Here is a 113,848-nt window from a genome sequence, read left to right on the forward strand (position 1 = left end):
TTCCTTCAGTAACTCGCGTCAGTGCTCTCCCATTCAGCGTTGTTCGATGGGTACGAACTTGCGCTGTTCAACGCCGGTGTACTCGGCGCTTGGACGGATGATGCGGTTGTTGGCGCGTTGCTCGTACACGTGGGCAGCCCAGCCGGTCAGGCGCGAGCAGACGAAGATCGGTGTGAACAACTTGGTCGGGATGCCCATGAAGTGGTACGCCGAGGCATGGTAGAAGTCGGCGTTCGGGAACAGTTTCTTCTGCTCCCACATGGTCTTGTCGATGGCTTCGGAAACCGGGAACAACACTTTGTCATCCACTTCGTCAGCGAGTTTTTTCGACCAGCCCTTGATCACCTCGTTGCGCGGATCGTTGTCCTTATAGATCGCGTGGCCGAAGCCCATGATCTTGTCCTTGCGCTCGAGCATGCCAAGGGTGCCCTTGATCGCGTCTTCCGGCGACGAGAAGCGCTCGATCATTTCCATCGCCGCTTCGTTGGCGCCACCGTGCAGCGGGCCGCGCAGCGAGCCGATGGCCGCGGTGATGCACGAATACAGGTCGGACAGGGTCGACGCGCAAACACGTGCGGTGAAGGTCGAGGCGTTGAACTCGTGCTCCGCGTAAAGGATCAGCGAAACGTTCATCACCTTGACGTGCAGCTCGCTCGGTTTCTTGCCGTGCAGCAGGTGCAGGAAGTGGCCGCCGATGGACTGTTCGTCGCTCACGCAATCGATGCGCTTGCCTTCGTGACTGAAGTGATACCAGTAAGTCATGATCGCCGGGAACGCGGCCAGCAGGCGGTCGGTCTTGTCGTGCTGCTCGGAGAAGTTGTTCTCCGGTTCCAGGTTGCCGAGGAACGAGCAACCGCTGCGCATCACGTCCATCGGGTGGGCGTCGGCGGGGATGCGTTCCAGCACTTCTTTCAGCGCTTGCGGCAGGTCACGCAGCTTGCCCAGCTTGGCGATGTAGGCGTTCAGTTGCGCTTTGCTCGGCAGCTCGCCGTACAGCAGCAGGTAGGCAACTTCTTCGAACTGTGCGTCAGCCGCCAGTTCACGTACGTCATAACCACGATAGGTCAGACCGGCACCCGACTGGCCCACGGTGGACAGTGCGGTTTGCCCGGCTACCTGGCCACGGAGCCCGGCGCCACTGAGTACTTTTGCTTCGGCCATTTTTGTCTCCAATATTCTTGAATTTTTTAGGAAATCGGCAAACACACGGGTCGGGAATCATCCCGGTCCTGTAGGAGCGAGCTTGCTCGCGATGGTGGACCGAACACCGCGGGGTGCCAATTTTCCCGCGTCATCGTTAACGACCATCGCGAGCGAGCTTGCTCCTACCTCTTCGCGGCGAACAACGCATCGAGCTTCTGCTCGAAGGTGTGGTAGTCGATGCGATCGTAAAGCTCCATGCGGGTCTGCATGGTGTCGATGACGTTTTGTTGAGTGCCGTCGCGACGGATCGCGGTGTAGACGTTTTCTGCAGCCTTGTTCATGGCGCGGAACGCCGACAGCGGGTACAGCACCAGCGATACGTCGGCAGCGGCCAGTTGCTCGGTGGTGTACAGCGGCGTCGCGCCGAACTCGGTGATGTTGGCCAGGATCGGTGCTTTCACGCGGTTGGCGAACAGCTTGTACATGTCCAGTTCAGTGATGGCTTCCGGGAACACCATGTCGGCGCCGGCCTCGATGCACGCAGCAGCGCGATCCAGGGCAGACTCCAGGCCTTCCACCGCCAGGGCGTCGGTACGGGCCATGATCACGAAGCTGTCATCGGTACGCGCATCGACGGCGGCCTTGATGCGGTCGACCATTTCCTGCTGGGTCACAATCTCTTTATTAGGACGGTGACCGCAGCGCTTGGCGCCAACCTGGTCTTCGATGTGAATCGCCGCGGCGCCGAACTTGATCATCGACTTGACGGTGCGAGCGACGTTGAACGCCGAGGAACCGAAACCGGTGTCCACATCCACCAGCAATGGCAGGTCGCAAACATCGGTGATACGGCGCACGTCGGTCAGCACGTCATCCAGACCGGTGATGCCCAGGTCAGGCACGCCGAGGGAGCCGGCAGCCACCCCGCCACCCGACAGGTAGATCGCCTTGAAACCGGCGCGTTTGGCCAGCAGCGCGTGGTTGGCGTTGATCGCGCCGACCACTTGCAGTGGGTGTTCGCTGGCGACCGCATCGCGGAAACGCTGGCCTGGTGTGCTCTTGTTCAAACTCATGACTCACCTCGTTTGGCTGTCGGGTTAGCGCCGTCCTGGTAATGACGGGCGATGTTGCGTTTGGAGGCGCCGATGTGACGGCGCATCAACAACTCGGCCAGTTCACCGTCACGGTCGGCGATGGCATCGAGAATGCGGTGGTGCTCGGCGAACGCCTGGTGCGGGCGATTGGGCGTGGTGGAAAACTGGATGCGGTACATGCGCACCAGTTGATACAGCTCGCCGCAGAGCATTTGGGTCAGCGTGCGGTTGCCGCTGCCCTGGATGATTCGGTAGTGGAAGTCGAAATCGCCTTCCTGCTGGTAGTAGCCTCTCCCGGCCTGAAACGCCTCATCGCGCTCGTGGGTTTCCAGGACCCGACGCAGTTCGTCGATTTCTTCGAGGCTCATGCGTTCGGCGGCCAGGCGACAGGCCATGCCTTCCAGGGATTCGCGTATTTCGTAGAGTTCCAGCAGCTCGGCGTGATTGAGCGACACCACCCGCGCGCCGACATGTGGCACGCGAACCAGCAGGCGCTGGCCTTCCAGACGGTGGATGGCCTCGCGCAACGGGCCACGGCTGATGCCGTAGGTGCGCGCCAACTCCGGCTCGGAGATTTTGCTGCCCGGCGCAATCTCGCCTTTGACGATAGCCGCCTGAATGCGTCGGAAGACGTTCTCGGACAGGGTCTCCGTATCGTCTTGCGTTGAAACGGGGGGATCGAGTTGATCCAGCATATTGTCGACACCTTGTGAGCCAATGCCGCAAAAACTAACGAATACAGGCGACACAGTCAAAGGTTAAATCGATATTGTCGACAATCTTCTGATAACCGGCTGCACCATAACGAAGCAATCCCTCTGTTTATAGCCACCGGCCAGCGCTGGCGCCATCAAACTACCGTGCTAGAATGCCGCCCGCATTTGTTTGTCACATCTGCACTGCCTGTCATAAAAACCTGACAGGCATACGAGGGAGCTTGCGCAGCGATGCCAGGGCCTTGAATCAAGTCGGACCGCTGCGCACCAGGATTTATGAGACTCAAGCCCTTCCCTGCCTTCCTTTATTTCCTTTGTCTGCCTGGTTTCGCAATGGCCGGGGAAAAGACCGTGTATGGCCTTAATGAGTACGCATCGCTCAATGGCATTGACCTGGAAGTGGCGGCCAAACTCGACACCGGGGCAAAAACCGCTTCCCTGAGCGCGCGGGATATCAAACGTTTCAAACGCAACGGCGAGTCATGGGTGCGCTTTTACCTGGCCATCGACGCCGCCCATTCGCACCCGATCGAACGCCCGCTGGCCCGTGTCAGCAAGATCAAGCGCCGGGCCGGCGACTACGACCCCGAAGAGGGCAAGAAGTACACCGCCCGCCCGGTGATCGAACTGGACATCTGCATGGGCTCGGCCCTGCGTAGCATCGAAGTGAACCTGACCGACCGCAGCGCTTTCCAATATCCGCTACTGATTGGCTCCGAAGCCCTCAAACGCTTCGATGCACTGGTTGACCCCAGCCTTAAATATGCTGCCGGCAAACCTGCCTGCACCACCGACGCTCATACCGCCGAGTAATTTCAATGCGCTCTCTTACCCTTCATCTGAAACTGCTGATCGCCATCCTGGTGGCGCTGGGCATTTCAGTTACGGCCTATCAGATCTTCGTGCTGGGCATCCCGGTGACCGAAGACGCCACCGACGACCTGTGGAACATCGACGCCAAGGTCGAGTTCGTCGCCAGTGCCAAGGACCCGGTCAAGATCCAGATGTTCGTGCCACCGCTGAGCCGCGACTTCGTCAGCCTCAACGAGAGCTTCATCTCCAATAACTACGGCGTGGCCGTGAACCGGGTCGACGGCAACCGCAAGGTCACCTGGTCGGCGCGCCGGGCCAAAGGCAATCAGACGCTGTATTACCGCCTGGTGCTGACCAAGCGTTATTCCGGTGAGAAAGCCAAGATCAAAGGCCCGACCTTTCGCGACAGCATGACCATCGAAGGCCCGGAAAAAATCGCCGCCGAAGCCCTGCTTGCTCCGATTCGCCAGCACTCGGCCGACGTCGAAACCTTCGTCGGCGAAGCCATCAAGCGGGTCAACAACCTCAACGACGACAACGTGAAGCTGTTGCTGGCCGGTGATCCGTCCACCGCGCACAAGGCGAAAATCGTCGAGTTGCTGCTGTCCGTCGCCCACGTGCCGATCGAGAAGGTCCACACCATCCGCCTGGTGGCCGATCAGCCGCAAATCCCGGAACTGTGGCTGCGCAGTTTCAACGGCACCGACTGGCTGTACTTCAATCCGGAAACCGGTGAACAGGGCCTGCCGACCGACCGCCTGCTGTGGTGGACCGGCGACGAAAACCTGATCACCGTCGATGGTGGCAAGAAAGCCAACGTGACCTTCAGCCTGAACAACAGCGAAATGAATGCCATTCGCCTGGCCAAGCTGACCGACGAAAACACCGACGCCAACTTCCTCGAATATTCGCTGTACGGCCTGCCGCTGCAAACCCAGCAGACCTTCATGATCATGGTGATGATCCCGATCGGCGTGCTGGTAATCCTGATCCTGCGCAACTTGATCGGCATCCAGACCCTGGGCACCTTCACCCCGGTGCTGATCGCCCTGGCCTTCCGCGAAACCCAGCTCGGCTTCGGTATCGCGCTGTTTACCATCATCACGGCGCTGGGCCTGTCGCTGCGCTCCTACCTCGAACACCTGAAACTGCAAATGCTGCCGAGGCTGTCGGTGGTGCTGACGTTCGTGGTGGTGTTGATTGCGGCGATCAGCCTGTTCAGCCATAAACTCGGCCTGGAGCGTGGCTTGTCGGTGGCGCTGTTCCCGATGGTGATCCTGACCATGACCATCGAACGCCTGTCGATCACCTGGGAAGAGCGCGGCGGCGGCCATGCCATGAAAGTGGCCATCGGCACGCTGTTCGCCGCGTCCCTGGCGCACCTGATCATGACCGTGCCGGAACTGGTGTACTTCGTGTTCACCTTCCCGGCGATCCTGCTGATCCTGGTGGGTTTCATGCTGGCCATGGGGCGTTATCGCGGTTATCGCCTCACCGAACTGGTGCGTTTCAAGGCCTTCCTGAAAAAGGCTGACGCCTGATGTTCGGCTTCTGGAAGACCTGGAAGGCCCTGGAAGCCCAGGGCATCATGGGGATCAATCGGCGCAACGCAGACTACGTGCTCAAGTACAACAAGCGCAGCCTGTACCCGATCGTCGATGACAAGATCATCACCAAGGAGCGCGCCATCGCCGCAGGCATCCATGTGCCCGAGCTGTATGGCGTAATCTCCACCGAGAAGGAAATCGACAATCTCGAAGAGATCATCGGCGCACGCAGCGACTTCGTGATCAAACCGGCCCAGGGCGCTGGCGGCGACGGCATCCTGGTCATCGCCGACCGCTTTGAAGGCCGCTATCGCTCGGTGTCCGGCCGGATCATCAGCCATGAAGAAATCGAGCATCAGATTTCCAGCATCCTGACCGGCCTGTACTCCCTGGGCGGTCACCGCGACCGGGCCCTGATCGAATACCGCGTGATTCCGGACCAGATCTTCAAGAGCATCAGTTACGAAGGCGTGCCGGACATTCGCATCATTGTTTTGATGGGTTACCCGGTGATGGCCATGTTGCGCTTGCCGACCCGCCAGTCCAACGGCAAGGCCAACCTGCACCAGGGCGCCATCGGCGTCGGTGTGGATCTGGCCACCGGCCTGACCCTGCGCGGCACCTGGCTGAACAACATCATCAACAAACACCCGGACACCACCAATGCAGTGGATGGCGTGCAACTGCCCTACTGGGACGGTTTCATGAAACTCGCCGCCGGCTGTTATGAATTGTGCGGGTTGGGCTACATCGGAGTCGACATGGTCCTGGACCAGGAAAAAGGCCCGTTGATTCTTGAACTCAACGCCCGGCCTGGGCTGAATATTCAGATTGCCAATGACTGCGGGCTGACGTTGCGTACTCATGCGGTGGAAGCACGAATGGAAGACCTCAAGGCTCGTGGCGTGACCGAATCGGTCAAAGAGCGTGTGGCGTTCGTACAGGAGATGTTTGGGCACATTCCTGCGGTCGAGGGTTGATCTTTTGTGGCGAAGGAGCAAGCTCCCTCGCCACAGAATGTAATTTCAGTCGCTTCCGATGTGCCTTCCCTCTAGGACCAAATCCTGCAGAGGACTACAATCGCCACCCCGCCTCGATGGCTGACTTCCCCCGCCCATGTTGACCTGCTCCGTACACCCGCTGCCCTATCGCGCCAACCCCGCCCAATACTTCGCGGCGATTCGCCATGCCCCCGGCGCCGTGCTGCTCGACAGCGGCCGCCCCAGTGCTGACCGCGGTCGCTATGACCTGCTCAGCGCCTGGCCACTGGAACAACTGACGGTATCGCCCGACGAAAGTGGCGATGCCTTCCTGCAACGCCTGCGCGATAACCTGACACGCCTGGGCGAAGCGACTCTGCCGGTACCTTATGAGTTGCCGTTTGCCGGTGGATTGATCGGCTACCTGAGTTACGACTTCGGCCGGCATCTGGAGCGCCTGCCGAGCCAGGCACAGGACGACCTGCAACTGCCTGACGCGCGTTTCGGCCTGTACGGCTGGGCATTAGTCAGCGATCACCTTTCGCTGACCAGTCAATTGGTGTTCCACCCGACACTGCCCACCGGCGAACGCCAGCGCCTGATCGATCTGTTCAGCCAGCCTGCACCGGAAGTGGTCGCGCCCTTCAAACTGCTCACCCCGATGACTGCCGACTTGAGCGCTGACCAGTATCAACAGGCAATCGAGCGCATCCAGCAATACATTCAGGCCGGCGACTGTTATCAGGTCAACTTCGCCCAGCGTTTTCGTGCGCCCTGCCAAGGTGATCCCTGGACCGCTTACTGCGCTCTGCGCGCAGCGTGCCCGACGCCTTTTTCCGGTTTCCAGAGCTTGCCTGACGGCGATGCCGTACTCAGCCTGTCGCCGGAACGCTTCGTCAAAGTCAGCCAGCGCCATGTGGAAACCCGCCCGATCAAGGGCACTCGACCTCGGGGCCTGACGCCTGAGCAAGACGCCGCGAACGCCACCGAACTGCTGGCCAGCCCCAAGGATCGCGCGGAAAACCTGATGATCGTCGACCTGCTGCGCAATGACCTCGGCCGGACCTGCCGCACCGGTTCGGTTCGGGTACCGGAACTGTTCAGCCTGGAAAGCTATCCGAACGTGCATCACCTGGTCAGCAGTGTCACCGGTGAACTGGCGGATGACCGTGATGCCCTGAACCTGATTGCTGGCAGCTTCCCGGGGGGCTCGATTACCGGCGCGCCAAAGATTCGCGCCATGCAGATCATCGATGAGCTGGAACCGACCCGACGCGGACTGTATTGCGGTTCATTGGTCTACCTGGACGTGCGTGGCGAAATGGACAGCTCCATCGCCATCCGCAGCTTGCTGGTCAAGGACGGGCAGGTGTGTTGCTGGGGCGGCGGCGGGATTGTCGCGGACTCGGAGTGGCAGGCTGAATATCAGGAGTCGATCACCAAGGTGAAGGTATTGCTCGACACACTGCAAAACCTCTGACACCACACCCGTCCCTGTAGGAGCGAGCTTGCTCGCGATGGTCGTCAACGATAACGCGGCATGCCTGACATCCCGCAGCGTTTTCAGATTCATCGCGAGCAAGCTCGCTCCTACAGGAAATGTACTTACAGGCTCAACGTCCGGTTCGAAGCCTTGATGAACTCCTGCTTCAGCTCTTCAAACGTGTGCACCGCCGGGAACTGCGGGAACTGCGCAATCACGTTTTCCGGCGCATGGAACAGAATCCCGGCATCGGCCTCGCCCAGCATCGTGGTGTCGTTGTAGGAATCCCCCGCTGCGATCACCCGGTAGTAGAGGCTCTTGAAGGCCAGGACCGACTGACGCTTGGGATCTTTCTGACGCAACTGGTAGCCAGTGACGCGCCCGCTGTCGTCGGTAATCAGACGATGGCAGAGCAAGGTCGGGAAGCCCAGTTGGCGCATCAGTGGCTGGGAGAACTCATAGAAGGTGTCCGACAGGATCACTACCTGGAAGCGCTCGCGCAGCCAGTCGACGAACTCGATGGCGCCGTCCAGTGGCTTGAGCGTGGCGATCACTTCCTGAATGTCGGAAAGTTTCAGGCCGTGCTCGTCGAGGATCCGCAGGCGCTGCTTCATCAGCACGTCGTAGTCGGGAATGTCCCGGGTGGTGGCCCTGAGGGATTCGATTCCGGTTTTTTCGGCGAAGGCGATCCAGATTTCCGGGACCAGCACACCTTCAAGATCCAGACAGGCAATTTCCACAAGACACTCCCATTTGTATTGATTATTGAGTCGAGCAGGCATAAAGCCTGCCGAACTCTAGCGACTCGGGCCTGCCTGCGCAACGCAGAGGATGCCCCGGCCCGTGCAGCTTTTTGTTACCATCGACCCCATATAGAGCGCCCAGCGCCACCGACCTGTAGGAAGCCGCCCTGATGAGCCCAACGTTCGACGTCGTGGAACTCGCCACGACCTATGCCAACAAATCCGCCCAGGACATCCTGAAGCTCGCTTTTGCCGAGTTCGGCGATGACCTGTGGATATCTTTCAGCGGTGCCGAGGACGTGGTGCTGGTGGACATGGCCTGGAAGCTGAACAAGAACGTCAAAGTGTTCAGTCTCGACACCGGCCGCCTGCACCCCGAGACCTACCGCTTCATCGATCAGGTGCGCGAGCACTACAAGATCGACATTGAGCTGGTGTCGCCGGACCACACCAAACTCGAACCCTTCGTGAAGGAAAAAGGCCTGTTCAGTTTCTACAAGGACGGCCATGGCGAATGCTGCGGTATCCGCAAGATCGAACCGCTGCGCCGCAAGCTGTCCGGCGTGAAAGCCTGGGCCACCGGCCAGCGCCGGGACCAGAGCCCCGGCACCCGCAGCGCCGTCGCAGTGATGGAAATCGACACCGCGTTCTCCACCCCGGAACGCACCTTGTACAAGTTCAACCCGCTGGCGCAAATGACCAGTGAAGAGATCTGGGGCTACATCCGCATGCTGGAACTGCCGTACAACAGCCTGCACGAACGCGGTTTCATCAGCATCGGCTGCGAACCCTGCACCCGCCCGGTACTGCCGAACCAGCATGAGCGTGAAGGCCGCTGGTGGTGGGAAGAAGCGACGCAGAAGGAATGCGGGTTGCATGCGGGGAATATCATCAGCAAGGGGTAGGAGCGAGCTTGCTCGCGATGGTCGTCAACGAAAACGCTGTAAACCTGATTCCCCCGCGACGCTCTCGAGTTTTTCGCGAGCAAGCTCGCTCCTACAGAGTCAATGTGCCACAACACACAATGTGTACACACGAATGTCACCATAAGTGCCATTTGTGTGTGCACTTTTAGTTTCAGCGCCCCAAAAAGTTACATCTCCTTTCTCATCACCTCGCCCACATCCTCCCTCTCCAAAAATAAATACCTGTTCAATCGGTCAATTTAAATTTTCTATTTTTCAGTCAGTTATTCGTTTTCGATAACAAAACGAAATGAGCACTGGTTTTTATAGAATCGCAACTGGCACAAATCTGGCTTAAGTGCATACATGTTTTGTATACAATCAAATCAAAACATACGCACACTTTATATCCGCAAGCCTGAAGCGCCCTATCCCGTACAGGCTGCAGATGCCCCGTAACCAATGATATTCGCCACCCGCGACGAAGATTTGTCGAGCCAACGCTCATGCACAGTCATCGCGGCGTCGAGCATCAGGAGCCTGCCGGAATGCGTACTAGTCTCTCCAATAACAACATCGCGCTGGATCTACCCTCCTCCCATTCCACCCACACCGCCGACAATCAGGCGCATCACACCCCCGTGGTACTCAGCCCCCGATTGCACAACAAGGACCTGGCACCGACCAAGTCCGAAGGCCGGCGCTGGGGCCGCTACAGCATCTTTGCCCTATGGACCAACGACGTTCACAACATTGCCAACTACTCGTTTGCCATCGGTCTGTACGCTTTGGGTCTGGGTGGCTGGCAGATCCTGCTGTCCCTGGGTATCGGCGCGGCGCTGGTTTACTTCTTCATGAACCTGTCTGGCTACATGGGCCAGAAAACCGGGGTGCCGTTTCCGGTCATCAGCCGGATCAGTTTCGGCATTCATGGTGCGCAGATTCCTGCATTGATCCGCGCCGTGATCGCCATCGCCTGGTTCGGTATTCAGACGTACCTTGCGTCCGTGGTGTTTCGCGTGCTGTTGACGGCGGTCCATCCAGGGTTCGCCGACTACGACCACGACTCGATCCTCGGCCTGTCGACCCTGGGCTGGGTGTGTTTCGTCGCGATCTGGTTCGTGCAACTGGCGATCCTTGCTTATGGCATGGAGATGGTGCGGCGCTACGAGGCGTTTGCCGGCCCGGTGATTCTGCTGACCGTCGCCGCACTTGCCGCGTGGATGTACACCCAGGCCGATGCGACGATTGCCTGGTCGATCCGCGAGCCGCTGACTGGCGGTGAGATGTGGCGCAACATCTTTGCCGGTGGCGCACTGTGGCTGGCGATCTACGGCACCTTGATCCTCAACTTCTGCGACTTCGCCCGCTCTTCGCCGTGCCGCAAGACCATCAAGGTCGGAAATTTCTGGGGCTTGCCGGTGAATATCCTGGTGTTCGCCAGCATCACGGTCCTGCTGTGCGGCGCGCAATTTCAGATCAATGGCCGGATTATCGAAAGCCCGACCGAAATCATCGCCTCGATCCCCAACACCTTCTTCCTGGTGCTCGGCTGCCTGGCGTTCCTGATCGTCACCGTGGCGGTGAACATCATGGCCAACTTCGTCGCCCCGGCGTTCGTACTCAGCAACCTGGCGCCCAAGTACCTGACCTTCCGCCGCGCCGGGCTGATCAGCGCGACCATCGCCGTGCTGATCCTGCCGTGGAACCTCTACAACAGTCCGCTGGTGATCGTGTATTTCCTGTCCGGCCTCGGTGCCCTGCTCGGCCCGTTGTACGGGGTGATCATGGTCGACTACTGGCTGGTACGCAAAGGCCAGGTCAACGTGCCGCAGTTGTACAGCGAAGACCCGAACGGCGCGTATTACTACAGCCGCGGGGTCAATTTGCGCGCCGTGGCGGCGTTCATTCCCGCTGCCCTGATCGCCATCGTCCTGGCCCTGGTGCCAGGGTTCCACAGCGTATCGCCGTTCTCCTGGCTGATTGGTGCCGGCATCGCCGGGATGCTCTACCTGATCATCGCCAAGCGCCAACCGCACTACGCCGATGTCAGCGGCGAAGCCATCGCCGTCGACAACGTCAGCCACTGATCCTGTCGCGGCCCGGCGTGGTCGGGCCGCAGAACCAACTGCAATAAGGACTTTCAATGCGCATTCTCGTGGTCAACGTCAACACCACCGAATCCATCACCCAGGCCATCGCCCGTTCGGCGCAAGCCGTCGCGTCGCCCGGCACGGAAATCGTCGGCCTCACCCCGCACTTCGGCGCCGACTCCATCGAAGGCAATTTCGAAAGCTACCTGGCGGCCATCGCGGTCATGGATCGGGTGATGTCCTACGACCAGCCATTCGACGCCGTGATCCAGGCCGGCTATGGCGAGCACGGCCGTGAAGGCTTGCAGGAACTGCTCAATGTGCCGGTGGTGGACATCACTGATGCCGCCGCCAGCACGGCGATGTTTCTCGGACACGCCTATTCCGTGGTCACCACCCTCGATCGCACCGTGCCGCTGATCGAAGATCGCCTCAAGCTCTCCGGCCTCTGGGACCGTTGCGCCTCGGTACGGGCCAGTGGTTTGGCAGTGCTGGAACTGGAACACGAACCGCAACGCGCACTGGAGGCCATCGTGCATCAGGCCGAACTGGCGGTGACCCAGGACAAGGCCGAAGTGATTTGCCTGGGCTGCGGCGGCATGGTCGGGCTGGACGAGCAGATTCGTCGACGTACTGGCGTACCGGTGGTGGATGGCGTGACGGCGGCGGTGACCATTGCCGAATCGTTGGTGCGCCTGGGGCTGTCGACATCGAAGGTGCGGACGTATGCGACGCCGCGGCCGAAAAACATCATTGGTTGGCCGGCGCGCTTTGCCCGGTAGACCGCGGTGCCCCAATCGCGAGCAAGCTCGCTCCCACAGGTTTTGCGTCGCACCTCAGTGATGTGTACGACGCAAAACCTGTGGGAGCGTGGCTTGCCCGCGATGGCCGCGCCTCGGTCTTGAGCCTGACTCAAACCGCACTGAACCTCTGCCCCAACCCCCGCTCGGCAAACTGCTCAATGATGAAATCGACAAACGCCCGGGTCTTGCCGGGCAGCAGCTTGTGTTCGGCGTAATAGATGGAGGTGTAACCGTCGTCGATGTACCAGTCCGGCAACACCCGCTGCAACCTGCCCGACTCCAGATAACCCGAGGCAAACGGCATGCTCACCAGCGCAATGCCCAAACCCTGCGCAGCCGTGGCGCAGGCGGCCTCGGAATCGCTCATGGTCATCCGCGCCTTGAGCGTCAACGGGCTGTGTTGCTGATTGCGATGGGTCAACTGCCAGGAGCGTACCCGTCCGGTCTGCGGCGAGCGGATAAGAATCCCGTCATGGTGCTTGAGGTCATCCGGCTCGCTGATCGCCGCATGTGTCTCCAGGTAGTCCATCGTAGCCACCAACACCCGATGCGCGGGACTCAGCCGGCGTGCCACCACGCCCTGGGGCAATTCGAAGCCACCGCCGATTGCCGCGTCGAAACCTTGCCCGATCAGATCGACCTGGCGGTTGTCGAAGTGCCAGTCCGGGTTTATCGCCGGGAATCGCCGCAGAAACTCACCGAGCATCGGCACAATGTACAGGCAGCCAAATACCGTCCCCATGCTGACTTTCAAGGTGCCGGCCGGCTGCCCTCCGGCACTGGCGAGATTGGCCACGGCATTCTGGATGGTGTGCAGGCTGCCGCTGACTTCGCCGAGAAACAACTGGCCGGCCTCCGTCAGCGTCAGGCTGCGAGTGCTGCGCTGAAACAATCTGACGCCCAGCCGCGCTTCGAGCTTGGCGACGCTCTTGCCTACCGCCGCCGGTGTCAGGCTCAGACGCCGCGCGGCCTCGGCGAAGCTGCCGACCTCAGCGCTGCGCACAAAGCATTCGATACTGCTGAAGGTTTCCATAGGCGCCACTATAAACTTTTGGTTTACACAGACTATCGTGATTATGGTCTACACAGCATGGAATCCTGAATCGATACTAGCCTCCATCAACCGGGACATCTCGCCTCGGGACTTGGAGATCGACATGACTACTCAGAACCTCAGCGGCAAAGTGGCATTGATTCAAGGTGGTTCCCGCGGCATTGGCGCAGCCATCGTCAAGCGCCTGGCTGCTGAAGGCGCAACCGTTGCCTTCACCTATGTCAGCTCCACGGCAAAAGCTGAAGAACTGCAAGACAGCATCACCGCCAAAGGCGGCAAGGCCCTGGCCATCAAGGCCGACAGCGCCGACGCCGACGCCATTCGCGGCGCCGTGTCCGCCACGGTAGACGCTTTCGGTCGCCTGGATATCCTGGTCAACAATGCCGGCGTACTGGCCGTCGCACCGCTGGCCGAGTTCAAACTCGAAGACTTCGACCAGACCCTGGCCATCAACGTGCGCAGCGTGTTCATCGCCACCCAGGCCGCCGCCAAATACATGACCGAAGGCGGACGCATCATCAACATCGGCAGCACCAACGCCGACCGCATGCCCTTCGCCGGTGGCGGCCCATACGCCATGAGCAAGTCGGCACTGGTCGGCCTGACCAAAGGCCTGGCCCGTGATCTCGGCCCGCAAGGCATCACCATCAATAACGTGCAACCGGGTCCGGTCAACACCGACATGAACCCGGCCCACGGTGACTTTGCGCAAAGCCTGATCCCGCTGATGGCCGTGGGCCGTTACGGCAAGGCCGAAGAGATCGCCAGTTTCGTCGCCTATCTTGTCAGCCCTGAAGCCGGCTACATCACAGGGGCCAGCCTGACCATCGACGGTGGCTTTGGCGCCTGACATTTGTCAGTCCTGGGGGAGCGAGCCTGCTCGCTCCCAGATTTTCAGTCGTCAGGTCCACTCAAGCGCCGGTAAACCACAAGCGCCCGGCTCGAACGCCTTCAACGTACGAAGAATGCCATCGGCGTGTGCATACCTGGCGTCGGCCATTGCCGCATCCGGAATTGCAATCGCCGTCATCCCCGCTGCTTTCGCCGCCGTAACACCAAAGGGCGAATCCTCGAACACCAGGCAATCTTCGGGTGCAACGCCCAGACGCCGCGCCGCCGTCAGGAAAATATCCGGTGCCGGTTTGGCGGCACCCACCTCGGGGTCATCGGCGGTGACGATGAAGTCGAACAAGGCGAACCAGTCGCGGTGCAGGGTGGTTTTCTGGCCGAACGACTGGCTCGAAGAACTGGTGCCCACGGCAATGGGTATGTTGTTGGCCTTCAGATGCCGTACCAGCTCCTGTGCGCCAGGCATTGCCTGCGCTGTAGGAAAACGCTCGCGCATCAGCGGTTCGCGGATTATCAGGAACTCTTCGGCGGTAATCGGCAGGTCCAGCGCTTCAACCACATAGCACGCCAGATCACCTGCACCGCGGCCGATAATGTTCTGTTTGATGCTCCAGTCGAACGTCCGCCCGTAACGCGCGGCAATGATGGACGTGACTTCGGTGTAGATGCCCTCTGTATCCAGCAACAAGCCGTCCATATCGAAAATCACGGCCTTGATCGGGCCGAATGTTTTCAGTGGTGCATTCATCGCATCTGATCCGTTTTCCAGGGCATCCCGGGCGGCGCAGGTGAAGCCCGCCCCCGAATGGATTAAAGGATTCAGCAGCATAGCGAGCGTCGCTGGCTTAGAGCAACGATGAAATCCTGATCCACGTCGAATGGCTCTCGTGATTTAGCGATTCGCCCTACATCAAACGCCAACTTTCCCGACTTCTTTCCTTGAAGATCCTCCGCAGAGTCTCACGTCCTACATTCCGCCAAGCGAAAGTCTGCAGATGTTCGATCCCCAAAAGGTATTGGCATGTCCCGCCAGCGGTCCACTGACACAGTTGCACAGGTTCGCCACCAGTATCGACACAATCGAGTGCATCGCCACCCACAACTGCCCGGTGTCGATGGTCACCGGCGAAGTATTGCTGACCTTCACGGACAGCACCCTCGACGGGATCTTGCCGTTCGACTTCAACCGCATCTATCGCACCAGTGCCGTCGAACTCGACACCGGCCTCGGTTTTGGCTGGAGCCATTCGCTGTCCCAGCACCTGGAACTCCACGACGAGCGGGTGCTGTGGATCGACCCCGAAAACCACCGTACGCCATTTCCACGGCCAACGGCGACGCGCCCGGTGATCCACAACAGCCTGTCGCGGGCGGCGATTTACCTCGGCGAGGAGCCGGACGAACTGATCCTCGCCCTGGCCGGCGACCGCGCGCGGTTCTACCACTTTCATGGCGGCCGGCTCAGCGCGATCAGCGACGCCTACGGCAACCACGTGACGGTGCAGCGGGACCGCTTTGACCGGATCCAACGCCTGGACAACGGCGCCGATCGCGCCTTGTTGCTGCGTTACGATGTCAAGCACCTGGTGGCCGTCGACTATCAGGTGTTTCAGCGCAGCGGCCCCAAGGCGTCCACCTGGCGCACCGAGCAGACACTGGTCAGCTACCGCTACGACGCCCGCCAGCGTCTGATCGAGGCGACCAATGCCGCGGGTGAAAGCGAGCGCTATGACTACGACGATCAGCACATCATCCTGCAACGGCAACTGGCTGGCGGCGCGAGTTTCTTCTGGGCGTGGGAACGCTCCGGCAAGGCGGCCCGCTGCATTCATCACTGGGCCTCGTTTGCGCAGATGGAGGCGCGTTACGCCTGGGACGATCAAGGCGGCGTGACGGTGAACAACGCCGACGGTAGCGAAGAGGTTTACGTTCATGACGACCGTGCACGGTTGCTACACCACGTCGGGCTGGATGGCGGTGAGCAGCACAAGGCCTACGACGATCAGGGCCGTCTGATCGCCGAACAGGACGCCCTCGGCGCTGTCACCGAATACCATTATGACGAGGTCGGCCGGTTGATCGCGCTGCTTGCGCCGGATGAGGCGCTCACGTCCTACGAGTATCGCAACGGTTTCCTGCATACCCGCACCTGCGGTCAGGCGACATGGAGCTACCAGCGCAATGCCCAGGGCGACATCACTGCCGTCACCGATCCCGACGGGCAGATCACCCGCTATTTCTACGACTCGCAGGGGCGCTTGCTGACAATTCGTTTCCCCGACCAGAGCGGTCACCGGTTTGTCTGGAACGCCTTGGGACAATTGCTGGAAGAGACCCTGCCGGACGGTGCTCAGCGCACTTTTTCCTACAATGCGTTGGGGCGGCGGATTACCCGGCAGGACGAACACGGTGCGGTCACCGGTTATGAATGGGACGCCTTGGGTCGACTGACCCGGACCACGCGGCCCTCCGGTGCCCGCCGTGCCTATCGCTACAACGCCTATGGCCAGGTCACCGCCGACACCGACGAACTGGGACGGGTAACCCGTTACGAATACGCCGACGACCTGAGCCTGGTCAGCCGTCGGATCAACCCCGACGGCAGCGCGCTGAAATACCGCTACGACCATGCGCAATTGTTGCTCACCGAGATCGAAAACGAGGTTGGCGACACTTACCGGCTGGATTACACCCCAGGTGGATTGATCCGACAGGAAACCGGCTTTGATGGCCGTCATACCACCTACAGCTACGACCTCAATGGCCAATTGCTGGAGAAAACCGAGTTTGGCGACGACGGTTCGCTGCTGGTTACCGGTTATCAACGTGACAGCGCTGGGCGGTTACTGGTCAAAACCTTGCCCGATGGGGTCAAGGTCGAGTACCGCTACGACAACCTCGGGCGACTGGTCCGCGTCGATGACGGCCAGGACCATCCGCTGGCGTTCGAATACGACCGCCAGGACCGGCTGATCTCCGAGCGTCAGGGCTGGGGCACCCTGAGTTACGGCTATGATGCCTGCGGTCGGCTCAAGCGCCTGCGCCTGCCGGACGCCTGTGTCCTCGTCTACCACCACGCCAAGGGGGGCGACCTCACGGCCATTGACCTCAACGGCACGCGCCTGACCAACCATCGCTTTATCGGCGGGCGCGAACAACAGCGCCAACAGGGCCTGCTGCTCAGCGATTACGCCTACGACGAGCAAGGCCGTTTGCAGGCCCATGCCGTCGGCCAAAAGCACCGACCGCTATTTCGCCGCAAGTATGCCTACAGCATCAAGGGCAACCTCCTGCAGATTACCGACAGCCGCCACGGTTCACGCCGCTACCAATACGATGCGCTCGACCGCCTGACCGGCGTACGCCACACCCGCGACCAGTTCGCGGAGAATTTCACCCACGACCCGGCCGGCAACCTGCTGATCCACGACCGCCCCGGCCCGTGTGTGCTTCAGGGCAACTGTTTGCGTCGCCGTTTCGACAGCCACTACGACTACGACGCCTTCGGCAACCTGATCCGCGAACGCCGCGGTATGCCGACCCAGGTCACCGAATACACCTACGACAGCCAGCACCGCCTGATCGGCGTCAGCACCCCGGACGGTAAACGTGTCAGCTACTGCTACGACGCGTTCGGCCGGCGCATCGGCAAAACCGTCGACGGCCAGACCACGCAATTCTTCTGGCAAGGCGACCAACTCATCGCCGAAAGCGGTCCCCGACACTACCGCAGCTACGTCTACGAGCCCTGCAGCTTCCGCCCGCTGGCGCTGCTCGACGGCAAAGGCCGGGTAGACGCCTGCCCGCTCTACTACCAACTCGACCACCTCGGCATCCCGCAGGAACTGACCAGCTACGGCGGCGTCATCGTCTGGTCGGCCAAATACACCGCCCACGGCAAACTGCGCGAACTGAGTCACGGCGACGGCGAGCGACTCGAACAGCCGCTACGGTTTCAGGGGCAATACTTCGATGCTGAGAGCGGCCTGCACTACAACCGGCATCGCTACTACCATCCGGACATCGGTCGTTATCTGACGCCGAATCCAGTCAAGTTGGCCGCAGGATTGAACCCGTATCGGTACACCCGGAACCCGACTGGGTGGGTTGATCCGTTGGGGTCGAGGGGGAACTGCCCACTGGCGAACAAGGCCGCAGGCTCGGCGACAAATGGGGTGAGCGGGGCAAAGACTGATGAGGGTGAACCCAATGCGCCCTCTCCAATACCTCCAAACCGATACTTGCATCACGCAGACTCAGGCCACGACATATCGAGGACTGGGCGATGGACGCATTCGATCAGCTAGACAACCGGTCAATCCGGTAACACGACTCGATCAATCTTCGTCCTCTTCCTCATCCTCCAACTCAATATTCCCCACATCGCCCAAATCATCAGCATCGTTAAGCGGCACCGTCGCATCATCCATCAGCGATCCCGGATCTTCATTGCCGGGATCGTTGATAAATGGCAGTCCACTCGGATCTTTTTCTTCCTTGCCTTCGGTTTTCGGAGTCATGGGATGCCTCGCTTAATCAGTGATGCTTTTTGTGGTGCTTGTTCGAATGTTTATAACCGCCACCGGAATGGGAGTGACCGCTGCCACTCCCCAGATCATTGCCGACCGCACCGCCGGCTGCACCGCCCAGGCCTGCACCGATGGCCGATCCGGTCGAACCGCCAAGACTGTTGCCGACCACCGATCCACCCGCCGCGCCCAAACCACCACCTATCGCTGCCTCGGTACGGCTGTGCCTGGGCGCGGCAACGGCACTACCGGCCGCGCCGCCGACTCCGGCACCAATCGCTGCCCCCGTGCTGCCACCCATCTGGCCACCGACAACGTTGCCCAGCACCCCACCAAGACCACCACCCACGGCGGCATCTCCATTACCTCCCGCCAATGCCACCTGAGAGACCAGCAATCCAAAAACAATCGCAGGCACCATCAATAGTCGAGCATTCAGGCTTCCGTTTTTTTTGCCGCTGGGTTTCTGGTTCATGGCACGCCTCGCATTCATCCTGAGTATGGAAGATTTGAGCTGCTGCGGCGTGAAACGTTCATAAATGAAAAAGCCCGGCATCAGGCCGGGCTCTTTTCAAATATGAATCAGGATCAGTGACGCTTATGACCATTGGCCAGGTTGCTGCCTACGCCGCCGCCCAATGCACCGCCCAGGCCTGCACCGATGGTGGCTCCGGACTTGCCGCCAAGGCTATTGCCGATCACCGAACCACCGGCCGCGCCGACACCGCCACCGATAGCAGCGCTGGTGCGATGACCTTTTTTGGCGGCAACTGCGCTGCCCGCCGCGCCAGCGACGCCCGCACCAATCGCTGCACCAGTGCTGCCGCCCATCTTCTGGCCGACCACGTTACCCAACGCGCCGCCCAAGCCACCGCCCAGCGCGGCAGTGCCGTCACCAGCCATTGCACCTTGAGCAACCAGAAGCCCCAGAACCAGAGCAGGCAGAGTTAAACGCATGACAAAAACCTCAAAAAAAAGGGGTAAACAAAAAGGGGGGCGAGATTGAATGCTTTTGCGCGGATAAAGTCCAGCACGCCGGTCCAACTTCGCGATTGGCGACGGTTGGACAGCATTTCTGGAAAAGGTTTTATGACGGACAAAAAAAAGCCCGCTGGGGAAACGGGCCAGGTGTTGCTTTCTAACGGATGAGTCGAGACTACGGAGACTGCTGTGAAAAGTTTGTGAAAGATCACCACTTTAAAATACTTGTCATAAAACCCTTTCAGACATTAAAAACCCCGTTCAATGACGGGGTCTGCCTAACATTCGGTTACTTCCTGACCGGTGCTGTCACCCTGGGTAAGAATTTGCCCTTCAGTACCCGGCACGCCCTGGTCTTGATCTTGTCGACCTCTGTCTGGTCCTCGCCGAAACTGGCCACATACTGGGTCTGGCCACACCGTACGGAATTGTTGATCGGAAACTCTGCGCCATCGTCCTCGATATACGGATCAGCCATCTCTTCACCCCTTGTCAAAAAACGGGATCGACACCGGCAAGCCCTTTTGCCGAACAATATCGACCGCCAAGGTTTTTGAGACTAGACGGTCACTAATGGACCTGCCGTTCTTATTTCCCCGTGAGCGACGAATGGCTTCTCACCTTTCACCCCAACTTGACCGCAGTCCCGGTCACGAACACCACGACCATCCCGCCTTTGCCGGCCGGCATACTGATCTCATAATCAAGCCCGACCACCGCGTCCGCCTGAAGCGCCTGCGCCCGCTCCTTGATTTCATCGGTGGCCTGAATGCGTGCTTCTTTCAACGCTCGCTCCAGTGTCTGGGAGCGTCCGCCGAAAAAGTCGCGCATCCCGGCAAATACGTCTCGAACAATGTTGATCCCTTGCACCGACTCGGCGCTGACGATGTCCAGGTAGGCGGTAATTTGTCGGCCTTCAATGGAGTGGGTTGTGGTGGTGATCATGGGTGTTCCTTGCTGTTCAGAAATTCAGCCAGCGCATCAAACGCTGAAATAGCGCTCGTAGACAACTTTCCCGCGAGGGATTGCTCCCAGGTCATGGGTGCCCTGGCGCCAAGCGGGACGAAACTGATCCCGTCGATATCTTTGCGTAGTGCTATCTCCAGAGGAACCGGAGCCCCCAGGCCGCGAGAAACGTTGATCGTCGGCATCAGTTGCCGAAAGTTCGAAACACTCCAGCGCATTGCCGGGAACTGGAAATAGCTGCCGTCTTCAAAACGCACTGTGCGATCAGCGGGGGGTGGCGAACCGACCATCCAGCCGAGTTTGGCAGGGTCACTGGCTTCAGCGTCGGGAAAAGTTGCAGGGGCGGATGCGAGGGCCATTGATGACATGGCAACAATCGACACAGCCGCGATGAGCTTGGCTGCGCCGCGAAAACTGGCGTGAGGATGGAGCATGATATCGATTCCGTTCGAAGAGTTTGAGCAGTCTACAGCCGGATCGGCTTATTCACTGCTTAAGCATGCGCCTCGCGATCAAGAACATCAGCAACCCACTGATTGATACTTTTGTGGGCTAACTGAGCTTTCACAGCAACCGTCGCGTGAAGGGCTGGGGCCAGGCGCAGACTGAGATGGCCTGAATAGGGTTTCTGTGGGGTGCGGCCGAGTTTGGCGCAAGTCTCCAGATAATCGGTGACGGCCGCTTCAAATGCGGTGCGAAGTTCTTTGACTGACTCGCCGTGAAACCCGACAACATCCTTGATGCCCGCAATGTGGCCGACAAACAGACCGTCTTCATCGCTGTATTCGATCCGGGCTGAGTAGCCGTTGTAGTTCATTACGTTCACGGGGTAACTCCTGCTTGTTCAAGAAAAGCCCGGGCGTCACGCACCTGATAGGGCTTGGCTTCTTTGTCGGGGTGCGGCCGGTGGAAGGTGGCGACCACTGCGTTCAGTTCAAAACGTACTCGCGATCCATTACCTTCGATGGTTATGGCCCCTGCAGCGCTGAACAAGGATTCGATGCGGGACCACTCCATGGTGGCCGGGGGTGGGTCTTGAAAATATGGCTTTGAGGGTGCTGAGTTGTTTATTGTTCATGGTATTAAATCATGATACCGCACGAGATTTAGCAACCGCGAATGACATCGCTGATGCGTGGGAGCAGCCTCTGACACGTGCGTAAAAAAACGCCGCTTATCCAGATCAGGAAAGCGGCGTTTTTGTGTGGAAGGGTTTGTTTCGCACGGCAAGCAGGATATCGGGGTGACTCTCGCCGGGCTTGTAGGCAATTTCCGAGAGTTGCGTAAAGCGTTACGCTTGCTGCGTTTTTAGCTGGTCCCTCCCCCCACGCTAACCTATGTGGCGATCTCAGAAGCGCACCCTGTTTGCTCAGCGTTGCTTAGCCAACTTAGGAGCAGGTGCACAGAGTGTTGGATTAACGCCCAGAGACATCAGCAATCAGCCCAGACCCCAGAACCTGTGGTGTTCAAATGACGAAAACGCTATCCGCAGGCGGGTCTTGAGGAATTGAACGCCCCTGCCTCGAAGTGGCCAGCCTCGCAAGCTCAGCACTCAAAAGATGAAGAAAGTTCGTACGCTGACCACCCAGCGCGTGCCGCGTGAGGCGACGCATTGGAGTGGCAGTGGTCAGAGTAGGATAAGATGCCTGCAAATCAGGCTCGCTGTGAGTAGCCCCACATGACAGATAACAGTCGGAACACCACCCGTCTGATCAAGAAGTACCCGAATCGCCGTCTGTATGACACGCACACCAGCAGTCATTTGACCCTTGCGGATATTCGTCAATTGGTCATCGATAAAATCCCCTTCGAGGTGGTCGACGCCAAGACTGGCGAGGATCTGACGCGAAGTATTTTGCTGCAGGTCATTCTGGAAGCCGAAAGTGGTGGTGAGCCGATCTTCTCCATTGAGATGCTCATGGGGATTATCCAGTTCTACGGTCCTTACCAGGGCGTCCTCGGCAGCTACCTGGACAAAAGCATCCAGACGGTCATCGACATCCAGACCCAGACCGGCGCTCAGTCCTCTGAAGCCTGGGGTGAGTTCATGCATCAGCAAGCACCGGTCATGCAGGATTTGATGCGCCAGTACGTCGACCAGTCAAAAGCCCTCTACCTGAACACTCAGAACCTCTTTGGCCTGTTCGGCGGCACACCGTCAGGCAAGCCAGGCGCGGGTGGCGGGTCGAAAAAAAATGGCGATGGGGAATAAACCCATCGCCATCGGTGTAACCGTTCTAACTTGACTTACTTGTTACCGCTTGTTGCCTTGCCAGTCTCTGGCGCGGTTTTCCCGGCTGCGGTAGTCGCTGCAGTTGCTGCAGTCGCTGCCTCGAAACCGCTCTGGGCAACGTCAGTAGCCTGTTTTACGGCTTTCTGTGCGCTTTCAAAAACGGTGCCAGCATTGGCCAGCGACGACTTGAACGCTGCCACAACAGGCTCGGAGCCAGCCGGTGCATTCTTGCTGATCACTTCAACGAACTCTTGCACCTGCTTGGTGCCCGCCTCGACCTGACGCGTGGTCAGTTGGGCGATTTCCGACTGGGTGCCAACAATCAGCGCGTGTACTTGACGATTGAACTCAGCCAGGCGTTCGGCTTGCACATTTGGCTGGGTGAAAGAAGCCTGGAGCTCAGCGAACCCTTGTGGATCACGGACTGCCAGCAGTTTGCGCAAACCGTCGAACTGCTCCTCGGTGGAGGCCTGCAGAGTCTTGATCTGCAATTGGGTGAGCTGTTCAACGCTGGCGAAGATTTTGCCGCTGATTTGCTGCAGGAGGTCTAGGTTGGCTTTCTGAGCGTCTTGCAATTTTTCCGAGTTAAAAAAAGTCATGCTTGAATCTCCTGATTCTGAAAGGCCGACATGAGCCTGAGGACGCGATAGCGATCCTGCCGATCATCGCGTTAGCCTTGATATTGCAGTGCACAAATTCGTTTGGCAATGTTTTTTTGTGCACCGCACAATAATCTTTCACCTCCCGCCACTATTCGCTATAGACTCCTGAAAGGCGAACGGCCAGCCAAGCTCTCTTTAATGATGAGATACAGGCGAGCTGCTTCTCATGCATAAAGCCAGGAGATCACCATGGGCCAGGAAGATATTATTGCATCGCAATATGACAGACTCTCCTCTCAACGCGGTCTGTTCGAACACCTGAGTCATCTGCAGCGCCTCAATACCCTGAACGTCCTTGATGCTTTGCGCCAGCGCCAGGAAAAAACCCTCATGCCTCTGAAGCGGGGCCAACTCAGACAACCCACGCCCGCTGACTGGAAGGAATACTTCACCGACCTCGCTCAACGCAGCCTGCTGTTCTGGGACACCCTGCGCCAGCGCGGCGACAATACACTGGCCCATGAACGCGCCGGGTATCCGCTGCTGCTCAAGTTCGATCATGAAACCCTGATCGCAGGCGCCGATCTCCCGCGCCCGGTCAACTATTCACTGCTGCAAATCCTCCCCGGGCCAGAGCAAAAAATCGACAGCAACGGCCAGCCGGTGATCATCATTGACCCACGCGGCGGCCACGGCTCGGGAATCGGCGGTTTCAAACAGGATTCGGTATTAGGCGAAAGCCTCAGAGCCGGCCACCCCACCTATTTCATTTCTTTCAGTCACTCGCCACAGCCTGGGCAAACCCTGGCCGATATTGTCGAAGCCCAGGCCCGGTTCATCGAAGTCGTCAGTGCCCTTCACCCGGCCAACAGCAAGCCGATCATCATCGGCAACTGCCAGGCCGGTTGGGCCTTGATGGGATTGGCGGCAACACGGCCGGAACTGCCAGGGTTGATCATTATCAATGGTGCCCCTTTGTCGTACTGGGCCGGTGTCAATGGACGCAATCCGATGCGCTATACCGGTGGCCTGCTGGGTGGCGGCTGGATGGCACGCCTGGGCAGCGACTTGGGCAATGGCCGTTTCGACGGCACCTGGCTGGTCAGCAATTTCGAAAACCTGGACCCGGCCAACACCTATTGGGGCAAGTACTACCAGTTGTTCAGCCAGGTCGACAGCGAGGCTGCACGCTTCCTCGACTTCGAACGCTGGTGGGGCAGCCCGACCCTGCTCAATGGCGAAGAAATCGAGATGATTGTCGATGACCTTTTCATCGGCAACCAGTTGTCCGGCGGTCTCGGCCGCAAGAGCTCCGGCATTGACCTGAAACGGATCGAAGTACCGGTGGTGGTGTTCTGCTCCTACGGAGACAACATCACCCCTCCACAGCAGGCATTGAACTGGATCGCCGATGTCTATCCCAGCGATCTCGCTTTGCATGACGCAGGACGTACCATCGTCTACCTGCGGCACGCCAGCATCGGCCATTTGGGCATTTTTGTTTCCGGCAAGGTGGCGCAACGTGAACACCGTGGGTTGCTCGGTGCGGTCGAAGCCATCAATGCGCTGCCGGCAGGGCTATACGAAATGCTGATCGACGATCTGCCGGCCGCCTCAGGCAGCGGTGACGTGCAATACCGAGTGCGTTTCGAATCAAGGCGAATCGCCGATATCCATGATGACGTCGAGCCGACTCGTGATGACGATCGCGAATTCTCTCTGGTGGAGCGTGCGTCTGAAATCAACAGCACGCTTTACGACGGGTTCATACGCCCGTGGCTACGTCAGATAGTCAACGAGCCGGTTGCCGAACTGATGCGCAGGACGCATCCCTTCCACCAACAGCAAGTGCTATGGAGCAGCCTGAACCCGGCGCTGTGGTGGTTGGCCGGGACCGCCTCCCAAGTCAGCAGTGATCGTCGTCCTGCATGCAAAGATAACCCGTTGCTGGCCTGGCAGGAGCTGTTCTCCAACCAGACGCAAGACGCCCTGAATGCTTATCGCGATATCCGCGATGCCACCCAGGAGCTGTGTTTCTATGGCATTTACGGCGCACTGAGTGTCCTCACCAGCAACAAGCCTGTGCGAAATCTCCAGGCACATGCTGATCAGCAAGACCAAGCCCTGATCGAACGCCTGCAGGATGCACTGCCCCATGGGGGCCCGCTGGAAGCGTTGGTGCGGATTCTGTTTTTGCTGGGCCGCGACAGCGACAAGGCGGGCAAGGAAAGCATTGAAAAACTGATCCAGCAGGTGCATCTGCTGGTCCAGGACTACAGCAATGAGCCTGCAGCCCTGCGCGAAGCCATCCGGTTGCAGAACCTGCTGGTTTTTGCCCACCCACAAGAAAGCTTACGCAGCCTGCCCTTGCTACTCCCGGACACCAAGGCACGCCAACAGGTCCTCGCAGCCGTTGGGCAATTGATGCCCGAACTGCTGACAATTACTGGAGCTGAACGGGAATTCTGGCGTGAACTGCACGCGCTACTCGAAGTCCCCCTGCCGGGCTTCAGCCTGACCCAACCGCCCAGTGAAACAGATGTCATTCAGCAGGCGCCCCCTCTGGAGCCATCCCCGTTTGTGGCAGTGCTGCCGTCGGAGATCACACCGGCGTCCGCCCCCGTCATCGTAGCTAAAGCCCCAAAACGCAAAGCGAGCAAAAGGACAAAAGGTCCAAAGCCTCAATGAACGCCTCAATGCGCCTTCACAAGGGACTAGCGGTGCATCCGTTTGGCGAAGCCTGCGATCTTTTGATCTCTGCGCAAACCGACGGGGTTCATGAGTCTAACCGGCGCGAGTTCCTCGAGCATAAGCAACGACTCGTCGGTTCGATACTGACCGGGGGTCATACCGAACCAGCGGGTGCATGCCTTATGGAAGCTGCTGTGATCATGAAAGCCGAGCAGGTAAGTCACATGCTTCATGTTGAAATGAGAATGGCGCAAATAGAAGTCGGCCAACTGCCGGCGCACATCGCTCAGGACATCCTTGAATTGTGTGCCGTCCTTCTCAAGGCCTCGTTGGAGCGTTCGCTTGCTGATGTTCAGTGCCGCCGCAATCGATTCCATATCACATTGGCCTTGCCCCTGGCTCAAGCGCTCGTTAATCAGCGCGCGAACCCTGCCAACAATAGAGTAGCCGGACAACAGGTCCAATTGAGCCTCGGCAAAACTGTCATGGAGTATGGCCAACGCCTCGTTGGCCATACTCAAAGGACTCAGAAGCTCCTGGCCATCGAACAAGATGCTGTCATAAGCCGCCCCGAAACGCAGCGGACAGCCAAACAACCGTCGATGCTCGGAGGTATCTTCAGGTTCGGGATAAGTGAACTCCACACTCAACGGTTGCAGCGACTTGCCACCCGCCAGCCAACGGCAGAAACCCAGCAGCGACGCCAAGCCTGCATCCGTATATTGCCGGGGTTTGACCGAGCCAGGTTGTTGATGCTCGAGGCTGGCCAGTCGGTAATGCTGCTGCTCCGGGACAAAGAAAAGGCTTAATCCGGTGCCAATCAGCGGGCTGAAACGAACCAGACGTTCAAGCGCCCTTTTCAGATTCGAACTGGACATCATCGTGTAGCCCACGATCTGAAAACTGCTGGGATGGAATTCCCCGTAGGCTTTCAAACCGATATTCAGATCATCCGAAGCCTGAGCAGCCAGGTCCCAAAGACGATAGATAACGCTTCGCTCGCAGAATGCTCCTGGTTTATTCACGAACTCGACATCCAGTCCCGCCTCTTGGCACAGACCGGCAAGGTCCAGTCCTTGGGCCAAAAACGTATTTGCCAGCATGCTGGCATAACCTGAACTCATTCTATACATGGCGTCCTCAGTGACCAATGGAACCGAACGTCCTGTCCGGAGCCGATACTGACATGCGTTGAACATATTTCAACTACGTTGCAGGAATATTAACCATCCATTCAGTTTCAAACATTGACCCCAGTATAGGTACTCCTCACTTTTTGCCAGCGAGCACCTCCCCCGCGTGGCACCAATGGACATGAAAACGTCACCTTCAAACACTTCCGCACGGCCCGTCGATATCGAACAATCCTCTCTCCTGCAGCGCAAAAAAAAAGGAAGTAGAAATATGGAGTCGCGTAGTCGTATTGCTGTGGTAACGGGTGGTATGGGCGGCATTGGTACGGCAATTTGCCAGCGTCTGTACAAGGAAGGATTCAAGGTAATCGTCGGCTGCAGCTCTGATTCCAGCCGCAAGGACGACTGGATTGCCAGTCAGCTGGCGGCGGGTTATCAGTTTGAGTGCATCTATGGCGACGTCACCGATTGGGAGACGACCCGCAAGTCTTTCGAGATGGCTCGTGAACAATTCGGCCCGATCGATGTGCTGGTCAACAATGCCGGCATCACTCGCGACGCCTCTTTTCGCAAGCTCACCCCGGAAGACTGGAACAGCGTGATCGGGACCAACCTGACGGGCATGTTCAACACCACCAAGCAGGTCATTGAAGGCATGCTGGCCAACGGGTGGGGGCGGATCATCAATATCTCCTCGATCAACGGTCAGCGTGGCCAGTTCGGTCAGACCAACTACTCCGCCGCCAAGGCTGGCATCCATGGTTTCACCATGGCACTGGCCCGGGAAGTCTCCGGCAAGGGCGTGACCGTCAATACCGTATCCCCAGGCTACATCCAGACCTCCATGACTGCGGCAATTCGTCCGGACATTCTCGAAGGCATGATCGCAGCAACTCCGGTTGGTCGCCTTGGCCAACCCGAAGAGATCGCCTCGATCGTAGCCTGGCTGGCTTCCGATGAGTCCGCCTACAGCACCGGTGCCGATTTCTCGGTAAACGGCGGCATGAACATGCAGTAACCCCGATCAGGGCAGGAATGCCCTGGTTTGTTCGACGAATTTTGTCTTTTCGATGAGGTCACGCATGAACGAAGTCGTAATCGTTGCCGCTACTCGTACCGCCATTGGCAGCTTCCAGGGTGCTCTGTCTGCAATTCCCGCGACCGAACTGGGTGCCGCAGTGATTCGCCGCCTGCTTGAGCAGACCGGTATCGATGCTGCTCAAATTGATGAAGTGATACTCGGCCAGGTACTCACTGCCGGCGCTGGGCAAAACCCGGCACGCCAGACAGCGATCAAAGCTGGTTTGCCACACACCACGCCTGCCCTGACCCTGAACAAGGTCTGCGGCTCCGGTCTCAAGGCGGTCCATCTCGCCGTCCAGGCAATCCGTTGCGGCGACGCGGAACTGGTCATCGCTGGCGGCCAGGAAAATATGAGTCTGGCCCCCTATGTTCTGCCCAAGGCACGCACCGGCCTGCGTATGGGCCATGCGCAACTGCAAGACAGCATGATCCAGGATGGCCTGTGGGACGCCTTCAACGACTATCACATGGGTATCACCGCTGAGAATCTGGCGCAGAAGTACGAGATCTCTCGTGAAGCACAGGATACCTTCGCTGCCGCCTCGCAACAGAAAGCCGCCGCAGCCATTGAGGGAGGGCGTTTCCAGAGCGAAATCACCCCGATCCTGATTCCTCAGCGCAAGGGCGAACCGCTGGTCTTCGACACCGACGAACAGCCGCGTATCGACAGCACAGCGCAAGCGTTGGCGAAACTCAAACCGGCATTCCAGAAAGACGGCAGCGTGACCGCCGGCAACGCTTCGACCCTCAACGATGGTGCGGCCGTGCTGTTGCTGGCCAGCGCCGCTAAAGCACAAGCGCTCGGCCTTCCGGTACTGGCACGGATCAAAGCCTATGCCAGCGCCGGCGTGGACCCGTCGATCATGGGCATCGGCCCAGTCCCGGCTACACGCCTGACCCTGCAAAAGGCCGGCTGGAGTGTCGAGGACCTGGACCTGATCGAAGCCAACGAAGCCTTCGCCGCCCAGGCGCTGGCGGTTGGCAAAGAGTTGGGTTGGGACACCAGCAAAGTCAACGTCAACGGCGGCGCGATCGCCCTTGGCCATCCGATCGGCGCGTCGGGGGCACGGATTCTGGTGTCGCTGGTACACGAACTGATCCGTCGCGACGGCAAGAAGGGGCTGGCCACTTTGTGCATCGGCGGCGGACAAGGCGTCGGCCTGGCTATCGAGCGCTAACCAACGGCATCTGAGTAGCCCATGCGCGGACTTGGGCCCCTTGTTCCGCGCATCAGGTTGGCGTCAGTCAACGCTGCCCGCATTCCTGCCGTCGCTATGCCGGAGTCCGGCAAAGCGCGGCTTTTTTCTGCCCGGCTCATCTGTATGGGCAAGGAACTTTATGGACAACAACGCGCATACATTCAAAACCTATTGGTCAGGCCAGGTTCCGTTCATCGCTTCCTTTGCAGTGCAACAATTACGCCTATGGGTCAGCACTAATCCGTGGTTTTCCGGGCATGAGCACGGCGCCTGGTTCGAGCTGCCTCGCGAAACCCTGGACAGCCTTCAAGCGGACTACCAGGTTCAATGGGGCCAACTCGGCCAAAAACTGCTGACCGGCCAACCCTTCAGCTTCGATGATCGACGCTTCTCCAGCGGCAACTGGAGCGAGCCACTGTTCGGCTCCCTCGCTGCGTTTTACCTGCTCAACGCAAGCTTTCTCCTGAAACTGCTGGACAAGCTGCTGATCGACGAAAAAAAACCGCGCCAACGCCTGCGCTATCTGGTGGAGCAAGCCATTGCCGCCAGTGCGCCAAGCAATTTCCTGGTCAGTAACCCTGATGCGCTCCAGCGTGTGGTTGAGACTCAAGGTGCCAGCCTGCTCACAGGTATGCAGCATCTGGCCAGCGACATGAACGAAGGCAAAATGCGCCAGTGTGATAGCGACGCCTTCAAGGTTGGCGTCGATCTGGCGAACACCCCCGGCGAAATCGTCTTCGAGAATCACCTATTCCAGCTGATTCAGTACTACCCGCAAAGCGAAACCCAGTACCGACACCCGGTATTCGTCGTACCTCCGTCGATCAACAAGTACTACATCCTTGATCTGCGCCCGGACAACTCGATGGTCCGCCACCTGCTGGAACAGGGACATCCCGTATTCCTGATGTCCTGGCGCAACTTTGACGAGGAACACGCTGGCACCACCTGGGATGACCTGATTGAGCACGGGGTAATCGACGCCTTGCAGGTGACCCGCAATATCAGTGGCGAGCAGCGACTCAATTGCGTGGGCTTCTGCATCGGCGGCACCCTGCTGAGCACGGCGCTGGCAGTACTTGCTGCACGCGGCGACAGGGAGATCGCCAGCGTGAGCCTGTTCACCACGTTCCTTGACTACCTGGATACCGGTCCCATCGACATATTCGTCGACGAAGAACTGGTGGCCTATCGAGAGCGCACCATCGGCGGCATGAATGGTCCCATCGGTCTGTTTCGTGGTGAGGACATGGGCAATACCTTTTCCCTACTGCGCCCCAACGAGCTGTGGTGGAACTACAACGTCGACAAATACCTCAAGGGGCAGAAGCCGATCCCGCTTGATCTGCTGTACTGGAACAACGACAGCACCAACCTTCCGGGGCCGATGTACTGCTGGTATCTGCGCCACACCTATCTGCAGAACGATTTGAAATCAGGCGAGCTGGAGTGCTGTGGGGTCAAGCTTGATTTGCGTGCAATTGACGCTCCCGCTTACATCCTCGCCACCCATGACGATCACATCGTGCCTTGGAAAAGCGCCTACGCCAGCACCAACCTGCTCTCCGGGGCCAAGCGTTTTGTATTAGGAGCTTCAGGGCATATCGCCGGCGTCATCAATCCACCGGCCAAGCAGAAGCGCCATTACTGGACCAATAATCGGGTCACGAAAAACCCGGAGACCTGGTTCAAGAATGCTGAGCAGCAACCCGGTAGCTGGTGGAATGACTGGTTCAACTGGCTGGCGGGACACTCCGGCGAGCGCCAACCAGCGGTTGCGCACATAGGGAATGACAAATTCCCGCCTCTGGAGCCAGCGCCAGGCAGTTATGTAAAGCAATGAAAGACTGAAATGCCCTGCTGCATGACTTCATGCAGCAGGTCAACTGCGGATCATTTGTTTCGGTACAAGGAAAGAGGCCCCATGAGCACCGCGTTGCGCATCAACGAAGCACTTTTGATTGCCGGGCACGCATTCGAACCTTTTCAATGCGTCGCCTGGGCCGCGCAAGACGGTAATGGCGAACTGAGCCTGACCGTCATCGACCGGGCAGCCACTCGTATTTGTCGCAAACAGATTCCAAGCAGTACCTATTCCGACCCGGCGCAGCTGGAAAACCTGCTGGAAGAGGTACGCGCCGAGTTGAGCCTGGGGGGCTACACGCTGCAATCCTGGGCAATGCCAGAGTAAGCATTCTCGCGGATCGCTACCAGGATGTGAGGCAAATATTGGGCACGGGGCGACAATCCATTTCATCCCTGATGGAATGATTTGCCGGGCTGGAGTTTTTTCAGAAACGCAGAAACGAAAAAGCCCTGAATAATCAGGGCTTTTTCGTATAAATGTGGCGGTGAAGGAGAGATTCGAACTCTCGATACAGTTTCCTGTATACACACTTTCCAGGCGTGCTCCTTAAGCCACTCGGACACTTCACCGTATCTCTTCAAACAAGTTCTGTCTGTCGAGGCGCGCTAATGTAGTCGAAAGCTTTTCCGATGGCAAACATTTTTTTCAGAATTTTCATGCGGTTAACGCGATTCAGCGTTTCCGGTCCCTCGGGGCCATGGCAAACCGGCCAATCTCCGGCTTCGTGCCCTCTTCTATATAGAGGGGAATGCGCGGCAGGCACGGCGGACCAGACCTGGCGGGCAGGCAAAGGGTGACTGGCGGGTCAGTCACGGCGCTTTACCTGGCCTGCGGCGGTGGGTAACGTCTGCCCAACTTTATTGAAAGGAATAGCGTCATGAGTGAGTTGATTTCCTACCATCTCGAAGACGGTATCGCGACCCTGACCTTGAGCAATGGCAAGGTCAATGCCATTTCCCCAGATGTGATTGCCGAGCTCAACGCTGCGCTGGATCAGGCCGTGACTGATCGTGCGGTGGTGATCATCACTGGCCAGCCGGGCATTCTCTCCGGTGGTTATGACTTGAAGGTAATGACGGCCGGCCCTAAAGAAGCCGTGGCACTGGTGACCTCCGGCTCGACCCTGGCCCGCCGCCTGCTGTCGCACCCCTTCCCGGTGATCGTGGCGTGCCCGGGGCATGCGGTGGCCAAGGGCGCGTTTCTGCTGTTGTCGGCCGACTATCGCATTGGCGTAGACGGTGCGTTCAGCATTGGCCTGAACGAAGTGCAGATCGGCATGACCATGCACCACGCAGGCATTGAGATCGCACGTGATCGCCTGAACAAAGTGGCGCTTCAGCGTTCGGTGGTCAACGGCGAGATGTTCAGTCCACAAGGCGCCGTGGCTGCCGGTTTCCTTGATGTCGTGGTCTCGGCTGAAGAACTGCAGGGCGCGGCATTGGCGGCGGCTCGTCAGTTGAAGAAGATCAACATGACCGCGCACAAGAACACCAAACTGAAAGTGCGCAAAGCACTGCTGGAGGCCCTGGACAACGCGATCATCCAGGATCAGGAACATTTGGGTTAAGCCTGGATCTGCTACAACGAAAGCCCGACCGTCGTGTCGGGCTTTTTCATACATGTCTGTGTTAAACCTCTGTAACCGCTCTAGACTGCTTCTGACCGACTGGTCGGAAACATCAGCACAAACATCGGCTATCTCCCACTTCCCTGGCAGTAATTGCCGAAAACAGTGCACATCCGTACACTGCGCCACCTTTTGTCCCGGTGGGGCCTGTAGATGCTGTTTTTGTTTCGTATGTCATTGATGGGCCTGCACTTTATCGTGGCGGGTGTGCTGGGCGTGATTCTCGGCCTGTGCCGGCCATTCAACCCGGACAACAGCCGTCTGTGCGCACGCCTGTACGCATGGCCGGCCATGTGTATTTTGCGTTTGCGGGTGAAGGCCGACGTCGGGCCGTTGATGGATAAACCGGACAGTTGCGTGATCATCGCCAATCACCAGTCCAACTACGACCTGTTTGTGTTTGGCAACGTGGTGCCCCGCCGTACCGTGTGCATCGGCAAAAAGAGCCTGAAATGGGTGCCGCTGTTCGGACAGTTGTTCTGGCTGGCCGGCAATGTGCTGATCGACCGCGGCAATGCGCACAAGGCGCGCAACTCGATGTTGACCACTACCCACACCCTGCAAAACAAAGACACCTCGATCTGGGTTTTCCCGGAAGGCACGCGCAATCTGGGTGAGGACTTGCTGCCCTTCAAGAAAGGCGCCTTTCAGATGGCCATTGCCGCCGGGGTGCCGATCGTGCCGGTGTGTGTCAGCAGTTACGTCAAACACATGCGATTGAACCGCTGGCGCAGCGGGAAAATTCTGATTCGCTCATTGCCGGCGATTCCCACCGCCGGATTGAGCCTGGACGACATGCCCATGCTGATCGCCCAGTGCCGCGAGCAGATGCGTGAATGCATCGAATCGATGGACCGGCAACTGCAAGCCGCCTGAAAAACAAAACCCGCCTGGTGCGGGTTTTCTTTTGCCTGCGAGTCTTTATCCAGAACTCGGCAGATTTAACTGACTCTCAAACACTGCAAGGCTAAGCTGATCAACACCGCCATTGCATTTGTTGCCAATCAAAAGCTGCCAAAAGAAGTGAATCACCATCATGGGTAGAGTTGTTGCTTCAGCGGTTTATAGCGCCGGTAAGAGAGTCACCAATATCACCCTCGACGAAGGCGCAGCCTGGGCTGCCAAGCCCGGACACTTTGTCTGGATCGGCCTCGAGGAGCCGAACGCCGAGGAACTCTACAATCTGCAACGCCAGTTCAAGCTGCACGAACTGGCCATTGAAGATGCCCTGGAAAAGCACAGTCGACCGAAGCTGGAAACCTTTGGCGATGCGTTGTTCATCGTGACCTATTCGCCCATCCGTCATGAAGGCAAACTCGAGTTTATCGAGACGCATATCTTTGCCGGCAATGGCTACATCATTACTGCGCGCAACGGTCACTCCGCGTCCTACGCCCATGTTCGACAACGCTGTGAGGCGCGTCCGCTATTGCTTGAGCACGGGGAAGATTTCGTACTCTATGCCATCCTCGATTTCGTGATCGAAAACTACCAGCCGATGGGCGAAGCCATTCACGCGGAAATCGATGAGCTGGAACGCAACGTGTTATGCGGCGTGTTGAATGACTACGACATCCAGAAGCTGCATGGCCTGCGTCGTGATGTTTTGCGCTTGCGTCGTTATGTGGCACCGATGATTGAGATCGGGGAGGAATTGCAGAGGCTGAGCTTCCCGTTCATCGACAAGAACATGCGGCCGTACTTTCGCGATGTGCAGATTCATGTGACACGGCAGATGGAAGACCTGACGACCCTGGCAGATATTGCCAGCCAGACGATTGAAGTCGGGGTGCTGTTGGAGGCCTCTCGCCAGAGCGTGGTGCAACGCAAGTTTGCGGCCTGGGCGGCGATTCTGGCCTTCCCGACGGCGGTGGCGGGTATTTATGGAATGAATTTCCAGAACATGCCGGAGTTGAGCTGGCAATTCGGGTATTTCGGAGTGCTGGGGTTTATTACAGTGGGTTGTTTGGGGTTGTGGGCTAGTTTCAAGAAGTCGGGGTGGTTGTAGTCGAGACCGAGGTGATTGGGAAATTCGCTGGCAAGCCAGCTCCTACAATGGGTACGCAATCCCCCGTAGGAGCTGGCTTGCCAGCGAAGCTTTTGCTTCAGGTCGTTTGAGGCTTGTGCGCCACAAACCGCATCATCCACTCGGCCACCGTGGCGCCGTGGTGTTCCTGTTCCAGGCTCGCGATACCTTTGGAGTAGACCTGCTCACCCAGTGCCTGCTGGCGAATCTCCAACAAGGCGCGGGAGTAGTCGTGGATGAATTCCGGATGCCCCTGGAAGCACAGCACCTGATCGTTGATGTGGTAGGCGGCATACGGGCAGAAATCGCTGGAAGCGATGACAGTGGCGTTCTCCGGCAGTGACGTAACCTGGTCCTGGTGACTGATCAACAACGTCAGTTCTTCGCGCACCGGGCTCATCCAGGGCGCCTTGGCGGCCAATTTGTAGTTGTGGGTGCCGACGCCCCAGCCTTGGGTTGCACGTTCGCTCTTGCCACCAAGCAGCAGTGCCAGCAACTGATGACCGAAGCAGATGCCCAGCAATTTGTCGCCGTGCTCGTAGCGGGTCAACAGATATTTCTTGAGGGTTTCGATCCACGGGTCGGTGCCAAAGGAATCGGCCTTGCTGCCCGTCACCAGGTAGGCGTCGAATGTCAGGTCGTCGCTTGGGTATTCACCCTGCACCACGTTGTAGACCGTGAACTCGGCGGCAATCGGCTGCTGCGAAAACAGGTGTTTGAACATCTGCCCGTAGCCCTGATATTGGTCAACCAATTCCGGACGCAGGTGGTCGGTTTCCAGAATGCAGATGCGTAACGACATAAAAAATACCTGACACGTGATGGGAATAATGCACACCTCAGAGCCTGCCTTGAAACGCTGTGACAAGGCAAGCCCCGAAATGCAACATCTCCCCCTTAGAACGCCTCCCCTTTGGCCGCCTTCTCCAGCAGCAAGGCGGGCGGCGCGAACCGCTCGCCATATTGCTTCGCCAGATACTGGGCGCGGGCAACGAAGTCCTGCACGCCGTACTGGTTGATGAACTGCAGCGCACCGCCGGTCCAGGCGGCGAACCCGATGCCGAAGATCGAGCCAACGTTGGCATCCGCCGTGGAGGTCAACACGCCCTCCTCCACACAGCGCACGGTTTCGATGGCTTGCACGAACAGCAAGCGATCACGCACATCCTTCGGCGAAATCTGCCCATCGGTTTTCTCGAAGCGGGTTTTCAACTCCGGCCACAAGTGTTTCTGGCCGCCCACCGGATACTCGTAGAAACCTCCACCGGCAGCCTTGCCCGGACGCTTGAACTCATTGAGCAGCACGTCAATCACGGCAAATGCCGGGTGTTCTATCAGCGGTTTCCCTTCTGCTTGCAAGTCCTTGGCGGTTTGCAGGCGGATATGGCTCATCAGGCTGAGGGAAACTTCGTCAGAGATCGCCAGCGGTCCTACAGGCATGCCGGCTTTGCGCGCTTCAGTCTCTATCATCGCCGCGTTGATGCCTTCACCCAGCATGGCGATGCCTTCGTTGGTGAAGGTGCCGAACACCCGCGACGTGAAGAAACCGCGGCTGTCATTGACCACAATCGGGGTTTTCCTGATTTGCAGGACGTAATCGAAGCCGCGGGCCAGGGTTTCGTCGCTGGTATTGGCGCCCCTGATGATTTCCACCAGCGGCATTTTTTCCACGGGGCTGAAAAAGTGCAGGCCGATGAACTTGCTCTGATCGGGCACGGCGCACGCCAGGCCGCTGATCGGCAAGGTCGAGGTATTGGAGGCGATAACCGCGTCCGCGCCGACGACCTTCTGCGCCGCCAACGAAACCTTGGCTTTCAAATCTCGATCCTCGAATACGGCCTCGATGATCAGGTCGCAACCGGCCAGGTCGGCATCGCTTTCGCTGGTTTGAATGCGAGACAGAACGGTGTCGCGTTGCTCGAGGCTCATTTGTCCGCGAGCGACTTTCTTGTCCAGCAGCGCCACCGAATGCGCCTTGCCCTTCTCAGCCGCCGCGAGGTTGATGTCCTTGAGCACCACCTCGATACCCGCCGACGCGCTGACAAACGCGATACCGGCGCCCATCATCCCGGCGCCGAGCACGCCGACCTTGCGGGTGACATAAGGCGCAAAACCTTGAGGTCGCGAGCCGCCGGCATTGATTTCATTGAGCTGGAACCAGAACGTGCCAATCAGGTTTTTCGAGACCTGGCCGGTGGTCAGTTCGGTGAAGTAGCGGGTTTCGATCAGGTGTGCCGTGTCGAAATCCACTTGGGCACCCTCGACCGCCGCGCAGAGGATTTTCTCCGGCGCGGGCATCGTGCCCTGGGTTTTGCTGCGCAGGATCGATGGCGCAACCGCCAGCATCTGCGCGACTTTCGGGTTTGACGGTGTGCCGCCCGGTATCTGGTAGCCCTTCACGTCCCAGCGCTGTACCGCCGTCGGGTTGGCGAGAATCCACGCCCGCGCCTTGGCCAACAGGTCTTCTTGATCGGTCGCCAGCGCGTCGATCAATCCTGCCTGCAACGCTTGTTGCGGTCGCAGCCTCTTGCCTTCAAGCAGATAAGGCAGGGCTTTTTCCAGGCCGAGCATGCGTACCATGCGCACCACGCCACCACCGCCCGGCAGCAGACCGAGGGTGACTTCCGGCAGGCCGAGTTGCACTGATGGATTGTCCAGCGCCACGCGGTGATGGCAGGCCAGGCAGATTTCCCAACCGCCGCCCAAGGCGGCGCCGTTGATCGCGGCGACCACCGGCTTACCGAGGGTTTCCAGAGTGCGCAACTGGCCCTTGAGGGTCAGCACCATGTCGTAGAACGCTTTGGCTTGGGGCTTGCCGACCTTGATCAGTTCGTTGAGGTCGCCGCCAGCGAAAAACGTCTTCTTGGCCGAGGTGATGATCACACCGGCGATGCTGTCCTTGTCGGCCACCAGGCGCGCAACGCAGTCAGCCATGGCTTCGCGGTACACCGCGTTCATGGTGTTGGCGCTCTGACCGGGCATGTCGATGGTCAGGACAACGATCTGGTCCTGGTCTTTTTCGTAACGAATGGCTTCGTTCATAACTGGGTTCCTTGAAGTCCGGGCTCAGAGGCGTTCGATGATGGTGGCAATGCCCATGCCGCCGCCGACACACAGGGTCGCGAGGCCATAACGCAGGCGTCGGGCTTCCAGTTCATCGAGCAACGTGCCGAGAATGGCGCAACCGGTGGCGCCCAGCGGGTGGCCCATGGCGATTGAGCCGCCATTGACATTGACCTTGTCCGGATCGACGGCCATGTCCTTGATGAATTTCAACACCACGGAGGCAAAGGCCTCGTTGACCTCGAACAGATCGATGTCTTCAACCCGCAGCCCGGCCTTGGCCAGCGCCTTGCGGGTCGCCGGCGCAGGGCCGGTGAGCATGATGGTCGGGTCGGTGCTGGTGACCGCAGTGGCGACAATCCGCGCCCGGGGCTGCAAGCCCAGCGCCCGGCCCTTGGCTTCGGAGCCGATGAGCATCAGCGCCGCGCCGTCGACGATTCCGGAACTGTTGCCTGGGGTGTGGACGTGGTTGATCCGCTCGACGCGGCTGTAGACCCGCAGTGCGGTGGCATCGAAGCCCATCTGCCCCATCATCTCGAAACTTGGCTTGAGCTTGCCCAGGCCTTCCAGGGTCGATTCGGCGCGGATGAACTCATCGTGATCGAGCAGGACGATGCCGTTCTGGTCCTGCACCGGCACCAGCGACTTGTTGAACGAACCGTCGGCCCGCGCCCGCGCAGCCTTTTGCTGCGAATGCAGCGCATAGGCATCGACGTCCTGACGGCTGAAGCCTTCAAGGGTGGCGATCAGGTCGGCGCCCACACCCTGTGGCGTGAAGTGGCTGTGCAGGTTAGTCGCCGGGTCCAGCGCCCAGGCCCCGCCATCGCTGCCCATCGGCACCCGCGACATCGACTCGACACCACCGACCACCACCAGGTCTTCGAAGCCGGAACGCACTTTCATCGCGCCGAGGTTCACTGCCTCCAGCCCCGAAGCGCAGAAACGGTTGATCTGTACTCCCGCCACACTGACATCCCAATCGGCCACCTGAGCGGCGGTCTTGGCGATGTCGGAACCTTGATCACCAATCGGTGTCACGCAGCCGAGCACCACGTCATCGACCTGACTGGTATCCAGAGCCGTGCGCCGTTGCAGCGCGGTGAGCAAACCGGCAACCAGGTTCACCGGCTTGACGCTGTGCAAGGCGCCATCGGCCTTGCCTTTGCCACGGGGCGTGCGTAACGCGTCGAAAATCAATGCTTGGGTCATGACGTCCTCGAACCGCAGTGCAGATGGGTAAATACCGAGTGCCCACTCTTGGCCCGAGCCACGTTTGATTCAATGACCGCAGCGCTCACAGACGTTGACGCTCACGCTCAGACGGACGGTAGTCAGCTACCGGATTAACCGATTCAAGACACCAAGCTGTCTAGCCAACGGGCGCCAAAGAAGCTGGCAATAGGCCTCATACCTTTTTTAAAGCGAATCGTAACGACTCCATATGAAATGGATCTAAACCAAGCGCAACGCGGGCTCTAAGGTGAACTTGTACGAAGTTGTCGTCGGGTTTTGCCGAGGCGCTCGTCACTACAGGAAGTGCAACGCTCTGCCACCATGGAGCTATGCGGGCAGGCATCAGGAAATAACAAAAAAGGCGGTCAAGCCATGTTCAAACAATCGAAAGTACGTCAAGCCGGGCTCATCCTTTTCGCCACCACGCTGTTGTTGATATTGCCGAACCTGACCAAGGTGATCGGCTAGTCGCGTCTAAAAGATACGGCGTCACAGTTTTTGAATTGCCACTCTCAAAATGTGACTGGCCCGCTACCCGGGCCAGCGTGGCTGTGCCAATCTTTGCGGCACTTGCACGACATGGACGGCGATCACTTGAAAATGCTCATTCTGCTCGGGGCCATGCTGTTCGGCTCGCCCCTGTATGCCGCACAGCTGAACCTGGAGCTGGGCGCGAACAGTCGCACCTGGCAGACCGAGCAATTGCTCAAGCATCCTCAGGCTCAAACCATCAACATCAGCAACGACGTTTCCTACAAGCGGGACATGAGTTACCGCGCGGTGCCGCTGTCCGCATTACTGACCGGCATCAAGCCTGACGACCACCTGCAAGCCGTGGCCCTGGATGGCTTTGCCGCCGAAATGGCCGCGGCGCCGCTGCTCAATACCCAGGGTGCACAGGCATGGCTGGCGATTGAAGACCCGGCCAAACCCTGGCCACCGCTATCGGAAGGCAAGCCGGGCGCCGGGCCGTTCTATCTGGTCTGGAGCAATCCGCAGGCCGGCAACATCAGCCCCGAACAGTGGCCGTTCCAGGTGGCGAGCATCAAACGCCTGGCGCCCGTGGCCGAGCGTTTCCCTGCCCTGCTGCCCGATCCGGCGTTGAAGGCGGATGATCCGGTGAACAAGGGATTTGCGTTGTTCCAGAAGAATTGCCTGGCCTGCCATCGACTCAACGGCGCCGGGGACGCGCAATTCGGGCCGGACCTGAATATTCCGTACAACCCGACCGAGTACTTCGGCGCGGACTTCCTCCTGCGCTACATTCGCGATCCACAGAGTTTGCGCCAGTGGCCGCAGGCGAAGATGCCCGGGTTCTCGACCGAGGTGTTGCCGGATGGAGATCTGGGGATGCTGGTGGGGTATTTGAAGCATATGGTGGGGCGCAAGGTGAAGCCGTAACAACATAGTACCTGTGGGAGCGAGCTTGCTCGCGATGGCGTCATTTCAGTCAGTACTTTTGTGACTGACACTCCGCTATCGCGAGCAAGCTCGCTCCCACAGGGATCACCTCTGCCTGTTACTGCTGCTGCACTGAAATCACCGGCGCCGGCGTCGGTGAAACCAGCACCTTGGCGTGCATCTGCTCACACCCGCCGCCCCGGCGCATCCCGCGCACCGGACAGGCATCCAGGTAGTCCAGGCCCACCGCCAGCTTCAGGTGACGTTCCGGCCGGGCCAGTTCATTGGTCACGTCGAAGCTGTACCAGGCATCATCCAGCCAGGCTTCGGCCCAGGCGTGGCTGGCCAGGTGTTCGCTGTTTTCGCTGTACAGATAGCCCGACACATAACGCGCAGGAATGCCCAGGCTGCGGGTACAGGCGAGAAACGCGTGGGTGTGGTCCTGACACACACCGGAGCGTCCGGCAAAGGCCTGGGCCGCGCTGGTGTCCACTTCCGTGGAGCCCGGCGTGTAGGTCATATGCTGGTTAAGGCCATGCATCAGATCGATCAGCGCCGTGCGATCGCGGCGTTGCCTGCATTCCTTCTCGGCGAACGCACGCAGGGCGGCATCGGCTTCGGTCAAACGGGTGAAGCGCAGAAACGGCAGCGCCGACTGGCTCTCGTGTTCGGCCTCACGCCATTCGTCGATATCGACCTGGCCACGGGCGCCGATGATGATCGCCTCGTGCGGTTCGTCCAAGGTCAGCACATGCAGGATGTTGCCGAACGGATCGAGTTGCGCCCGCACCGGACGCGGCAGGTCGAGCTGCCAGCTGAGCACGTGCTGACGCTCGCTGTCGTGGGGAGTCAGGCGCAGATACTGGATGCTCGCCCGCACCTTGTCTTCGTAGTGGTAGGTGGTCTCGTGGCTAATGGAAAGTCTCATGCGGCCTCCAGATAAGAACTGTGAATCGCGTTACCCAACTGGCGCACCAGCGGGATGAACTCGGTCAGCCAGGCGTGCAGGCCTTCGTCAAGAATTTCGGTGATGCCGGTGTAGCGCAGGCGTGCGTCCATTTCTGCCGCCAGGCGTTGTGCTGGACGACCATTGGCCCCCGGTAATTGCGCGAGGATCAGGTCGATTTCTTCGGTGCAGGCGCGCAGGGATCGCGGCACATCGGCCCGCAACAACAGCAATTCCGCCACATGCCGGGCACCGGGGGCATCGCGGTAGATTTCCGTGTAGGCCTCGAACGACGACAACGCCCGCAACAACGCGCTCCATTGGTAATAGGCGTGAGCGGTGCCATCGCTGACCGCTTCGGCTTGGTCGCCGGCCATTTCGTAGCGGGCATCGAGCAGGCGCAAGGTGTTGTCCGCCCGCTCGATAAAGGTCCCCAGACGAATAAAGCGAAACGCATCGTTACGCATGATGGTGCCGTAGGACGCGCCCCGGAACAGGTGGGAACGTTCCTTGATCCACTCGCAGAAACGGCTCATGCCGTAGCGACTGAGGCCCTGTTCGGCGATGCCGCGAATTTCCAGCCACGTGGCGTTGATGTTTTCCCACATGTCGGCGGTGATGCGCCCACGCACCGCATGGGCGCTGGCCCGTGCGGCACCGAGGCAGCTGTAGATGCTCGCCGGGTTGGCCGCATCCAGGGCGAAGAAATGCAGCAGCCGTTCGGCATGCAATTCACCATGGCGCTCCAGGTAATCGTCCAGGGTGCCGGTGATCAACAGTGGCATGGCCAGTTCGTGCAAACCGTCGCCACGACCGTCTTGCGGCATCAGCGACAGCGAATAGCTGATGTCGAGCATCCGGGCGAGGTTTTCCGCCCGCTCCAGGTAACGCGACATCCAATACAAATCCGAGGCAGTTCTACTTAACATGACAGGCTTCCTTTAATCCTCGACCACCCAGGTGTCCTTGGTTCCGCCGCCCTGGGAGGAATTGACCACCAGGGAGCCTTCGCGCAGGGCGACGCGGGTCAAGCCGCCGGGCACGACCCGGGTTTCACGACCCGACAGGACAAACGGCCGCAAGTCGATGTGGCGTGGAGCGATGCCGTTTTCGACAAAGGTCGGACAGGTCGACAGCGACAGCGTCGGTTGCGCGATATACGCATGGGGCTTGGCGATGATCCGCGCGCGGAAGGCTTCGATTTCCGCCGCCGTCGCCGCCGGCCCCACCAGCATTCCGTAGCCGCCGGAGCCCTGGGTTTCCTTGACCACCAGTTCTGGAAGATTGGCCAGCACGTGGGAAAGCTCGGACGGATTGCGGCACTGCCAGGTCGGCACGTTCTTCAGGATCGGTTCTTCGTCCAGATAGAAACGGATCATGTCGGTAACGAACGGATACACCGACTTGTCGTCCGCCACCCCCGTGCCGATGGCATTGGCCAGCACCACGTTGCCGGAACGGTAGGACGACAACAGCCCCGGCACGCCAAGCATCGATTCCGGGTTGAAGGCCAGGGGATCGAGGAAGGCGTCGTCAAGGCGACGATAAATCACGTCAACCGCTTTCGGCCCGTCGGTGGTGCGCATGTAGACCTTGTCGTCACGCACGAACAGGTCAGCGCCCTCCACCAGTTCCACGCCCATTTCCCGCGCCAGGAACGCATGTTCGAAGAACGCACTGTTGAAGCGCCCCGGCGTCAGCACCACCACGCTCGGGTTATCGATCGGGCTTGAGCTTTTCAGTGTGTCGAGCAGCAGGTTCGGGTAATGGTCGATAGGAGCGATGCGTTGCGCCGCGAACAGCTCGGGGAACAGGCGCATCATCATCTTGCGGTCTTCGAGCATGTAGCTGACGCCGCTCGGTGTGCGCAGATTGTCTTCGAGCACGTAGTAGGTGCTATCGCCGTCACGCACCAGGTCGACGCCGGAGATGTGCGAGTAGATATCGCGGTGCAGATCCAGGCCCTGCATCGCCAACTGGTACTGCTCGTTGGCCAGCACCTGCTCGGCCGGAATGATGCCCGCCTTGATGATGCGCTGTTCGTGGTAGAGGTCGGCGAGGAACATGTTCAACGCCTTGACCCGCTGGATGCAGCCGCGCTCGACGACGCGCCACTCGCTGGCGGGGATGCTGCGGGGAATGGTGTCGAAGGGAATCAGGCGCTCTGTCCCTTGCTCATCACCGTAGAGCGTGAAAGTAATCCCGGCGCGATGAAACAGCAGATCGGCCTCGCGTCGCCGTTGTGCCAGAAGCTCGTCAGGCGTCTCGGCCAGCCAACGGGCAAACTCCCGATAATGCGGGCGGACCTGGCCGCCGGCATCGTACATCTCATCAAAATAGTTGCGGATCATGCCGTACTCCTTGTCACTCGGACGTCCAGACCTTCGCAAGGCCCGTGCCATCGGCATAAACGCTTAGATTTCAATCGGTTGGATAATCAAGACGCACGCGCCGCACCAATCCTGTGCGACAAATGCCCCAACCTGATTGCCCCCGCTTCATTGCAAGGCGCTGTGATCGCCTATCACCAGCATAGTCTGTAGGAGCCAGCTTGCTGGCGAAGGGGCCCCTGAGTCATGCGTCGCTCTTCGGGGACGCCTTCGCTGGCAAGTCGGATCGCCGCACCGCAGCTCCTACGGGGTCGTGTTCAATGTCCTGTCGGCGAAAACGAAAACGGCCAACCCGAAGGTCAGCCGTCATTGCTGGTTGTCACTGTTCATAAGGTTATGCGAGTCGCCCTCGTACCTCCTGTTTCACACCCCAGCCTTCGATGATGCCGCCCAACGGCTCGACCACTGCTTCGAAACCCTGTTCGAAATCGCCGATATCGTCGTAGGTGGCATACATGACTTTGCACAACTCCAGCGCCCAGGCGCCATCGTCGCGCACACTGACTTGCGCATCCAGGGCTTCACCACGGTGGAAATGACCTGCCGCCCTGCGTGCCCGCTCCTCGTCCGGGAAAATGGCGTAGAACTCGATGGGATGAAACCGCGAAAAGTCAAAACCGCCTTCTTTCATGCGGCGCAACACGCTGCTGCTGATGTCTTCTTGATAGGCTGTGCTCATGAAACGTCCTCCTCAAAACGATGGATAGACTTTCCGTACTCCCTCACCCGCAACCGAACAGCGCGAGCGACGGCAACCGATGTGCCGGCGGGAAACAAGCATGGAGCTGACAAGACCAGACCTTAGCGATTCATTCGCTGATCTCGCTTGCAGAGTAGCCTCAAGATAGAGCCTCTGCCAAGGCCTGGATGTGAATGCGACAGGTGCCGTTCAGATTGGAGTAATGCCGAGGATTTGAATGCTGTTCTGGGTCTTGAGGTTCTTGACGCTGGCGTCAGCGGTTCGCCCTTCCAGATCGTTCAGATCCAGTTCGGCGGCAATAGGAAGGAGCCGGGCCTTGATGAGTTTGGCAGCGCGTTCGTTATCCGGGCACTCGTCGCACTCAAAGACTTCGTCGACAGTTTCACCGTGATCATCCACGAAAGTGATTTTCCACTTTTGCATTGGTGCCTCCTCGATAAAACCCATGGATGGGCTTACCTCTATCTCGACCTTGTTAGCTGGCTAATTGTTCCGGTGGATCTGCACCCATCGCAGATCTCTGTAGGAGCGAGCCTGCTCGCGAAAAACTTGAGAACGCCGCGTTAAATCAGACATCCCGCGTCATCGTTCACGTCCATCGCGAGCAGGCTCGCTCCTACAGGTCTGTGTTTCAACCCATCAGTCGTTGCTTGGCTTGTTCACTGCCTGCAACACGTATTGCGGCAAGGCGAACGCACCGATGTGGATTTCTGGATTGTAGTAGCGGGTGATGATGCCGCTGCCCGTGAAACGCTGTTGCAGGGTTTCGCGGGACAACTTGCGATAAGCGGTATTGGTCGCGCCCCAGGCAAAGGTCATCGAGCCACCGATGTAGGTCGGCACGGCGGCCTGGTAGAAGTGCCAGTCCGGGAACAGGCTGCGCAGGCGACCGGCGGTGGTCTTCACTTCTTCGATCTGCATGAACGGCGTGCCGTTCTGCGTCACCAGGATGCCGCCTTCGTTAAGGCAGCGGTGGCAGGCCTGGTAGAAGTTTTCCGAGAACAGCACTTCCCCCGGTCCGATCGGGTCGGTGGAGTCGGAAATGATCACGTCGAATTTTTCAGTGGTGGTGGCGACGAAACGCATGCCGTCGTCGATCACCAGGTTCAGGCGTGGATCTTCGAATGCACCGTTGGAGTGGTTCGGCAGGAATTCCTTGCACATGTCGACCACGGTGCCGTCGATCTCGACCATGGTGATGTGCTCGACACTGCGGTGCTTGGCCACTTCACGCAACATGCCGCCGTCGCCGCCGCCGATGATCAGCACACGCTTGGCGGTGCCATGGGCGAGGATCGGCACGTGAGTCAGCATTTCGTGATAGATGAACTCGTCGGCTTCGGTGGTCTGGATCACGCCGTCCAGCGCCATCACCCGGCCCATGCGCGGGTTCTCGAAGATCACCAGGTGCTGGTGCTCGGTGCGCACTTCGTGCAGCAGTTTTTCCATGCGAAAACGCTGGCCGTAGCCTTCGTAAAGGGTTTCCAGGTAGTCGCTGGTCGGGGTGTTGCTCATGGGAAGTGCTCCGATGAATGCGGGTGGCAACGGACGGTTACCCGCCCATGATGGTCATTCGAGCGTCTCGATTGACCGGGAAAGGCGCGCATTCTACGTCGCGGAACATGACAGGTCGAACCTTCGTCATCGAAGTACCCACAGGTTCAGTGTCGCCTGTTTAGAATTTGACGTTGCCCCGCGGTCCGGCGATGGCCCAGATGATCAGTCCCAGCACTGGCAATAGCGCAATCAGCAGCACCCAGAGGATTTTCATCCCGGTCTCGGCGCTACTTTTGAAGACGTTGATGATGGCCCAGATGTCCAGGGCAAAAATGATCAAGGCAACCAGGCTGTTGAACGTGGAACCCATGGTGACGCTCCTGAAGAGTGATTTGCCCTCTCAGGATAGACGGTCGCCGCGAGGGTTCCTTTTTATTGACAGTGTTTGGCTATCAGACGTGGATCGCCACTTTCAAGGCTTCCAGGGATGGCGCGGCCACGATGCCGACTTCGGCGCACAATTCCAGCACGCGTGGCAGGTCATTGCCGTAGACCAGCACCACCTGCAATTCGTCATCGAGCAACTGGCTGAAGTTCATCAGCGTGTAGCCACCGTTTTCCTTGTTCATGCTGCTCATCTGCACCTGGATGCGGTTGAGCGCGGTCAGGGCTTCGGTCTTCGCCAGTTGCTTGGGCTTGAGATTGAACTCCACGCCCGGGCCGAACGAGGCGACGATTTGCGCGAACAGATCCATGTAGGTGTCCGCCTGGAACAGCACCGTTTCCGGCAGGCTGCCGACCACCACCCACTCACCCAACGGGATCGGGAAGCTGTCGTCGTAGTTGATGTCCGGATTGGCGGTCAGGAAAGCATCCTGATCGGCGTAGGCCTGGGCCGCTTCGTCCGCGACCTTGAGGATTTCGTCTTCGCCCATGCACCCGGAGCTGATTTTGCTGATGAGTTCGACGAGTGCGGCTTTCATGGGGCGGATCCTGTAGCGAGGGGAATGTTGAGGGCGCGAAGGATAGCGCAAGCCAAAAAAGATCGCAGCCTTCGGCAGCTCCTACAGGTGTACGCCACTCAATGTAGGAGCTGCCGAAGGCTGCGATCTTTTAAAGCAATCAGCCAATCAGCTACTCAAGCTGAGCAACCGTATCGGTAGCGCCCATGGTTTTAGCCGCTTCCAGCGCGGTGATGCCATTGGCGTCCTTGGCTTTCGGGTCGGCGCCCTCGCCGATCAGGTAATCGACCACTTCAACGCGGTTGAACATCGCCGCCATCATCAGCGCCGTGCGGCCATCGAAGGACGAGCCTTCAACCTGCGCGCCACCCTCGACCAATGCCTTGATCACCGCCAGGTCGCCCTTGAAGGCGGCGCCGGCAATCGGGCTCTGGCCGTTGTCGTTGCGGATCTCCGGGTCGGCCTTGTGCTCCAGCAGGACTTTTACCGTGTCCACGTGGCCGTGGTACGCGGCCAGCATCAGCAAGGTATCGCCCTTGTGGTTACGCAGGTTCGGCGGCAAACCCTTGGTCAGCAGCGCGGCCATCATTGCCGCATCGCCCTCCCGTGCCTTGTTGAATACCTGTTCGGTGAATTCGGCGGCTTCTTCGGGGGTCATCTGGCGGCTTTTGTCTGACATTGGGCACTCCCTTTTCTGTCATTCGTAAAAGCCGACAGTTTCCCGAGCGGCCCCGGCACTGTCACTTGTTTTTTCTCATGGGCCGCCATAGCCAGATTCAATAGCGGTACTTTCCGCCGTGAATGTCGGACAACAACTGCTCGGTGACCTGCACGTAAGTCTGGGTCCCCGGCAGCCAGGCATAGATCGGGTCATCTCCGGTTTTACCCGGGTCGAAGGCCTCGTCCTTGAGTCGGGTCTTCTGATATTTGAACGTTCCGGTGGTTTCCATTTTCACTTTCACCCGCAGGAACAACGGCACCGCATAGGCCGGCATTTGCTCACGGGCGAAGGCCAGCAGTTCGCTGAAGTCCAGGGTTGCCAGGGATTCGGCAGGCGTGATCGCCGCCATCCCGGCGCGGCCATTGGTGTTGCGGATTTCCACGCCATAGGCCACGGCTTCGGAAATATGCGGGTGTTGCAGGAGTATGTTTTCAACCTCCGTGGTCGAGACGTTTTCGCCCTTCCAGCGGTAGGTATCGCCCAGGCGGTCGACAAACTGCGCATGACCGAAACCGATGTTGCGCAACAGGTCGCCGGTGTTGAAGTAGCGGTCACCCCTCTCGAACACATCCTGGAACACGACCTTGGCGGTTTTCTGCGGATCGGTGTAGCCGTCCAACGGTGCCTTGTCGTCGATTTTCGCCAGCAACAACCCCTGCTCGCCCTTGGCGACCTTGCGCATCAAGCCATTGGCCTGACGAATCGGCGCGCCGCTGTCGTGGTCGTACGCGACCAGCTCCCAGGACATCAGGGAAAAACCGATGGTGTTGTCGAAATTGAGAATGTTGGTGAAACCGATATTGCCATCGCTGGCGGCGTACAGCTCACAGATGTGATTGACCGCAAAGCGGGTCTTGAACTCGCTCCAGGCGCCGGGACGCAGACCGTTGCCGATCATTTTCTTCACCTCGTGCCGGCTGTCGTCGGCGCTGGGCGGTTGATCGACCAGGTAGCGGCACAGTTCGCCGACATAACCGATGGTGGTCGCCCGGTACTTGCGCGCATCGTTCCAGAACTGACTGGCGCTGAATTTGCGGCGGATGGCGAACCCGCTGGCACCACTGACGGCCGCCCCCCAGCACACGCAAAGGCCCGTGGCGTGGTACAGCGGCAAGGTGCAATAGACGACATCGTCGGGGCGCATGTCCAGGGCGATCATGCCGAAGCTCGCAGAGTTGCGCATCCAGCGTCCGTGCTTGAACACGCCAGCCTTGGGCAGCCCCGTGGTGCCCGATGTGTAGATATAAAAGCAAGGATCGTCGAAGAAAATCTGCCGGCTGCTGGCCGGGTTGTCGCTGGCATCGTCGAGACTGGCGGTCATCAGGTTGATGAAACCTTCAGGCGCGATACCCGGTTGGCGAGAGGTGTCCTGATCGGCGACGAACCAGGTTCGGTCAGCCTTGATCGACACCCGATCACGCACCGTCAGGTACGCCGGGACCAACTCTTCACCGACAACGATCGCCACCGGCGCCACCAGATTCACACTGTGCACCAGGGTGTCGCGGGTCTGCGAGGTATTGAGCAGCGCACTGATCGCGCCGACCTTGGCCACCGCGAGAATCGTCACCAGCAGTTCCGGACGGTTCTCGATAAAGACCGCCACCACATCACCCTTGCCGATGCCTTGGCCGATCAGGTGATGGGCGATGCGATTGGCCCATTGGTTGACCTCGGAGTAACTGAGCGTTACGTCGCCTTGCAACAGCGCCGGGCCATCCGGGTTGCGCAACGCAGCTTGCTCGACACTCCAGCCCAAACCACACGCCTGGGTCGGGTCCTTGACGTTGGCGGCCTTCATGCCCTTCACCACCCGGGGGATGGCCTTGGCGATGGAAGGCAACTTGCGGAGCATCATGCCCCAGGTAATCGTGTCGTTCGACGTACGGCTCATGATTGCTCCCGTTCGATCTTTTTTTATTGTCGGGTGGCTATGACTGAGCCCGAAAATACGTCAACGGTTCTTGAGCTGTACACGCGGTTTTTGAAATGTTTTGTATCTGCGATCTTGATCTACGATCTTGATCTGCGATAGCGCTGCGCGAAGATGATCCCGTGCGCGCCAATTGGTTCCATCGAGTCGCCGACGTACCTGCAAAATGCAGGATGCACGATGGCCATTCATGCAGATTGCACGAAAGCAAAAATCACCAAAAACAATAAGCTATTGATTTTATTAACACTTAACCACTGAAAATACTGGCACAAAGGCTGCAACAGTCTCCCCATGCTTACCATTCAAGTCATCACGGAGCTGAACGACATGAGCCTTATCCAGGAAAAATTTTCGTCCTTGTTCTCCAACTTCGCAGTCACTACCCAGGACCGCCCTGATGGCGGGATTCTGCTGACCTTGCGCAGCGCCGACGGCAGAGAATTCATGCGCTCGATCTCCTACCAGCAATTGCACAATGGCGATCAACTGTCCTGGGTCATCAGCGCGATTCGCCGTGACCTCGCTGAACAGGCCAGCGAATTGCCGCAGATTTCCATGCTGCAGAGCCAGCAACGGTTTGCCCTGCCGACCTATCACTCGCTGTAAAAAACATTGTGGAAAAACACTGTAGGAGCGAGCCTGCTCGCTCCTACAAGTTGTGTAGTGCTTAGAAGGCGGCAGGATCGATCCGCGCAAAGCTGTCCACGGTGACATGCCCTGCCAGTTCACCGCCCTCACGGGCCAACCCGCAAGTGGCCATCCCCGCCGCACGCGCCGCCTCGAGTTCTTCGACGATGTCCGACAAAAACAGAATCTGTGCCGCCTCGACCTCAATCGCCTGCGTAATGTTGGCGTAGGACTGCGCCTCGCGCTTGGGCCCTGAAGTGGTGTCGAAGTAACCACTGAACAACGGTGTCAAATCCCCCGCCTCCGAGCAGCCGAAGATCAACCGCTGGGCCTGGATCGAACCGGACGAATAAACAAAAAGTTGATAACCGTCCTGATGCCAGTGCTTGAGCGCGTCAACGGCATCCGGGTACACGTGCCCCTTCAACTGCCCGGCCAGATAGCCCTGCTCCCAGACCATTCCCTGCAACGCTTTCAACGGAGTGGCCTTGCGGTCTTCGGCAATCCAGCCCAGCAGGATCTCGACAACGCGCTCGACATCGGCGTCCGGCTCATTGCTGTCGCGGCGCACGGCAGCCAGTTGCTCCGCCACATCGGCGCGCTCGGCGTGCTGACGGACAAACGCCGGCAAGTGTTTGGCGGCATAGGGGAACAGCACGTCGAACACAAAACTCACCGCGCTGGTGGTGCCTTCGATGTCGGTGAGAATCGCTTTGATCGGCATCGACTCAGTCCTCCAGGCGCGGGAATTGGCTGGCGATGTCTTCGCCGGTGAAATTGGCCACCCAGCCTTCCGGGTTGTTGAACAGACGGATCGCGACGAAATGCGGGTGTTCGCCCATGTCGAACCAGTGTTTGGTGCCGGCCGGCACCGAGATCAGGTCGTTTTTCTCGCAGAGCACCGCGTAGACGTAATCGTCGATGTGCAGGGTAAACAGGCCACGGCCGGCGACGAAAAATCGTACTTCATCTTCGCCATGGCGGTGTTCGTTGAGGAACTTGGCGCGCAGTTCGGCTTTTTGCGGGTGATCACTGTTGAGGCTGATAACGTCGACGGTGATGTAACCGCGCTCAGTCATCAGCTGGTCGATCTGCTCCTGGTAGGCGGCAATCACTTCTTCCTGAGTGGCGCCCGGCTGGATCTTCGCCGCCGCCTGCCAGCGGTCGAAACGCACGCCCTGCTCGGCCAGGGTCGAGGCGATGTCTTCGAAATGGGTCAGCACCTTGTTGGGGATCTCAGGGCTGGAGACGTGATAGACGGACAGGCTGCTCATCAGGGCAACTCCTTAACGGTTCATGCTTTAAAGAGCGAGCGCATCTTCAACTCGCACTCGAACAAAAATTCAAAGGCCTCGATCTGCCGCAGGGCATCGCTCATGCGCGCGCCCCAGGTGTACAGGCCGTGGCCACGGATCAGATAACCGACGCAATCGGGATGGGCGTCCAGCCAAGGCTGCACCTTGGCGGCCAGGCGCGCAATGTCCTGGTCGTTGTCGAAAATCGGCACCCGCACCCGGGATTCGTGGGTGGTCACACCACTGAAGGCTTTTTGCAGCTCGTAGTCTTCGAACTCGATGAAGTCTTGCGGCGTCAGGCGCGACAGCACGGTGGCATTCACCGAATGGGTGTGCAACACCGCACCGATCTCAGGGCGCCAGCTGTAGAGCTGGGTGTGCAACAGGGTTTCGGCGGACGGCTTTTTGCCCGGTTCCAGGCTGTTGCCCGACAGGTCAGTGGCCAGCACGTCGTCCATGCCGAGTTGCCCCTTGTGCTTGCCGGACACGGTCAGCAAGGCTTCCGTCGGCGACAGGCGGGTCGAGTAATTGCTGCTGGTGGCCGGCGACCAGCCGCGGCCATACAGAAAACGCCCGGCGTCGATGATTTCCTGGGCGAGGTGTTCACGGGTAAGGCTCATGGCCTGTCCTCTTGCATACGTGTGGCAATGATAACGGCAGCCGCGACGGCTGCGAGACTGGCAATACTAAAGGTCCATGCCGCACCGAGGGCATTCCAGCTGTAGCCGGAATACAACGCGCCCAATGCACCACCGGTGCCGGCCAGGGCGGCGTACAACGCCTGACCCTGGCCTTGCTGGCGCGCACCGAAACTACGTTGCACGAATGAAATGGCAGCGGCGTGAAAGCTGCCGAAGGTTGCCGCGTGCAACACCTGGGCGAACAACAGCACCCAAAGAAATTCTGCGAGCGAGCCCAGTAACAGCCAACGCAACGCCGCCAGCAGAAAACTGGCCATCAGCACCCGGCGCAGCGAGAAGCGGGCAAGAATCCGGCTCATGGCCAGAAACATCAGCACTTCGGCGACCACGCCGACCGCCCAGAGCATGCCGATCACGCCACGGCTGTAACCCAGGCGCTCAAGGTGCAAGGTCAAGAACGTGTAATACGGCCCGTGGCTCATCTGCATCAGCGCCACGCAGGCGTAAAACGCCAATACGCCAGGGTTGCGCAGTTGCTTGAGGAAACCCTCCCCCGCCACCCGGGCGCCCGGTGCCGGTTGGACGTTCGGCACCCACAGGCTGCTGAGGACGATACCGGACAGGATCAACACCAGCGCCGCCGGATAGATGTCCAGGCTCAGCCATTCGAACAAACGCCCGAGCGCGACCACGGTAATGATGAAGCCGATCGAGCCCCACAGGCGAATCTGGCTGTAGCGCGAGGTCTGGCCCTGCAAGTGCGCCAGGGTGATGACTTCGAACTGCGGCAACACCGCGTGCCAGAAGAACGCATGCAAGGCCATGACCATGGCCAGCCAGGCGTAGGTCTTGCTGACGAAAATCAGCGAGAACGTCAGCAGCGTGCACACCGCGCCAAAGCGCACGATGGCCAGCCGCCTACCGGTGTAGTCGCCCAGCCAGCCCCAGATATTCGGCGCCACGCAGCGCATCAGCATCGGGATCGCCACCAGCTCGCCGATGCGCGCGGCACTGAATCCGAGGTGATCGAAGTACAGCGCCAGGAACGGCGCTGTCGAACCGAGCAAGGCGAAATAGAACAGATAGAAACTGGAGAGCCGCCAGTACGGGAGCGCCGCCACGCCTGTCAAACCGCAGCGGCTGCGAGGTCAGCCATTAAAGCTGACCCAGCACCGGCGTGCTCACGCGCACATCGGCGTTCTGCCCACGGTGGCGCAGCAGGTGGTCCATCAACACGATGGCCATCATCGCCTCGGCAATCGGTGTGGCGCGGATGCCCACGCACGGGTCGTGACGGCCCTTGGTGATCACTTCCACCGGGTTGCCATGGATGTCGATGGAACGGCCCGGCGTGGTGATGCTCGACGTTGGCTTCAGCGCCAGGTGCGCAACGATGGGCTGCCCGGAGGAAATACCGCCGAGAATGCCGCCCGCGTTGTTGCTGAGGAAACCTTGCGGGGTCATTTCATCGCGGTGCTCGGTGCCACGCTGGGCGACGCTGGCGAAGCCGGCGCCGATTTCCACGCCCTTGACCGCGTTGATGCTCATCAGCGCATGGGCCAGTTCGGCGTCGAGGCGGTCGAAGATCGGCTCGCCGAGACCCGGCATCACGCCTTCGGCGACCACGGTGATTTTCGCGCCGACCGAATCCTGGTCGCGGCGCAACTGGTCCATGTAGGCTTCCAGCTCAGGCACCTTGTCCGGGTCCGGGCTGAAGAAGGCGTTCTGCTCGACCGACTCCCAAGTCTTGAACGGAATTTCAATCGGCCCCAGCTGGCTCATGTAGCCGCGAATGACGATGCCCTGGCTGGCCAGGTACTTTTTCGCAATCGCACCGGCCGCGACGCGCATCGCGGTTTCCCGGGCCGAGCTGCGACCGCCGCCGCGATAATCGCGCTCGCCGTACTTGTGGTGGTAGGTGTAGTCGGCATGGGCCGGGCGGAACAGATCCTTGATCGCCGAGTAGTCCTTGGACTTCTGGTCGGTGTTGCGGATCAGCAGGCCGATCGAGCAGCCAGTGGTGCGACCTTCGAACACGCCAGAGAGGATCTCGACTTCGTCGGCTTCCTGGCGCTGGGTGGTGTGGCGGCTGGTGCCGGGTTTGCGGCGGTCCAGGTCGCGCTGCAGATCCTCCAGGGATATCTCCAGGCCCGGCGGGCAGCCGTCGACAATGGCGACCAACGCCGGACCATGGCTTTCGCCCGCGGTGGTGACAGTGAACAGCTTGCCGTAGGTATTGCCGGACATGCAGGACGCTCCGTGAAATGAACCTGAATACGTAATGCGCGCCAGTATACGCAGGCTACCCAAGTAGTTCATCCTCGAACCTTATGGGTGCCTGTGAGTCCAACTGGCATCTTCTGGATGATGGCGCGATGATGCTGCGAGTTCTTGCCTTGAGCCTTACCCTGATTTCCGGCTTCGCCCAGGCGACTGTCCTGCAACGACCGATCACATTGGATACGGGCACCGGCGAGCTTTTCGGCTCGCTGTTACTGCCAAAATCCGACAATCCTGTGCCGGTTGTCCTGATCATTTCCGGCTCCGGCCCTACGGATCGCGACGGAAACAACGCCGACGGCGGGCGCAATGACAGCCTCAAGCGCCTGGCCTGGGTGCTGGCCAAACACAACATCGCCAGCGTGCGTTACGACAAGCGCGGCGTGGCCGCAAGCCTGGCCGCCACGCCGGACGAACGCAATCTGACGGTGGAAGCCTATGTGGCCGACGCCGAAGCCTGGGGTCAGAAGCTCAAGACCGATCCGCGTTTTGGCAAACTGATCGTGCTGGGTCACAGCGAAGGCGCCTTGATCGCCAGCCTCGCTGCGCCGGGCATCGATGCCGACGCGGTGATTTCTGTCTCCGGCAGCGCCAGGCCGGTTGATCAGGTCATCCGCCAGCAACTGGGCAATCGCCTGCCTCCACCGCTGATGCTGCGCAGCAATGAATTGCTCGACAGCCTCAAGGCCGGGAAACCCGACGACAATGTGCCGCCACCGTTGCAGGCGATTTTCCGCCCGAGCGTGCAGCCGTACCTGATTTCCCTGTTCCGCCAGGACCCGGCCGCGGCGTTTGCCAAGCTGAAAATGCCGGCGCTGATCATCCAGGGCAGCAACGACATCCAGGTCGGCGTCAATGACGCAAGACTGCTCAAGGCCGCCAAACCGGACGCCGAACTGGCGCTGATCGAGGGCATGAACCACGTCATGCGCATCGTGCCCAACGACGTCAAACGCCAGATGGCCTCCTATAAGGACCCGCAGTTGCCCCTGGCAGCGGAACTGGGCACGCGAATCCTCGGGTTTATTGACGGACTTCGCACCAGTTGACCCCTCTTTACCCTCCAGTCCTGGGAAAAACGGCCGATAAGCCTTTGTCGCCGCCACATTGGTTGGCGACACGCTGAGCTTGGACAGGATCTCGCCGTTATGACTGATACCCAGACTTCACCCGACACCAGCGCTGAAACTGACGCACCGCCAGCGGTCGAGCTGCCTTGGGCGGACGTCCACGTCGAGCACCACAAGATGCTCCGTCTGGCACCGCTGCAGACTGACCGCAACACGGGCGGGCGCCCATTGCGCTTTGTCGAATCAGGTTACGCCGAGCGCAACGACAAGGCGCGCAGCCTGATGCGCATGAGCATCACCCTGCCCGGCCAGCGTGTGCGCAAGGAACAGAATCATCTGGACGTGTGGGTCGATCACGCCGAAAAGCGCGTGCATTTCGGCCCGGACAGCGGTTTGCAGGTTGAACCGCTGAACCGTGGCATTGGCCGCTACCTGGCGGCCCAGGGCATCAACTGGGCGAAGAAACGCTGGCCGACCTACACCGTCGACGGCTTTGACCTGAACAACAAGGATGCGCTGAACGAAGACACCCGCCTGCGCCGCGATCACTTTTTGCGCGTGCACGGTTTCGACGTGGTGTATGCCGATGCCCAACATTTGAAAGGCAGCGTCAAGCCGGTCAAGGTCGGCGACCTTTCTGGCGACTGGAACAGCGAAAAACTGCAGGTCGTGGAGATCCTCGAGGCGGCGCAGATGCTCCAGCAAGCCGAGCAGAACCTGGCCGAGCAGGAAGTCAAACTCAAGAAACACGAAGAGAAAGTCAGCAAGTACAAACGCGAAGACGCCGGGCTGCGTTTCACCATCACCTGTCTGGTGGCGTTCGCGGTGTTTCAGGCGGGATTGCTGATCTGGATTGCCACGCACCGGTAATCGGCGGTGCGGTCATTTCTTGTAGGAGCGAGCTTGCTCGCGATGGACGTTAACGATAACGCGTGCTTTCTGGATAAACACATCGCTCTCAGGTCCATCGTCGGAACGCCGCCCGGAGCAAGCTCGCTCCTACAAAGGTCAGACGCGGGAAGCGAACAACGCCTGATGCTCCCGGCACTGCTGCGCACTCAGCATGAACACACCATGGCCGCCACGCTCGAACTCCAGCCAGGCGAAGTCGACTTCCGGGTACAACGCCTCGACGTGCACCTGGCTGTTGCCCACTTCAACAATCAGCAAGCCCTTCTCGGTCAAATGATCCGCCGCTTCGGCGAGCATGCGCCGTACCAGGTTCAAACCGTCGTCACCGCAGGCCAGGCCCAGCTCCGGTTCGTGCTGGTATTCGTCCGGCATGTCAGCGAAATCTTCCGCATCGACGTAGGGCGGGTTCGACACGATCAGGTCGAAACGTTGTCCCGGCAAGCCCTCGAAACCATCGCCCTGCACCGTGTACACACGCTCATCGACACCGTGGCGCTCGATGTTCTGGTTAGCTACTTCCAGCGCTTCGAACGACAGGTCCGCCAACACCACCTCGGCACGCTGGAACTCGTAGGCGCAGGCGATACCGATGCAACCGGAACCGGTGCACAGGTCGAGAATTCGCGCCGGCTCGTTAGCCAGCCATGGGGTAAAACGGTTTTCGATCAACTCGCCAATGGGTGAACGCGGGATCAGCACGCGCTCATCGACGATGAACGACATGCCGCAGAACCAGGCCTCGCCCAACAGATACGCCGTAGGCACCCGCTCTTCGATGCGGCGCTTGAGCAAAAGCTGCAGGTGGACCACTTCGTCTTCTTCCAGATTGCAGTCGAGGTAGCTGTCGGCGATTTCCCACGGCAGGTGCAGCGCACCCAACACCAATTGCCGGGCTTCGTCCCAGGCATTGTCGGTGCCATGGCCGAAAAACAGATCCTCCCCATGGAAGCGGCTGACGGCCCAACGGATATGGTCACGCAGGGTGCGAAGGCGGGAAGTGATCACGACGGCAAACTCCAGAAAAATCGACGGGCGATTCTACCAGTCAAACGACGTTACGACGACGCGGGAAACTACCGATTCAAATGTAGGAGTTATCCGTTTTTTCGCCAGGCTATTGAACAAAATGCGACTATTGACAAGGCTACAGGCCAGCAACGACGGCACCTACGATCGTAGCGATTCACAGAACCGCTCAGCCAGAGGACAATGTCGCAAAAGCCCCACTCCAAGGAGCCCCAGAATGTCTGTTCCAAAAACGATGTTTCAACTCAGCGGTCGCGGCTATGCAGCGGCCAATCTGAGCCATGCCACGCTGGTCATCATCGATGCCCAGAAAGAATACCTCAGCGGTCCCCTGGCCCTGAGCGGCATGGATGAAGCTGTCGCGAACATCAAGCAACTGCTCGCCGCTGCCCGCGCCGCCGGCCGGCCGATCGTGCATGTCCGCCACCTCGGTACGCTCGGCGGGTTGTTCAACCCCCAGGGCGTAGGTGGTGAATTCATTCCGGGCCTGGAGCCACAGAGCGATGAAACCGTCATCGGCAAATTGTTACCAAGCGCCTTTCACGGCACCGAACTGGCCAAACGCCTGGAAGACCTCGGTGCCCTTGACCTGATCGTCTGCGGTTTCATGAGCCACTCCAGCGTCAGCACCACCGTGCGCGCCGCCAAGAACCTGGGCTTTCGCTGCACCTTGGTGGAAGATGCCTGCGCCACCCGCGACCTGCCATACAAGGGCGGCGTGCTCAGCGCCGAACACGTTCATCAGACAGAAATGGCGATCATGGCGGATAATTTCGCCACCCTCGTCCTGAGCCGGGAACTGATCTGATCGACGCTCAATGAGCGGCCTGGCATGCCGCTCATCCGCAAAAACCGCTCAATTGCCGTAATTGTCTTAGCCTCAGGAACATCCCGGTCAACTCCCGGTCGAAGGGCCGATACCCATTGAGGAAGGTCGGAATGAAGTTATCCGATGGTTTTGACGCTCGCCGCTTGCGACCCAAAGGCCAAAGCAACTGGCGTTTTCGAATCGGCGCGACGTTCGCGGCATTGCTGGCGATGTGCGGTGTGTTGCTTGTCATGGCCGGTGTCGCCAGCCTGCTCGGCCACGCACCCGCCCTGGGTGAATTGAACACCAGCCGCGCCGGTGCTGCCGTGATCCTGGTCATCGGCCTGTTCGTGCTGTACCTCGGCGTGTGGCTATGGCGCCGTTGCCGCCGTCGCTCGCGCCAGTCGCGGGAACTGGCCATGTCGCCGCACCTGATGAAAAAACACGACTGAGCCAAGCGTCGCGCGCGTTTTTGTCGCGCCCGATTCGCTTCGAGTTGGGTAAACTGGCCGCCCTTCGCGGAGGCTGACATGCAAGACGACGATTTTTCCCTGTTCAAAAGCGCGATCCAAGGCGTCAAGCCAATCAGGCACGATCGCGCCGAAACCGGCAAACCCAAGGCTGACCGCGCGCAGATTGCCATGCTGCGCCAAGCGGCCACAGTGCGCACCGAATCCACCACCGTAGACGGGCTGTCCGATCAGTTCGTCATCGACGTCGGCCCTGAAGACGAGCTGATGTGGGCGCGTGACGGCGTGCAGGAAAGCCAGATGCGCAAGCTCAAAGTCGGACAGATTCCGTTCGAAGGCAGCCTCGACCTGCACGGCATGAGCGTGGAAAAGGCCCGGGAAACCCTTTGGGCGTTCCTCGCCGAAGCCACCCGATTCGAAATCCGCTGTGTACGCGTCACCCATGGCAAGGCGGTACGCCTGGATGGCAAGCGGCCGATGATCAAAAGCCACGTCAACACCTGGCTGCGCCAGCATCCACAGGTGCTCGGCTTCACCTCGTGCCAGGCGAAACACGGCGGTGCCGGCGCGGTTTATGTGATGCTCAAACGCACCATGATGGAAGGTCGTGACGAGTAAAGCTGACGCGCTACGCTTGCAGCGTCGTGTCCGCCACCGTACCCTTGACCTTTGCGTAAAATCCCACAGGTAGTTTCATGTCCCTGGAACAGAATTACACCGCGATCCTTGGCCAACTGGGCGAGGACGTCTCCCGCGAGGGCCTGCTCGACACGCCCAAGCGTGCCGCCAAAGCCATGCAGTACCTCTGCCGCGGCTATGAACAGACACTGGAAGAGGTCACCAACGGTGCCCTGTTCAGCTCCGACAACAGCGAAATGGTGCTGGTCAAGGACATCGAGCTGTACTCGTTGTGCGAACACCACCTGCTACCGTTCATCGGCAAGGCTCACGTCGCCTACATCCCGAGCGGCAAGGTCCTGGGCCTGTCGAAGGTGGCGCGGATCGTCGACATGTACGCCCGTCGCCTGCAGATCCAGGAAAACCTCAGCCGCCAGATCGCCGACGCGGTCCAGCAAGTCACCGGCGCCCTGGGCGTTGCAGTGGTGATCGAGGCCAAGCACATGTGCATGATGATGCGCGGTGTGGAAAAGCAGAACTCGACGATGATCACCTCGGTGATGCTCGGCGAGTTCCGCGAGAACGCCGCGACCCGCAGCGAATTCCTCAGCCTCATCAAGTAATTCGCGGCACGAAGAAAACCGGCGTTCATCGCCGGTTTTTTTTCGTCTGCAAAAAATCAGGTAAGCTGCGCGCCCTTATTCATTAGCACCGTGAGGCTTTCAACGTGTTCGTAAAAGCGCTTCGTGTCGGCCTTGGCCAACTGATCATTTTCATCGACTTCATTACTCGTCCAAGCAAGAAAAAGCGCCCCGCCGCCGCTCAGGCCCAGGTCGAATCCGCCGCCAAGGGTCTGACCCTGTATCAATTCCACGCCTGTCCGTTCTGCGTGAAGACCCGCCGCACCCTGCGCCGCCTGAATGTGCCGGTGGCTCTTCGCGATGCGAAGAACAACGAACAGGATCGCCAGACCTTGCTGGAGCAAGGCGGCAAGATCAAGGTGCCATGCCTGCGCATTGAAGAGAATGGCCAGACCACCTGGATGTACGAGTCCAAGGTGATCATTGATTATCTGGACAAGCGATTTGCTGCAGCCTGATGTTTTTGTGGTGATCTGACTGACGCCATCGCGAGCAAGCTCGCTCCCACAGGTTTTGTGCACACCACAGCCCCCCTGTGGGAGCGAGCTTGCTCGCGATGAGGCCACTACAGCCACCACAAATCTCCAGGCAAAAATAAACCGGCCCTTGCGCCGGTTTATTTGTTTCTAGGCTGCCTGCACTGCCTGCGCCTGTCGCACCACCGCCGCTAATCGCTTGAGTCCCTCATCCAGCCGCGCCGGATCGATATGGCTGAAGTTCAACCGCAGATACCCCGGATGATTATCCGGCTCGGGGAAGAACGGTTCGCCCGGCATAAACGCCACGTCATTGGCCTGCGCGGCGTTGAGCAAGGTGCGGGTGTCTTGCGGCTGCTTGAGTTTCAGCCAGAAAAACAACCCGCCCTGCGGTACGTTCCAGTCCGCCAGATCGGAGAAGTGAGTTTCCAGCGCAGCCTGAAACGCATCCCGTCGCCCCCGATAAAAATCACGCAACTCACTGCGGTGTTGCTGATATTTCTCGCTGCCGATCCATTGCAGTGCCTGCCATTGGCCGACCCGATTGGTGTGCAAATCCGCCGATTGCTTGAGTTTCAACAGATGGGGAAACAGGTCCGGACTGGCAATCAAGTAACCAACGCGCAAACCCGGTAGCAGGGTTTTCGACACGGTGCCGGTGTAGATCCAGCTGGCCTTCTTCAAGCGACTGACGATCGGTGTGGCGCTGCCACCGTCGAAGGTCAGTTCGCGGTAAGGCTCGTCTTCAATCAGCGTCACGCCAAATTCATCGAGCAACGCCGCCACCGCGTCACGCTTGGCTTCGCTGTAACGCACCGCCGATGGATTTTGGAAGGTCGGGATCAGGTAGATGAAAGCCGGTCGGTGTTGTTCCAGGCAAACGCGCAGCTCCGCCAGGTTCGGCCCCTCAGCCTCCAGCGGCACGGTCAGGCAATCGGCGCCGAACAGCTGGAAAATCTGCAACGCCGCCAGATAAGTCGGCGCTTCGAGCAGGATCTCGGTGCCCTTGTCGATGTACAGCTTGGCGGCCAGGTCGAGGGTCTGCTGTGAGCCGCTGACCACCAGTACCTGGCTCGCCTCACATGGCACTCCCAACGCCCGCGCCTCGGCGGCCAGCGCCTCACGCAGCGCCGGTTCGCCTTCGCTCATGCCGTATTGACCCATGGAAACCGGCATCTCGGTCCAATCGACCTTCGGCAACATGGCTTCGGCCGGTAGACCGCCGGCAAACGACATCATCTGCGGACGCTGGGCCGCGGCGAGGATTTCACGGATCAAAGAACTTTTAAGGCGCGAGACACGTTCGGAAAAAGCCATGGGGATCACCGGTAGCGAGGCATGTGGAAAATGAGTCAAACTTGTTGACCGAAATTACGCCTCCTCGAACGGATACGTCAATATGCTTGACCTTAAAAACCCGCTTTCCCAGCAGCAAGCCATGGAAGCGTTTTTCTTCGGCTACCAGGCCTTCACCGCCAAGGCCGATGAAATGCTCGAACGTCGCGGCCTGAGTCGGGTGCATCAGCGCATCGTGTTTTTCATCGCCCGCTATCCGAACCTGAGCGTCAAGGAGCTGCTGGCGTTGCTCGGCGTGAGCAAGCAGGCGCTGAACATGCCGTTGCGGCAATTGTTGGAGATGCATCTGGTCGAGAGCGTCGCGTCCGAGACTGACAAGCGCAAGCGTCTGCTGGAGTTGACCGACGAAGGCGCGCGGTTTGAACAGGCGCTGCGCCATGAGCAGGTGAAATTGTTGGAGAGAGTATTCGGCGAGGCTGGGGAGACGGCGGTAAACGGGTGGCTGGCGGTGAATCTGGCGTTGGGGGAGAACCAACAAAAAATCTGACCGGCGTTTCTGCCGTAGGAGCTGCCGCGCAAGCCGGCTTTCGATAGCGTCCGAACAGACGATATATCCCCTTCTCCAAAAAAATCGTCAACAAAACCAAAAACATTATTTGCATTATTTGTATACAAAAGCATAATCCACTTCGTGCGAGTTCCTGACCAAGCGGTCAACAAATTCGCAAGTGCCTCAAAGGGCCGCTGCCACCCTCATGGGTCCGGCCCTGGAAATAACAATAAAACTCTTGAGGAGTATTCGCTGTGGAAAGCCGCAAATCCGAAGCATCGACGCTGGAACTCTCGCCGCCATTACGCAATGGCTTGCTGGAGCGTCTGTTCAAACTCAGCTTGCATGGCACCACGGTGAAGACCGAGCTGATTGCCGGTCTGACAACCTTCATCACCATGGCTTACATCATCTTCGTCAACCCCAACATCATGGCCGATGCCGGGATCGATCACGGTGCGGCGTTCGTCGCCACCTGCATCGCCGCGGCACTCGGTTGCCTGTTGATGGGTTTGTACGCCAACTGGCCGGTCGGCCTGGCACCGGGCATGGGGCTGAACGCCTTCTTCACCTACACCGTGGTCGGTACCATGGGCTACAACTGGGAAACCGCCCTCGGTGCGGTGTTCGTTTCCGGTGTGCTGTTCATGATCCTGACCTTCTCGCGGATCCGCGAATGGTTGCTCAACAGCATCCCGGTCAGCCTGCGCTTCGCCATGGGCGCCGGCGTGGGGCTGTTCCTGGGGCTGATCGGTCTGAAAACCGCGGGTATCGTCGTCGATAGCCCGGCTACCCTGATCAAGCTCGGCTCCCTGCGCGAACCCGGCCCGCTGCTCGCCGCCGTGTGCTTCCTGATGATCGCCATCCTCAGCTACCACAAGGTGTTCGGCGCGATCCTCATCAGCATCATCACCGTGACCCTCGCCGGTTGGGGTCTTGGGCTGGTGCACTACGAGGGCATCATGTCGGCCCCGCCGAGCCTCTCCCCTACCTTTATGGCCATGAACGTCGCCGGCGTGTTCAACGTCAGCATGATCAGCGTGGTCCTGGCGTTCCTCTTCGTGCACATGTTCGACACCGCCGGCACACTGATGGGCGTTGCCCAGCGCGCCAACCTGGTCGGCGCTGACGGCAAGATCGAAAACCTCTCCCGCGCGATGAAAGCCGACAGTGCGTCCAGCGTATTCGGTGCAGTGGTCGGTGTTCCGCCGGTCACAAGCTATGTAGAAAGTGCTGCCGGCGTGGCCGCTGGTGGTCGGACTGGTCTTACCGCAGTCACCGTTGGTGTGCTATTTATAGCCGCAATGTTTTTCGCACCATTGGCCGGCATGATTCCCGCCTATGCCACCGCTGGCGCACTGATTTATGTGGCAATGCTGATGATGGGCGGCATGGCCCACATCGAATGGGACGAAGCCACCGACAGCATTCCGGCAATCGTCACCGCGATCATGATGCCACTGACCTTCTCGGTTGCTGACGGCATCGCGCTGGGCTTCATCACCTACGTGGCGCTGAAGGCCGGTACCGGCAAGTACAAGGAAATTTCCGTGAGTTTGTGGGTGCTCTGCGCGATCTTCATCGCCAAGTTCATCTTCCTGTAAACCTTACGCGGGACCCGCTTGAAAACAGCCTCACCCCGTCGGGTGGGGCTTTTGTGCAAATGGAGGAAAGTGATGAGTCTGGAAACCTGGCTGCTGTTCAGCGGCGCTGCGCTGATAGTGATCCTGATCCCGGGGCCGTTGTCTTTGCTGATGATCAGCAACAGCCTGAATTACGGTTTGGTCCGCTCCTACCCGGCGTTTCTGGGTGGCGTGATTGCCTCGATCTGCCTGCTGAGCGCCTCGGCGCTGGGCCTGGGCGCGTTGCTGCTGGCATCGGAACAGTTGTTCCGCGCCTTGAAAATCGTCGGTGCGTTGTACTTGTTCTATCTCGCCTGGCAGAGCTGGCAGCAATCGCGCCAGCCTTCCCATGGCGCCGAAGTGCCTCAAGCTGCAGCAGTGCCGCGCTTTCGCGCACTTTTCGGCCGCGCGTTCATGCTGGGCGCGAGCAACCCGAAAGACATTCTGTTCTTCGCCGCTTTCCTGCCGCAGTTCTTGAGTGCCGAACAAGCGTTCCTGCCGCAGTTGCTGGTGATGATTGCGACCTGGACCGTGCTCGACCTGCTGTGCAAACTGGCCTACGGCCTTGGTGCCCATGGTGCGGCGCGGTATCTGCGCAGCGGCAAGGGGCAGAGCTGGTTTAACCGGATCAGTGCGGGGTTGTTCAGTGGTGCGGGTGCAGCGTCCCTGCTGAGCCGATAACCGTTGTAGGAGCGAGCTTGCTCGCGATGGACGTTAACGATGACGCGGGCCATCTGAATGCCCGCGTTGTCTGGGCCTCCATCGCGAGCAATCGAGCGTCGACCGGCTGCTCCTACAGACGAAAAAAAGCCCGCAGTGTGAGCGGGCGAAAGACCAAAGAAGCTATATGCGCAGTCGCTTCCAGGGTGCAGCTGCTGCCTGGGGGATCAGCTGCCGCGATAGGTGGAGTAGCTGTAAGGCGAAATCAACAACGGCACATGGTAGTGATCCTGCTCGGCGGAGATGCCAAAACGCAGCACTACGACATCCAGGAAGGCAGGCTCCGGCAGCTTGACGCCACGGGCGCGGTAGTAATCGCCGGCATGAAACTGAACCTGATAGACCCCGGTGCGGTAGTCATCGCCTTGCAGCAGCGGTGCATCGACACGACCATCGCTGTTGGTTATCGCGCTGGCGACCAATTCCAGGTGCGATCCTTCAACGCGGTACAACTCGACCTTGATCGAGCTGCCCGGGCAACCGTGTGCTGCGTCCAAAACGTGTGTAGTCAAACGTCCCATTGATTCTGCGCGCCTGCCTGCGTGGAGCAGTCAGACTTCGCGCCTCCCGAAGTCAGTTGAAAAGGAGACCGCACCGATTCGGAGCACGAAAAGCTGCGGCGAGCGACTGATTAAGACACTTTTCAAAAAAATTGTACACAATAAAAACGACATTTTTCGCTTTACCCTCGCCATCTGCCTATTTACTGTCGATTTCCCGCCAAACCGCACAGCCTATGACCCCTTCATCAAATTACTGACCATTCAGGCAGATTTCTTGCAGGCTCACGCCAATAGCAGTAAAAGATGACAGTCGGTGAAAAATGCGAAAATTCAGGCTTACAAAGTGAATATAAAGTTGTATACAATCAGCCCATCGCTGTGACGCCAGCCTGCCATCCAGTTTTCAGCTACGTCACACCAACCGTCATCATCGAATAAGAAGGAAGCCTGCAGTGAGCGCTGACTACCCACGCGACCTGGTCGGTTACGGCAGTAACCCTCCGCACCCACACTGGCCGGGCAATGCCCGTATTGCCCTGTCGTTCGTACTCAATTACGAAGAAGGCGGCGAGCGCAACATCCTGCACGGCGACAAAGAGTCCGAAGCGTTCCTCTCGGAAATGGTTTCTGCCCAGCCGCTGCAAGGCGCGCGCAACATGAGCATGGAATCCCTTTACGAGTATGGCAGCCGTGCCGGCGTGTGGCGGATCCTGAAACTGTTCAAGGAATTCGACATTCCGCTGACCATCTTCGCCGTGGCCATGGCCGCCCAGCGTCACCCGGACGTGATCCGCGCCATGGTCGATGCCGGCCACGAGATCTGCAGCCATGGCTATCGCTGGATCGACTACCAGTACATGGACGAAGCCCAGGAACGCGAGCACATGCTCGAAGCGATCCGCATCCTCACCGAAATCACAGGCATTCGCCCGCTGGGCTGGTACACCGGCCGCACCGGCCCGAACACCCGTCGCCTGGTGATGGAAGAAGGTGGTTTCCTCTACGACTGCGACACCTACGACGACGACCTGCCCTACTGGGAACCGAACAACCCGACCGGCAAGCCGCACCTGGTGATCCCGTACACCCTGGACACCAACGACATGCGCTTCACCCAGGTCCAGGGCTTCAACAAGGGCGACGACTTCTTCGAATACCTCAAGGATGCGTTCGATGTGCTCTACGCAGAAGGCGCCGAGGCACCGAAAATGCTGTCGATCGGCCTGCACTGCCGCCTGATCGGCCGTCCGGCGCGTCTGGCTTCGCTCAAGCGCTTTATCGAATACGCTAAAAGTCATGAACAGGTGTGGTTCAGCCGTCGCGTCGACATCGCGCGCCACTGGCAAGAAACCCACCCGTACACAGGGGCTGCCAAATGAGCACCTTCCAAACCGTCAAACCTTCGACCCTGAGCCGCGACGCCTTCGTCGCCGCTTTCGCCGACATCTACGAACATTCGCCATGGGTGGCCGAGAAGGCCTACGACCTGGGCCAGGATGCCTCGATCGACCAGATCGAAACCCTGCACCAGCGCATGAGCGACATCCTGTTGAGTGCTGATCACGCAAGCCAGCTTGATCTGATCAATGCTCACCCGGACCTGGCCGGCAAAGCTGCCGTCCAGGGCCAGCTTACCGCAGCCAGCACTGAAGAACAGTCTGGCGCCGGTATTCACCACTGCACGGCCGAAGAGTTTTCTCGCTTCACCGAGCTGAACGACGCCTACAAAGCCAAGTTCAAGTTTCCCTTCATCATGGCGGTAAAAGGCAGCAACCGGCATCAGATCCTCGCAGCGTTCGAAACGCGCATCCACAACCCGGTCGACACCGAGTTCAAATGCGCGCTGGCGCAGATCAACAAGATCGCCCTGTTCCGATTACTGACCCTATAGCAAGCCTGGCCTGAGTGTTCTTAAACGCAGAAAACACCCAGAGCCTCGCAAGCATCCCAAGCCACTTATTTAAAGGCAGACAAGAAGAATGAAAGCTTACGCCGTACCTTTCGAGAAGTTCGTCAACCTGGCCGACGCCCGCCTGGGCACCAAAATCATCTCGGTCACCGATGACTGGTTCGCAGACGCCAACCGTCTGTTCCAACCGACCCCGGCCGTATGGAAGGAGGGCGTGTTCGATGACAACGGCAAGTGGATGGATGGCTGGGAGTCGCGCCGCAAGCGCTTCGAAGGCTTCGACAGCGCCGTGATCCGCCTGGGCGTACCGGGTTCGATCAAGGGCGTCGACATCGACACTTCATTCTTCACCGGCAACTTCCCGCCATCGGCGTCCCTGGAAGCCTGCTTCCTGGCCGAAGGCGAGCCGAACGAAAACACCCAGTGGGTTGAAGTGCTGTCTGCCGTCGAGCTGCAAGGCAACAGCCACCACTACCACGAAATCAACAACGACCAGGCCTTCAGCCACCTGCGCTTCAACATCTACCCGGATGGTGGCGTGGCCCGTCTGCGCGTGTACGGCGTGCCGTTCCGTGACTGGTCCGCTACCGGCGACAACGAGCAGGTCGACCTGGCTGCAGCTCTGAACGGTGGCCGCGCCCTCGCCTGCTCCGATGAACACTTCGGTCGCATGAGCAACATCCTCAACCCGGGCCGCGGCATCAACATGGGCGATGGCTGGGAAACCGCGCGTCGTCGTACCCCGGGCAATGACTGGGTCATCGTCGCGCTGGGCCATGCCGGCGAAGTCGAGAAAGTCATCGTCGACACCCTGCACTTCAAGGGCAACTACCCGGACAGCTGCTCGATCCAGGGCGCGTTCGTGAAGGGCGGTACCGACAGCCAGATCGAAACCCAGTCGTTGTTCTGGCGCGAACTGCTGCCAAGCCAGAAGCTGGAAATGCACGCCGAACACACCTTCGCCGAGCAGATCAAGGCACTGGGCCCGATCACCCACATCCGCCTGAACGTGTTCCCGGATGGTGGTGTGAGCCGCCTGCGCGTATTGGGCAAAGTAGCGAAGTAATGCTGAGCCTGTAGGAGCGAGCTTGCTCGCGAAAAACTCAAGGACACCGCGTTCATCCTGGATGCACGCGTTATCGTTGACGACCATCGCGAGCAATCGAACGTCGACCGGCTGCTCCTACAAAGAATCATCAACATCAAAACAGATTAAGAAGAACAGCATGCGCACACTGACGATTGAACCGCTGACCAAAGAAGCCTTCGCCCCTTTCGGTGACGTGATCGAAACCGACGGCAGCGATCACTTCATGATCAACAACGGTTCGACCATGCGCTTCCATAAACTGGCGACGGTGCAAACCGCTACGCCAGAGGACAACGCGATCATCAGCATCTTCCGCGCCGACGCGCAGGACATGCCGCTGACCGTCAGCATGCTGGAGCGCCATCCGCTGGGCAGCCAGGCTTTCATTCCGCTGCTCGGCAACCCCTTTCTGATCGTGGTCGCGCCACTTGGCGATGAACCTGTATCAGGCTTGGTCCGCGCCTTCGTCACCAACGGCAGGCAGGGCATTAATTACCATCGCGGCGTCTGGCACCACCCGGTGCTGACGATCGAAAAGCGGGATGACTTCCTGGTGGTTGATCGCAGTGGCACAGGCAATAACTGCGATGAGCATTTTTTCAAAGAGGATGAGCGTTTGATCCTCGCCCCCCACCAATAAGAGAAGGCCTGATCACTCGACAACAGAGTGACAGGCGAGAGGTAAAGACTGTGGAAGCACATCTGTTGGAATGGCTGAACCTGAGCGTGCGCTGGGTTCACATGATTACTGGCGTGGCCTGGATCGGTGCGTCGTTCTATTTCGTATGGCTGGAAAACAACCTCAACCGGGTCAACCCGAAAAGCGGTCTGGCTGGCGATTTGTGGGCAATCCACGGTGGCGGTATCTACCACCTGGAAAAATACAAACTGGCCCCACCGACCATGCCGGACAACCTGCACTGGTTCAAATGGGAAGCCTACTTCACCTGGATGTCGGGGATCGCGCTGCTGTGCGTGGTGTTCTACTCCAACCCGACGCTCTACCTGCTGGCTCCGGGCAGCACCCTGAGCGGTCCTGAAGGCGTGGCCATCGGTCTCGGCTCGTTGTTCGTCGGCTGGTTCATCTACTCCTTCCTGTGCGACTCGGCCCTGGGCAAACGCCCTGCCCTGCTCGGCGGCATCCTGTTCGTCCTGATCATCGGCGCGGCCTACGGCTTCAGCAAAGTGTTCAGCGGTCGGGGTGCGTACCTGCACGTCGGCGCGATCATCGGCACCATCATGGTCGGCAACGTGTTCCGCATCATCATGCCGGCGCAACGTGCACTGGTAGCGGCGATCGCCGAGAACCGCACGCCGGATCCGGCGCTGCCGGCCAAAGGCCTGCTGCGTTCGCGTCACAACAACTACTTCACCTTGCCGGTGCTGTTCATCATGATCAGCAACCACTTCCCGAGCACCTACGGCAGCCAGTACAACTGGTTGATCCTGGCCGGGATCGCGGTACTGGCGGTGTTGGTGCGTCACTACTTCAACACCCGTCACGACAGCCACAAGTTTGCCTGGACCCTGCCGGTGGCAGCCGTCGGCATGATCAGCCTGGCTTACGTCACCGGCCCCGCGCCGCTGAACAGCCCGGAAGTGGCCAAGGCGCCAGCGAAGATCGAATACCAGCCACTGCCGGAAACAGCAGTGGGCGGTGGTTTGAAACCGGCTGAAGCCAAACCTGCAGAAACGCCGGCTGCCGTACCGGCGCAAGCGTCCAACACAGGCCCAGGCTTTGACAAAGTGCACAGTGTGATTCAGGAACGTTGTGCGGTTTGCCATTCGGCCAAGCCAACCAGCCCGCTGTTCAGTGCGGCCCCTGCCGGTGTGATGTTCGACACCCCCGAACAGATCCGCCAGAACGCACCGCGGATTCAGGCGCAAGCCGTCACCAGCCAGATCATGCCACTGGGCAACATCACCCAGATGACCCAGCAGGAACGTGACCTGATCGGTGCCTGGATTGTGCAGGGAGCCCAGACCAACTAAGCAACAAAAGCATCGCGAGCAAGCTCGCTCCCACAGGTTTTGCACTGCCTGTGTGGGAGCTGGCTTGCCTGCGATTGGCCGCAAAGCGGCCCACCTGATTCGAATACAGCTGCCAGCAGCACTGCAGCTGTAAATCACAAGAATAAAAAGATCCGAGGTGTTGCATGTCCGAGCTATCCACAGCGCGCATCCCCGACGCACCCGCCATTCAGCGTTTACCCCTCTTGCAACTGATCCTGGTCGGTTTGCAACATGTTCTGCTGATGTATGGCGGCGCCATCGCGGTGCCGCTGATCATCGGACAGGCCGCTGGCCTGAGTCGTGAAGAAATTGCCTTCCTGATCAACGCCGACCTGCTGGTGGCGGGTATTGCCACCATCGTCCAGTCCCTCGGCATAGGCCCCATGGGCATTCGTATGCCGGTGATGATGGGCGCCAGTTTCGCCGCCGTCGGCAGCATGGTCGCCATGGCCGGCATGCCCGGTATCGGCCTGCAGGGGATCTTCGGCGCGACCATCGCCGCCGGGTTCTTTGGCATGCTCATCGCCCCGTTCATGTCCAAGGTCGTGCGCTTCTTCCCCCCTCTGGTGACCGGCACGGTCATCACCTCGATCGGTTTGTCGCTGTTCCCCGTGGCCGTGAACTGGGCCGGCGGCGGTGCCAGCGCCGCTCAATTCGGTTCGCCGATTTACCTGACCATCGCCGCACTGGTACTGGGCACCATCTTGCTGGTGCACCGCTTCATGCGCGGCTTCTGGGTCAATATTTCCGTGTTGATCGGCATGTGCCTGGGCTACGTGCTCTGCGGCCTGCTCGGCATGGTCGACCTCAGTGGCATGGCTCAGGCGCCATGGCTGCAATTCGTCACGCCGCTGCACTTCGGCATGCCGAAATTCGAACTCGCGCCAATCCTGTCGATGTGCCTGGTGGTGGTGATCATTTTCGTCGAGTCCACCGGGATGTTTCTGGCGCTGGGCAAGATCACCGGCCAGGAAGTCTGCCCACGGATGCTGCGTCGCGGTTTGTTGTGCGATGCCGGCGCCTCGTTTTTCGCCGGTTTCTTCAACACCTTCACCCACTCCTCCTTCGCCCAGAACATCGGCCTGGTACAGATGACCGGCGTGCGTTGCCGCTCGGTGACCATCGTTGCCGGCGGGTTGCTGATCGTCCTGAGCTTGCTGCCCAAAGCCGCGTTTTTGGTGGCCTCGATTCCTCCGGCAGTACTGGGCGGCGCAGCGATTGCGATGTTCGGCATGGTCGCCGCCACCGGAATCAAGATTCTCCAGGAAGCCGACATCGGTGACCGTCGCAACCAGTTGCTGGTGGCGGTGAGCATCGGCATGGGTCTGATCCCGGTGGTGCGCCCGGAGTTTTTCGCCCACCTGCCCTTGTGGATGAGCCCGATCACCCACAGCGGCATCGCCATGGCCACCCTCAGCGCGCTGACGTTGAACCTGCTGTTCAACATCCTGGGTGGCGCCGAACGCGCGGCCATCAACGACTGCCACGCTCACACACATTGATCTGACGGATAACCAAGGGGGCCTGCCTGTGGCCAGCCCCCTGGCCACAACCTGCGCCTCAAAAATAAAAACAAGAGGGAGCAACAGATGATTCGGACACAAACCAACCTGCTGTTGGGTGCTGGCCTGCTGGCCGCGAGTCAGGCCATGGCCGGCGATTTACTGCTGTGGCAGACCAACAGCCTGAGCTACCTGTACGGCAAGGATTTCGTGGTCAATCCGTCGATCCAGCAGACGATAACCTTCGAACACGCCGACCGCTGGAAGTACGGCGACAACTTCCTGTTCGTCGACAGCACCTGGTACAACGGCGAGAAAGACCGCAACAAAGGTGCTCATGCCTACTACGGCGAGTTCAGCCCGCGCCTCTCCTTCGGCAAGATCCTCGACCGCCGTTTCGAATTCGGCCCGATCAAGGACGTGCTGTTGGCCATGACCTACGAGAACGGCGAAGACGACACCGAGGCCTACCTGATCGGCCCCGGTTTCGACCTCGCGGTACCGGGCTTCAACTTTTTCACCTTGAACTTCTATTACCGTCAGACCGAAGGCTCGCGCCCCGGCGACGATGTCTGGCAGATCACGCCGGCCTGGTCCTACACCCTGCCATTGGGCAACTCGAACCTGTTGATCGACGGCTACATGGACTGGGTGGTGGATAACGACCAGAACTCCCATGGCACTTATCACGCCAACCTGCACTTCAACCCGCAGATCAAGTACGACCTGGGCAAGGCCCTGGGCTGGCGGGAGAAACAGGTGTACGCCGGCGTCGAATACAGCTACTGGAAAGACAAGTACGGCATCGAAAACAGTTCCAGCTTCGACACCAATGAAAACACCACCAGCCTGCTGGTAAAGGTGCACTTCTGATGCTGCCCCGCAACCGTGCCCCAAACCTGTCGTCGGCGCGCCGTTGCGGAGCACTTGAGACCTGGCCGAGGAGTCAGTATTCTCCGCGGCCGCCCGAATCCGGTTTAAAAAAAAGCCCGGATGTAAAACCTGACCAGAAGGCCAATTTATCCCGGCTCTGGCAGGCACCAAGGCACTCCAAAGCCCCTCTCAATCGACCGCTCTTGAGCCGCCGAACGGGAATTTTTTTGCTTTTTGAAAGCCTTGGCTCAGCTCTTGCTAACAGCACGAAAGCTGACCGAATGGATGATTTTTTGCCGCTACGGAAACAGGCACCACACCAGAGCGCCGACTTTAAAAAAATAACGTGGAACCACCTACTTTTTGGGAGCAACCGAATGAAACGTACGTGCACTAGCCTGATGCTGGCGGGATCATTGCTGGCGGGGGGTCAGGCCATGGCCGGCGACTTGCTGCAATGGCAGAACAACAGCCTGTCCTACCTTTACGGCAAGGACTTCCAGGTCAACCCGCGCATTCAGCAGACGGTGACCTTTGAACACGCCGACGGCTGGAAATACGGCGACAACTTCTTCTTCATCGACAAGATCTTCTACAACGGCAAGGAAGACGCCTTCGCGGGCAAGAACAGCCACTACGGCGAGCTCAGCCCGCGCCTGTCGTTCAACAAGATCTTCGACCAGAAGTTCGAGTTCGGCCCGATCAAGGACGTGCTGCTGGCCATGACCTACGAGTTCGGTGAAGACGATACCGAGTCCTACCTGATCGGCCCTGGTTTCGACCTGGCCATCCCGGGCTTCGACTACTTCCAGTTGAACTTCTACAACCGCCACACCGAAGGCGACCGCCCGGGCGACAACATCTGGCAGGTCACGCCGGTCTGGTCCTACACCATCCCGGTGGGTGGCTCGGATGTGCTGATCGACGGTTTCATGGACTGGGTCGTCGACAACGATGTGAACAAAAAAGGCGAGTACCACGCCAACCTGCACTTCAATCCGCAGGTCAAATATGACCTGGGCAAGGCGCTGAACCTGGGTGCCAAGCAGTTGTACGTCGGTGTCGAGTATGACTACTGGAAAAACAAATACGGCATCGAAGACAGCCAGGGCTTCAAGACTGATCAGAGCGTGACCAGCTTCCTGGTCAAGGTTCACTTCTGATTTGTAGGAGCGAGCTTGCTCGCGATGGACTTCAGGGCAACGCGTTGAATCAGGAAACACGCGTTATCGTTAACGTCCATCGCGAGCAAGCTCGCTCCTACTGGCGAAAGCCTCACCACAAATCTCAAACGAGAATGACAGGCTCCTCCACCCCCAGAAACCGGCACAACTCCCCGCGCTTGGCCAACGCATCCCGCCGCCCCAGCTCGATCAACTCGCTGCAATACCCCGCCTCGAACAGCAGATAGCTCAGCACCCCGGCCCCGCTGGTCTTGGTCGCGCCCGGCCCGCGCAGAAACAGGCGCAGTGCCGCCGGCAATTCCTGACGATGTCGCGCGGCAATTTCATCGATCGGCTGGCTCGGTGAAATCACCAATACGTCCACCGGCGCCACGCCCAATGCGCGGGTCGGCGTGCCGTCGGGCATCAGGTGACTGAACTGGTTCAGGCGCTGCAACAGCTCGATGTCACTTTCCAGGCTGTCAATGAACGTACTGTTGAGCATGTGCCCGCCAATCTGCGCCAGGGTCGGCTGCTGACCGGTGTAGCTGCGCACCAAGGGTTGTTGCGGGTCGACGCCGCGGGGGTTGCCGCTGACGCCCACCACCAGCACCCGACTGGCGCCCAGATGCAGCGCCGGACTGATCGGCGCCGACTGCCGCACCGCGCCATCACCGAAATATTCTTCGCCGATTTTCACCGGGGCGAACAGCAGTGGAATGGCCGAACTCGCGAGCAGATGTTCAACCGACAGTTGGGTGGGAACGCCGACGCGTCGATGGCGCAACCAGGCATCGATCTTGCCACCGCCCTGATAGAAGGTGACGGCCTGGCCGGACTCATAGCCGAAAGCCGTGACTGCCACTGCATGCAATTGTTGCTGTGCGATCGCTTCGGCGATGCCGCCCATATGCAGCTTGTCGCTGAGCAAGTCCCGCAGCGGAGAACTATTGAGCAGCGCCACCGGCATGTGCCTGCCGATGCCGAGCAAACTGTGGCTGACAAAGCGGCTGGCCTGGCGGATCACCCCGGGCCAGTCGCTACGCAACACCAGGTGACTGCGAAAGCCCTGCCAGAAAGCTGTCAGGCGTTCGATGGCGTTACGAAAATCCATCGCCCCGCTGGCGAGGCTGACGGCGTTGATCGCGCCCGCCGATGTGCCGACGATCACCGGAAACGGATTGCGTGCCCCCGGCGGCAGCAATTCGGCAATCGCCGCCAGCACCCCGACCTGATAGGCCGCCCGAGCCCCGCCACCGGAAAGAATCAACCCTGTAACCGGCTCAACTGGACTCATCGCAACACTCCATGGTGCTTGGGAAAACGGTTACTCAACCGCGCTTGGCGTACAACTTCGGCTCGCCCGGTGGACGACTCTTGAAGCGGCGATGAGCCCACAGGTATTGCTCGGGATGCTCGCGCAAAACGCTTTCGATCCATTGATTGATGCGAATGCAGTCCTCTTCTTCGGTTTCGCCGGGGAAGCCTTCGAGCGGCGCATGAATCACCAGCCGATATCCGCTGCCGTCCGCCAGACGCTCCTGGGTGAACGGCACCACCAGCGCCTTGCCCAGCCGCGCAAACTTGCTCGTGGCGGTGACGGTCGCGGCCTGAATGCCGAACAACGGCACGAAGAGGCTTTGCTTGGCGCCATAGTCCTGATCCGGTGCGTACCAGATCGCGCGGCCCGAGCGCAGCAATTTGAGCATGCCGCGCACGTCTTCGCGCTCCACCGCCAGCGAGTCGAGATTGTGCCGCTCGCGGCCCTGGCGCTGGATGTAGTCGAACAGCGGATTCTTGTGCTCGCGGTACATGCCGTCGATGGTGTGCTGTTGGCCGAGCAGCGCGGCACCGATTTCCAGCGTCGTGAAGTGCAGCGCCATCAGGATCACGCCCTTGCCTTCGCGCTGAGCCTTTTGCAAATGCTCCAGCCCTTCGACATGAGCCAGGTTCGCCAGGCGCTTGCGCGACCACCACCAGCTCATCGCCATCTCAAAAAAAGCGATGCCGGTGGAGGCGAAGTTCTCCTTGAGCAGGCGTTTGCGTTCGGCGGCGGTCTTTTCAGGAAAACACAGCTCCAGATTGCGCTTGGCAATGCGCCGTCTGTCGCCGGCCACGCGATACATCAAAGATCCCAGTACACGACCGATCCACAACAGTGCCGGATACGGCAACTGGACGATCAGCCACAACAGCCCCAAGCCACACCACAGCGGCCAGAAACGTGGAGATAGAAATGCTTTTCGAAAACGCGGGCGGTCCATTAATGCTTCCGGAATGACAATGGCCGCGCATTCTACATCGTTCGACCCGGCTTGCGGCCTGCGGGCGTTCTCGTTATAAGTCTCGGCACTTTTAGTGACAAGTCGTTGTATGCCGACCATGAGCCAAACCGAACCGCTAGACCAAGATCCCGTGTTCCAGTTGAAGGGCAGCATGCTGGCCATTACGGTGCTGGAACTGGCCCGTAACGACCTCGAAAGCCTTGATCGGCAACTGGCCGCCAAGGTCGCCCAGGCGCCCAACTTCTTCAGCAACGCGCCGCTGGTACTGGCCCTGGACAAACTCCCGGCCAACGAAGGCGCGGTCGATCTGCCCGGCCTGATGCGCGTGTGCCGCCAGCACGGCCTGCGCACCCTGGCGATCCGTGCCAGCCGCATCGAAGACATCGCCGCCGCCATCGCGGTCGACCTGCCAGTGCTGCCACCGTCCGGTGCCCGCGAGCGTCCATTGGACCTGACCGAAGGCGAACCGAAGAAAAAACCGGAAAAACCGCCCGAGCCGACCATCAAACCGACGAAAATCATCACTTCGCCAGTACGCGGCGGCCAGCAGATTTATGCCCAGGGCTGCGATCTGGTGGTGATCTCCTCGGTCAGCCCGGGGGCGGAACTTCTCGCCGATGGCAACATCCATGTATACGGCCCGATGCGGGGTCGCGTGTTGGCCGGCGTCAAGGGCGACACCAAGGCGCGGATTTTCTGTCAGCAAATGAGTGCTGAACTGATTTCCATCGCCGGGCATTACAAGGTTTCCGAAGACCTGCGCCGCGACCCGCTATGGGGTTCGGGTGTGCAGGTCAGCCTGTCCGGCGACGTGTTGAACATCATTCGGCTTTAACGGATACTGCCGCATTTTCCAAGCATCTCTAAAACGTAGCGAAAACGGCTCAAACGAAGTAGGAAAAAGGCCGAAAGCAGTGTTTACCGGGGGTAAACGCCGCTCAAAACCGGATTCCAGCCAAGGCTGTCCGACTGCAGTAGTTTTTCAGGAGATGTTTTTCAAGGGCTGAAAAGTCCTCTTTCCTTAGGGGTGAAACACCTTGGCCAAGATTCTCGTGGTTACATCCGGCAAGGGTGGTGTGGGTAAGACCACCACCAGCGCCGCTATCGGTACCGGCCTCGCTCTGCGCGGTCACAAAACAGTTATCGTCGACTTCGACGTGGGCTTGCGTAACCTCGACCTGATCATGGGTTGCGAGCGCCGCGTGGTGTATGACTTCGTCAACGTGGTCAACGGCGAAGCCAACCTGCAACAGGCCCTGATCAAAGATAAGCGCCTGGAAAACCTCTACGTGCTGGCCGCCAGCCAGACCCGCGACAAAGACGCACTGACCGTCGAAGGCGTGGAAAAAGTCCTGATGGCCCTGAAGGAAGACTTCGAATTCGTGGTCTGCGACTCTCCGGCAGGTATCGAGAAAGGCGCCCACCTGGCTATGTACTTCGCGGATGAAGCGATTGTCGTGACCAACCCGGAAGTGTCCTCGGTACGTGACTCGGACCGCATGCTGGGCTTGCTGGCCAGCAAGTCCCGTCGTGCCGAACGTGGCGAAGAGCAGATCAAGGAACACCTGCTGATTACCCGCTACCACCCGGAGCGAGTCGAAAAAGGCGAAATGCTCAGCGTCGAAGACGTCAAGGAAATCCTCTCGATCAAACTGCTCGGTGTGATCCCGGAATCCCAAGCGGTGCTCAAGGCTTCCAACCAGGGTGTGCCAGTGATTCTTGATGATCAGAGCGACGCAGGTCAGGCCTATAGCGACACGGTTGATCGCCTCTTGGGCAAAGAAAAGGAACATCGTTTTCTCGATGTAACGAAGAAGGGATTCTTCGAGCGCCTGTTTGGAGGTAGGTAATGAACCTTTTTGACTTCTTTCGTGCCAACAAAAAGCAAAGCACCGCGTCGGTAGCGAAAGAGCGTCTACAGATCATCGTGGCGCACGAACGCGGCCAACGCAGTACCCCGGACTACCTGCCGGCCTTGCAGAAGGAACTGGTCGAGGTGATCCGCAAGTACGTCAATATCGGGTCCGATGACGTGCATGTCGCACTGGAAAGCCAGGGCAGCTGCTCGATTCTGGAACTCAATATCACCCTGCCAGATCGCTGAGTCGATTCGCCAGGAGCCACGGCGGCTCGGGTTTCCAACCTTGGCGTAGGAGCTGCCGCAGGCTGCGATCTTTTGATCTTGTTCTTAAAACAAAGTCAAAAGATCGCAGCCTGCGGCAGCTCCTACACGGGGATCAGGGAAGCCCGAGCCGCCGTTGGCGTTTGTTACGAGGCTGTTTTAATGCCGTTGTCCAACATCCACATCATCCATCAGGATGCCGCCGTACTGGTGGTGAACAAACCGACCCTGTTGCTCTCCGTCCCCGGCCGGGCCGATGACAACAAGGACTGCCTGATTACCCGCCTGCAGGAAAATGGCTACCCGGAAGCGCGAATCGTCCACCGGCTGGACTGGGAGACTTCCGGTATCATCCTGCTGGCCCGTGACCCGGACACCCATCGCGAGCTGTCCCGGCAATTTCACGACCGCGAAACCGAAAAGGCCTACACAGCCCTGTGCTGGGGCCAGCCGGAACTGGACAGCGGCAGCATCGACCTGCCCTTGCGCTACGACCCGCCGACCAAGCCACGGCATGTGGTCGATCACGAATTCGGCAAACATGCGCTGACCTTCTGGCGCGTGCTCGAACGTTGCGGCGACTGGTGCCGCGTTGAGCTGACACCGATCACCGGCCGTTCCCACCAGTTGCGCGTGCATATGCTCTCGATTGGTCATCCGCTGCTGGGTGACGGCCTCTACGCCCATGAACAGGCATTGGCGGCCTGGCCGCGCCTGTGCCTGCACGCGAGCATGCTCAGCTTCACCCACCCGCAGACCGGTGAGCGCCTGCGCTTCGAGTGCCCGGCGCCGTTCTAAGCGAAAGCAAACCCTGTAGGAGCGAGCTAGCTCGCGATGATCCCGAGAGCGCCACGGGGCGCCAGGCTTCCCGCGTTATCGTTGACGACCATCGCGAGCAAGCTCGCTCCTACAGGGGATTGCGCCACTCCACCCGCACTCCACCGCCAATTCAATGGCCAATACGTTAAACTGGCGCCACTGCTGTCTGGAGCTACTTTATGCGCGAAGAGTTGAACCAAGGCCTGATCGATTTCCTCAAGGCCTCCCCTACCCCGTTCCATGCCACCGCCAGCCTTGTTCAGCGCCTGGAAGCGGCGGGCTATCAACGCCTCGACGAGCGCGAGCCGTGGAATACCGAAGCCAACGGTCGCTACTACGTCACCCGCAACGACTCTTCGATTGTCGCGATCAAGATGGGCCGTCACTCACCGCTGCACGGTGGCATTCGACTGGTCGGCGCCCACACCGACAGCCCGTGCCTGCGGGTCAAGCCGCAACCGGAACTGCAACGCCAGGGCTTCTGGCAACTGGGCGTCGAAGTGTATGGCGGCGCGCTGCTGGCGCCGTGGTTCGACCGTGACCTGTCTCTGGCGGGCCGCGTAACCTTCCGTCGTGATGGCAAGGTCGAGAGCCAGTTGATCGACTTCAAGACTCCGGTCGCGATCATTCCGAACCTGGCGATTCACCTCAACCGTGAGGCCAACATGGGCTGGGCCATCAACGCCCAGACCGAATTGCCGCCGATCCTCGCACAATTTGCCGGTGACGAGCGCGTGGACTTCCGCGCGGTGCTCACCGATCAACTCGCCCGCGAACACGGTCTGAACGCTGATGTGGTGCTCGATTACGAGCTGAGTTTCTACGACACCCAAAGCGCTGCGGTCATTGGTTTGCATGGCGACTTCATCGCCGGCGCACGCCTGGACAACCTGCTGTCATGCTACGCCGGCCTGCAAGCGCTGCTGACAGCCGAAACCGACGAAACCTGCGTGATGGTGTGCAACGACCACGAAGAAGTCGGCTCCTGCTCGGCGTGCGGTGCCGACGGCCCGATGCTCGAGCAAACCTTGCGTCGCCTGCTGCCTGAAGGTGATGAATTCGTACGCACTATTCAGAAATCCCTGCTGGTTTCGGCTGACAACGCCCACGGCGTGCACCCGAACTACGCCGACAAACACGATGCCAACCACGGCCCGAAACTCAACGCCGGCCCGGTGATCAAGGTCAACAGCAACCAGCGCTACGCCACCAACAGCGAAACCGCCGGGTTCTTCCGTCACCTGTGCATGGCTGAAGAAGTGCCGGTGCAGAGTTTCGTGGTGCGCAGCGACATGGGCTGTGGCTCGACCATCGGCCCGATCACCGCCAGCCACCTGGGCGTGCGCACCGTGGACATCGGCCTGCCGACGTTCGCCATGCACTCGATCCGCGAATTGTGCGGCAGCCATGACCTGGCGCATCTGGTCAAGGTGCTGAGCGCGTTCTACGCCTGCCGCGAACTGCCGTAACAATACCCTGTAGGAGCGAGCTTGCTCGCGATGGTAGCCAACGATAACGCGGGGCACCTGACACCCCGCGGTGCTTTCACGACCATCGCGAGCGAGCTCGCTCCTACACACATCACACCGGCCGCATCAAAAGCCGCCTAGACTTCAAGTATCTCTTCGACAAGGCTGTCTCCATGATCTCGATGTCTACCTTCCACGCCATGCTGGTCCCGATCCTTGCCGGGATGATCATGCTGGCCGTCGGCTTCAACTTTCGCGACAAAAATGCCGGTGTATTTGTCATGTGGATCGGCATGCTGAGCATCCTCGCGACTGTGGTAATCAAGATCCTCGCCAAACTCAACGAATAATTCATCGCCCTTGGCTCGCATTGATTTTGACGGGCTCGTACACTCGGCCGATCCGCTCCCTGCGAGGTTGACCGCCTAGTGTTCGCTCGTCTTTTTGCCCTGCCGTGTATTTTCCTTGTCTGCCTGATGACGCTGCTGTCAGCGGCGCCTGCCCAGGCGGCCGGCCTGCCAGGCCTGCTCAGCAGCCAGGCCAAGACCCAGCCCGAAGCACAGGAACCGCTGGGGCAATCCCTGGACGAAGTGATCAAGTCTCTGGAGAACGATCAGCAACGCACCAAGCTGCTGACCGATCTGAAAAAGCTCCGTGACACCACCAAAAAGGCTCAACCAACGACCGAGGAAGGCGTGCTGGGCCTGATTGGCGGAACCCTGTCCAACATCGAGAAGAAATTTTCCGGCGACGACAGTCCGCTCACGCGCTGGTCCAGTGAGTTCGATCAGGCCCGGGAAGAACTGGTGGCACTGGCGTTGCCGGCCAATGAATGGCTGCCCATGCTGTTCGCCTTTGCCATGATCCTGATGGTCTGGAGCCTGCTGGCCGCCGCCCTGATCTGGATCAGCCACCGCGTGCGGATGCGTTTCGGCCTGACCGAAGAACTGCCGCAGCACCCCCGGGCCCTCGACATGTTGCGCTTCGCCTTGCGCAAACTCGGGCCATGGCTGATCGCCCTGGTGATCACGGTCTACATGAGCTACGCCTTGCCCTCGTCCCTGGGCAAAAGCCTGGCGATGGTGCTGGCCTATGCACTGGTGGTCGGCACCTGCTTCTCGGCCATCTGCGTGATTGCCTTTTCCCTGCTCGACGGCCCGCACCGCCACCGCGCCTTGTACATCTTGCGGCACCAGGCGTTTCGGCCGCTGTGGCTGATCGGCAGCTTCGCCGCGTTTGGCGAAGCGCTGAGCGACCCGCAACTGGTCGACAGCCTCGGCAGCCATCTGGCCCATACCGCTGCGACTGTCGCCAATGTCCTGGCAGCGCTGTCCACAGGGCGATTCATCCTGCGCTTCCGCCGACCGATCGCTCACTTGATCCGCAACCAGCCGCTGTCCCGGCGCCTGACTCGCCGCGCCCTCAACGACACCCTGTCGATCCTCGGCACCTTCTGGTACGTGCCGGCGTTGGTGCTGGTGGCCATCTCCCTGTTCGCCACCTTTATTTCCGCTGGCGACACCAGCACCGCCCTGCGCCAGTCGCTGATCTGCACCGTTCTGCTGGTGTTGTGCATGGTCATCAACGGCCTGGTACGCCGCTACGCCCTCAAACCCAAGCATGGCATCCGGCGTTACGCCGTGTATTCGGAACGGCTGAAAAACTTTTTCTACACCATCGTTCATCTGCTGGTGTGGCTGGCCTTCATCGAGCTGGGCCTGCGGGTCTGGGGCATGTCGTTGATCCGCTTCACCGAAGGCGACGGCCACGAAGTCAGCGTCAAACTGTTCAGCCTCGCCGGCACGCTGCTGTTCGCCTGGCTGATCTGGATTCTCAGCGACACCGCCGTGCATCACGCGCTGACCCGCTCGCGCAAAGGCCTGGCCAATGCCCGCGCACAGACGATGATGCCGCTGATCCGCAACGTGCTGTTCGTGGCGATTTTCATCATCGCGCTGATCGTTGCCCTGGCGAACATGGGCATGAACGTCACGCCACTGCTGGCCGGTGCCGGTGTGATCGGTCTGGCCATCGGTTTTGGTGCACAGTCGCTGGTAGCCGACCTGATTACCGGGTTGTTCATCATCATCGAAGACTCCCTGGCCATCGACGACTACGTGGATGTCGGCGGCCACCTTGGCACGGTCGAAGGCCTGACCATCCGCACCGTGCGCCTGCGGGACATCGACGGCATCGTCCACACCATTCCGTTCAGCGAAATCAAAAGCATCAAGAACTACTCCCGGGAGTTCGGCTACGCGATCTTCCGGGTCGCGGTGCCGGCCAGCATGGACATCGACAACGCAATCAAACTGATGCGCGAAGTTGGTCAGAAAATGCGCACCGATCCGTTGCAGCGGCGCAATATCTGGTCGCCACTGGAGTTTCAGGGGGTGGAAAGTTTTGAATCGGGCAATGCGATCCTCCGCGCCCGCTTCAAGACCGCGCCAATCAAGCAGTGGGAAGTGTCGCGAGCGTTCAATCTGTCACTCAAGCGGCACATGGATGAAGCCGGACTGGATCTGGCGACACCGCGGATGAGTATTCAGGTGATGACCGCTGGTGGCTCCCCGGAACAACCCCTGTAGGAGCTGCCGCAGGCTGCGATCTTTTAAGAATCAAGATCAAAAGATCGCAGCCTGCGGCAGCTCCTACAAGGTCAAACCACGTCCACCCCGACATGAATCGCATCATGCCGCCAGAACTCCAGGTCGCAGTCGATCAACCGTTCATGCTGGTCATAGTTGACCCGGGCAATCCGCAAGCCCGGGCTGCCTGTTGACACCTTCAACGCCGCCGCCGCATCCACCGACAACGCCGTGGGCACAATCTCGAAGCGCACCCGCCCGTAGTGCAAATCGTAATGCCGCGCATATAACTCGGTGATCGACTGATTCAAATCGAAATCGAGGATCCCGGGAAAGTACTGCGGGTTCAGATAGTGCTCCACATACAGCACCAGTCGCCCGTCGATCCGTCGCGAGCGGCAGATCTGGATAACGCTCGACAGCGCTGGCAATTGCAGCCAGGCACACACCGCTGCCGATGCCGGTTGCAATCGCGCTGAAATCACCTCGGTGGACGGGATCCGCCCCTGGGCGCTGACCATTGCGTGAAAGTGGCTGCGCTGCATGAGGTTGTACGCCAGGCGTGGTGGCGAGACGAACCAGCCGCGACGCTCCTCGCGGTAGATCTGCCCTTGTGACTCCAACTGCAACAACGCTTCACGCAAAGTGATCCGCGTGGTGCCGAACAATTCACTGAGTTTGCGCTCGGCCGGCAATTTGCTGCCGGGGGTCAACAGTCCATGGTCGATCTGCTCCTGAAGCACCTGGCCGATGGCTGTTACCGCTTTTGTTGCCTCTTCACGCATCAACGTTTCCTTTCTGGACTAGACCAGCACCAAATCAGGGCAGAACCGCAGCGCAAACCGGCTCATTCAATAGTCTGCAAGCGTAGGCAGTGCAGATGACCGAGGTGTGACAAAGGCGCCCAACGGTCGCCACTCCCGGTTTTCAATAACTTGCAATTCATCGGCCATGTCCCTTGCCTGCCTGGGCTTTGACCATGGTCTACGCTTAGCAGGCCACCCGCGATACCGCCGAACAAAAAGTCATCCCGGGCGACGAACGACATCAAAGTGTCATCCAGCCCCCTTAAATTGGCTCAGGTATTGCTGACCTAGACCAACACAACCGCAATCGCAGCGTTGAACACGCCCCAAGGAGCTTTGGAATGAAACAGTTTTTCCTGGCATCACTGTTAGGCTCGACCATTGCAATGTGCACCGCCGCCATGGCGGCCGACACCGATCTGAAAACCCTGGAAGCCGCTGCGAAAGCGGAAGGCGCCGTCAACAGCGTCGGCATGCCCAATGACTGGGCCAACTGGGCCGGCACCTGGAAAGACCTGAGCGACAAATACGGCCTCAAGCACATCGACACCGACATGAGCTCGGCCCAGGAGATCGCCAAGTTCGCCGCGGAAAAAGACAACGCCAGCGCCGACATCGGCGACGTCGGTGCAGCGTTCGGCCCGATCGCGGTCAAGCAAGGCGTGGTCCAGCCTTACAAGCCTTCCACCTGGGATCAGGTGCCAGCCTGGGCCAAGGACAAGGACGGCAATTGGGCACTGGCCTACACCGGCACCATAGCGTTCATCGTCAACAAGAAGTTGCTGCACGGCTCCGAAGCCCCAACCAAGTGGGCTGACCTCAAGGGCGGTAAATACAAGGTCTCCATCGGCGACGTGAGCACCGCAGCCCAGGCCGCCAACGGCGTACTGGCAGCGGCACTGGCCAATGGTGGCGACGAGAAAAACCTCAAGCCTGCCCTGGACCTGTTCGCCGACATTGCCAAGCAAGGTCGCCTGTCGATGTCCAACCCGACCATCGCCACCATGGAAAAGGGCGAGATCGAAGTCGGCGTGGTCTGGGATTTCAACGGCCTGAGCTACAAGGCCAAGATGGCCAACCCGGATGATTACGTGGTGCTGATCCCGTCCGACGGTTCGGTGATTTCCGGCTACACCACCATCATCAACAAGTACGCGAAAAACCCGAACGCCGCCAAGCTGACCCGCGAATACATCTTCAGCGACGCCGGCCAGATCAACCTGGCCAAGGGCAACGCCCGTCCGATCCGTGCCGAGCACCTGACCCTGCCAGCCGAGGTGCAGTCCAAGCTGCTGCCTAACGAGCAGTACAAAAAGGTCACGCCGATCAAGGACGCGGACGCCTGGGAAAAGACCTCCAAGGCCCTTCCTCAGAAGTGGCAGGAAGAAGTCATTATCAATATGCAGTAATGCTGCATCCGTAGGATGCTGCCGCAGGCTGCGATCTTTTGATTTGGTTTTACAAGATCAAAAGATCGCAGCCTGCGGCAGCTCCTACGCCATCCGGTTTTGATTGCGGAGTCCCATCCCCTATGAAGCACAACGTCATCCTTGTCGTGCTCGACGGCCTCAACCATGAGGTCGCCCGCCACGCCATGGGGCACCTGCAGGCTTACGTCGGCGCCGGACGCGCCGCACTCTACAAACTGGAGTGCGAGTTGCCGGCCCTGTCCCGCCCGCTGTACGAATGCATCCTGACCGGCGTTGCGCCCATCGACAGCGGGATTGTCCACAACAACGTCTCGCGCCTGTCCAACCAGCGCAGCATCTATCACTACGCCACTGACGCAGGTCTTGTAACCGCGGCGGCGGCCTACCACTGGGTCAGCGAGCTGTACAACCGTTCGCCCTTCGTGGCGGCCCGGGATCGCCACACCGATGATCCGCAACTGCCGATCCAGCATGGGCATTTCTACTGGAACGATCACTACCCGGACTCGCACCTGTTCGCCGACGCTGAAAGCCTGCGCCTGCGCCATGCGCCGAATTTCCTGTTGATCCACCCGATGAACATCGACGACGCCGGGCACAAGCATGGCCTCGACACCCCGCAGTACCGCAACAGCGCCCGCTCGGCGGACATCATCCTGGCCGACTACCTGCAAGGCTGGCTCGATGCCGGCTATCAGGTGCTGGTCACCGCCGACCATGGCATGAACAACGACCGCTCCCACAACGGCCTGCTGCCGGAAGAACGTGAAGTGCCGCTGTTCGTTCTCGGTGACGCGTTCAGCTTCGACGCCGACGCCGCGCCGAAACAGACCGAGATCTGCGGCACCGTCTGCGAATTGCTGGGCGTGCCCCACGACAAACCGGTTTGCCGGGAGCTGTTGAAGTGAATGCCATGACCCGCAGTAAATGGCTCGCTGCCCTGTGCCTGCTCCCGTTCACGCTGTTCTTCATCGTATTCGAGATCGCACCGCTGACCTGGGTGATGATCAACAGCCTGCAATCGGAAGAATTCGGCTGGGGCCTGGCCAACTTCAGCAAGATCTTCAGCTCGAAGTTTTACCTGCAGGCCATCCAGTACAGCCTCGAGATCAGCTTCTGGTCCAGCGTGTTCGGGATCATCATTGCGATACTGGGCGCCTACTCCCTGCGCCGGGTCGATTCGAAACTGCGCAACTTCGTCAACGCCTTCGCCAACATGACCAGCAATTTCGCCGGTGTGCCCCTGGCCTTCGCGTTCATCATTTTGCTCGGTTTCAACGGCAGCTTCACCATCATGCTCAAGCAGGCCGGCATCATTCAGGATTTCAACCTGTACTCGAAAACCGGGCTGATCATTCTCTACACCTACTTCCAGATTCCCCTCGGCGTACTGTTGCTGTACCCGGCCTTCGATGCACTGCGCGAAGACTGGCGTGAGTCCGCCGAACTGCTCGGCGCCAGCGGCTGGCAATTCTGGCGACACATCGGTTTACCGGTGTTGACGCCTGCGCTGCTCGGCACTTTCGTGATCCTGCTGGCCAACGCCCTCGGCGCCTACGCCACGGTGTACGCCCTGACCACCGGCAACTTCAACGTGCTGACGATCCGTATTGCGGCGATGGTCTCCGGCGACATTTCCCTGGACCCGAACCTGGCCAGCGCCCTGGCCGTGGTGCTGGTGGCCTTGATGACCCTGGTGACCATCGTGCATCAGCTGCTGTTGAAGAGGAGCTACCATGTCTCGCGCTGAATTGGGGCCCGCCGGTGTCTACCACCGCGTCGTGGTGTACTTGCTGTTTGCCATCCTGCTGTTGCCGCTGGCCGGCACGCTGATCTACTCGATCGCCAGCAGTTGGTCGGCGACCATTCTGCCCAGCGGTTTCACCCTCAAGTGGTACATCCAGCTGTGGAGCGATCCGCGCTTCCTGCAAGCGTTCGGGCAATCATTGCTGGTCTGCGTCGGTTCGTTGATTCTTTCAGTAGTACTGATTCTGCCGCTGCTGTTCGTGGTGCATTACCACTTCCCGAAACTCGACGCGCTGATGAACATCCTGATCCTGCTGCCCTTCGCCGTACCGCCGGTGGTGTCGTCGGTGGGGCTGTTGCAGCTCTATGGTTCCGGACCGTTCGCCATGGTCGGGACGCCGTGGATCCTGATCGGTTGCTACTTCACCGTGGCGCTGCCGTTCATGTACCGGGCGATCACCAACAACCTGCAAGCGATCAACCTGCGCGACCTGATGGACGCCGCCCAGTTGCTCGGCGCCAGCACCTTTCAAGCCGCATTCCTGGTGGTGCTGCCGAACCTGCGCAAGGGCCTGATGGTGGCGTTGCTGCTGTCGTTCTCGTTCCTGTTCGGTGAGTTCGTGTTCGCCAACATCCTTGTCGGCACTCGCTACGAAACCCTGCAGGTCTACCTCAACAACATGCGCAACAGCAGCGGTCATTTCACCAGTGCGCTGGTGATTTCCTACTTCTTCTTTGTGCTGGTTCTGACCTGGATTGCCAATATCTTGAACAGGGACAAAAGCGAATGAGCTATGTCAGCGTCCAACATCTTCAGAAAAGCTTCGCAGGCACCACGGTGTTCAGCGACATCAACTGCGAAGTCCAGAAAGGTGAGTTCGTCACCCTGCTCGGTCCGTCCGGTTGCGGCAAATCCACCCTGCTGCGCTGCATCGCTGGCCTGACCTCGGTGGATGGCGGCAAAATCCTGCTCGATGGCGTCGATATCGTGCCGGTGAGCCCGCAGAAACGCGGGATCGGCATGGTGTTCCAGAGCTATGCGTTGTTCCCCAACATGACCGTGGAGCAAAACGTCGCCTTTGGCCTGCGCATGCAAAAGGTCAATGCCGATGACAGCCGCAAACGCGTCGCGGAAGTGCTCAGACTGGTGGAGCTCAATGACTTTGCCGCGCGTTACCCGCATCAGCTCTCGGGGGGCCAGTGCCAGCGCGTCGCCCTCGCCCGCTCCCTGGTGACCCGGCCACGCCTGTTGCTGCTCGACGAACCGTTGTCAGCCCTGGACGCGCGGATTCGCAAGCACCTGCGCGAACAGATCCGTCAGATCCAGCGCGAGCTGGGCTTGACCACGATTTTCGTCACACACGATCAGGAAGAAGCCCTGACCATGTCTGACCGGATTTTCCTGATGAATCAGGGAAAAATCGTACAAAGCGGCGACGCCGAAACCCTCTACACCGCGCCCGTAGATGTATTCGCGGCAGGCTTCATCGGCAACTACAACCTGCTGGACGCCGACAGTGCCTCCAAACTGCTGCAGCGACCGATCAGCAAGCGCATCGCCATTCGCCCGGAAGCCATCGAACTGAGCCTCAATGGCGAACTGGACGCGCAGGTGCGTAGCCACAGCCTGCTGGGCAACGTGATTCGCTACCGGGTCGAAGCCCGGGGCGTGGAATTGGTGGTGGACGTTCTGAACCGCTCGGCGGCCGACCTGCATCCCGATGGTCAGCGCCTGGCGCTTTCCATCGATCCGACGGCCCTGTGTGAGGTAGCCTGATGACTTTGCTGACGCTGAAGAGAGAACTGCACTGATGGCCCTGGCAATTTTTGATCTGGACGAAACCCTGATCCACGGCGACTGCGCCTCACTGTGGAGCGAGCAAATGGTCCGCCTCGGTTGGGTCGATGGCGAATCGTTCCTGCGTCGCGACAAGGAACTGATGGATGCCTACGGCCGCGGCCACCTGGCGATGGAGGACTACATGGCCTTCAGCCTGGAACCGTTGATCGGTCGCACGCCCGCAGAGGTCGAGCATCTGGTTGGCCCATGGGTGGAAGACTTCATCGAACCGATCATCTTCAGCGACGCCACCAAAACCATCGCGGCGCATCGCAAGGCCGGTGACCGGATTCTGGTGATCTCCGCTTCGGGCACCCACCTGGTCGGCCCCATCGCCGAACGCCTGGGCATCGACGAGATTCTGGGCATCGAACTGGAAGTCGCCCACGGCGCTTACAGCGGCCATACCGTCGGCACCCTGACCTACCGCGAAGGCAAGATCACCCGCTTGCTGGAATGGCTGGATGCAGAGGAGGAAAACCTCGAAGGCGCGAGTTTCTATTCCGACTCACGCAACGATCTGCCGTTGTTACTGAAGGTGGATTTTCCCCACGTGGTCAACCCCGATCCAGTGCTGCGCGAGCAGGCTGAAAAAGCTGGCTGGCCGATACATCTCTGGAAGTAACCGAAAAGATCGCAGCCTGCGGCAGCTCCTACATGGGAATGCAATCTCCTGTAGGAGCTGCCGCAGGCTGCGATCTTTTCAAAGCCAACCCGATATCAGCTCAAGCTTTCATCAATCACCAACACCACCTTCCCCGCCACGGTATTACTCGCCAGCTCGGTAAACGCTGCCTCGGCATCCTTGATCGGGAATGTCCTGGCCAGTTGCGGGCTCAACCGCCCTTCGGCGAACAACGGCCACACATGCTGACCGAGATCACTGAATAGATCCGCCTTGAACTGATCATCCCGGCTGCGCAGGGTCGAGCCCAGTAACTGCACACGCTTGGCCAGCACCTGGGCCAGATCCAGCTTGGCCTCGCGCCCGCCCATCAGACCGATCAACACCCAACGGCCATCCTGCGCGAGCAACTTGAGGTTCAATGCCGCATAATTGCCGCCCACCGGGTCGAGAATCACGTCGAACGGCCCCAGATCCCGCAGGCTCTCCAGATCACCATCGCGCACCACGCCGCCCTGGGCGCCCAGCGCTTCGCAGTACGCCAGTCGCTCGGCGGAGCCGACGCTGACCCAGCACGGGTTACCGAAGGCCTTGCACAGCTGAATAGCCGCTGAACCAATTCCACTTGCTCCGGCGTGCAGCAGAACTTTCTGACCCGGCTTGAGCGCAGCCAGTTGAAACAAATTCAGCCAGACCGTTGCATAGACTTCGGGCAGTGCTGCCGCCTCGACCAGTGACACTCCGTCGGGAACCGGCAATACATGCCGCCCGTCGACAACCACTTCTTCGGCCATGCCGCCCCCGGCCAGCAAGGCGCAAACCCGATCACCCATCTGCCAGGAGGACCCGGCGCCCACCTCGCTGATCACGCCCGAGCACTCTAGACCAAGCACCTGGCTGGCCCCTGGCGGCGGCGGATAAAGGCCGGCCTTCTGCAACAAGTCGGCGCGATTGAGACCCGCTGCCGACACTCGAATACGAACTTGTCCTACATCGCACGCAGGACTCGGCTCATCAACCCACACCACTCGACCGTCAACGCCTTGCAATGCTTTCACAGTGCCTCCATAGTGAGTCTGGACTGAGCCCGAAGCTATAGCGTCGGGCTTTTTGCATTATGCGACCGGTTCCCAAAGATCCGGCGACTTCAAAGACGGCCTAATATGCGTTATCAATTGTCCCCGCGTCGAATCAGCATGAAGCATCTGTTCCCCAGCACTGCCCTCGCCTTATTCATCGGTATCGGCTTGCTGCCGATGTCGAGCAATACATTCGCAGCCAATAGCTGGGACAATCTTCAACCCGATCGTGACGAAGTGATCGCCAGCCTGAACGTCGTGGAGTTGCTCAAACGCCACCACTACAGCAAGCCGCCACTCGATGACGCGCGCTCGGTGATCATCTACGACAGCTACCTCAAGCTGCTGGATCCGTCGCGCAGCTACTTCATGGCCAGCGACATTGCCGAATTCGACAAGTGGAAGACGCAGTTCGACGATTTCCTCAAGAGCGGCGACCTGAACGCCGGGTTCACCATCTACAAGCGCTACCTGGACCGCGTAAAGGCGCGTCTGGACTTCGCCCTTGCCGAGCTGGGCAAAGGCGTCGACAAGATGGACTTCACCACCAAGGAAACCTTGCTGATTGACCGCAAGGACGCTCCTTGGCTCAAATCCACCGCAGAACTCGACGACCTGTGGCACAAACGCGTCAAGGACGAAGTGCTGCGGATGAAGATCGCCGGCAAAGAGCCCAAGCAGATCCAGGAAACCCTGACCAAGCGCTACAAGAACCAGTTGGCACGCCTGGACCAGACCCGCGCGGAAGACATCTTCCAGGCGTACATCAACACCTTCGCCATGTCCTACGACCCGCACACCAACTATCTGTCGCCGGATAATGCGGAGAACTTCGACATCAACATGAGCCTGTCCCTCGAGGGCATCGGCGCCGTGTTGCAGAGCGATAACGACCAGGTGAAAGTCGTACGCCTGGTGCCGGCAGGTCCGGCGGACAAGACCAAGCAGGTTGCACCGGCCGACAAGATCATCGGCGTTGCCCAGGGCAACAAGGAAATGGTCGATGTGGTGGGCTGGCGCCTGGACGAAGTGGTCAAGCTGATTCGTGGTCCGAAGGGCACCGTAGTGCGTCTGGAAGTCATCCCGGCCAGCAATGCGCCGAACGACCAGACCACCAAGATCGTGCCGATCACCCGTGAAGCGGTGAAGCTCGAAGATCAGGCCGTGAAGAAATCGGTCTTGAACCTGAAGCAGGACGGCAAGGACTACAAGCTCGGCATTATCGAAATCCCGGCGTTCTATCTGGACTTCAAGGCCTTCCGTGCCGGCGACCCGGATTACAAGAGCACCACCCGCGACGTCAAGAAACTGCTGACCGAGTTGCAGAAAGAGAAAGTCGACGGCGTGGTCATCGACCTGCGTAACAACGGCGGCGGTTCCTTGCAAGAGGCCACCGAGCTGACCAGCCTGTTCATCGACAAAGGCCCGACCGTGCTCGTGCGTAACGCCGATGGCCGCGTCGACGTCCTGGAAGATGAAAACCCGGGCGCATTCTACAAAGGCCCGATGGCGTTGCTGGTCAACCGCTTGTCCGCCTCGGCATCGGAGATTTTTGCCGGCGCCATGCAGGACTACCACCGCGCACTGATCATCGGTGGCCAGACCTTCGGCAAAGGCACCGTGCAGACCATTCAGCCGCTCAACCATGGCGAACTGAAACTGACCCTGGCCAAGTTCTACCGGGTTTCCGGGCAGAGCACCCAGCATCAGGGCGTCTTGCCGGACATCGATTACCCGTCGATCATCGACACCAAGGAAATCGGTGAAAGCGCCCTGCCGGAAGCCATGCCATGGGACACCATCAAGGCCGCCATCAAGCCTGCGCTGGATCCGTTCAAGCCGTACATTTCGCAGCTCAAGTCCGAGCATGACGTGCGTACGGCCAAGGATGCAGAGTTCGTATTCATCCGCGACAAGCTGGCCCTGGCGCAGAAACTGATGCTGGAAAAAACCGTCAGCCTCAATGAAGCCGAGCGTCGTGCGCAGCACGCCGACATCGAAGCCAAACAGCTGACCATGGAAAACATCCGTCGCAAAGCCAAGGGCGAAGAACCACTCAAAGAGCTGAAGAAAGAAGACGAGGACGTTATTGCGGCCGAAGATGATAAAACCAAACCGGAAGACGACGCCTACCTGAGCGAAACCGGGCGGATTCTGCTGGACTACCTGAAACTCAACACGGCAGTGGCCAAGCACTGAGTTTCTACACACAACTGATGGCAATTTAATACTGATGCTCCCCGGAGCGTCATCAAACAGTCATCACTCTGTCGTGAAATAAAGGACCGGCCGTGCTCTTTACCAAGGGCACGCCCGGTCCTTTTTTTATCGCCAGAGATCGCCATGACCACAACCGAACAGCTGAGTGCATTGAGCTCGATCCTGACTCAAGGCGGTTTGCACAGCCTGTTCCAGCCGATCATCAGCCTCTCTGAACGGCGTATTCTCGGCTACGAAGCCCTCAGTCGCGGCCCGTCCAACAGCCCTCTGCACTCCCCTGTCGCCCTGTTCGCCGTCGCCCGCCAGGCCGGACGTCTGAGCGAGCTGGAAATTGCCTGCCGCGAGAGCGCTTGCCGACGCTTCAATGAACAGCAATTGCCTGGCCTGTTGTTCCTTAACGTATCCCCGGAATCCCTGCTTGAAGCGGCCCATCAACCGGGGCGCACCTTGCAACTGCTGCAAGACTTCGGCATCCCTCCGAACCAGGTGGTCATCGAGTTGACCGAACAAACGCCAACGGATGATTTCCAGCTGCTGCAAACCGCCCTGCATCACTATCGGGCGATGGGGTTTTCGATTGCGCTGGATGATCTGGGGGCGGGCTATTCGAGTTTGCGGTTGTGGTCTGAACTGCGGCCGGACTACGTGAAAATTGACCGGCACTTCATTGATGGCATTCATCAGGATGCGCTCAAGCGTGAATTCGTCGGTTCGATCCTGCAAATCGCCAAGGCCTCGCGGGCGCAAGTCATCGCCGAAGGTATCGAACTACCGGAAGAGCTCACGGTGCTGACCGAAATGGGCGTGGACCTGGTGCAGGGCTACCTGCTCTGCCGCCCCCAGGAACACCCACCGCGGGATGCCCGGGCAATGATGCCCCGACAGGACAGCGTCGCCGTTGTACTGAGCGAAGACGGCAGCGACCTCAGCGCCCTGCTCAACGAGCAACCCGCGGTGAACCGCGACACCCCGACCGCCACAGTGCTCGAAGCCTTTCGCCGCCAGGCCAGCCTGAACTCGCTGGCGGTCCTGGATGAACAGAGTCAGCCCTGCGGCATTGTCCATCGTCATTCGCTCTCCGACGTCCTGCTCAAACCCTTTGCCACCGACCTGTTCGCCCGCAAGCCCATCAGCCGCTTGATGAACGATGACTTCCTCGCCGTCGAGCTGAGTCAGTCACTGCAACAGGTCAGCCGCCTGATCACCAGCCGTGCCCGCCAGCGCATCGAAGAAGATTTCATCATCACGCTCAATGGCGGCTATCTCGGGCTTGGCCGGGTGATTGACGTGCTCAAGTTGATTACGGAACTGAAGATCCAGCAGGCCCGCTATGCCAACCCGCTGACCTTGCTGCCCGGCAACGTGCCGATCCAGCAATGCCTGACACGACTGCTGCAACAGCAACGGGAATCGGTGATCTGCTACGTGGACATCGACAGTTTCAAGCCTTTCAACGACATCTACGGCTACGGCCGCGGCGACGAAGTCCTGCTGTGCCTGGCGCAATGCCTGAACGACCGCGTCGACCCGGCCCGCGACTTTGTCGGCCACATCGGTGGTGATGACTTCCTGCTGGTGCTCGGCCCGGAAGACTGGCGCAAACGTTTGAACCAGTTGCTCGACGACTTCCAGAGCCAGTGCCGGCGTTTCTACCGTAGCGAGCACCTGGAAGCCGGCTGTTTCATCGCACCCAATCGCCAGGGTCAACGCCAGGAGTTTGCGCTGTTGTCGCTGTCGATCGGCGTGGTGCATTTGCACCCACAGGCCTGTGGACAACTCGATGCGAGCCAGTTGGCCGAGATGGCATCGCAGGCCAAGCACCATGCCAAGAATGTGCAGGGCTATAGCGTGCACGTGATTGATAGCCTGGTAGTTTCGACTGTTGAAGAGGTGCTCGTTTCCGGACATCGATAAGGGAGCTTTTCGGCATCAGTCCAATCAACGAGACGCCGAGGAAGACTTCAGCTCTTCGAGCTTGATCGGCGCCAACGGATGCCCGGCCTTCGCCGCGATCGCCCAGAATCGCGCCGCTTCGACCGGATCCGGTGCCTTGCTCGCCGTCCCGGCCAGGGTGATCACGCCCACTTGATACGCCGCCTTGCCATCGCCCGCCAACGCCGCCAGGCGCAACAAACGCACGCCCTCCTCACGAGCCCCGAGGCCGACGCCGCGAAACGTCAGGATGTGCCCATAGAAGCTCTGGGCGCCGACATCGCCCAGGTTGGCCATGCGTGCGAACTGGCCTTCGAGCCAGCGCCAGCCACGTGGCTGACGGACAAACCACGACCAGTGAAACAACCGGCGCGCGAGCCAGTAACCGGCCCGCGCCTTGATTTGTAAAAACATTCAGGCCTCGGCCGATACCGGGTATTCGTACTCGAACACCCGCACCACTTCCGAAGCATGCCAGGACGCGGCGGCGACACCGTCCGACGGCCCGGAAAAACGCCCGAGACGCTCGACACATTCAAAGAATCCGGTGCGCGGCAAGCGGCTGGCGCCCTGACTGATCACCAGTGAACTGCGCAATGGCTGCTCCGCCCTGGCGTCCAGGGCCGCCAGATGCTCAAGGGCCGCTGTCAGGGTTTGCATGGCCGGTGTCGGCAACTGCAAACGTTCCAGTAATGCCCGATAAGTCAGGAGATGGCGCTGACGACGCGCCTGATCCAGTTCGCCCAGCAATCCGTCCCAATGTTGACGACTGATGCGTACGCTCACGATTCAACCCTCCACCCCGGCACCGTCAATTCCCAGGCCAGGCTGCGACGAATCGCGGCGTCGGGCAGACGTTCGCCACTTTCGATCATGGCCAGGTAAGACGGGCTGATGCCTACCGTGCGGGCCAGCGCCTCGATGGCGATGCCCTTTCCTTCGCGCAAACTGCGTAGTTGATCCAGACCCGGAAGAATCGCGTCTGGTGTTGCCGCCTGAAGCTTCGTGGCTTCAGGCGACGCTTGCTCCTTGATGCCTGCTGCTTTCAGTAACGCCTGATACTGAGCCCATGGCAGAACCGCATATTCGGGCTCGCCTTCGCGTGTAATTATCTGAATATCCATGACTACCCCGTAGGACAACAACACTTAGCGAGTCGGCACTTTTCCCTAGAAGTGTAATCCTAACAGCGGCCAAGGTCGCGGGGGGCATCAATCTGTGAACAGGTCGAAATCGGCTCAGTGTTTTTTCGGACCTTGAAGTTGCAGTTGCTCGGGGGTATCAGGCAGGCGCTCAACCACCGCGAGCTTCTCCGGCACCTGCCGTTTGCGCCAGACGCGGAAGGCATTGAGTTCGTCGTCGAGCACTTTCATGAGCCACGCCAATACCGCGATGTCATCGAGCATGCCGAACACCGGAATGAAATCCGGGATCGCATCCACCGGGCTGAGGAAGTACATCAGGCCTGCGACGACCGAAAGCAGCGCCTTGGGGCTGATGGCGCGATATTCACCACGCCAATAGGCCAGGCAGAGTGCCTGCAACAGCTTCAAGTCATCCTTGAGTTTGCCCAGTCGGTTGCCCTGGCTCGCGCCCTTGCTGGCGACTGCGAACAACAGGGTCGGCAATCGGCCGCGTGCCAGCAGGCGTCCGGCCATCGGCAGGAAACGAGCGAAATTCCAGGGTGCTTTCATGATTCCTCCCGTTAAAATGTTATCCACACAAATTGTGGATAACCTTGTGAACAGAGCTGCTTTTCATCGCTGAAAGCCCCGTTTTACAAGGCCTCCGTTCAGATCGGGCGTTTTTTACCCATCAAAAAAAACCTATAATTTCATTGACTTGGCGGACTTGTACGGCTAACGCCAACGCCTACTATGCCTGAGACTCCGGCCCGGAGCGTCTGTTCGTTTTGTTTACCCGTGCCAAACGCCAGATGCAACAACGCCCCGCATAAGCGAGGCGTTGTTATCGAAGCAGGCGCCGATTACTTGGCTGCGTCGTCTTCTTTTGCCGGATCCTTGATGGCCAGCAGTTCCAGGTCGAATACCAGCACCGAGTTGGCCGGAATCGCCGGGCTCGGGCTTTGAGCGCCGTAAGCCAGATCAGCAGGGATGTACAGTTTGTACTTCTCGCCAACGTGCATCAGTTGCAGGCCTTCGACCCAACCCGGGATCACACCGCTGACCGGCAGATCGATCGGGCTGCCGCGCTCGACGGAACTGTCGAATACGGTGCCATTGGTCAGCTTGCCGGTGTAGTGAACGGTCACTACGTCAGTCGGCTTTGGCTGAGGGCCATCGGCTTTCTGCACGACTTCGTACTGCAAGCCCGAAGCGGTAGTGGTCACGCCGGCTTTCTTGGCGTTTTCTTCGAGGAATTTCTTGCCGGCAGCGGCCGACTCTTCGCTCATCTTGGCCATGCGTTCTTCGGCACGCTTTTGCAGCGCGGCGAACGCCTCAACCAGTTCTTCGTCCTTGAGCTTCTGCTCTTTCTTGCCGACCGCGTCTTCGATGCCCTGGGCTACAGCTTTGGAATCCAGGTCATCCATGCCTTCCTGAGCCAGGCTCTTGCCCATATTCAGGCCAATGCCGTAGGAAGCTTTTTGCGCCGGAGTTTTCAGCTCTACGCTGGTCTGCGAATCACAACCCGCGAGTACCAGGCCAACCAGGGCCACCGCCGCCGCCAACCGATGCTGTTTCATGCTATTTCCTTGTTCATGCGCCTAAAGGGCAATCGAGTAAAGCCGCGAGCTTATCAGGCCGCCACGACCAATGGCTACCGGCATGAGAGCCGGAAACAATTGATAAGTTCAGGTGTTTAAAACGCAATTCACAATTCGGCTGATGAAGCTTCTTTCATCTTGTTCCGACGCAGACTGATTCCTGAACCTACAACATCTGGTGTAATGGCCTCTTGCCGCACCTCGGGTACTCGGGCATAACGGCATGATCATTCGACAAGGACGTTTATCTTGCGCCTCTTCTTTCGCTTGCTGGTTCTCATCGCAGTACTGCTCGGGCTGGTCATGTCCGTGGTTCTTTACTACGTCGCCAACCCGAAATTGCCGGCCTGGTCGCCTCCACAACAGGTGCATTACCTGGAGCAATGGAGCGCCGCGGATCGCGAGACCTATTACTTCACACCCCAGGGCACACAGGTCAAAGGCTTGCGCTATGACTGGTTCACCGCCCTCGAACTGCCCTTCTCGCAGCAACGCTTCGCCGCCCCCGAGTACCTCGCCCGCTTCGGTTTCCTGGTGGACCCCGACCAGAAACCGACACCGAATAACCCCGGCAACCTCCCGGCAGGCTTTACCCGGCACCAGAATACGGGGAGCCCGGATGTGTTTCTGGATGTCACCTGCGCGGCCTGCCACACCGGTGAACTGCGTTTCAAGGGTCAAGCCGTGCGTATCGACGGCGGCTCGGCGCAGCACGTCCTGCCGTCCAGTGTTCCTACACTCAAAGGGGGCAGTTTCGGACAAGCACTGGTGGCCAGCCTGACCTCGACTTACTACAACCCGTGGAAGTTCGAACGTTTCGCACGCAACGTGCTGGGCCAGGACTACGACGCCCACCACCAACAGTTGCGCAAAGAATTCAAATCCTCACTCGATACGTTCCTCAAGGTGGCCTGGAACGACACCCATCGCGGGCTCTATCCGACCGAGGAAGGCCCGGGGCGCACAGACGCCTTCGGTCGCATTGCCAACGCCAGCTTCGGTGATGCGATATCCCCCGACAACTACCGCGTGGCCAATGCCCCCGTTGACTATCCGCAGTTGTGGGACATGTGGACGTTCGAATGGGTGCAGTGGAACGGTTCGGCGAAACAACCGATGGCGCGCAACATCGGCGAAGCGTTGGGTGTCGGCGCCACGCTGAACTTCTTCGACAAGAACGACCAGCCACTGATGGGCGATGCCCGCTATCCCTCCAGTGTCCGTGTGCGCGACCTGCACCTGATCGAAGAAACCCTGCAACGACTCAAACCTCCAGCCTGGCCGGAAGATCTGTTGGGCGCGGTCGACAAACCTCTGGCAGCAAGGGGACGCGCCTTGTTCGCCGAAAACTGCGCGGGTTGTCATGTACCGCACAACACCCAGGGCGACGGGCGATACGTTCAGCATCTGAAAATGCTCCCGGTGGATTACATTGGCACAGACCCCGGCGCGGCCAACAACATCGCCGACCACCGCTTCGACCTGACTGCGCTGCAATGGAAGCAGGCGGAGCTGGAAAACCTTGACGTGGAGCCAAAACCCACCGAACCAATGGACCTGAGCAAAATGTCCGTGGCCAAGGGGCTGGCCTATGTCACCGCCTATGTCCAGGACCGTGCGTATCAAGACGCCAATATCACCCCTGCCGAGCGTGCTGAAATGGACGGTTTCGGCCTGCCGATCGGCGTGCGCGAATTGCGTTCGTACAAGGCCAGGCCATTGGCGGGGGTATGGGCGACAGCACCGTTTCTGCACAACGGTTCGGTACCGAACATTTATCAATTGCTGTCGCCTCAGGATGAGCGTGCGACCACGTTCTACAAAGGCACTTTCGAATTCGACCCACAGCATCTGGGATATCGCACCGAAGCCTTCAACAACGCTTTTCTGTTCGACACGCAAATCACCGGCAACCACAACAGCGGTCATGAATTCCGTGCCGGCAAACTCGGCAATGGTGTGATCGGCCGCGGGTTGCAGCCGCAAGAACGCTGGGCACTGCTGGAATATCTGAAAGTGCTGGGCGGCCCGCTGGAGGCGCAATTGCCATGATCACAGCCTCAGTCAAAAGGACTTTCTCATGCTGATTACACTCTGGCTGCGACTGGGCGCCTTTCTCGGCAAGCTGTTGCTGTGGCTGCTGGGTCTCGGTGTGCTGGGCTGGGCATTGGCCAGCGCCTGGTTTGCCTGGCAGCATCGCGGGCCGGTCTCGGCGCAGGAGTTGATTGCGGACGACGAAGCCGCGATGACCCAGGACATCATCCAGACCGCCGTGCGCATCGTCGATCAGCACCGCGAAAGCACACGCTACCTGCGCGACGCCCATGCCAAGGCCCACGGCTGCGTGAAGGCCGAGGTTCAGGTGCTGCCAGAACTGCCAGGCGAACTGCGCCAGGGCGTGTTCAGCGAGCCGGGCAAAACCTGGCAAGCGACGATGCGCCTGTCCAACGGCAATGCCTACCCGCAGTTCGATAGCATTCGCGATGCTCGGGGCATGGCGATCAAACTGTTCGATGTTCCAGGCAAACAACTGTTGAGCGATCAGCAGGGGCGAGGCGAACAGGACTTTGTAATGTTCAGCCACCCGAACTTCTTTGTCAGTAATGTCGCCGAATACCGTCAGAACGTCGCCGCCCAGGCCGACGGTAAAAAGATGATGGCTTTCTTCCCCGGCCGGGATCCACGCACCTGGCAGGTTCGCCACCTGTTTATCGCCCTGGCGACGCTGTCCCCTGCCCCGCCAAGCCCAACCCGGACGACGTACTTTTCGGTTTCACCCTACAAATTCGGTGAAGCCAATGCGAAGTTCCGGGTTGCACCCGATCCGGACAGTTGCCCGGCCTACAGCCTGCCGGAACAAAATCGCAAGCTGCCGAACTTCCTGCGCAATGCGCTGAATCAACAGCTGTCAACCGATCGGGTACCCGCGTGTTTCGTCTTGCAAATCCAGCGACAGGACGCCAACAAGTACATGCCGATTGAAGACACCAGCATTGAGTGGCGCGAAAGCGATGCGCCCTTCGAGACGGTGGCGCGGATCAACGTGCCGGCGCAGGACTTCGATACACCGGCGCTGAACCTGCAATGCGACAACCAGTCGTTCAATCCCTGGTTTGGCGTCGAGGCGCACCGCCCCATCGGCGGGATCAATCGCCTGCGCAAGGCCGTGTATGAAGCCGTCAGCGACTACCGCCACAGGCGCAATGCCGGACTGTAGGAGCGAGCTTGCTCGCGAAGAAGCCATGGGCGCCGCTGGGCATCTGAATTTACCCGTTATCGTTCACGACCTTCGCGAGCTAGCCCGCTCCTACAGAGAGCGAGGAAAGCCAAATCCCGGACAGCAAAAAGCCCGCACAAGGCGGGCTTTCTGTGGTGACCTGGCGTTCAGTGTTCCAGATTACCGAATATGGCGCAGCGGACGGGACTCGAACCCGCGACCCCCGGCGTGACAGGCCGGTATTCTAACCGACTGAACTACCGCTGCGCGTAGCGTTGAAAGTAAATGGTGGGTGATGACGGGATCGAACCGCCGACATTCTGCTTGTAAGGCAGACGCTCTCCCAGCTGAGCTAATCACCCTTTACCTTCGTTGCGGGGCACATTATGCCACAGGTTTTTATAAAGTGTTGATTTATTTGAAGTTTTTTTCAAAAAAATCTAAAAACCGGTGAAACGATGCAACCCACAGGAACAACAGTCAAACTTGAGGCAGAAAAAAACCCGCCTAAGCGGGCTTTTCCGTGGTGACCTGGCGTTCAGTGTTCCAGGTTACCGAATATGGCGCAGCGGACGGGACTCGAACCCGCGACCCCCGGCGTGACAGGCCGGTATTCTAACCGACTGAACTACCGCTGCGCGTAACACTGAAAACGAATGGTGGGTGATGACGGGATCGAACCGCCGACATTCTGCTTGTAAGGCAGACGCTCTCCCAGCTGAGCTAATCACCCTTCGCTTCGGTGTGGCGCGCATTCTACGGAGCGACCCAACCTCTGGCAAGCACTTTTTAAAATAATTTTCCGAGGCCTTCCAAAGGCTTAGAGAAAGGTTGGCCTATGGCACGGCGAAGACAATAATGCCCCCCTTTGTATAAAGGAGAGACTCACCCCATGTGGTTCAAAAACCTGCTTATCTATCGCCTGACCCAAGATCTGCCTGTTGATGCCGAGGCGTTGGAAACTGCACTGGCCACCAAACTGGCGCGCCCATGTGCAAGCCAGGAGTTGACCACCTACGGTTTCGTCGCGCCGTTCGGCAAAGGCGAAGATGCGCCACTGGTACACGTCAGCGGTGACTTCCTGCTGGTGTCCGCCCGCAAGGAAGAACGTATTTTGCCGGGCAGTGTCGTGCGTGACGCGGTCAAGGAAAAGGTCGAAGAGATCGAAGCCGAGCAAATGCGCAAGGTCTATAAGAAGGAGCGCGATCAGATCAAGGATGAAATCATCCAGGCCTTCCTGCCCCGCGCCTTTATCCGCCGCTCGTCGACCTTCGCCGCCATCGCGCCGAAACAGGGCCTGATCCTGGTCAACTCGGCCAGCCCGAAACGCGCCGAAGACTTGCTGTCGACCCTGCGCGAAGTGATCGGCACCCTGCCGGTGCGCCCACTGACCGTGAAGATGTCCCCGACCGCGACCATGACCGAGTGGGTCACCACCCAGAAAGCCGCGGACGATTTCTTCGTGCTGGACGAGTGCGAACTGCGCGACACCCACGAAGACGGCGGCATTGTGCGTTGCAAGCGCCAGGACCTGACCAGCGAAGAAATCCAGCTGCACCTGAGCACCGGCAAAGTGGTCACTCAACTGTCCCTGGCCTGGCAGGACAAACTGTCGTTCGTCCTCGACGACAAAATGGTGGTCAAGCGCCTGAAATTCGAAGACCTGCTGCAAGACCAGGCGGAACAGGACGGCGGCGACGAAGCCCTGGGCCAACTGGACGCCAGCTTCACCCTGATGATGCTGACTTTCGGCGACTTCCTGCCGGCGCTGGTTGAAGCGCTGGGTGGCGAAGAGACTCCGCAGGGGATCTAAAGCCTTGTGATCTCTAATGTAGGAGCGAGCTTGCTCGCGATGGAGTGTCAGTAGCCCCTCTTTGTCTGACACACCATCGCGAGCAAGCTCGCTCCTACAGGGGTTTTGTAGCGTCACTTAAAATAAGGATCAGGCCATGCGCGCACTGGCTGCATTGAGTCGTTTTGTCGGCAACACCTTCGCCTACTGGGTACTGATTTTCGCTGTCGTGGCGTTTCTGCAACCGGCGTGGTTCCTCGGTCTCAAAGGCGCCATCGTGCCCTTGCTGGGGCTGGTGATGTTCGGCATGGGCTTGACCCTCAAACTCGAAGACTTCGCCGAAGTCGCTCGCCATCCATGGCGCGTGGCCCTGGGCGTGGTTGCACATTTCGTGATCATGCCCGGCGTGGCGTGGTTGCTCTGCCAAGTGTTCCACTTGCCGCCGGAAATCGCCGTCGGCGTGATTCTGGTCGGCTGCTGCCCAAGCGGCACCTCGTCGAACGTCATGACCTGGCTGGCCCGTGGCGACCTGGCGCTGTCGGTGGCCATCGCCGCCGTCACCACCCTCCTCGCCCCGCTGCTGACCCCTGCCCTGATCTGGCTGCTGGCCTCGGCCTGGTTGCCGGTGTCATTCATGGAGTTGTTCTGGTCGATCCTGCAGGTGGTGCTGCTGCCGATCGTGCTGGGCGTGGTTGCCCAACGGGTGCTCGCCGACAAGGTTCGCCACGCCGTGGACGTTTTGCCGCTGGTGTCGGTGATCAGCATCGTGATCATCGTCACCGCAGTCGTCGCCGCCAGCCAGGCCAAGATTGCCGAGTCCGGCCTGTTGATCATGGCCGTGGTCATGCTGCACAACAGCTTTGGCTACCTGCTGGGTTACTTCACCGGGCGCCTGTTCAAGCTGCCTCTGGCCCAGCGCAAGTCCCTGGCCCTGGAAGTCGGCATGCAGAATTCCGGATTGGGCGCGGCCCTGGCCAGTGCGCACTTCTCGCCACTGGCGGCAGTGCCCAGCGCATTGTTCAGCGTCTGGCACAACATTTCCGGGGCATTGCTCTCCACGTATTTCCGCCGCATGAGCGAGAAACAGGATCGGGAAATGGCGGCGCAACAGATCAGTGATTGACTCGAAAACTTGATCACCCGGTCAATGTTGGGCACCATATTGCGCATCGCGAGGACGACCTCGCGGCTCGATCGAGTCATTAATCAGGGGACGACCCCGTCAGACGATGGAGGTCTTCATGTCCTGGATCATTCTGTTTTTCGCCGGCCTGTTCGAAGTCGGCTGGGCCGTCGGCCTCAAGTACACCGACGGCTTCACCCGCCCGCTCCCCACTGTGTTGACCGTTGCGGCCATGGCTATCAGCCTTGGCTTGCTCGGCCTTGCAATGAAGGAATTGCCGCTGGGTACGGCCTATGCGATCTGGACCGGGGTCGGCGCCGTGGGCACGGTGATCGCCGGGATCATTCTGTTTGGCGAATCCATGGCGCTGGTGCGATTGGCGAGTGTGGCGTTGATCATTTCCGGGTTGGTTGGGCTCAAGGTTAGCGCTTAAGCGACTACCGCCAATCGCGAGCAGGCTCACTCCTACAAGGTTTTATGGTGTGTCGGAGATTTTCACCACTCCCGCGATCCCTGTAGGAGCGGGCTTGCCCGCGAAGAGGCCTTCAATGACTACAACTATTTAACGGCCCCACGCAGTTCCCCCACCAATCGCTGCAATTCCACCGGCTCCGCTGCCTCAACCGCCACCGCCGACCCTGCCACCAACGTCACCCGCGACCACAGGCGATGAAACAGTCCCTTGCCCGGATCGCGGCTGAAGAAACTCCCCCACAACCCCTGCAAGGCCAGCGGAATCACCGGCACCGGCGTCTCCTCGAGAATTCGCGTCAACCCGCCCTTGAACTCATTGATCTCGCCATCGGCGGTCAATTTACCCTCGGGGAAGATGCAAACCAGCTCACCGTCCTTCAGATACCGGGCAATGCGCGTGAAGGCTTTTTCGTAGATCTGGATGTCTTCCTGACGCCCCGCGATAGGAATCGTCCCCGCGGTACGGAAGATGAAGTTCAGCACCGGCAGGTTGTAGATCTTGTAGTACATGACAAAGCGAATCGGCCGACGCACCGCGCCGCCAATCAGCAAGGCGTCGACGAATGACACGTGATTGCACACCAGCAACGCCGCGCCTTCATCGGGGATCAGATCCAGGTTGCGGTGCTCGACGCGGTACATGGAATGACTGAGCAGCCAGATCATGAAACGCATGGTGAACTCGGGGACGATCTTGAAGATGTAGGCATTGACGCCGATGTTCAGCAACGACACCACCAGGAACAGCTGCGGGATCGACAGCTTGGCCACACTCAGCAAGACGATCGAGACAATCGCCGACACCACCATGAACAACGCATTGAGGATGTTGTTGGCGGCAATCACCCGCGCCCGTTCGTTTTCCGCCGTACGTGACTGGATCAGTGCGTAAAGCGGCACGATGTAGAAACCACCGAAAACGCCCAGGCCGAGGATGTCGAGCAGTACCAGCCAGGCGTGACCGAAACCGAGGATTTCGATCCAGCCATGGCCCGCGGCGCTGTCTGGAATAGAGCCGGAATGCCACCACAGCAGCAGACCGAAAACGGTCAGGCCGAACGATCCGAACGGCACCAGGCCAATCTCGACTTTGCGCCCAGAGAGCTTCTCGCACAGCATCGAACCCAATGCGATGCCGACCGAGAACACCGTCAGAATCAGCGTCACCACGGTTTCGTCACCGTGCATCCATTCCTTGGCATAGGCCGGGATCTGCGTCAGGTAAATCGCCCCGACAAACCAGAACCACGAGTTGCCGACAATCGAGCGTGATACCGCCGGCGTTTGCCCAAGGCCCAGTTTCAACGTGGCCCAGGACTGGCTGAAAATATTCCAGTTCAGGCGCATTTGTGGCGTGGCGGCCGCCGCCCGGGGAATGCTGCGACTGGCCAGGTAGCCGAGCACGGCAATGCCGATGATCGCCATGGACACCACCGGCGCGTAATGCGCCGAAGACATCATGACCCCAGCGCCAATGGTGCCGGCGAGGATCGCCAGGAAGGTGCCCATTTCCACCAGGCCGTTGCCGCCTACCAGCTCGTCTTCATGCAGGGCCTGCGGCAGGATCGAGTACTTCACCGGCCCGAACAGCGCCGAGTGGGTGCCCATGGCGAACAGTGCCACCAACATCAACGACAGGTGATCGAACATGAAGCCAACGGCGCCGACCGCCATGATGGCGATTTCCCCAAGCTTGATCAGGCGGATCAACGCGTCCTTGGCGAACTTTTCCCCGAATTGCCCGGCCAGGGCCGAGAACAGGAAAAACGGCAGGATAAACAGCAGCGCACACAGGTTGACCCAGACCGAGCGGTCACCTTCGATGGTCAGCTTGTACAAAATGGCGAGGATCAACGACTGCTTGAACACGTTGTCGTTGAACGCCCCGAGGGACTGCGTGATGAAGAACGGCAGGAAGCGCCGGGTGCGCAGCAAGGTGAACTGTGAGGGGTGACTCATCTTCCATGTGTCCCTGATGTTAGGTAGCGAGTGGCCTGGATTCTTATTGGATTATCACAAGTCGATCCAGGCCACACCTTACCTAACTTTTGCCGGTTATTTCTTCAATCCGGCAATGCACGGCGAGACAAACAGCTCGCCACGCCAGGCGCCCAGCACCGTGCGCTTGCCGACGATCAGCCACATCACGGCCAGCAACGCCACCAACACACAGCCAAACACACTGAAAAACGTCAGATTCAAGGTACTGCCCAGCTTCAACGTCGCCAGAGAATAGACGCCCAACGGGAAAGTGAAGCCCCACCAGCCGAGATTGAAAGGAATGCCGGCACGCAGGTAGCGCACAGTGATCAGCAACGCCATCAGCATCCACCACAGACCGAAGCCCCACAGGGTGATGCCGGCCACCAGACCCAATCCTGCAGCAGTCTCACCGACGCCTGGCAAACCGTTGGCCGCGAAAATCAGCGGTGCATCGCCGCCCAGTACCAGCATGCCCAACGCACCGGTGCCGATCGGACCAAGGGCCAGCCAGCTCGAGGCGGCCATGTTTTCGTGGGGCAGTTTATGCAGAGCCATGCGCAGCAACAGAATGGTCAGGATGCTGAAGGCCACCGGCAGGGAAAAAGCCCAGAGCACGTAGCTGGTCACCAGCACCACCAGTTGCGATTGAGCGTCGGCCAGATGCGGCGCCAACAGGCCCCCGCTGGCGGCCGCCACTTCTGCCGCGACCACCGGCAACAGCCAGACCGCGGTCATCTGGTCGATGCTGTGCTCCTGACGGGTGAACATCATGTAGGGAATCAGCACACCGCAGGCCAGCGACATGGCCACATCCAGCCACCACAGCACCTCGACGACGTGAATCACACCGTCGCCCCAGCGCGGCAGGCCAAACACCAGGAAGCCATTGATGATGGTGGCCAGGCCCATCGGGATGGTGCCGAAAAACATCGAAACCGTGGAGTGGCCGAAAATCCGCCGCGCTTCGTCGAAAAACAGCACCCAACGCGCCGTGTATAGCGCCGTAAACAGCAGAAACAGCGCGATGTTGAACAGCCAGAGGGCTTCGGCGAAGGCGTGCAAGGCAGGTATGGCGAGCGGCAATTGCGCCAGTGCCAACGCCAGCACACCGGTGCCCATGGTGGCCGCGAACCAGTTGGGGGTGAACTGGCGGACCACCTCGCGGGGATGCTGCAAGTGACTGAAAGGTTTGATTCCGGGCTTGATGCTATTGGCGCATGTCATGGCGAACTCCTGTCCTCTTGTGAGGTAGAACCCATGTTAGATCCGAATAGAATATCTATATAACGGGTAATATCTCTATATCTTATCTATTATACAGATATACCATCAGGCACGCCCAAGGCTCGGTGTCATGGATTGGCCTCACACGTCCGGCCGGAACGCGGGCGTACCAGACCCACCAACGCTCCGAGGGCCAGAACAATCAGCACCGCGCCATAGCCATCAACGGTCGCCACCAGGCCGAGGGTTCGGCTCAGGTTCCCGGCCAACAGCGCAGGCAGGCAGAAAGCGAGATAGCTGAGCGCGTAATACGCCGACACCAGCCCGGCGCGTTCATGGGGCAACGCCAGCGGCACCAGGCTACGCAGAGTACCGAGAAAACCGGCGCCGAAACCGCACCCTGCGACCAGCGTTCCAAGGAAAAACAACGGCAAGCTGGCACTGTGCACACCCAGCAAAATCAACACGACTCCCGCAGGCATCATGCTGGCGCCCAATAACAACGCCTTGCCGGCGGGTCGGTTGCGCATGCTGTAAATCATCAAAGCGCCAGTCAACGTCAATGCGGCCACCGTCGCCCCGCCAATAATGTTCGAGGTCGACCCCGTGGCCGTGCGCACCAACGAAGGCGCCAGGGATGCATAGAAACCGCCGAGGGCCCACAGAGCAGTGTTGAGCGGCAGCACCTGCCACAACGTAGAGCGCGCCTGCAATGGCACATGCAGCGTCGGCCGCAATGACGCCCAAACCCCAGCCTGCCGCGAGACACTTTCCGGCAAGCGCCAGACATAAAGTGCCTGCACCACAAACAACGCCAGCAGTAGCCAGAAACTCAGGTGCAATGGGGCCGGGGCGAATTCGGCCAACGCACCGCAGCCCAGTCCGCCAATGGCCATACCAGTCAACGGTGCAACGCTATTGACCAGCGGCCCCCGTTCGCGATCGGTATCGAGCAGTGTTGCGCCCAGCACAGCGGTAGCCATTCCGGTAGCAAAACCCTGCAACACCCGGGCACTGATCAGCCAGGCGACGCTGTCGGCGTAGATAAACAGCAACATCGCCAGGATGTTCAGCGTCACCGCGGTAAAAATCACCGGTTTGCGCCCCAGGTAATCCGACAGCGATCCGACCGTCAGCAACGCCGCCAACAGGCTGAGCGCGTACACGCCGAAAATCAGGGTCAGCATCGCGGCCGAAAACCGCATCTGCTCCTGATACAGGTGATACAGCGGCGTCGGCGCAGTGGAAGCCGCCAGGAAACTGAGCAAGGTAACAGCCAGAAACCACAGTCTGGCACGATTTGAATGAGAACCGGGCATGGATACACTCCGCAAAAGCTAATTTTTTGCTTTTGCGGAGTGTGCTACTGGATCCCTCTTAAAGCAAATTCTTTGTGTTAAGGTCCGATGCATGGCTTTCAGGACCGGATGCCAGCCGCAAGACCCGGTGCATTACAGGAAACACAAGATGACAGCTCCCACTTTACGCCCCGGCGGCCGCAGCGCCCGGGTACAAGAGTCGATTCATTCGGCCGTGCGTCAACTCCTCGAAGAGCAGGACCGCGCCAGCGTGACGGTGCCGCAAATTGCGGCGCGTGCGGGTGTCACGCCGTCCACCATCTATCGACGCTGGGGCGATGTGTCGGCGCTGCTGGCCGACGTCGCCCTCGCCCGCATGCAACCCGACAACGAGCCGGCCAACACCGGCAGCCTTCACGGAGACGTGCGGGCCTGGGCCGAGCAGTACCTGGACGAGATGAGCTCCGAACCCGGCCGCAACATGCTGTGCGACGTGCAGGCGGCGCTGAAGCCGAGTTATTGCGCGACGATCATTGGCGGGCAACTGCAGACGATTCTCGATCGCTATCCGGATGAGCCCACGCCCAGTGTCGATCGGCTGATCAATCTGATCGCCGCGCCGACGGTGTTTCGCATCCTGTTTGCCGAGGCGCCGCTGGAGGTCGAAGAGTTGCATCGATTGATAGAGGTTGCATTGAATCAGTGAAGCCCCCATCGCGAGCAAGCTCGCTCCCACAAGGGTCCGCGAACACAGGGCAAATGTGGGAGCGAGCTTGCTCGCGATGAGGCCGGTCCAGACACTGCAACCCCCCCTGCGACACCCCGCCACGCCACGACCTTGGTCGACACTGACTAACGCTGGCGGTCGTGCGAGACTGTCTGTCCGGGCGGGAGCCCGGGAGTCTTTTGTCTGGAGTCCCCATGTCGCTGTCCACCGGGCTGATTGCCGTCGTCGCCCTGGCCTATATGGCCATCATGTTCGCCATCGCCTTCTATGGCGACCGTCGCAGCGCGCCCTTGCCGCCGCGCGTGCGGGCCTGGGTGTACAGCCTGTCGCTGGCGGTCTATTGCACCAGCTGGACTTTCTTCGGCGCCGTGGGCCAGGCCGCCGAACAGCTCTGGTCGTTCCTGCCGATCTACCTCGGGCCGATCCTGTTGCTGCTCGGCGCGCCCTGGGTCCTGCAAAAAATGGTGATGATCAGCAAACAGGAGAACATCACCTCCATCGCCGACTTCATCGCCGCACGCTATGGCAAATCCCAGTCGCTGGCGGTGGTGGTGGCGCTGATTTGCCTGGTCGGCGTGTTGCCCTATATCGCACTGCAGCTCAAAGGCATTGTGCTCGGCGTGAACCTGCTGATCGGCGCCGGTGCCGACGCCATGGGCACCCGCGCCCAGGACACTGCGCTGATCGTATCGCTGGTGCTGGCGCTGTTCACCATCGTCTTCGGGACCCGCAACCTCGACGCCACGGAGCACCATCGCGGCATGGTGCTGGCCATTGCCTTCGAATCGCTGGTCAAGCTGTTTGCGTTTCTCGCCGTCGGCGCCTTCGTGACCTACGGCCTGTACGACGGTTTCGACGACCTGTTTGACCAGGCCATGTTGGCGCCGCGACTCGAACAGTACTGGAAGGAAACCATCAACTGGCCGTCGATGGTGGTGCAGACCGGCGTGGCGATGATGGCGATCATTTGCTTGCCGCGGCAGTTCCACGTGACCGTTGTCGAGAACATCGACCCTCAGGATCTGCGCCTGGCCAAGTGGGTATTCCCGGCCTACCTCGCCCTCGCAGCATTGTTTGTCGTGCCGATCGCCCTGGCCGGGCAGATGATGCTGCCCAGCTCGGTGTTGCCAGACTCGTTCGTCATCAGCCTGCCCCTGGCCCAGGCGCACCCGGCGCTGGCCCTGTTGGCATTTATCGGTGGCGCATCGGCGGCCACCGGCATGGTGATCGTGGCCAGCGTGGCGCTGTCGACCATGGTGTCCAACGACATGCTGTTGCCGTGGCTGCTGCGGCGCAACAACGCCGAGCGCCCGTTCGAAGTGTTCCGCCAGTGGATGCTATCGGTGCGCCGCGTCAGCATCGTGGTCATTCTGCTGCTGGCCTACGTCAGTTATCGCCTGCTGGGCTCGACCGCCAGCCTGGCGACCATTGGCCAGATCGCCTTCGCCGCCGTGACCCAACTGGCCCCCGCCATGCTCGGTGCGCTGTACTGGAAACAGGCCAACCGCCGCGGTGTTTTCGCGGGCCTCGCCGCGGGCACGTTCCTGTGGTTCTACACCTTGATCCTGCCGATTGCCGCCCTCAGCCTCGGCCTGTCCTTGAGCACATTCCCGGGTCTGGCCTGGTTGCACAGCAATCCACTTAACCTGCCGATCACCCCGCTGACCCAGGGCGTGGTGCTGTCGCTGGCAGGCAACTTCACGCTGTTCGCCTGGGTCTCGGTGCTGTCGCGCACCCGGGTTTCCGAGCACTGGCAGGCGGGCCGCTTCATCGGCCAGGAAATCAGTGCCCGCCCCAGTGCACGCTCGATGCTTTCAGTGCAGATCGACGACCTGCTGCAACTGGCGGCACGCTTCGTCGGCGAAGAACGCGCCCGGCAAAGCTTCATCCGTTTTGCCTATCGCCAGGGCAAAGGCTTCAACCCGAACCAGAACGCCGACAGTGAATGGATCGCCCATACCGAACGCTTGCTGGCCGGTGTGCTCGGCGCCTCTTCGACCCGCGCGGTAGTAAAAGCCGCCATTGAAGGCCGGGAGATGCAACTGGAAGACGTCGTGCGCATCGCCGACGAAGCCTCGGAGGTGCTGCAATTCAACCGTGCCTTGCTGCAAGGCGCCATCGAGAACATCACCCAGGGCATCAGCGTGGTCGACCAGTCGCTGAAACTGGTGGCCTGGAACCGTCGCTATCTGGATTTGTTCAACTACCCGGATGGCCTGATCAGAGTCGGCCGGCCGATTGCCGACATCATCCGTCACAATGCCGAGCGTGGACTGTGCGGCCCCGGCGAGGCCGAAGTTCACGTCGCGCGCCGCCTGCACTGGATGCGCCAGGGCCGCGCGCACACCTCCGAGCGCTTGTTCCCCAACGGTCGGGTAATCGAGCTGATCGGCAACCCGATGCCAGGCGGTGGCTTCGTCATGAGTTTCACCGACATCACCGCGTTCCGCGAAGCCGAGCAGGCGCTGACCGAAGCCAACGAAGGGCTGGAGCAACGGGTCACCGAACGCACCCACGAATTGTCGCAGCTCAATGTTGCCCTGACCGAAGCCAAGGGCACCGCCGAGGCGGCCAACCAGTCCAAGACCCGTTTCCTCGCGGCCGTCAGCCATGACTTGATGCAACCGCTGAATGCGGCGCGGCTGTTCTCCGCCGCCCTCTCCCATCAGGAAGATGGTTTTTCGGGCGAGGCGCAGAAACTGGTCGGGCACCTGGACAGCTCACTGCGCTCGGCAGAGGACTTGATCAGCGACCTGCTGGACATTTCCCGCCTGGAGAACGGCAAGATCAACCCGAATCGCCAGCCATTCGCCCTCAACGAACTGTTCGACACCCTTGGTACCGAGTTCAAGGTGCTGGCGCGAGAACAAAAACTGGAGTTCCGCGTTCGCGGCAGCGCGCTACGGGTCGACAGTGACATCAAACTGCTGCGGCGGATTTTGCAAAACTTCCTGACCAACGCTTTCCGCTACGGCAAAGGGCCGGTGCTGCTGGGGGTTCGCCGGCACAGGGAAGCATTGAGCCTGGAAGTCTGGGACCGTGGGCCAGGTATTCCGGAAGACAAGCAGCAGGTGATTTTCGAAGAGTTCAAGCGCCTCGACAGCCACCAGACACGGGCCGAAAAAGGCCTCGGCCTGGGGCTGGCGATTGCCGACGGGCTATGTCGCGTGCTCGGTCATACCTTGCGCGTACGCTCCTGGCCGGGACGCGGTAGCGTGTTCAGCGTCAGCGTGCCCCTGGCCCGGGCGCAAACCGCAGCGCCGGTCAAAGTCGCCGAGCTCAATGGCAAATTGCTCAATGGGGCGCAGGTGCTGTGCATCGACAACGAGGACAGCATCCTGATCGGCATGAACAGCCTGCTCAGCCGCTGGGGTTGCCAGGTCTGGACCGCGCGCAATCGCGAAGAATGCGCAGCGTTGCTGGGCGAAGGCGTGCGCCCGCAATTGGCGCTGGTGGATTACCACCTCGATCATGGCGAGACCGGCACCGATTTGATGGCCTGGTTGCGCACGCAAATGGGCGAGCCGGTTCCCGGGGTGGTGATCAGCGCCGATGGCCGGCCGGAGACGGTCGACCTGGTGCATGCCGCGGGACTGGACTATCTGGCAAAACCGGTGAAACCGGCGGCGTTGCGGGCGTTGTTGAGTCGGTATTTGCCGTTGTAGCGCGGCAAGCTAACACTTTACCCACTGTGGCGAGGGGGCTTATTCCGGCAACTCGACCAACCCATCGACATCCGTCATCGCCCGCTCCAGCAAGTCCGCCGGCAGGCTCTTGCTCGCCCGTGCGCCCAGCAGCTTGAGCTGTTCACTGCGACTGACCAGGTTGCCACGCCCCTCTGTCAGCTTGTTGCGTGCCGAACTGTAGGCCTTGTCCAGTTGCTGCAGGCGATTGCCAACTTCGTCCAGATCCTGAATGAACAGTACGAACTTGTCGTACAGCCACCCGGCCCGCTCGGCGATCTCCCGGGCATTCTGGCTCTGGCGCTCCTGTTTCCACAGGCTGTCGATGACACGCAGGGTCGCCAGCAAAGTGGTGGGGCTGACGATCACGATGTTACGGTCGAATGCCTCCTGAAACAGCGTCGGCTCAGCCTGCAACGCGGCAGAAAACGCCGCCTCGATCGGTACGAAGAGCAACACGAAATCCAGGCTGTGCAAGCCATCGAGACGCTTGTAATCCTTGCCGGCCAGGCCTTTGACGTGATTAC

109 protein-coding genes, 5 tRNA genes and 3 pseudogenes (1 of these 117 only partly in view) are annotated in these 113,848 nt (G+C 59.6%); 62 read left to right on the top strand and 55 right to left on the bottom strand.

Features of this window, described 5'->3' with window-relative positions:
* Positions 1-33 precede the first annotated feature (33 nt).
* The 3 genes from prpC to AC1DKH_RS12545 form a co-directional block, all read right to left on the bottom strand.
* Complete coding sequence (gene prpC / locus AC1DKH_RS12535) at positions 34-1,161, bottom strand: bifunctional 2-methylcitrate synthase/citrate synthase (protein ID WP_477798312.1); 1,128 nt, start codon at positions 1,159-1,161, stop codon at positions 34-36.
* Positions 1,162-1,325: 164 nt separating this feature from the next.
* Positions 1,326-2,216 carry a methylisocitrate lyase gene (prpB, locus tag AC1DKH_RS12540; RefSeq protein ID WP_477752594.1) on the bottom strand — a complete coding sequence of 297 codons (891 nt, stop codon included), beginning with the start codon at positions 2,214-2,216 and terminating at the stop codon, positions 1,326-1,328.
* Positions 2,213-2,932, bottom strand: a complete 720-nt coding sequence (locus AC1DKH_RS12545) for a GntR family transcriptional regulator (protein ID WP_477798313.1) — start codon at positions 2,930-2,932, stop codon at positions 2,213-2,215. Before AC1DKH_RS12545 ends, prpB begins: the two co-directional genes overlap by 4 nt.
* Positions 2,933-3,229: 297 nt before the next feature.
* Between AC1DKH_RS12545 and rloA the strand changes: the two genes are divergently transcribed.
* From rloA to pabB, 4 genes are all read left to right on the top strand, one after another.
* On the top strand, positions 3,230-3,766 hold the full coding sequence (gene rloA, locus AC1DKH_RS12550; protein WP_217837642.1) for a retropepsin-like aspartic peptidase RloA: 537 nt from the start codon (positions 3,230-3,232) through the stop codon (positions 3,764-3,766).
* A gap of 5 nt (positions 3,767-3,771) precedes the next feature.
* Positions 3,772-5,307 (top strand): osmotic stress tolerance membrane protein RloB, encoded by a 1,536-nt coding sequence (gene rloB / locus AC1DKH_RS12555; protein ID WP_477752593.1) that lies wholly within the window; start codon positions 3,772-3,774, stop codon positions 5,305-5,307.
* Positions 5,307-6,293 carry an alpha-L-glutamate ligase-like protein gene (locus AC1DKH_RS12560; protein ID WP_477752592.1) on the top strand — a complete coding sequence of 329 codons (987 nt, stop codon included), beginning with the start codon at positions 5,307-5,309 and terminating at the stop codon, positions 6,291-6,293. Before rloB ends, AC1DKH_RS12560 begins: the two co-directional genes overlap by 1 nt.
* A 136-nt stretch (positions 6,294-6,429) precedes the next feature.
* The gene (gene pabB, locus AC1DKH_RS12565) at positions 6,430-7,773 is read left to right on the top strand and encodes an aminodeoxychorismate synthase component I (RefSeq protein WP_477752591.1); all 1,344 of its coding nucleotides are present in this window, start codon (positions 6,430-6,432) and stop codon (positions 7,771-7,773) included.
* Between the two features lie 125 nt (positions 7,774-7,898).
* Here pabB and thrH read toward each other — a convergent pair whose 3' ends face one another.
* Positions 7,899-8,516, bottom strand: coding sequence for a bifunctional phosphoserine phosphatase/homoserine phosphotransferase ThrH (thrH, locus tag AC1DKH_RS12570; RefSeq protein ID WP_108218929.1), 618 nt, complete (start codon positions 8,514-8,516; stop codon positions 7,899-7,901).
* A 173-nt stretch (positions 8,517-8,689) separates the two neighbouring features.
* Between thrH and AC1DKH_RS12575 the strand changes: the two genes are divergently transcribed.
* The 3 genes from AC1DKH_RS12575 to AC1DKH_RS12585 all read left to right on the top strand — a co-directional run bounded on the left by AC1DKH_RS12575 (position 8,690) and on the right by AC1DKH_RS12585 (position 12,299).
* Positions 8,690-9,424, top strand: a complete 735-nt coding sequence (locus AC1DKH_RS12575; RefSeq protein WP_477752589.1) for a phosphoadenylyl-sulfate reductase — start codon at positions 8,690-8,692, stop codon at positions 9,422-9,424.
* 548 nt (positions 9,425-9,972) lie between these two features.
* Positions 9,973-11,514 carry an NCS1 family nucleobase:cation symporter-1 gene (locus AC1DKH_RS12580; protein WP_477798314.1) on the top strand — a complete coding sequence of 514 codons (1,542 nt, stop codon included), beginning with the start codon at positions 9,973-9,975 and terminating at the stop codon, positions 11,512-11,514.
* A gap of 56 nt (positions 11,515-11,570) precedes the next feature.
* A complete protein-coding gene (locus AC1DKH_RS12585) occupies positions 11,571-12,299 on the top strand; it encodes an aspartate/glutamate racemase family protein (RefSeq protein ID WP_477798315.1) in 729 nt (242 codons plus the stop codon).
* A gap of 130 nt (positions 12,300-12,429) precedes the next feature.
* Here the strand turns inward: AC1DKH_RS12585 and AC1DKH_RS12590 are convergent, their stop codons facing one another.
* Positions 12,430-13,353: a LysR family transcriptional regulator gene (locus AC1DKH_RS12590; protein ID WP_477762400.1), complete on the bottom strand. Its 924-nt coding sequence runs from the start codon at positions 13,351-13,353 to the stop codon at positions 12,430-12,432.
* Between the two features lie 124 nt (positions 13,354-13,477).
* Between AC1DKH_RS12590 and AC1DKH_RS12595 the strand changes: the two genes are divergently transcribed.
* A complete protein-coding gene (locus tag AC1DKH_RS12595) occupies positions 13,478-14,224 on the top strand; it encodes a 3-oxoacyl-ACP reductase family protein (protein ID WP_477798316.1) in 747 nt (248 codons plus the stop codon).
* A gap of 51 nt (positions 14,225-14,275) precedes the next feature.
* Here the strand turns inward: AC1DKH_RS12595 and AC1DKH_RS12600 are convergent, their stop codons facing one another.
* The gene (locus AC1DKH_RS12600; protein WP_477752584.1) at positions 14,276-14,971 is read right to left on the bottom strand and encodes an HAD-IA family hydrolase; all 696 of its coding nucleotides are present in this window, start codon (positions 14,969-14,971) and stop codon (positions 14,276-14,278) included.
* A 247-nt stretch (positions 14,972-15,218) separates the two neighbouring features.
* Here AC1DKH_RS12600 and AC1DKH_RS12605 point away from each other — a divergent pair, with 247 nt between their 5' ends.
* Positions 15,219-18,530 carry an RHS repeat-associated core domain-containing protein gene (locus AC1DKH_RS12605; protein WP_477798317.1) on the top strand — a complete coding sequence of 1,104 codons (3,312 nt, stop codon included), beginning with the start codon at positions 15,219-15,221 and terminating at the stop codon, positions 18,528-18,530.
* Positions 18,531-18,560: 30 nt separating this feature from the next.
* On the opposite strand, the gene AC1DKH_RS12610 is transcribed toward AC1DKH_RS12605, so the two are convergent.
* The 8 genes and pseudogenes from AC1DKH_RS12610 to AC1DKH_RS12645 form a co-directional block, all read right to left on the bottom strand.
* Positions 18,561-18,743, bottom strand: a complete 183-nt coding sequence (locus tag AC1DKH_RS12610; protein WP_477798318.1) for a hypothetical protein — start codon at positions 18,741-18,743, stop codon at positions 18,561-18,563.
* Between the two features lie 16 nt (positions 18,744-18,759).
* Positions 18,760-19,227 (bottom strand): hypothetical protein, encoded by a 468-nt coding sequence (locus tag AC1DKH_RS12615; protein WP_477798319.1) that lies wholly within the window; start codon positions 19,225-19,227, stop codon positions 18,760-18,762.
* A 113-nt stretch (positions 19,228-19,340) separates the two neighbouring features.
* On the bottom strand, positions 19,341-19,709 hold the full coding sequence (locus AC1DKH_RS12620) for a hypothetical protein (protein WP_007988063.1): 369 nt from the start codon (positions 19,707-19,709) through the stop codon (positions 19,341-19,343).
* A gap of 313 nt (positions 19,710-20,022) precedes the next feature.
* Positions 20,023-20,211, bottom strand: a complete 189-nt coding sequence (locus AC1DKH_RS12625; protein WP_104449968.1) for a hypothetical protein — start codon at positions 20,209-20,211, stop codon at positions 20,023-20,025.
* A 146-nt stretch (positions 20,212-20,357) separates the two neighbouring features.
* A complete protein-coding gene (locus tag AC1DKH_RS12630) occupies positions 20,358-20,678 on the bottom strand; it encodes a YbjQ family protein (RefSeq protein WP_477752581.1) in 321 nt (106 codons plus the stop codon).
* 39 nt (positions 20,679-20,717) lie between these two features.
* A pseudogene (locus tag AC1DKH_RS12635) lies at positions 20,718-21,133 on the bottom strand (6-aminohexanoate hydrolase); the annotation flags it as partial.
* A gap of 59 nt (positions 21,134-21,192) precedes the next feature.
* A complete protein-coding gene (locus tag AC1DKH_RS12640) occupies positions 21,193-21,525 on the bottom strand; it encodes a type II toxin-antitoxin system HicB family antitoxin (RefSeq protein ID WP_477752580.1) in 333 nt (110 codons plus the stop codon).
* Positions 21,522-21,716, bottom strand: coding sequence for a type II toxin-antitoxin system HicA family toxin (locus AC1DKH_RS12645; RefSeq protein ID WP_477752579.1), 195 nt, complete (start codon positions 21,714-21,716; stop codon positions 21,522-21,524). The genes AC1DKH_RS12640 and AC1DKH_RS12645 overlap by 4 nt, the downstream gene beginning before the upstream one ends.
* Before the next feature lie 368 nt (positions 21,717-22,084).
* Here AC1DKH_RS12645 and AC1DKH_RS12650 point away from each other — a divergent pair.
* Both AC1DKH_RS12650 and phaR read left to right on the top strand, forming a co-directional pair.
* Positions 22,085-22,318 (top strand): annotated as a pseudogene (locus AC1DKH_RS12650) (IS630 family transposase); the annotation flags it as partial.
* A 59-nt stretch (positions 22,319-22,377) separates the two neighbouring features.
* Complete coding sequence (gene phaR, locus AC1DKH_RS12655) at positions 22,378-22,911, top strand: polyhydroxyalkanoate synthesis repressor PhaR (RefSeq protein WP_477752578.1); 534 nt, start codon at positions 22,378-22,380, stop codon at positions 22,909-22,911.
* Between the two features lie 35 nt (positions 22,912-22,946).
* Here the strand turns inward: phaR and phaP are convergent, their stop codons facing one another.
* Positions 22,947-23,531 carry a TIGR01841 family phasin gene (phaP, locus tag AC1DKH_RS12660; protein ID WP_477798320.1) on the bottom strand — a complete coding sequence of 195 codons (585 nt, stop codon included), beginning with the start codon at positions 23,529-23,531 and terminating at the stop codon, positions 22,947-22,949.
* Positions 23,532-23,783: 252 nt separating this feature from the next.
* Between phaP and AC1DKH_RS12665 the strand changes: the two genes are divergently transcribed.
* Complete coding sequence (locus tag AC1DKH_RS12665; protein ID WP_477798321.1) at positions 23,784-26,222, top strand: DUF3141 domain-containing protein; 2,439 nt, start codon at positions 23,784-23,786, stop codon at positions 26,220-26,222.
* 26 nt (positions 26,223-26,248) lie between these two features.
* On the opposite strand, the gene AC1DKH_RS12670 is transcribed toward AC1DKH_RS12665, so the two are convergent.
* Positions 26,249-27,358, bottom strand: a complete 1,110-nt coding sequence (locus tag AC1DKH_RS12670) for an AraC family transcriptional regulator (protein ID WP_477798322.1) — start codon at positions 27,356-27,358, stop codon at positions 26,249-26,251.
* A gap of 271 nt (positions 27,359-27,629) precedes the next feature.
* Here AC1DKH_RS12670 and phbB point away from each other — a divergent pair, with 271 nt between their 5' ends.
* The 4 genes from phbB (at position 27,630) to AC1DKH_RS12690 (ending at position 31,831) form a co-directional block, all read left to right on the top strand.
* A complete protein-coding gene (phbB, locus tag AC1DKH_RS12675; protein ID WP_477752574.1) occupies positions 27,630-28,376 on the top strand; it encodes an acetoacetyl-CoA reductase in 747 nt (248 codons plus the stop codon).
* Positions 28,377-28,440: 64 nt separating this feature from the next.
* Positions 28,441-29,619, top strand: a complete 1,179-nt coding sequence (locus tag AC1DKH_RS12680; RefSeq protein ID WP_477752573.1) for an acetyl-CoA C-acetyltransferase — start codon at positions 28,441-28,443, stop codon at positions 29,617-29,619.
* 160 nt (positions 29,620-29,779) lie between these two features.
* Positions 29,780-31,483, top strand: a complete 1,704-nt coding sequence (phaC, locus tag AC1DKH_RS12685) for a class I poly(R)-hydroxyalkanoic acid synthase (protein ID WP_477798323.1) — start codon at positions 29,780-29,782, stop codon at positions 31,481-31,483.
* Positions 31,484-31,564: 81 nt separating this feature from the next.
* Positions 31,565-31,831 carry a hypothetical protein gene (locus AC1DKH_RS12690; protein WP_477798324.1) on the top strand — a complete coding sequence of 89 codons (267 nt, stop codon included), beginning with the start codon at positions 31,565-31,567 and terminating at the stop codon, positions 31,829-31,831.
* Between the two features lie 155 nt (positions 31,832-31,986).
* Here the strand turns inward: AC1DKH_RS12690 and AC1DKH_RS12695 are convergent.
* Positions 31,987-32,076: transfer RNA gene (locus AC1DKH_RS12695), tRNA-Ser, on the bottom strand.
* Between the two features lie 308 nt (positions 32,077-32,384).
* On the opposite strand from AC1DKH_RS12695, the gene AC1DKH_RS12700 reads away from it, so the two are divergent.
* The 3 genes from AC1DKH_RS12700 (at position 32,385) to AC1DKH_RS12710 (ending at position 35,142) form a co-directional block, all read left to right on the top strand.
* Entirely contained in the window at positions 32,385-33,074 is a 690-nt protein-coding gene (locus tag AC1DKH_RS12700) for a crotonase/enoyl-CoA hydratase family protein (protein ID WP_223462211.1), read from the top strand.
* A 213-nt stretch (positions 33,075-33,287) separates the two neighbouring features.
* Complete coding sequence (locus AC1DKH_RS12705; protein WP_223462210.1) at positions 33,288-34,010, top strand: lysophospholipid acyltransferase family protein; 723 nt, start codon at positions 33,288-33,290, stop codon at positions 34,008-34,010.
* Positions 34,011-34,170: 160 nt separating this feature from the next.
* Positions 34,171-35,142, top strand: a complete 972-nt coding sequence (locus tag AC1DKH_RS12710) for a magnesium and cobalt transport protein CorA (RefSeq protein WP_477798325.1) — start codon at positions 34,171-34,173, stop codon at positions 35,140-35,142.
* A gap of 97 nt (positions 35,143-35,239) precedes the next feature.
* Here the strand turns inward: AC1DKH_RS12710 and AC1DKH_RS12715 are convergent, their stop codons facing one another.
* From AC1DKH_RS12715 to AC1DKH_RS12725, 3 genes are all read right to left on the bottom strand, one after another.
* Entirely contained in the window at positions 35,240-35,962 is a 723-nt protein-coding gene (locus tag AC1DKH_RS12715; RefSeq protein ID WP_477762411.1) for an amidotransferase, read from the bottom strand.
* A 95-nt stretch (positions 35,963-36,057) separates the two neighbouring features.
* The gene (locus tag AC1DKH_RS12720) at positions 36,058-38,202 is read right to left on the bottom strand and encodes a 3-hydroxyacyl-CoA dehydrogenase NAD-binding domain-containing protein (protein ID WP_477798326.1); all 2,145 of its coding nucleotides are present in this window, start codon (positions 38,200-38,202) and stop codon (positions 36,058-36,060) included.
* 24 nt (positions 38,203-38,226) lie between these two features.
* Positions 38,227-39,432 (bottom strand): acetyl-CoA C-acetyltransferase, encoded by a 1,206-nt coding sequence (locus AC1DKH_RS12725; protein WP_477798327.1) that lies wholly within the window; start codon positions 39,430-39,432, stop codon positions 38,227-38,229.
* 603 nt (positions 39,433-40,035) lie between these two features.
* Here AC1DKH_RS12725 and AC1DKH_RS12730 point away from each other — a divergent pair.
* Positions 40,036-40,857: a c-type cytochrome gene (locus tag AC1DKH_RS12730; protein ID WP_477798328.1), complete on the top strand. Its 822-nt coding sequence runs from the start codon at positions 40,036-40,038 to the stop codon at positions 40,855-40,857.
* 118 nt (positions 40,858-40,975) lie between these two features.
* Here AC1DKH_RS12730 and AC1DKH_RS12735 read toward each other — a convergent pair whose 3' ends face one another.
* The 10 genes from AC1DKH_RS12735 to AC1DKH_RS12780 form a co-directional block, all read right to left on the bottom strand.
* Entirely contained in the window at positions 40,976-41,785 is an 810-nt protein-coding gene (locus AC1DKH_RS12735) for a transglutaminase family protein (RefSeq protein ID WP_477798329.1), read from the bottom strand.
* Positions 41,782-42,732, bottom strand: a complete 951-nt coding sequence (locus AC1DKH_RS12740; RefSeq protein ID WP_477754166.1) for an alpha-E domain-containing protein — start codon at positions 42,730-42,732, stop codon at positions 41,782-41,784. The genes AC1DKH_RS12735 and AC1DKH_RS12740 overlap by 4 nt, the downstream gene beginning before the upstream one ends.
* A gap of 12 nt (positions 42,733-42,744) precedes the next feature.
* Positions 42,745-44,154 (bottom strand): circularly permuted type 2 ATP-grasp protein, encoded by a 1,410-nt coding sequence (locus AC1DKH_RS12745; protein ID WP_477798330.1) that lies wholly within the window; start codon positions 44,152-44,154, stop codon positions 42,745-42,747.
* Between the two features lie 373 nt (positions 44,155-44,527).
* Complete coding sequence (locus tag AC1DKH_RS12750) at positions 44,528-44,872, bottom strand: ribonuclease E inhibitor RraB (RefSeq protein WP_477754168.1); 345 nt, start codon at positions 44,870-44,872, stop codon at positions 44,528-44,530.
* Positions 44,873-45,082: 210 nt separating this feature from the next.
* Entirely contained in the window at positions 45,083-45,316 is a 234-nt protein-coding gene (locus AC1DKH_RS12755) for a hypothetical protein (protein ID WP_477754169.1), read from the bottom strand.
* 216 nt (positions 45,317-45,532) lie between these two features.
* Positions 45,533-46,408, bottom strand: coding sequence for a polyamine aminopropyltransferase (gene speE / locus AC1DKH_RS12760; protein ID WP_477798331.1), 876 nt, complete (start codon positions 46,406-46,408; stop codon positions 45,533-45,535).
* Positions 46,409-46,568: 160 nt separating this feature from the next.
* On the bottom strand, positions 46,569-46,760 hold the full coding sequence (locus tag AC1DKH_RS12765; RefSeq protein WP_007993066.1) for a PLD nuclease N-terminal domain-containing protein: 192 nt from the start codon (positions 46,758-46,760) through the stop codon (positions 46,569-46,571).
* Positions 46,761-46,842: 82 nt separating this feature from the next.
* Positions 46,843-47,373, bottom strand: a complete 531-nt coding sequence (locus AC1DKH_RS12770) for a hypothetical protein (RefSeq protein ID WP_477798332.1) — start codon at positions 47,371-47,373, stop codon at positions 46,843-46,845.
* Between the two features lie 151 nt (positions 47,374-47,524).
* Positions 47,525-48,031 carry an ankyrin repeat domain-containing protein gene (locus AC1DKH_RS12775; RefSeq protein WP_477798333.1) on the bottom strand — a complete coding sequence of 169 codons (507 nt, stop codon included), beginning with the start codon at positions 48,029-48,031 and terminating at the stop codon, positions 47,525-47,527.
* Between the two features lie 97 nt (positions 48,032-48,128).
* Positions 48,129-49,967, bottom strand: a complete 1,839-nt coding sequence (locus AC1DKH_RS12780) for a long-chain-acyl-CoA synthetase (RefSeq protein ID WP_477798334.1) — start codon at positions 49,965-49,967, stop codon at positions 48,129-48,131.
* A 369-nt stretch (positions 49,968-50,336) separates the two neighbouring features.
* Here AC1DKH_RS12780 and AC1DKH_RS12785 point away from each other — a divergent pair, with 369 nt between their 5' ends.
* On the top strand, positions 50,337-50,615 hold the full coding sequence (locus tag AC1DKH_RS12785; RefSeq protein ID WP_108219055.1) for a DUF3509 domain-containing protein: 279 nt from the start codon (positions 50,337-50,339) through the stop codon (positions 50,613-50,615).
* Between the two features lie 61 nt (positions 50,616-50,676).
* Here the strand turns inward: AC1DKH_RS12785 and mtnC are convergent, their stop codons facing one another.
* Genes mtnC through aroC form a run of 5 tightly spaced genes read right to left on the bottom strand, consistent with a single transcriptional unit; the run spans position 50,677 to position 54,819 of the window.
* Positions 50,677-51,360, bottom strand: coding sequence for an acireductone synthase (gene mtnC / locus AC1DKH_RS12790; RefSeq protein ID WP_477798335.1), 684 nt, complete (start codon positions 51,358-51,360; stop codon positions 50,677-50,679).
* Between the two features lie 4 nt (positions 51,361-51,364).
* On the bottom strand, positions 51,365-51,910 hold the full coding sequence (locus AC1DKH_RS12795; protein WP_477798336.1) for a 1,2-dihydroxy-3-keto-5-methylthiopentene dioxygenase: 546 nt from the start codon (positions 51,908-51,910) through the stop codon (positions 51,365-51,367).
* A gap of 20 nt (positions 51,911-51,930) precedes the next feature.
* Positions 51,931-52,551 carry a methylthioribulose 1-phosphate dehydratase gene (locus tag AC1DKH_RS12800; RefSeq protein ID WP_477798337.1) on the bottom strand — a complete coding sequence of 207 codons (621 nt, stop codon included), beginning with the start codon at positions 52,549-52,551 and terminating at the stop codon, positions 51,931-51,933.
* Positions 52,548-53,693, bottom strand: coding sequence for an MFS transporter (locus AC1DKH_RS12805; RefSeq protein ID WP_477798338.1), 1,146 nt, complete (start codon positions 53,691-53,693; stop codon positions 52,548-52,550). Before AC1DKH_RS12805 ends, AC1DKH_RS12800 begins: the two co-directional genes overlap by 4 nt.
* 34 nt (positions 53,694-53,727) lie before the next feature.
* The gene (gene aroC, locus AC1DKH_RS12810) at positions 53,728-54,819 is read right to left on the bottom strand and encodes a chorismate synthase (protein WP_477798339.1); all 1,092 of its coding nucleotides are present in this window, start codon (positions 54,817-54,819) and stop codon (positions 53,728-53,730) included.
* 83 nt (positions 54,820-54,902) lie between these two features.
* On the opposite strand from aroC, the gene AC1DKH_RS12815 reads away from it, so the two are divergent.
* Positions 54,903-55,901 carry an alpha/beta hydrolase gene (locus AC1DKH_RS12815; protein ID WP_477798340.1) on the top strand — a complete coding sequence of 333 codons (999 nt, stop codon included), beginning with the start codon at positions 54,903-54,905 and terminating at the stop codon, positions 55,899-55,901.
* Between the two features lie 99 nt (positions 55,902-56,000).
* Positions 56,001-56,792 carry a hypothetical protein gene (locus AC1DKH_RS12820; RefSeq protein ID WP_477762423.1) on the top strand — a complete coding sequence of 264 codons (792 nt, stop codon included), beginning with the start codon at positions 56,001-56,003 and terminating at the stop codon, positions 56,790-56,792.
* Positions 56,793-56,930: 138 nt separating this feature from the next.
* On the opposite strand, the gene prmB is transcribed toward AC1DKH_RS12820, so the two are convergent.
* A complete protein-coding gene (prmB, locus tag AC1DKH_RS12825) occupies positions 56,931-57,839 on the bottom strand; it encodes a 50S ribosomal protein L3 N(5)-glutamine methyltransferase (RefSeq protein WP_477754180.1) in 909 nt (302 codons plus the stop codon).
* Between the two features lie 238 nt (positions 57,840-58,077).
* Here prmB and AC1DKH_RS12830 point away from each other — a divergent pair, with 238 nt between their 5' ends.
* From AC1DKH_RS12830 to AC1DKH_RS12850, 5 genes are all read left to right on the top strand, one after another.
* The gene (locus AC1DKH_RS12830) at positions 58,078-58,668 is read left to right on the top strand and encodes a cysteine hydrolase family protein (RefSeq protein ID WP_477798341.1); all 591 of its coding nucleotides are present in this window, start codon (positions 58,078-58,080) and stop codon (positions 58,666-58,668) included.
* A gap of 131 nt (positions 58,669-58,799) precedes the next feature.
* On the top strand, positions 58,800-59,120 hold the full coding sequence (locus AC1DKH_RS12835) for a hypothetical protein (protein ID WP_477754182.1): 321 nt from the start codon (positions 58,800-58,802) through the stop codon (positions 59,118-59,120).
* Positions 59,121-59,198: 78 nt separating this feature from the next.
* A complete protein-coding gene (locus AC1DKH_RS12840) occupies positions 59,199-59,756 on the top strand; it encodes a Smr/MutS family protein (protein WP_477754183.1) in 558 nt (185 codons plus the stop codon).
* A gap of 77 nt (positions 59,757-59,833) precedes the next feature.
* Positions 59,834-60,379, top strand: coding sequence for a GTP cyclohydrolase I FolE (gene folE, locus AC1DKH_RS12845; protein WP_007988130.1), 546 nt, complete (start codon positions 59,834-59,836; stop codon positions 60,377-60,379).
* Between the two features lie 104 nt (positions 60,380-60,483).
* Positions 60,484-60,855, top strand: a complete 372-nt coding sequence (locus AC1DKH_RS12850; protein WP_150724597.1) for a glutathione S-transferase N-terminal domain-containing protein — start codon at positions 60,484-60,486, stop codon at positions 60,853-60,855.
* A gap of 168 nt (positions 60,856-61,023) precedes the next feature.
* Here the strand turns inward: AC1DKH_RS12850 and AC1DKH_RS12855 are convergent, their stop codons facing one another.
* Positions 61,024-62,190 carry an aminotransferase-like domain-containing protein gene (locus AC1DKH_RS12855; protein WP_477798342.1) on the bottom strand — a complete coding sequence of 389 codons (1,167 nt, stop codon included), beginning with the start codon at positions 62,188-62,190 and terminating at the stop codon, positions 61,024-61,026.
* Between the two features lie 82 nt (positions 62,191-62,272).
* Between AC1DKH_RS12855 and AC1DKH_RS12860 the strand changes: the two genes are divergently transcribed.
* The 3 genes from AC1DKH_RS12860 to AC1DKH_RS12870 all read left to right on the top strand — a co-directional run bounded on the left by AC1DKH_RS12860 (position 62,273) and on the right by AC1DKH_RS12870 (position 65,022).
* Positions 62,273-62,716 carry a MarR family winged helix-turn-helix transcriptional regulator gene (locus AC1DKH_RS12860; RefSeq protein WP_477798343.1) on the top strand — a complete coding sequence of 148 codons (444 nt, stop codon included), beginning with the start codon at positions 62,273-62,275 and terminating at the stop codon, positions 62,714-62,716.
* A gap of 257 nt (positions 62,717-62,973) precedes the next feature.
* A complete protein-coding gene (locus AC1DKH_RS12865; protein ID WP_477798344.1) occupies positions 62,974-64,323 on the top strand; it encodes an NCS2 family permease in 1,350 nt (449 codons plus the stop codon).
* 72 nt (positions 64,324-64,395) lie between these two features.
* On the top strand, positions 64,396-65,022 hold the full coding sequence (locus tag AC1DKH_RS12870; RefSeq protein ID WP_477754847.1) for a LysE family translocator: 627 nt from the start codon (positions 64,396-64,398) through the stop codon (positions 65,020-65,022).
* 206 nt (positions 65,023-65,228) lie between these two features.
* Here the strand turns inward: AC1DKH_RS12870 and uraH are convergent, their stop codons facing one another.
* Positions 65,229-65,582, bottom strand: coding sequence for a hydroxyisourate hydrolase (gene uraH / locus AC1DKH_RS12875; RefSeq protein ID WP_007974925.1), 354 nt, complete (start codon positions 65,580-65,582; stop codon positions 65,229-65,231).
* 434 nt (positions 65,583-66,016) lie between these two features.
* Between uraH and puuE the strand changes: the two genes are divergently transcribed.
* From puuE to AC1DKH_RS12915, 8 genes are all read left to right on the top strand, one after another.
* Entirely contained in the window at positions 66,017-66,943 is a 927-nt protein-coding gene (gene puuE / locus AC1DKH_RS12880; protein ID WP_477762428.1) for an allantoinase PuuE, read from the top strand.
* Entirely contained in the window at positions 66,940-67,455 is a 516-nt protein-coding gene (uraD, locus tag AC1DKH_RS12885; RefSeq protein WP_477798345.1) for a 2-oxo-4-hydroxy-4-carboxy-5-ureidoimidazoline decarboxylase, read from the top strand. Before puuE ends, uraD begins: the two co-directional genes overlap by 4 nt.
* 88 nt (positions 67,456-67,543) lie before the next feature.
* Positions 67,544-68,539, top strand: coding sequence for an allantoicase (gene alc / locus AC1DKH_RS12890; RefSeq protein ID WP_008048382.1), 996 nt, complete (start codon positions 67,544-67,546; stop codon positions 68,537-68,539).
* 160 nt (positions 68,540-68,699) lie between these two features.
* Positions 68,700-69,203 (top strand): ureidoglycolate lyase, encoded by a 504-nt coding sequence (locus AC1DKH_RS12895; RefSeq protein WP_010456681.1) that lies wholly within the window; start codon positions 68,700-68,702, stop codon positions 69,201-69,203.
* 50 nt (positions 69,204-69,253) lie between these two features.
* Complete coding sequence (locus AC1DKH_RS12900; protein WP_477798346.1) at positions 69,254-70,555, top strand: urate hydroxylase PuuD; 1,302 nt, start codon at positions 69,254-69,256, stop codon at positions 70,553-70,555.
* A 164-nt stretch (positions 70,556-70,719) separates the two neighbouring features.
* Entirely contained in the window at positions 70,720-72,078 is a 1,359-nt protein-coding gene (locus AC1DKH_RS12905) for a nucleobase:cation symporter-2 family protein (RefSeq protein ID WP_477798347.1), read from the top strand.
* A gap of 87 nt (positions 72,079-72,165) precedes the next feature.
* A complete protein-coding gene (locus AC1DKH_RS12910; protein WP_477798348.1) occupies positions 72,166-72,951 on the top strand; it encodes an outer membrane protein OmpK in 786 nt (261 codons plus the stop codon).
* Positions 72,952-73,328: 377 nt separating this feature from the next.
* Positions 73,329-74,114, top strand: coding sequence for an outer membrane protein OmpK (locus AC1DKH_RS12915; protein ID WP_046037576.1), 786 nt, complete (start codon positions 73,329-73,331; stop codon positions 74,112-74,114).
* Between the two features lie 124 nt (positions 74,115-74,238).
* Here the strand turns inward: AC1DKH_RS12915 and AC1DKH_RS12920 are convergent, their stop codons facing one another.
* Together AC1DKH_RS12920 and AC1DKH_RS12925 are read right to left on the bottom strand one after the other, a co-directional pair.
* Positions 74,239-75,411, bottom strand: coding sequence for a patatin-like phospholipase family protein (locus AC1DKH_RS12920; protein ID WP_477798349.1), 1,173 nt, complete (start codon positions 75,409-75,411; stop codon positions 74,239-74,241).
* Positions 75,412-75,445: 34 nt separating this feature from the next.
* On the bottom strand, positions 75,446-76,378 hold the full coding sequence (locus tag AC1DKH_RS12925; RefSeq protein WP_477798350.1) for a lipid A biosynthesis lauroyl acyltransferase: 933 nt from the start codon (positions 76,376-76,378) through the stop codon (positions 75,446-75,448).
* Positions 76,379-76,496: 118 nt separating this feature from the next.
* Between AC1DKH_RS12925 and minC the strand changes: the two genes are divergently transcribed.
* The 8 genes and pseudogenes from minC (at position 76,497) to AC1DKH_RS12965 (ending at position 83,397) form a co-directional block, all read left to right on the top strand.
* A complete protein-coding gene (minC, locus tag AC1DKH_RS12930; protein WP_046037759.1) occupies positions 76,497-77,234 on the top strand; it encodes a septum site-determining protein MinC in 738 nt (245 codons plus the stop codon).
* A gap of 202 nt (positions 77,235-77,436) precedes the next feature.
* A complete protein-coding gene (gene minD / locus AC1DKH_RS12935) occupies positions 77,437-78,249 on the top strand; it encodes a septum site-determining protein MinD (RefSeq protein ID WP_414876892.1) in 813 nt (270 codons plus the stop codon).
* Positions 78,249-78,503 (top strand): cell division topological specificity factor MinE, encoded by a 255-nt coding sequence (gene minE / locus AC1DKH_RS12940; RefSeq protein WP_007974947.1) that lies wholly within the window; start codon positions 78,249-78,251, stop codon positions 78,501-78,503. Before minD ends, minE begins: the two co-directional genes overlap by 1 nt.
* A 180-nt stretch (positions 78,504-78,683) precedes the next feature.
* The gene (locus AC1DKH_RS12945; protein ID WP_090324073.1) at positions 78,684-79,319 is read left to right on the top strand and encodes an RluA family pseudouridine synthase; all 636 of its coding nucleotides are present in this window, start codon (positions 78,684-78,686) and stop codon (positions 79,317-79,319) included.
* A gap of 200 nt (positions 79,320-79,519) precedes the next feature.
* A complete protein-coding gene (locus AC1DKH_RS12950; RefSeq protein ID WP_477798351.1) occupies positions 79,520-80,809 on the top strand; it encodes a M18 family aminopeptidase in 1,290 nt (429 codons plus the stop codon).
* A gap of 30 nt (positions 80,810-80,839) precedes the next feature.
* Positions 80,840-80,917 (top strand): annotated as a pseudogene (locus tag AC1DKH_RS12955) (outer membrane lipoprotein carrier protein LolA); the annotation flags it as partial.
* Between the two features lie 65 nt (positions 80,918-80,982).
* Positions 80,983-81,159, top strand: coding sequence for a hypothetical protein (locus tag AC1DKH_RS12960; protein WP_223462172.1), 177 nt, complete (start codon positions 80,983-80,985; stop codon positions 81,157-81,159).
* Between the two features lie 126 nt (positions 81,160-81,285).
* A complete protein-coding gene (locus tag AC1DKH_RS12965; protein ID WP_477798352.1) occupies positions 81,286-83,397 on the top strand; it encodes a mechanosensitive ion channel family protein in 2,112 nt (703 codons plus the stop codon).
* Between the two features lie 71 nt (positions 83,398-83,468).
* On the opposite strand, the gene AC1DKH_RS12970 is transcribed toward AC1DKH_RS12965, so the two are convergent.
* A complete protein-coding gene (locus AC1DKH_RS12970; protein WP_477754104.1) occupies positions 83,469-84,182 on the bottom strand; it encodes a UTRA domain-containing protein in 714 nt (237 codons plus the stop codon).
* 362 nt (positions 84,183-84,544) lie between these two features.
* Here AC1DKH_RS12970 and AC1DKH_RS12975 point away from each other — a divergent pair, with 362 nt between their 5' ends.
* The 6 genes from AC1DKH_RS12975 (at position 84,545) to AC1DKH_RS13000 (ending at position 89,844) form a co-directional block, all read left to right on the top strand.
* Positions 84,545-85,612, top strand: coding sequence for an ABC transporter substrate-binding protein (locus tag AC1DKH_RS12975; RefSeq protein ID WP_477760042.1), 1,068 nt, complete (start codon positions 84,545-84,547; stop codon positions 85,610-85,612).
* 122 nt (positions 85,613-85,734) lie between these two features.
* On the top strand, positions 85,735-86,541 hold the full coding sequence (locus tag AC1DKH_RS12980) for an alkaline phosphatase family protein (RefSeq protein WP_477798353.1): 807 nt from the start codon (positions 85,735-85,737) through the stop codon (positions 86,539-86,541).
* A 5-nt stretch (positions 86,542-86,546) separates the two neighbouring features.
* Entirely contained in the window at positions 86,547-87,383 is an 837-nt protein-coding gene (locus tag AC1DKH_RS12985; protein WP_477754109.1) for an ABC transporter permease, read from the top strand.
* Entirely contained in the window at positions 87,370-88,170 is an 801-nt protein-coding gene (locus AC1DKH_RS12990; protein WP_477754102.1) for an ABC transporter permease, read from the top strand. Before AC1DKH_RS12985 ends, AC1DKH_RS12990 begins: the two co-directional genes overlap by 14 nt.
* Complete coding sequence (locus AC1DKH_RS12995; protein WP_477754101.1) at positions 88,167-89,156, top strand: ABC transporter ATP-binding protein; 990 nt, start codon at positions 88,167-88,169, stop codon at positions 89,154-89,156. Before AC1DKH_RS12990 ends, AC1DKH_RS12995 begins: the two co-directional genes overlap by 4 nt.
* Positions 89,157-89,190: 34 nt before the next feature.
* The gene (locus tag AC1DKH_RS13000; RefSeq protein WP_477754100.1) at positions 89,191-89,844 is read left to right on the top strand and encodes an HAD family hydrolase; all 654 of its coding nucleotides are present in this window, start codon (positions 89,191-89,193) and stop codon (positions 89,842-89,844) included.
* A 95-nt stretch (positions 89,845-89,939) separates the two neighbouring features.
* Here the strand turns inward: AC1DKH_RS13000 and AC1DKH_RS13005 are convergent, their stop codons facing one another.
* Entirely contained in the window at positions 89,940-90,902 is a 963-nt protein-coding gene (locus tag AC1DKH_RS13005; protein WP_477798354.1) for a zinc-binding dehydrogenase, read from the bottom strand.
* A gap of 138 nt (positions 90,903-91,040) precedes the next feature.
* Here AC1DKH_RS13005 and AC1DKH_RS13010 point away from each other — a divergent pair, with 138 nt between their 5' ends.
* Both AC1DKH_RS13010 and AC1DKH_RS13015 read left to right on the top strand, forming a co-directional pair.
* On the top strand, positions 91,041-93,122 hold the full coding sequence (locus AC1DKH_RS13010; RefSeq protein ID WP_477754098.1) for a carboxy terminal-processing peptidase: 2,082 nt from the start codon (positions 91,041-91,043) through the stop codon (positions 93,120-93,122).
* 144 nt (positions 93,123-93,266) lie between these two features.
* Positions 93,267-95,057, top strand: a complete 1,791-nt coding sequence (locus AC1DKH_RS13015) for a bifunctional diguanylate cyclase/phosphodiesterase (RefSeq protein WP_477798355.1) — start codon at positions 93,267-93,269, stop codon at positions 95,055-95,057.
* A gap of 24 nt (positions 95,058-95,081) precedes the next feature.
* Here AC1DKH_RS13015 and AC1DKH_RS13020 read toward each other — a convergent pair whose 3' ends face one another.
* The 5 genes from AC1DKH_RS13020 to AC1DKH_RS13040 all read right to left on the bottom strand — a co-directional run bounded on the left by AC1DKH_RS13020 (position 95,082) and on the right by AC1DKH_RS13040 (position 97,779).
* Positions 95,082-95,489, bottom strand: coding sequence for an SEL1-like repeat protein (locus tag AC1DKH_RS13020; RefSeq protein WP_477798356.1), 408 nt, complete (start codon positions 95,487-95,489; stop codon positions 95,082-95,084).
* Entirely contained in the window at positions 95,490-95,861 is a 372-nt protein-coding gene (locus AC1DKH_RS13025; RefSeq protein WP_477754095.1) for a hypothetical protein, read from the bottom strand.
* A complete protein-coding gene (locus tag AC1DKH_RS13030) occupies positions 95,858-96,199 on the bottom strand; it encodes a helix-turn-helix domain-containing protein (RefSeq protein ID WP_477798357.1) in 342 nt (113 codons plus the stop codon). The genes AC1DKH_RS13025 and AC1DKH_RS13030 overlap by 4 nt, the downstream gene beginning before the upstream one ends.
* Before the next feature lie 114 nt (positions 96,200-96,313).
* Positions 96,314-96,769, bottom strand: a complete 456-nt coding sequence (locus AC1DKH_RS13035) for a YkvA family protein (RefSeq protein ID WP_477798358.1) — start codon at positions 96,767-96,769, stop codon at positions 96,314-96,316.
* 293 nt (positions 96,770-97,062) lie between these two features.
* Positions 97,063-97,779 carry an FKBP-type peptidyl-prolyl cis-trans isomerase gene (locus AC1DKH_RS13040; RefSeq protein WP_218431282.1) on the bottom strand — a complete coding sequence of 239 codons (717 nt, stop codon included), beginning with the start codon at positions 97,777-97,779 and terminating at the stop codon, positions 97,063-97,065.
* Positions 97,780-98,049: 270 nt separating this feature from the next.
* Between AC1DKH_RS13040 and AC1DKH_RS13045 the strand changes: the two genes are divergently transcribed.
* Together AC1DKH_RS13045 and AC1DKH_RS13050 are read left to right on the top strand one after the other, a co-directional pair.
* Positions 98,050-99,852, top strand: coding sequence for a di-heme-cytochrome C peroxidase (locus AC1DKH_RS13045; RefSeq protein ID WP_477798359.1), 1,803 nt, complete (start codon positions 98,050-98,052; stop codon positions 99,850-99,852).
* A 28-nt stretch (positions 99,853-99,880) separates the two neighbouring features.
* Positions 99,881-101,017 carry a catalase family protein gene (locus tag AC1DKH_RS13050; protein WP_477798360.1) on the top strand — a complete coding sequence of 379 codons (1,137 nt, stop codon included), beginning with the start codon at positions 99,881-99,883 and terminating at the stop codon, positions 101,015-101,017.
* Between the two features lie 190 nt (positions 101,018-101,207).
* Here the strand turns inward: AC1DKH_RS13050 and AC1DKH_RS13055 are convergent.
* The 4 genes from AC1DKH_RS13055 to AC1DKH_RS13070 form a co-directional block, all read right to left on the bottom strand.
* A tRNA-Asp gene (locus AC1DKH_RS13055) sits at positions 101,208-101,284 on the bottom strand.
* A 19-nt stretch (positions 101,285-101,303) separates the two neighbouring features.
* A tRNA-Val gene (locus AC1DKH_RS13060) sits at positions 101,304-101,379 on the bottom strand.
* A gap of 199 nt (positions 101,380-101,578) precedes the next feature.
* A tRNA-Asp gene (locus AC1DKH_RS13065) sits at positions 101,579-101,655 on the bottom strand.
* A 19-nt stretch (positions 101,656-101,674) separates the two neighbouring features.
* Positions 101,675-101,750 (bottom strand) — tRNA-Val (locus AC1DKH_RS13070).
* A gap of 159 nt (positions 101,751-101,909) precedes the next feature.
* Here AC1DKH_RS13070 and rdgC point away from each other — a divergent pair.
* From rdgC to sugE, 3 genes are all read left to right on the top strand, one after another.
* The gene (rdgC, locus tag AC1DKH_RS13075) at positions 101,910-102,830 is read left to right on the top strand and encodes a recombination-associated protein RdgC (protein ID WP_007969735.1); all 921 of its coding nucleotides are present in this window, start codon (positions 101,910-101,912) and stop codon (positions 102,828-102,830) included.
* A gap of 136 nt (positions 102,831-102,966) precedes the next feature.
* Positions 102,967-103,932, top strand: coding sequence for a bile acid:sodium symporter family protein (locus AC1DKH_RS13080; protein WP_477754090.1), 966 nt, complete (start codon positions 102,967-102,969; stop codon positions 103,930-103,932).
* Between the two features lie 118 nt (positions 103,933-104,050).
* Positions 104,051-104,365, top strand: coding sequence for a quaternary ammonium compound efflux SMR transporter SugE (sugE, locus tag AC1DKH_RS13085; RefSeq protein WP_007977599.1), 315 nt, complete (start codon positions 104,051-104,053; stop codon positions 104,363-104,365).
* Between the two features lie 125 nt (positions 104,366-104,490).
* On the opposite strand, the gene AC1DKH_RS13090 is transcribed toward sugE, so the two are convergent.
* From AC1DKH_RS13090 to AC1DKH_RS13100, 3 genes are all read right to left on the bottom strand, one after another.
* The gene (locus AC1DKH_RS13090; RefSeq protein WP_477798361.1) at positions 104,491-106,365 is read right to left on the bottom strand and encodes an MFS transporter; all 1,875 of its coding nucleotides are present in this window, start codon (positions 106,363-106,365) and stop codon (positions 104,491-104,493) included.
* A 96-nt stretch (positions 106,366-106,461) separates the two neighbouring features.
* Complete coding sequence (locus tag AC1DKH_RS13095) at positions 106,462-107,613, bottom strand: TDT family transporter (RefSeq protein WP_477798362.1); 1,152 nt, start codon at positions 107,611-107,613, stop codon at positions 106,462-106,464.
* Positions 107,614-107,741: 128 nt separating this feature from the next.
* Positions 107,742-108,932: an MFS transporter gene (locus AC1DKH_RS13100; RefSeq protein WP_477798363.1), complete on the bottom strand. Its 1,191-nt coding sequence runs from the start codon at positions 108,930-108,932 to the stop codon at positions 107,742-107,744.
* A 148-nt stretch (positions 108,933-109,080) separates the two neighbouring features.
* Between AC1DKH_RS13100 and AC1DKH_RS13105 the strand changes: the two genes are divergently transcribed.
* Positions 109,081-109,617 (top strand): TetR/AcrR family transcriptional regulator, encoded by a 537-nt coding sequence (locus AC1DKH_RS13105; RefSeq protein WP_477798364.1) that lies wholly within the window; start codon positions 109,081-109,083, stop codon positions 109,615-109,617.
* A gap of 215 nt (positions 109,618-109,832) precedes the next feature.
* The gene (locus AC1DKH_RS13110; RefSeq protein ID WP_477798365.1) at positions 109,833-113,303 is read left to right on the top strand and encodes a hybrid sensor histidine kinase/response regulator; all 3,471 of its coding nucleotides are present in this window, start codon (positions 109,833-109,835) and stop codon (positions 113,301-113,303) included.
* A gap of 39 nt (positions 113,304-113,342) precedes the next feature.
* Here the strand turns inward: AC1DKH_RS13110 and AC1DKH_RS13115 are convergent, their stop codons facing one another.
* Positions 113,343-113,848, bottom strand: partial view of a DNA recombination protein RmuC gene (locus tag AC1DKH_RS13115; protein WP_477753356.1) — the final stretch only. 859 nt of this gene lie beyond the right edge of the window; the window shows 506 of its 1,365 coding nt (coding positions 860-1,365); its start codon lies beyond the right edge, outside the window; the stop codon is at positions 113,343-113,345.

Source organism: Pseudomonas sp. 05L36 (assembly GCF_056398125.1).

Coding starts and splice junctions, on each gene's coding strand:
- prpC (WP_477798312.1), bottom strand. CDS start 1,161: ATGGCCGAAGCAAAAGTACTCAGTGGCGCCGGGCTCCGTGGCCAGGTA.
- prpB (WP_477752594.1), bottom strand. CDS start 2,216: ATGAGTTTGAACAAGAGCACACCAGGCCAGCGTTTCCGCGATGCGGTC.
- AC1DKH_RS12545 (WP_477798313.1), bottom strand. CDS start 2,932: ATGCTGGATCAACTCGATCCCCCCGTTTCAACGCAAGACGATACGGAG.
- rloA (WP_217837642.1), top strand. CDS start 3,230: ATGAGACTCAAGCCCTTCCCTGCCTTCCTTTATTTCCTTTGTCTGCCT.
- rloB (WP_477752593.1), top strand. CDS start 3,772: ATGCGCTCTCTTACCCTTCATCTGAAACTGCTGATCGCCATCCTGGTG.
- AC1DKH_RS12560 (WP_477752592.1), top strand. CDS start 5,307: ATGTTCGGCTTCTGGAAGACCTGGAAGGCCCTGGAAGCCCAGGGCATC.
- pabB (WP_477752591.1), top strand. CDS start 6,430: ATGTTGACCTGCTCCGTACACCCGCTGCCCTATCGCGCCAACCCCGCC.
- AC1DKH_RS12575 (WP_477752589.1), top strand. CDS start 8,690: ATGAGCCCAACGTTCGACGTCGTGGAACTCGCCACGACCTATGCCAAC.
- AC1DKH_RS12580 (WP_477798314.1), top strand. CDS start 9,973: ATGCGTACTAGTCTCTCCAATAACAACATCGCGCTGGATCTACCCTCC.
- AC1DKH_RS12585 (WP_477798315.1), top strand. CDS start 11,571: ATGCGCATTCTCGTGGTCAACGTCAACACCACCGAATCCATCACCCAG.
- AC1DKH_RS12590 (WP_477762400.1), bottom strand. CDS start 13,353: ATGGAAACCTTCAGCAGTATCGAATGCTTTGTGCGCAGCGCTGAGGTC.
- AC1DKH_RS12595 (WP_477798316.1), top strand. CDS start 13,478: ATGACTACTCAGAACCTCAGCGGCAAAGTGGCATTGATTCAAGGTGGT.
- AC1DKH_RS12600 (WP_477752584.1), bottom strand. CDS start 14,971: ATGAATGCACCACTGAAAACATTCGGCCCGATCAAGGCCGTGATTTTC.
- AC1DKH_RS12605 (WP_477798317.1), top strand. CDS start 15,219: ATGTTCGATCCCCAAAAGGTATTGGCATGTCCCGCCAGCGGTCCACTG.
- AC1DKH_RS12610 (WP_477798318.1), bottom strand. CDS start 18,743: ATGACTCCGAAAACCGAAGGCAAGGAAGAAAAAGATCCGAGTGGACTG.
- AC1DKH_RS12615 (WP_477798319.1), bottom strand. CDS start 19,227: ATGAACCAGAAACCCAGCGGCAAAAAAAACGGAAGCCTGAATGCTCGA.
- AC1DKH_RS12620 (WP_007988063.1), bottom strand. CDS start 19,709: ATGCGTTTAACTCTGCCTGCTCTGGTTCTGGGGCTTCTGGTTGCTCAA.
- AC1DKH_RS12625 (WP_104449968.1), bottom strand. CDS start 20,211: ATGGCTGATCCGTATATCGAGGACGATGGCGCAGAGTTTCCGATCAAC.
- AC1DKH_RS12630 (WP_477752581.1), bottom strand. CDS start 20,678: ATGATCACCACCACAACCCACTCCATTGAAGGCCGACAAATTACCGCC.
- AC1DKH_RS12645 (WP_477752579.1), bottom strand. CDS start 21,716: ATGGAGTGGTCCCGCATCGAATCCTTGTTCAGCGCTGCAGGGGCCATA.
- phaR (WP_477752578.1), top strand. CDS start 22,378: ATGACAGATAACAGTCGGAACACCACCCGTCTGATCAAGAAGTACCCG.
- phaP (WP_477798320.1), bottom strand. CDS start 23,531: ATGACTTTTTTTAACTCGGAAAAATTGCAAGACGCTCAGAAAGCCAAC.
- AC1DKH_RS12665 (WP_477798321.1), top strand. CDS start 23,784: ATGGGCCAGGAAGATATTATTGCATCGCAATATGACAGACTCTCCTCT.
- AC1DKH_RS12670 (WP_477798322.1), bottom strand. CDS start 27,358: ATGTATAGAATGAGTTCAGGTTATGCCAGCATGCTGGCAAATACGTTT.
- phbB (WP_477752574.1), top strand. CDS start 27,630: ATGGAGTCGCGTAGTCGTATTGCTGTGGTAACGGGTGGTATGGGCGGC.
- AC1DKH_RS12680 (WP_477752573.1), top strand. CDS start 28,441: ATGAACGAAGTCGTAATCGTTGCCGCTACTCGTACCGCCATTGGCAGC.
- phaC (WP_477798323.1), top strand. CDS start 29,780: ATGGACAACAACGCGCATACATTCAAAACCTATTGGTCAGGCCAGGTT.
- AC1DKH_RS12690 (WP_477798324.1), top strand. CDS start 31,565: ATGAGCACCGCGTTGCGCATCAACGAAGCACTTTTGATTGCCGGGCAC.
- AC1DKH_RS12700 (WP_223462211.1), top strand. CDS start 32,385: ATGAGTGAGTTGATTTCCTACCATCTCGAAGACGGTATCGCGACCCTG.
- AC1DKH_RS12705 (WP_223462210.1), top strand. CDS start 33,288: ATGCTGTTTTTGTTTCGTATGTCATTGATGGGCCTGCACTTTATCGTG.
- AC1DKH_RS12710 (WP_477798325.1), top strand. CDS start 34,171: ATGGGTAGAGTTGTTGCTTCAGCGGTTTATAGCGCCGGTAAGAGAGTC.
- AC1DKH_RS12715 (WP_477762411.1), bottom strand. CDS start 35,962: ATGTCGTTACGCATCTGCATTCTGGAAACCGACCACCTGCGTCCGGAA.
- AC1DKH_RS12720 (WP_477798326.1), bottom strand. CDS start 38,202: ATGAACGAAGCCATTCGTTACGAAAAAGACCAGGACCAGATCGTTGTC.
- AC1DKH_RS12725 (WP_477798327.1), bottom strand. CDS start 39,432: ATGACCCAAGCATTGATTTTCGACGCGTTACGCACGCCCCGTGGCAAA.
- AC1DKH_RS12730 (WP_477798328.1), top strand. CDS start 40,036: ATGGACGGCGATCACTTGAAAATGCTCATTCTGCTCGGGGCCATGCTG.
- AC1DKH_RS12735 (WP_477798329.1), bottom strand. CDS start 41,785: ATGAGACTTTCCATTAGCCACGAGACCACCTACCACTACGAAGACAAG.
- AC1DKH_RS12740 (WP_477754166.1), bottom strand. CDS start 42,732: ATGTTAAGTAGAACTGCCTCGGATTTGTATTGGATGTCGCGTTACCTG.
- AC1DKH_RS12745 (WP_477798330.1), bottom strand. CDS start 44,154: ATGATCCGCAACTATTTTGATGAGATGTACGATGCCGGCGGCCAGGTC.
- AC1DKH_RS12750 (WP_477754168.1), bottom strand. CDS start 44,872: ATGAGCACAGCCTATCAAGAAGACATCAGCAGCAGCGTGTTGCGCCGC.
- AC1DKH_RS12755 (WP_477754169.1), bottom strand. CDS start 45,316: ATGCAAAAGTGGAAAATCACTTTCGTGGATGATCACGGTGAAACTGTC.
- speE (WP_477798331.1), bottom strand. CDS start 46,408: ATGAGCAACACCCCGACCAGCGACTACCTGGAAACCCTTTACGAAGGC.
- AC1DKH_RS12765 (WP_007993066.1), bottom strand. CDS start 46,760: ATGGGTTCCACGTTCAACAGCCTGGTTGCCTTGATCATTTTTGCCCTG.
- AC1DKH_RS12770 (WP_477798332.1), bottom strand. CDS start 47,373: ATGAAAGCCGCACTCGTCGAACTCATCAGCAAAATCAGCTCCGGGTGC.
- AC1DKH_RS12775 (WP_477798333.1), bottom strand. CDS start 48,031: ATGTCAGACAAAAGCCGCCAGATGACCCCCGAAGAAGCCGCCGAATTC.
- AC1DKH_RS12780 (WP_477798334.1), bottom strand. CDS start 49,967: ATGAGCCGTACGTCGAACGACACGATTACCTGGGGCATGATGCTCCGC.
- AC1DKH_RS12785 (WP_108219055.1), top strand. CDS start 50,337: ATGAGCCTTATCCAGGAAAAATTTTCGTCCTTGTTCTCCAACTTCGCA.
- mtnC (WP_477798335.1), bottom strand. CDS start 51,360: ATGCCGATCAAAGCGATTCTCACCGACATCGAAGGCACCACCAGCGCG.
- AC1DKH_RS12795 (WP_477798336.1), bottom strand. CDS start 51,910: ATGAGCAGCCTGTCCGTCTATCACGTCTCCAGCCCTGAGATCCCCAAC.
- AC1DKH_RS12800 (WP_477798337.1), bottom strand. CDS start 52,551: ATGAGCCTTACCCGTGAACACCTCGCCCAGGAAATCATCGACGCCGGG.
- aroC (WP_477798339.1), bottom strand. CDS start 54,819: ATGTCCGGCAATACCTACGGCAAGCTGTTCACTGTCACCACCGCGGGC.
- AC1DKH_RS12815 (WP_477798340.1), top strand. CDS start 54,903: ATGGGTGCCTGTGAGTCCAACTGGCATCTTCTGGATGATGGCGCGATG.
- AC1DKH_RS12820 (WP_477762423.1), top strand. CDS start 56,001: ATGACTGATACCCAGACTTCACCCGACACCAGCGCTGAAACTGACGCA.
- AC1DKH_RS12830 (WP_477798341.1), top strand. CDS start 58,078: ATGTCTGTTCCAAAAACGATGTTTCAACTCAGCGGTCGCGGCTATGCA.
- AC1DKH_RS12835 (WP_477754182.1), top strand. CDS start 58,800: ATGAAGTTATCCGATGGTTTTGACGCTCGCCGCTTGCGACCCAAAGGC.
- AC1DKH_RS12840 (WP_477754183.1), top strand. CDS start 59,199: ATGCAAGACGACGATTTTTCCCTGTTCAAAAGCGCGATCCAAGGCGTC.
- folE (WP_007988130.1), top strand. CDS start 59,834: ATGTCCCTGGAACAGAATTACACCGCGATCCTTGGCCAACTGGGCGAG.
- AC1DKH_RS12855 (WP_477798342.1), bottom strand. CDS start 62,190: ATGGCTTTTTCCGAACGTGTCTCGCGCCTTAAAAGTTCTTTGATCCGT.
- AC1DKH_RS12860 (WP_477798343.1), top strand. CDS start 62,273: ATGCTTGACCTTAAAAACCCGCTTTCCCAGCAGCAAGCCATGGAAGCG.
- AC1DKH_RS12870 (WP_477754847.1), top strand. CDS start 64,396: ATGAGTCTGGAAACCTGGCTGCTGTTCAGCGGCGCTGCGCTGATAGTG.
- uraH (WP_007974925.1), bottom strand. CDS start 65,582: ATGGGACGTTTGACTACACACGTTTTGGACGCAGCACACGGTTGCCCG.
- uraD (WP_477798345.1), top strand. CDS start 66,940: ATGAGCACCTTCCAAACCGTCAAACCTTCGACCCTGAGCCGCGACGCC.
- alc (WP_008048382.1), top strand. CDS start 67,544: ATGAAAGCTTACGCCGTACCTTTCGAGAAGTTCGTCAACCTGGCCGAC.
- AC1DKH_RS12895 (WP_010456681.1), top strand. CDS start 68,700: ATGCGCACACTGACGATTGAACCGCTGACCAAAGAAGCCTTCGCCCCT.
- AC1DKH_RS12905 (WP_477798347.1), top strand. CDS start 70,720: ATGTCCGAGCTATCCACAGCGCGCATCCCCGACGCACCCGCCATTCAG.
- AC1DKH_RS12910 (WP_477798348.1), top strand. CDS start 72,166: ATGATTCGGACACAAACCAACCTGCTGTTGGGTGCTGGCCTGCTGGCC.
- AC1DKH_RS12915 (WP_046037576.1), top strand. CDS start 73,329: ATGAAACGTACGTGCACTAGCCTGATGCTGGCGGGATCATTGCTGGCG.
- AC1DKH_RS12920 (WP_477798349.1), bottom strand. CDS start 75,411: ATGAGTCCAGTTGAGCCGGTTACAGGGTTGATTCTTTCCGGTGGCGGG.
- AC1DKH_RS12925 (WP_477798350.1), bottom strand. CDS start 76,378: ATGGACCGCCCGCGTTTTCGAAAAGCATTTCTATCTCCACGTTTCTGG.
- minC (WP_046037759.1), top strand. CDS start 76,497: ATGAGCCAAACCGAACCGCTAGACCAAGATCCCGTGTTCCAGTTGAAG.
- minE (WP_007974947.1), top strand. CDS start 78,249: ATGAACCTTTTTGACTTCTTTCGTGCCAACAAAAAGCAAAGCACCGCG.
- AC1DKH_RS12945 (WP_090324073.1), top strand. CDS start 78,684: ATGCCGTTGTCCAACATCCACATCATCCATCAGGATGCCGCCGTACTG.
- AC1DKH_RS12950 (WP_477798351.1), top strand. CDS start 79,520: ATGCGCGAAGAGTTGAACCAAGGCCTGATCGATTTCCTCAAGGCCTCC.
- AC1DKH_RS12960 (WP_223462172.1), top strand. CDS start 80,983: ATGATCTCGATGTCTACCTTCCACGCCATGCTGGTCCCGATCCTTGCC.
- AC1DKH_RS12965 (WP_477798352.1), top strand. CDS start 81,286: ATGACGCTGCTGTCAGCGGCGCCTGCCCAGGCGGCCGGCCTGCCAGGC.
- AC1DKH_RS12970 (WP_477754104.1), bottom strand. CDS start 84,182: ATGCGTGAAGAGGCAACAAAAGCGGTAACAGCCATCGGCCAGGTGCTT.
- AC1DKH_RS12975 (WP_477760042.1), top strand. CDS start 84,545: ATGAAACAGTTTTTCCTGGCATCACTGTTAGGCTCGACCATTGCAATG.
- AC1DKH_RS12980 (WP_477798353.1), top strand. CDS start 85,735: ATGAAGCACAACGTCATCCTTGTCGTGCTCGACGGCCTCAACCATGAG.
- AC1DKH_RS12985 (WP_477754109.1), top strand. CDS start 86,547: ATGACCCGCAGTAAATGGCTCGCTGCCCTGTGCCTGCTCCCGTTCACG.
- AC1DKH_RS12990 (WP_477754102.1), top strand. CDS start 87,370: ATGTCTCGCGCTGAATTGGGGCCCGCCGGTGTCTACCACCGCGTCGTG.
- AC1DKH_RS12995 (WP_477754101.1), top strand. CDS start 88,167: ATGAGCTATGTCAGCGTCCAACATCTTCAGAAAAGCTTCGCAGGCACC.
- AC1DKH_RS13000 (WP_477754100.1), top strand. CDS start 89,191: ATGGCCCTGGCAATTTTTGATCTGGACGAAACCCTGATCCACGGCGAC.
- AC1DKH_RS13010 (WP_477754098.1), top strand. CDS start 91,041: ATGAAGCATCTGTTCCCCAGCACTGCCCTCGCCTTATTCATCGGTATC.
- AC1DKH_RS13015 (WP_477798355.1), top strand. CDS start 93,267: ATGACCACAACCGAACAGCTGAGTGCATTGAGCTCGATCCTGACTCAA.
- AC1DKH_RS13020 (WP_477798356.1), bottom strand. CDS start 95,489: ATGTTTTTACAAATCAAGGCGCGGGCCGGTTACTGGCTCGCGCGCCGG.
- AC1DKH_RS13030 (WP_477798357.1), bottom strand. CDS start 96,199: ATGGATATTCAGATAATTACACGCGAAGGCGAGCCCGAATATGCGGTT.
- AC1DKH_RS13035 (WP_477798358.1), bottom strand. CDS start 96,769: ATGAAAGCACCCTGGAATTTCGCTCGTTTCCTGCCGATGGCCGGACGC.
- AC1DKH_RS13040 (WP_218431282.1), bottom strand. CDS start 97,779: ATGAAACAGCATCGGTTGGCGGCGGCGGTGGCCCTGGTTGGCCTGGTA.
- AC1DKH_RS13050 (WP_477798360.1), top strand. CDS start 99,881: ATGCTGATTACACTCTGGCTGCGACTGGGCGCCTTTCTCGGCAAGCTG.
- rdgC (WP_007969735.1), top strand. CDS start 101,910: ATGTGGTTCAAAAACCTGCTTATCTATCGCCTGACCCAAGATCTGCCT.
- AC1DKH_RS13080 (WP_477754090.1), top strand. CDS start 102,967: ATGCGCGCACTGGCTGCATTGAGTCGTTTTGTCGGCAACACCTTCGCC.
- sugE (WP_007977599.1), top strand. CDS start 104,051: ATGTCCTGGATCATTCTGTTTTTCGCCGGCCTGTTCGAAGTCGGCTGG.
- AC1DKH_RS13090 (WP_477798361.1), bottom strand. CDS start 106,365: ATGAGTCACCCCTCACAGTTCACCTTGCTGCGCACCCGGCGCTTCCTG.
- AC1DKH_RS13095 (WP_477798362.1), bottom strand. CDS start 107,613: ATGACATGCGCCAATAGCATCAAGCCCGGAATCAAACCTTTCAGTCAC.
- AC1DKH_RS13100 (WP_477798363.1), bottom strand. CDS start 108,932: ATGCCCGGTTCTCATTCAAATCGTGCCAGACTGTGGTTTCTGGCTGTT.
- AC1DKH_RS13105 (WP_477798364.1), top strand. CDS start 109,081: ATGACAGCTCCCACTTTACGCCCCGGCGGCCGCAGCGCCCGGGTACAA.
- AC1DKH_RS13110 (WP_477798365.1), top strand. CDS start 109,833: ATGTCGCTGTCCACCGGGCTGATTGCCGTCGTCGCCCTGGCCTATATG.